At 44.4% G+C, this 115,343-nt stretch carries 98 protein-coding genes, 5 tRNA genes, 1 riboswitch and 1 other annotated feature (2 of these 105 only partly in view); of the genes, 41 read left to right on the top strand and 62 right to left on the bottom strand.

Annotated features, from left to right (window positions below; translation table 11 throughout):
- The 8 genes from AACU28_RS14560 to uvrY all read right to left on the bottom strand — a co-directional run.
- Positions 1-1,009, bottom strand: the start of a protein-coding gene (locus AACU28_RS14560) for a pyridoxal phosphate-dependent class III aminotransferase (protein WP_183091194.1). Its footprint begins 1,943 nt before the window's first position; only the first 1,009 of its 2,952 coding nucleotides appear in the window; it begins with the start codon at positions 1,007-1,009; the stop codon falls past the left edge of the window.
- 983 nt (positions 1,010-1,992) lie between these two features.
- Positions 1,993-2,068, bottom strand: a tRNA-Gly gene (locus AACU28_RS14555).
- A gap of 36 nt (positions 2,069-2,104) precedes the next feature.
- Positions 2,105-2,191 (bottom strand) — tRNA-Leu (locus AACU28_RS14550).
- Between the two features lie 80 nt (positions 2,192-2,271).
- Positions 2,272-2,347, bottom strand: a tRNA-Gly gene (locus tag AACU28_RS14545).
- 47 nt (positions 2,348-2,394) lie between these two features.
- Positions 2,395-2,468 (bottom strand) — tRNA-Cys (locus AACU28_RS14540).
- Positions 2,469-2,734: 266 nt separating this feature from the next.
- On the bottom strand, positions 2,735-3,292 hold the full coding sequence (gene pgsA, locus AACU28_RS14535) for a CDP-diacylglycerol--glycerol-3-phosphate 3-phosphatidyltransferase (RefSeq protein ID WP_017078221.1): 558 nt from the start codon (positions 3,290-3,292) through the stop codon (positions 2,735-2,737).
- A 46-nt stretch (positions 3,293-3,338) separates the two neighbouring features.
- Positions 3,339-5,171 carry an excinuclease ABC subunit UvrC gene (gene uvrC, locus AACU28_RS14530; protein WP_121603113.1) on the bottom strand — a complete coding sequence of 611 codons (1,833 nt, stop codon included), beginning with the start codon at positions 5,169-5,171 and terminating at the stop codon, positions 3,339-3,341.
- A 15-nt stretch (positions 5,172-5,186) separates the two neighbouring features.
- Complete coding sequence (gene uvrY, locus AACU28_RS14525) at positions 5,187-5,831, bottom strand: UvrY/SirA/GacA family response regulator transcription factor (protein WP_017078219.1); 645 nt, start codon at positions 5,829-5,831, stop codon at positions 5,187-5,189.
- Positions 5,832-6,257: 426 nt separating this feature from the next.
- Between uvrY and AACU28_RS14520 the strand changes: the two genes are divergently transcribed.
- Complete coding sequence (locus AACU28_RS14520; RefSeq protein ID WP_121603112.1) at positions 6,258-8,621, top strand: DNA polymerase II; 2,364 nt, start codon at positions 6,258-6,260, stop codon at positions 8,619-8,621.
- A gap of 133 nt (positions 8,622-8,754) precedes the next feature.
- Here AACU28_RS14520 and AACU28_RS14515 read toward each other — a convergent pair whose 3' ends face one another.
- On the bottom strand, positions 8,755-9,522 hold the full coding sequence (locus tag AACU28_RS14515) for a nucleotidyltransferase domain-containing protein (RefSeq protein WP_121603111.1): 768 nt from the start codon (positions 9,520-9,522) through the stop codon (positions 8,755-8,757).
- A 137-nt stretch (positions 9,523-9,659) separates the two neighbouring features.
- Here AACU28_RS14515 and efpL point away from each other — a divergent pair, with 137 nt between their 5' ends.
- The 3 genes from efpL to AACU28_RS14500 all read left to right on the top strand — a co-directional run bounded on the left by efpL (position 9,660) and on the right by AACU28_RS14500 (position 11,150).
- Entirely contained in the window at positions 9,660-10,229 is a 570-nt protein-coding gene (gene efpL / locus AACU28_RS14510) for an elongation factor P-like protein EfpL (RefSeq protein ID WP_004729781.1), read from the top strand.
- A gap of 10 nt (positions 10,230-10,239) precedes the next feature.
- Positions 10,240-10,569: an HI1450 family dsDNA-mimic protein gene (locus AACU28_RS14505; RefSeq protein WP_004729782.1), complete on the top strand. Its 330-nt coding sequence runs from the start codon at positions 10,240-10,242 to the stop codon at positions 10,567-10,569.
- An 89-nt stretch (positions 10,570-10,658) separates the two neighbouring features.
- The gene (locus AACU28_RS14500) at positions 10,659-11,150 is read left to right on the top strand and encodes an RNA methyltransferase (RefSeq protein ID WP_004729783.1); all 492 of its coding nucleotides are present in this window, start codon (positions 10,659-10,661) and stop codon (positions 11,148-11,150) included.
- A gap of 204 nt (positions 11,151-11,354) precedes the next feature.
- On the opposite strand, the gene rluB is transcribed toward AACU28_RS14500, so the two are convergent.
- The 3 genes from rluB to rnm all read right to left on the bottom strand — a co-directional run bounded on the left by rluB (position 11,355) and on the right by rnm (position 14,088).
- Entirely contained in the window at positions 11,355-12,383 is a 1,029-nt protein-coding gene (rluB, locus tag AACU28_RS14495; protein WP_004729784.1) for a 23S rRNA pseudouridine(2605) synthase RluB, read from the bottom strand.
- Positions 12,384-12,542: 159 nt separating this feature from the next.
- A complete protein-coding gene (locus AACU28_RS14490) occupies positions 12,543-13,163 on the bottom strand; it encodes an L-threonylcarbamoyladenylate synthase (RefSeq protein ID WP_009848751.1) in 621 nt (206 codons plus the stop codon).
- A gap of 55 nt (positions 13,164-13,218) precedes the next feature.
- Positions 13,219-14,088 carry an RNase RNM gene (gene rnm, locus AACU28_RS14485; protein WP_004729788.1) on the bottom strand — a complete coding sequence of 290 codons (870 nt, stop codon included), beginning with the start codon at positions 14,086-14,088 and terminating at the stop codon, positions 13,219-13,221.
- 120 nt (positions 14,089-14,208) lie between these two features.
- Between rnm and AACU28_RS14480 the strand changes: the two genes are divergently transcribed.
- The 7 genes from AACU28_RS14480 to trpA all read left to right on the top strand — a co-directional run bounded on the left by AACU28_RS14480 (position 14,209) and on the right by trpA (position 21,380).
- Complete coding sequence (locus tag AACU28_RS14480) at positions 14,209-14,334, top strand: trp operon leader peptide (protein WP_009848753.1); 126 nt, start codon at positions 14,209-14,211, stop codon at positions 14,332-14,334.
- Positions 14,281-14,395 (top strand) — a sequence feature (Trp leader region). (Overlaps the previous gene by 54 nt.)
- Positions 14,396-14,520: 125 nt before the next feature.
- Positions 14,521-16,128: an anthranilate synthase component 1 gene (locus tag AACU28_RS14475; protein ID WP_102447675.1), complete on the top strand. Its 1,608-nt coding sequence runs from the start codon at positions 14,521-14,523 to the stop codon at positions 16,126-16,128.
- Between the two features lie 2 nt (positions 16,129-16,130).
- Positions 16,131-16,757 carry an aminodeoxychorismate/anthranilate synthase component II gene (locus tag AACU28_RS14470; protein WP_004729794.1) on the top strand — a complete coding sequence of 209 codons (627 nt, stop codon included), beginning with the start codon at positions 16,131-16,133 and terminating at the stop codon, positions 16,755-16,757.
- A gap of 9 nt (positions 16,758-16,766) precedes the next feature.
- Entirely contained in the window at positions 16,767-17,762 is a 996-nt protein-coding gene (gene trpD, locus AACU28_RS14465) for an anthranilate phosphoribosyltransferase (RefSeq protein ID WP_017080967.1), read from the top strand.
- 26 nt (positions 17,763-17,788) lie between these two features.
- Complete coding sequence (trpCF, locus tag AACU28_RS14460) at positions 17,789-19,252, top strand: bifunctional indole-3-glycerol-phosphate synthase TrpC/phosphoribosylanthranilate isomerase TrpF (protein WP_121603110.1); 1,464 nt, start codon at positions 17,789-17,791, stop codon at positions 19,250-19,252.
- Positions 19,253-19,383: 131 nt separating this feature from the next.
- Positions 19,384-20,574: a tryptophan synthase subunit beta gene (trpB, locus tag AACU28_RS14455; protein ID WP_004729801.1), complete on the top strand. Its 1,191-nt coding sequence runs from the start codon at positions 19,384-19,386 to the stop codon at positions 20,572-20,574.
- Positions 20,574-21,380: a tryptophan synthase subunit alpha gene (gene trpA / locus AACU28_RS14450; protein ID WP_004729802.1), complete on the top strand. Its 807-nt coding sequence runs from the start codon at positions 20,574-20,576 to the stop codon at positions 21,378-21,380. Before trpB ends, trpA begins: the two co-directional genes overlap by 1 nt.
- A gap of 101 nt (positions 21,381-21,481) precedes the next feature.
- Here the strand turns inward: trpA and AACU28_RS14445 are convergent, their stop codons facing one another.
- Together AACU28_RS14445 and AACU28_RS14440 are read right to left on the bottom strand one after the other, a co-directional pair.
- Positions 21,482-22,279 (bottom strand): slipin family protein, encoded by a 798-nt coding sequence (locus AACU28_RS14445; RefSeq protein WP_004729804.1) that lies wholly within the window; start codon positions 22,277-22,279, stop codon positions 21,482-21,484.
- Between the two features lie 69 nt (positions 22,280-22,348).
- The gene (locus tag AACU28_RS14440; protein WP_121603109.1) at positions 22,349-23,755 is read right to left on the bottom strand and encodes an NfeD family protein; all 1,407 of its coding nucleotides are present in this window, start codon (positions 23,753-23,755) and stop codon (positions 22,349-22,351) included.
- Between the two features lie 410 nt (positions 23,756-24,165).
- Here AACU28_RS14440 and AACU28_RS14435 point away from each other — a divergent pair, with 410 nt between their 5' ends.
- A complete protein-coding gene (locus tag AACU28_RS14435; protein ID WP_017078211.1) occupies positions 24,166-25,485 on the top strand; it encodes a dicarboxylate/amino acid:cation symporter in 1,320 nt (439 codons plus the stop codon).
- 102 nt (positions 25,486-25,587) lie between these two features.
- Here the strand turns inward: AACU28_RS14435 and AACU28_RS14430 are convergent, their stop codons facing one another.
- The 5 genes from AACU28_RS14430 to hisC form a co-directional block, all read right to left on the bottom strand.
- Positions 25,588-26,895 carry a TRAP transporter large permease gene (locus AACU28_RS14430; protein WP_017078210.1) on the bottom strand — a complete coding sequence of 436 codons (1,308 nt, stop codon included), beginning with the start codon at positions 26,893-26,895 and terminating at the stop codon, positions 25,588-25,590.
- A gap of 21 nt (positions 26,896-26,916) precedes the next feature.
- Complete coding sequence (locus tag AACU28_RS14425; protein WP_102502908.1) at positions 26,917-27,396, bottom strand: TRAP transporter small permease; 480 nt, start codon at positions 27,394-27,396, stop codon at positions 26,917-26,919.
- A 67-nt stretch (positions 27,397-27,463) separates the two neighbouring features.
- Positions 27,464-28,423, bottom strand: a complete 960-nt coding sequence (locus tag AACU28_RS14420; RefSeq protein WP_017063537.1) for a TRAP transporter substrate-binding protein — start codon at positions 28,421-28,423, stop codon at positions 27,464-27,466.
- A 588-nt stretch (positions 28,424-29,011) separates the two neighbouring features.
- Entirely contained in the window at positions 29,012-29,785 is a 774-nt protein-coding gene (locus AACU28_RS14415; protein ID WP_121603681.1) for an ABC transporter substrate-binding protein, read from the bottom strand.
- Between the two features lie 10 nt (positions 29,786-29,795).
- The gene (hisC, locus tag AACU28_RS14410) at positions 29,796-30,938 is read right to left on the bottom strand and encodes a histidinol-phosphate transaminase (RefSeq protein ID WP_121603108.1); all 1,143 of its coding nucleotides are present in this window, start codon (positions 30,936-30,938) and stop codon (positions 29,796-29,798) included.
- 181 nt (positions 30,939-31,119) lie between these two features.
- Between hisC and AACU28_RS14405 the strand changes: the two genes are divergently transcribed.
- The 6 genes from AACU28_RS14405 (at position 31,120) to AACU28_RS14380 (ending at position 34,776) form a co-directional block, all read left to right on the top strand.
- Positions 31,120-32,007 carry a LysR substrate-binding domain-containing protein gene (locus tag AACU28_RS14405; RefSeq protein WP_121603107.1) on the top strand — a complete coding sequence of 296 codons (888 nt, stop codon included), beginning with the start codon at positions 31,120-31,122 and terminating at the stop codon, positions 32,005-32,007.
- Between the two features lie 285 nt (positions 32,008-32,292).
- Entirely contained in the window at positions 32,293-32,541 is a 249-nt protein-coding gene (locus AACU28_RS14400; protein ID WP_121603106.1) for a hypothetical protein, read from the top strand.
- Positions 32,542-32,687: 146 nt separating this feature from the next.
- The gene (locus tag AACU28_RS14395; protein WP_121603105.1) at positions 32,688-33,290 is read left to right on the top strand and encodes a septation protein A; all 603 of its coding nucleotides are present in this window, start codon (positions 32,688-32,690) and stop codon (positions 33,288-33,290) included.
- A gap of 195 nt (positions 33,291-33,485) precedes the next feature.
- The gene (gene yciA / locus AACU28_RS14390) at positions 33,486-33,884 is read left to right on the top strand and encodes an acyl-CoA thioester hydrolase YciA (protein ID WP_004736513.1); all 399 of its coding nucleotides are present in this window, start codon (positions 33,486-33,488) and stop codon (positions 33,882-33,884) included.
- A 195-nt stretch (positions 33,885-34,079) separates the two neighbouring features.
- Complete coding sequence (locus AACU28_RS14385) at positions 34,080-34,376, top strand: YciI family protein (RefSeq protein WP_004736512.1); 297 nt, start codon at positions 34,080-34,082, stop codon at positions 34,374-34,376.
- Between the two features lies 1 nt (position 34,377).
- Entirely contained in the window at positions 34,378-34,776 is a 399-nt protein-coding gene (locus AACU28_RS14380; RefSeq protein ID WP_004736511.1) for a GspS/AspS pilotin family protein, read from the top strand.
- A gap of 108 nt (positions 34,777-34,884) precedes the next feature.
- Here the strand turns inward: AACU28_RS14380 and metE are convergent, their stop codons facing one another.
- Positions 34,885-37,233 (bottom strand): 5-methyltetrahydropteroyltriglutamate--homocysteine S-methyltransferase, encoded by a 2,349-nt coding sequence (metE, locus tag AACU28_RS14375; RefSeq protein ID WP_121603104.1) that lies wholly within the window; start codon positions 37,231-37,233, stop codon positions 34,885-34,887.
- Positions 37,234-37,512: 279 nt separating this feature from the next.
- On the opposite strand from metE, the gene AACU28_RS14370 reads away from it, so the two are divergent.
- Positions 37,513-38,424: a LysR substrate-binding domain-containing protein gene (locus AACU28_RS14370; protein WP_004736509.1), complete on the top strand. Its 912-nt coding sequence runs from the start codon at positions 37,513-37,515 to the stop codon at positions 38,422-38,424.
- A gap of 229 nt (positions 38,425-38,653) precedes the next feature.
- Here the strand turns inward: AACU28_RS14370 and AACU28_RS14365 are convergent, their stop codons facing one another.
- Together AACU28_RS14365 and AACU28_RS14360 are read right to left on the bottom strand one after the other, a co-directional pair.
- Positions 38,654-38,854: a DUF4250 domain-containing protein gene (locus AACU28_RS14365; protein ID WP_004736508.1), complete on the bottom strand. Its 201-nt coding sequence runs from the start codon at positions 38,852-38,854 to the stop codon at positions 38,654-38,656.
- 133 nt (positions 38,855-38,987) lie between these two features.
- Positions 38,988-39,668 carry a hypothetical protein gene (locus AACU28_RS14360; protein WP_017089423.1) on the bottom strand — a complete coding sequence of 227 codons (681 nt, stop codon included), beginning with the start codon at positions 39,666-39,668 and terminating at the stop codon, positions 38,988-38,990.
- 330 nt (positions 39,669-39,998) lie between these two features.
- On the opposite strand from AACU28_RS14360, the gene AACU28_RS14355 reads away from it, so the two are divergent.
- Positions 39,999-42,311, top strand: a complete 2,313-nt coding sequence (locus AACU28_RS14355) for a YgiQ family radical SAM protein (protein WP_241905758.1) — start codon at positions 39,999-40,001, stop codon at positions 42,309-42,311.
- A 112-nt stretch (positions 42,312-42,423) separates the two neighbouring features.
- Here AACU28_RS14355 and AACU28_RS14350 read toward each other — a convergent pair whose 3' ends face one another.
- Genes AACU28_RS14350 through AACU28_RS14340 form a run of 3 tightly spaced genes read right to left on the bottom strand, consistent with a single transcriptional unit; the run spans position 42,424 to position 45,378 of the window.
- Positions 42,424-42,888: a GtrA family protein gene (locus AACU28_RS14350; protein ID WP_017093111.1), complete on the bottom strand. Its 465-nt coding sequence runs from the start codon at positions 42,886-42,888 to the stop codon at positions 42,424-42,426.
- Positions 42,875-44,362: an ArnT family glycosyltransferase gene (locus AACU28_RS14345; RefSeq protein WP_102483294.1), complete on the bottom strand. Its 1,488-nt coding sequence runs from the start codon at positions 44,360-44,362 to the stop codon at positions 42,875-42,877. The genes AACU28_RS14350 and AACU28_RS14345 overlap by 14 nt, the downstream gene beginning before the upstream one ends.
- Entirely contained in the window at positions 44,359-45,378 is a 1,020-nt protein-coding gene (locus tag AACU28_RS14340; protein ID WP_004736502.1) for a glycosyltransferase family 2 protein, read from the bottom strand. Before AACU28_RS14340 ends, AACU28_RS14345 begins: the two co-directional genes overlap by 4 nt.
- A gap of 125 nt (positions 45,379-45,503) precedes the next feature.
- Between AACU28_RS14340 and AACU28_RS14335 the strand changes: the two genes are divergently transcribed.
- The 4 genes from AACU28_RS14335 (at position 45,504) to AACU28_RS14320 (ending at position 49,521) form a co-directional block, all read left to right on the top strand.
- Positions 45,504-46,181, top strand: a complete 678-nt coding sequence (locus AACU28_RS14335) for a response regulator transcription factor (RefSeq protein WP_004736501.1) — start codon at positions 45,504-45,506, stop codon at positions 46,179-46,181.
- Positions 46,178-47,476 carry a sensor histidine kinase gene (locus AACU28_RS14330; RefSeq protein ID WP_121603103.1) on the top strand — a complete coding sequence of 433 codons (1,299 nt, stop codon included), beginning with the start codon at positions 46,178-46,180 and terminating at the stop codon, positions 47,474-47,476. Before AACU28_RS14335 ends, AACU28_RS14330 begins: the two co-directional genes overlap by 4 nt.
- Before the next feature lie 161 nt (positions 47,477-47,637).
- Positions 47,638-48,567, top strand: coding sequence for a 1-aminocyclopropane-1-carboxylate deaminase/D-cysteine desulfhydrase (locus AACU28_RS14325; protein ID WP_121603102.1), 930 nt, complete (start codon positions 47,638-47,640; stop codon positions 48,565-48,567).
- Positions 48,568-48,783: 216 nt separating this feature from the next.
- Positions 48,784-49,521, top strand: coding sequence for a dienelactone hydrolase family protein (locus AACU28_RS14320; protein WP_121603101.1), 738 nt, complete (start codon positions 48,784-48,786; stop codon positions 49,519-49,521).
- An 80-nt stretch (positions 49,522-49,601) separates the two neighbouring features.
- Here AACU28_RS14320 and AACU28_RS14315 read toward each other — a convergent pair whose 3' ends face one another.
- The 6 genes from AACU28_RS14315 to AACU28_RS14290 form a co-directional block, all read right to left on the bottom strand.
- A complete protein-coding gene (locus AACU28_RS14315; protein WP_017089429.1) occupies positions 49,602-50,855 on the bottom strand; it encodes a D-amino acid dehydrogenase in 1,254 nt (417 codons plus the stop codon).
- Between the two features lie 226 nt (positions 50,856-51,081).
- Positions 51,082-52,008, bottom strand: a complete 927-nt coding sequence (locus tag AACU28_RS14310; protein ID WP_121603100.1) for a LysR family transcriptional regulator — start codon at positions 52,006-52,008, stop codon at positions 51,082-51,084.
- Positions 52,009-52,261: 253 nt separating this feature from the next.
- Positions 52,262-53,476, bottom strand: a complete 1,215-nt coding sequence (gene gltS / locus AACU28_RS14305; protein WP_017083923.1) for a sodium/glutamate symporter — start codon at positions 53,474-53,476, stop codon at positions 52,262-52,264.
- 254 nt (positions 53,477-53,730) lie between these two features.
- Positions 53,731-53,821, bottom strand: a tRNA-Ser gene (locus AACU28_RS14300).
- A gap of 180 nt (positions 53,822-54,001) precedes the next feature.
- The gene (locus tag AACU28_RS14295) at positions 54,002-54,451 is read right to left on the bottom strand and encodes an L-alanine exporter AlaE (protein ID WP_004736492.1); all 450 of its coding nucleotides are present in this window, start codon (positions 54,449-54,451) and stop codon (positions 54,002-54,004) included.
- Positions 54,452-54,699: 248 nt separating this feature from the next.
- Positions 54,700-57,186, bottom strand: a complete 2,487-nt coding sequence (locus AACU28_RS14290) for an ATP-binding protein (protein WP_445329571.1) — start codon at positions 57,184-57,186, stop codon at positions 54,700-54,702.
- A gap of 138 nt (positions 57,187-57,324) precedes the next feature.
- On the opposite strand from AACU28_RS14290, the gene AACU28_RS14285 reads away from it, so the two are divergent.
- On the top strand, positions 57,325-57,894 hold the full coding sequence (locus tag AACU28_RS14285) for a UPF0149 family protein (protein WP_017083925.1): 570 nt from the start codon (positions 57,325-57,327) through the stop codon (positions 57,892-57,894).
- Positions 57,895-57,970: 76 nt separating this feature from the next.
- Here AACU28_RS14285 and AACU28_RS14280 read toward each other — a convergent pair whose 3' ends face one another.
- The 18 genes from AACU28_RS14280 to aspS all read right to left on the bottom strand — a co-directional run bounded on the left by AACU28_RS14280 (position 57,971) and on the right by aspS (position 75,798).
- On the bottom strand, positions 57,971-59,002 hold the full coding sequence (locus tag AACU28_RS14280) for a potassium channel protein (RefSeq protein WP_102548634.1): 1,032 nt from the start codon (positions 59,000-59,002) through the stop codon (positions 57,971-57,973).
- A gap of 173 nt (positions 59,003-59,175) precedes the next feature.
- Positions 59,176-60,237 (bottom strand): quinolinate synthase NadA, encoded by a 1,062-nt coding sequence (gene nadA, locus AACU28_RS14275; protein WP_004736488.1) that lies wholly within the window; start codon positions 60,235-60,237, stop codon positions 59,176-59,178.
- Between the two features lie 210 nt (positions 60,238-60,447).
- Positions 60,448-61,236 (bottom strand): tol-pal system protein YbgF, encoded by a 789-nt coding sequence (gene ybgF, locus AACU28_RS14270; protein WP_121603098.1) that lies wholly within the window; start codon positions 61,234-61,236, stop codon positions 60,448-60,450.
- 33 nt (positions 61,237-61,269) lie between these two features.
- The gene (gene pal / locus AACU28_RS14265; protein WP_004736484.1) at positions 61,270-61,812 is read right to left on the bottom strand and encodes a peptidoglycan-associated lipoprotein Pal; all 543 of its coding nucleotides are present in this window, start codon (positions 61,810-61,812) and stop codon (positions 61,270-61,272) included.
- 111 nt (positions 61,813-61,923) lie between these two features.
- Positions 61,924-63,276: a Tol-Pal system beta propeller repeat protein TolB gene (gene tolB / locus AACU28_RS14260; RefSeq protein WP_017083928.1), complete on the bottom strand. Its 1,353-nt coding sequence runs from the start codon at positions 63,274-63,276 to the stop codon at positions 61,924-61,926.
- A gap of 12 nt (positions 63,277-63,288) precedes the next feature.
- Entirely contained in the window at positions 63,289-64,356 is a 1,068-nt protein-coding gene (gene tolA / locus AACU28_RS14255; RefSeq protein WP_017089570.1) for a cell envelope integrity protein TolA, read from the bottom strand.
- 13 nt (positions 64,357-64,369) lie between these two features.
- Positions 64,370-64,813: a protein TolR gene (tolR, locus tag AACU28_RS14250; protein WP_121603097.1), complete on the bottom strand. Its 444-nt coding sequence runs from the start codon at positions 64,811-64,813 to the stop codon at positions 64,370-64,372.
- 3 nt (positions 64,814-64,816) lie between these two features.
- Positions 64,817-65,500 (bottom strand): protein TolQ, encoded by a 684-nt coding sequence (gene tolQ / locus AACU28_RS14245; RefSeq protein WP_017111033.1) that lies wholly within the window; start codon positions 65,498-65,500, stop codon positions 64,817-64,819.
- Entirely contained in the window at positions 65,490-65,927 is a 438-nt protein-coding gene (gene ybgC / locus AACU28_RS14240) for a tol-pal system-associated acyl-CoA thioesterase (protein WP_017105747.1), read from the bottom strand. Before ybgC ends, tolQ begins: the two co-directional genes overlap by 11 nt.
- Before the next feature lie 173 nt (positions 65,928-66,100).
- On the bottom strand, positions 66,101-66,403 hold the full coding sequence (gene ybgE / locus AACU28_RS14235) for a cyd operon protein YbgE (protein ID WP_017111034.1): 303 nt from the start codon (positions 66,401-66,403) through the stop codon (positions 66,101-66,103).
- Positions 66,396-66,503: a cytochrome bd-I oxidase subunit CydX gene (cydX, locus tag AACU28_RS14230; RefSeq protein WP_000270284.1), complete on the bottom strand. Its 108-nt coding sequence runs from the start codon at positions 66,501-66,503 to the stop codon at positions 66,396-66,398. The genes ybgE and cydX overlap by 8 nt, the downstream gene beginning before the upstream one ends.
- 31 nt (positions 66,504-66,534) lie before the next feature.
- On the bottom strand, positions 66,535-67,671 hold the full coding sequence (gene cydB / locus AACU28_RS14225; RefSeq protein ID WP_017111035.1) for a cytochrome d ubiquinol oxidase subunit II: 1,137 nt from the start codon (positions 67,669-67,671) through the stop codon (positions 66,535-66,537).
- Between the two features lie 13 nt (positions 67,672-67,684).
- Positions 67,685-69,271 carry a cytochrome ubiquinol oxidase subunit I gene (gene cydA, locus AACU28_RS14220; RefSeq protein WP_029223557.1) on the bottom strand — a complete coding sequence of 529 codons (1,587 nt, stop codon included), beginning with the start codon at positions 69,269-69,271 and terminating at the stop codon, positions 67,685-67,687.
- A gap of 552 nt (positions 69,272-69,823) precedes the next feature.
- Complete coding sequence (gene ruvB, locus AACU28_RS14215; protein ID WP_017105751.1) at positions 69,824-70,840, bottom strand: Holliday junction branch migration DNA helicase RuvB; 1,017 nt, start codon at positions 70,838-70,840, stop codon at positions 69,824-69,826.
- Positions 70,841-70,913: 73 nt separating this feature from the next.
- Positions 70,914-71,525: a Holliday junction branch migration protein RuvA gene (gene ruvA, locus AACU28_RS14210; protein WP_017111036.1), complete on the bottom strand. Its 612-nt coding sequence runs from the start codon at positions 71,523-71,525 to the stop codon at positions 70,914-70,916.
- A 92-nt stretch (positions 71,526-71,617) separates the two neighbouring features.
- Entirely contained in the window at positions 71,618-73,078 is a 1,461-nt protein-coding gene (locus AACU28_RS14205) for a methyl-accepting chemotaxis protein (protein ID WP_017111037.1), read from the bottom strand.
- Between the two features lie 213 nt (positions 73,079-73,291).
- Positions 73,292-73,813 carry a crossover junction endodeoxyribonuclease RuvC gene (gene ruvC / locus AACU28_RS14200; protein ID WP_004736470.1) on the bottom strand — a complete coding sequence of 174 codons (522 nt, stop codon included), beginning with the start codon at positions 73,811-73,813 and terminating at the stop codon, positions 73,292-73,294.
- Positions 73,814-74,025: 212 nt separating this feature from the next.
- Positions 74,026-75,798 (bottom strand): aspartate--tRNA ligase, encoded by a 1,773-nt coding sequence (gene aspS, locus AACU28_RS14195; protein WP_121603096.1) that lies wholly within the window; start codon positions 75,796-75,798, stop codon positions 74,026-74,028.
- 580 nt (positions 75,799-76,378) lie between these two features.
- Between aspS and AACU28_RS14190 the strand changes: the two genes are divergently transcribed.
- The 6 genes from AACU28_RS14190 (at position 76,379) to AACU28_RS14165 (ending at position 82,821) form a co-directional block, all read left to right on the top strand.
- The gene (locus AACU28_RS14190) at positions 76,379-77,284 is read left to right on the top strand and encodes a DUF72 domain-containing protein (RefSeq protein ID WP_121603095.1); all 906 of its coding nucleotides are present in this window, start codon (positions 76,379-76,381) and stop codon (positions 77,282-77,284) included.
- A 139-nt stretch (positions 77,285-77,423) separates the two neighbouring features.
- On the top strand, positions 77,424-78,152 hold the full coding sequence (cmoA, locus tag AACU28_RS14185; RefSeq protein ID WP_121603094.1) for a carboxy-S-adenosyl-L-methionine synthase CmoA: 729 nt from the start codon (positions 77,424-77,426) through the stop codon (positions 78,150-78,152).
- A gap of 182 nt (positions 78,153-78,334) precedes the next feature.
- Positions 78,335-79,306, top strand: a complete 972-nt coding sequence (cmoB, locus tag AACU28_RS14180) for a tRNA 5-methoxyuridine(34)/uridine 5-oxyacetic acid(34) synthase CmoB (RefSeq protein ID WP_017083934.1) — start codon at positions 78,335-78,337, stop codon at positions 79,304-79,306.
- A 267-nt stretch (positions 79,307-79,573) separates the two neighbouring features.
- Positions 79,574-80,314: an ATP-dependent zinc protease family protein gene (locus AACU28_RS14175; protein ID WP_004736465.1), complete on the top strand. Its 741-nt coding sequence runs from the start codon at positions 79,574-79,576 to the stop codon at positions 80,312-80,314.
- A 17-nt stretch (positions 80,315-80,331) separates the two neighbouring features.
- Positions 80,332-81,837, top strand: a complete 1,506-nt coding sequence (locus tag AACU28_RS14170) for an inactive transglutaminase family protein (RefSeq protein WP_004736464.1) — start codon at positions 80,332-80,334, stop codon at positions 81,835-81,837.
- A gap of 3 nt (positions 81,838-81,840) precedes the next feature.
- Positions 81,841-82,821, top strand: coding sequence for an alpha-L-glutamate ligase-like protein (locus AACU28_RS14165; RefSeq protein WP_004736463.1), 981 nt, complete (start codon positions 81,841-81,843; stop codon positions 82,819-82,821).
- Between the two features lie 111 nt (positions 82,822-82,932).
- On the opposite strand, the gene fdhF is transcribed toward AACU28_RS14165, so the two are convergent.
- The 5 genes from fdhF to cmoM form a co-directional block, all read right to left on the bottom strand.
- Entirely contained in the window at positions 82,933-87,162 is a 4,230-nt protein-coding gene (fdhF, locus tag AACU28_RS14160; RefSeq protein ID WP_121603093.1) for a formate dehydrogenase subunit alpha, read from the bottom strand.
- Between the two features lie 367 nt (positions 87,163-87,529).
- Entirely contained in the window at positions 87,530-91,990 is a 4,461-nt protein-coding gene (gene mukB / locus AACU28_RS14155; protein WP_121603092.1) for a chromosome partition protein MukB, read from the bottom strand.
- Positions 91,987-92,793 carry a chromosome partition protein MukE gene (gene mukE, locus AACU28_RS14150; RefSeq protein ID WP_121603091.1) on the bottom strand — a complete coding sequence of 269 codons (807 nt, stop codon included), beginning with the start codon at positions 92,791-92,793 and terminating at the stop codon, positions 91,987-91,989. Before mukE ends, mukB begins: the two co-directional genes overlap by 4 nt.
- Complete coding sequence (gene mukF, locus AACU28_RS14145) at positions 92,774-94,111, bottom strand: chromosome partition protein MukF (RefSeq protein ID WP_017055049.1); 1,338 nt, start codon at positions 94,109-94,111, stop codon at positions 92,774-92,776. Before mukF ends, mukE begins: the two co-directional genes overlap by 20 nt.
- A gap of 125 nt (positions 94,112-94,236) precedes the next feature.
- A complete protein-coding gene (gene cmoM / locus AACU28_RS14140) occupies positions 94,237-95,022 on the bottom strand; it encodes a tRNA uridine 5-oxyacetic acid(34) methyltransferase CmoM (RefSeq protein ID WP_065676977.1) in 786 nt (261 codons plus the stop codon).
- A gap of 115 nt (positions 95,023-95,137) precedes the next feature.
- On the opposite strand from cmoM, the gene elyC reads away from it, so the two are divergent.
- On the top strand, positions 95,138-95,992 hold the full coding sequence (gene elyC, locus AACU28_RS14135) for an envelope biogenesis factor ElyC (RefSeq protein WP_121603090.1): 855 nt from the start codon (positions 95,138-95,140) through the stop codon (positions 95,990-95,992).
- Positions 95,993-96,200: 208 nt separating this feature from the next.
- Here the strand turns inward: elyC and torR are convergent, their stop codons facing one another.
- On the bottom strand, positions 96,201-96,914 hold the full coding sequence (gene torR, locus AACU28_RS14130) for a two-component system response regulator TorR (RefSeq protein ID WP_004736453.1): 714 nt from the start codon (positions 96,912-96,914) through the stop codon (positions 96,201-96,203).
- Between the two features lie 285 nt (positions 96,915-97,199).
- On the opposite strand from torR, the gene torD reads away from it, so the two are divergent.
- The 5 genes from torD to AACU28_RS14105 all read left to right on the top strand — a co-directional run bounded on the left by torD (position 97,200) and on the right by AACU28_RS14105 (position 101,345).
- A complete protein-coding gene (gene torD / locus AACU28_RS14125) occupies positions 97,200-97,847 on the top strand; it encodes a molecular chaperone TorD (protein WP_004736450.1) in 648 nt (215 codons plus the stop codon).
- A 316-nt stretch (positions 97,848-98,163) separates the two neighbouring features.
- The gene (gene purR / locus AACU28_RS14120) at positions 98,164-99,168 is read left to right on the top strand and encodes an HTH-type transcriptional repressor PurR (protein WP_017078168.1); all 1,005 of its coding nucleotides are present in this window, start codon (positions 98,164-98,166) and stop codon (positions 99,166-99,168) included.
- 170 nt (positions 99,169-99,338) lie between these two features.
- Positions 99,339-99,424: riboswitch (cyclic di-GMP riboswitch) on the top strand.
- 127 nt (positions 99,425-99,551) lie between these two features.
- A complete protein-coding gene (locus tag AACU28_RS14115; RefSeq protein ID WP_004736448.1) occupies positions 99,552-100,142 on the top strand; it encodes a TfoX/Sxy family DNA transformation protein in 591 nt (196 codons plus the stop codon).
- A 134-nt stretch (positions 100,143-100,276) separates the two neighbouring features.
- Positions 100,277-100,957: a TVP38/TMEM64 family protein gene (locus AACU28_RS14110; protein WP_004736447.1), complete on the top strand. Its 681-nt coding sequence runs from the start codon at positions 100,277-100,279 to the stop codon at positions 100,955-100,957.
- Between the two features lie 70 nt (positions 100,958-101,027).
- Complete coding sequence (locus tag AACU28_RS14105; RefSeq protein WP_017078165.1) at positions 101,028-101,345, top strand: putative signal transducing protein; 318 nt, start codon at positions 101,028-101,030, stop codon at positions 101,343-101,345.
- Between the two features lie 139 nt (positions 101,346-101,484).
- Here AACU28_RS14105 and AACU28_RS14100 read toward each other — a convergent pair whose 3' ends face one another.
- The 4 genes from AACU28_RS14100 to topA form a co-directional block, all read right to left on the bottom strand.
- Positions 101,485-102,282, bottom strand: a complete 798-nt coding sequence (locus AACU28_RS14100) for an alpha/beta fold hydrolase (RefSeq protein ID WP_004736445.1) — start codon at positions 102,280-102,282, stop codon at positions 101,485-101,487.
- 285 nt (positions 102,283-102,567) lie between these two features.
- Positions 102,568-104,022 (bottom strand): glycogen synthase GlgA, encoded by a 1,455-nt coding sequence (gene glgA, locus AACU28_RS14095; protein WP_121603089.1) that lies wholly within the window; start codon positions 104,020-104,022, stop codon positions 102,568-102,570.
- Positions 104,012-105,241 carry a glucose-1-phosphate adenylyltransferase gene (gene glgC, locus AACU28_RS14090; protein ID WP_076648142.1) on the bottom strand — a complete coding sequence of 410 codons (1,230 nt, stop codon included), beginning with the start codon at positions 105,239-105,241 and terminating at the stop codon, positions 104,012-104,014. The genes glgA and glgC overlap by 11 nt, the downstream gene beginning before the upstream one ends.
- 523 nt (positions 105,242-105,764) lie before the next feature.
- A complete protein-coding gene (gene topA, locus AACU28_RS14085; RefSeq protein ID WP_017095683.1) occupies positions 105,765-108,395 on the bottom strand; it encodes a type I DNA topoisomerase in 2,631 nt (876 codons plus the stop codon).
- A gap of 439 nt (positions 108,396-108,834) precedes the next feature.
- Between topA and AACU28_RS14080 the strand changes: the two genes are divergently transcribed.
- Positions 108,835-109,080 carry a YciN family protein gene (locus AACU28_RS14080; protein ID WP_004736440.1) on the top strand — a complete coding sequence of 82 codons (246 nt, stop codon included), beginning with the start codon at positions 108,835-108,837 and terminating at the stop codon, positions 109,078-109,080.
- Positions 109,081-109,142: 62 nt separating this feature from the next.
- Here AACU28_RS14080 and aroA read toward each other — a convergent pair whose 3' ends face one another.
- Together aroA and AACU28_RS14070 are read right to left on the bottom strand one after the other, a co-directional pair.
- Entirely contained in the window at positions 109,143-110,423 is a 1,281-nt protein-coding gene (gene aroA / locus AACU28_RS14075; RefSeq protein WP_017078162.1) for a 3-phosphoshikimate 1-carboxyvinyltransferase, read from the bottom strand.
- A gap of 162 nt (positions 110,424-110,585) precedes the next feature.
- Positions 110,586-111,041 carry an outer membrane lipoprotein gene (locus AACU28_RS14070; RefSeq protein ID WP_004736438.1) on the bottom strand — a complete coding sequence of 152 codons (456 nt, stop codon included), beginning with the start codon at positions 111,039-111,041 and terminating at the stop codon, positions 110,586-110,588.
- A 53-nt stretch (positions 111,042-111,094) separates the two neighbouring features.
- Between AACU28_RS14070 and aat the strand changes: the two genes are divergently transcribed.
- The 3 genes from aat to infA all read left to right on the top strand — a co-directional run bounded on the left by aat (position 111,095) and on the right by infA (position 112,803).
- The gene (aat, locus tag AACU28_RS14065) at positions 111,095-111,808 is read left to right on the top strand and encodes a leucyl/phenylalanyl-tRNA--protein transferase (protein WP_121603088.1); all 714 of its coding nucleotides are present in this window, start codon (positions 111,095-111,097) and stop codon (positions 111,806-111,808) included.
- Positions 111,805-112,503 carry an arginyltransferase gene (locus AACU28_RS14060; RefSeq protein ID WP_121603087.1) on the top strand — a complete coding sequence of 233 codons (699 nt, stop codon included), beginning with the start codon at positions 111,805-111,807 and terminating at the stop codon, positions 112,501-112,503. Before aat ends, AACU28_RS14060 begins: the two co-directional genes overlap by 4 nt.
- An 81-nt stretch (positions 112,504-112,584) precedes the next feature.
- Entirely contained in the window at positions 112,585-112,803 is a 219-nt protein-coding gene (gene infA, locus AACU28_RS14055; protein WP_001040192.1) for a translation initiation factor IF-1, read from the top strand.
- Between the two features lie 387 nt (positions 112,804-113,190).
- Here infA and clpA read toward each other — a convergent pair whose 3' ends face one another.
- Positions 113,191-115,343, bottom strand: partial view of an ATP-dependent Clp protease ATP-binding subunit ClpA gene (gene clpA, locus AACU28_RS14050; protein ID WP_004736550.1) — the 3' portion only. 121 nt of this gene lie beyond the right edge of the window; the window shows 2,153 of its 2,274 coding nt (coding positions 122-2,274); the start codon falls outside the window, past its right edge; the stop codon is at positions 113,191-113,193.

Raw genomic sequence — 115,343 nt, 5'->3', positions numbered from 1 at the left:
CTTTCCAAGTATCGATGCTCTTATCGAATACAAGCAGCGACATAGGCAGTCCGCCACCAATCGCTTTAGACAAGCACAAGATATCAGGGTTAACGCCTGATTCTTCAAACGCAAATCGATGACCCGTTTTACCCACACCACACTGAATTTCATCAAAGATCAGTAGGATGCCATGCTCATCACAGATGCGACGTAGGCCTTGTAGCCAAGATGCCGGAGCTGGAATCACGCCGCCCTCACCTTGTACAGGCTCAACGATCATTGCAGCCGGTTTCATGATGCCAGATTCGTCGTCATTCAACATACGTTCGATGTAACGAATACTCGCGTTGGCACCTGCTTCACCACCAATGCCAAACGGGCAGCGAAGGTTGTATGGGAAAGGCATGAAATGTACGTCAGACATCAAGCCGCTACGACGCTCTTTAGTGCCAAGGTTACCCATCATGCCCATGGTGCCGTTCGTCATGCCATGGTAAGCACCACGGAAAGCAAACATGGTGTTACGACCTGTTGTTTGCTTGGCTAGCTTGATCGCGGCTTCCACAGCATCAGCGCCAGACGGGCCACAGAATTGAAGAACCGAGTTCGTTGAAAAGTCTTGAGGGAGAAAAGCTTTAACTCGCTTGATAAACGTCTCTTTTGCTTGAGTCGTAATATCAAGAGTCTGGTATGGCAAACCTGAATCGAGTTGGTCTTTAAGTGCTTGGTTGATTTCAGGGTGGTTGTAACCCAAAGAAAGTGTACCGGCACCGGCTAAGCAATCGAGAAAGAGTTGGCCACGTGTATCTTCAACTAAAACACCACATGCTCTTTTAATAGCAATCGGTAGGCGTCTTGGGTATGAACGAACATCCGATTCATGCTGCTCTTGCTCGAGCAAAATAGCGTCGGGTGTTAGGTCGTAAGTTCCCTCTACGATAGGAACCATAGTTGAAAATGAATTTGCGATAGTATTAATATCGACTTCAAAGGCGGTAGTCATAAAAGTCCCCTTGAATGTGTTCATACTCACCTCCATCAGACGCAATTGCACACCGTCTCTCTATTGATTTAGAGAGAACTCATAGTGAAACACGCGTATTGTCTAGAAATGAGATATAGCTGTACGCTCGCATAAGTCAAATGACGAATACGAAATTAGGCCGTCTTAGGACAGCAAAAATTAGTTAGCGTGAGCTCAAGGTTCAGTAATGCTACTGTTTTGAAGAATTGGACATTTGTGCAGTATCGGACAGCTATGAAGAACTGACCCTTTTGGAAATGCAGAGCTGATTAGCAATGTTGTTATTAGTGTGTTCAATGTTGGGTTTCCCATTAGCATGGCGAATTGCGCCATAAGTATCCCGTCTATCAGCTAAAGGATTAGCCGATACCTACCCTACGTAATGTCCCAATCAGCAAGAATGGTCACTACGCGTATCCCCCAGAAGCAATCACGGCTCTTTTTGAGCATCGCCATTCCGAGATTGCGCGGGAAAGTAACATAAAGTGAAATGAACGATCAATAGTTTTCAATAATAGCTTAGTAAATAGCAGCCGTGATTCAAAAATTGCCGAAAATATCGTCAACTTATTTTTTAGGTAAGGAGATCCTCGGTTCATTCGTTCCTCATGCCCGAGGATGACGACGTGGGTATACGGGCGGTGTTAGTGATGGCTTTGAGACCATAGCATCCTTTCATCACTCCCTAGTACGAAGAGCGAGTTCATAGGGAGTCTCGCAGTTAACGAGCCTTAAAAGCTAACAAAGTAATAAGATGAGTCAAGCCTCAGAGGTCATTTGAGTACAAACGTCATTCCCTAGCACGAGGAACGAGTTCATAGGGAATCTCGCTTTTAAAAGCTAAGTAATATAAACGAAATTGATAGCGACATTTTTAGATAGAAAAGAAGTTTGAGTGTGTGTTCAAACAGAAAGAGGAATAACGCATAAAAATCAGAACGGCAGAAACCAAAAAGCCCGAACATTTCTGTTCGGGCTTTTTAATTTGGAGCGATACATCGGGTTCGAACCGATGACCTCAACCTTGGCAAGGTTGCGCTCTACCAACTGAGCTAGTATCGCATTTGCTACATCCGTTAAGACGTAGACTTTAATAGATGGTGCCCCGGGCCGGACTTGAACCGGCACAGCGCGAACGCCGAGGGATTTTAAATCCCTTGTGTCTACCAATTCCACCACCAGGGCACGCAATTCTTTATTGCGATGCCGATTACTGAAAAGTAAAACACCATCTTAATGCTGACGCCAATCAACATTACAAATTTTGGAGCGATACATCGGGTTCGAACCGATGACCTCAACCTTGGCAAGGTTGCGCTCTACCAACTGAGCTAGTATCGCATTTTCATTACTCTTACCTCTTCTCATTAACTAAGAAAAAGAGATAATGGAGGCGCCTCCCGGAGTCGAACCGAGGTCCACGGATTTGCAATCCGCTGCATAGCCACTCTGCCAAGGCGCCTTAGTAGCTCCAATCGAATCGCTTATTGCCATCCTCTTGGGTACGGGATGCATTCTACGGATTCAGAGGATTGAGTCAATATTATTTTTGTATTTTTAATTCGTTTGAATAGATTTCATACGAAACAGGCTAAATAGCTGACTTTGTGTGCAAAGGACTTTGTGGACAGGCCATTCAAAGGCGATCTATATCACATTAGATATCCACTATTGATAACTTAACCTTAGGTTAAAGATCAAAAAAGCGAGCCTCAGCTCGCTTCTTCATCAATGATGTTTTTCGTCTAACAAATCGTCTTTGGCAGCCATCAAGTATTGCGCCATTGACCAGTATGTAAGAACGGTTGCAACATAGAGCGCAATGTAACCTACCCACACCATCCAGTCGTCGTATCGCCAGATCAGTACCCAAAGAGCGAACATCTGAGAAACGGTTTTGACTTTACCAACCCAAGATACCGCAACGCTTGCACGTTTACCGATTTCAGCCATCCATTCACGAAGCGCCGAAATAATAATTTCACGAGCGATCATGGTAACCGCTGGAATCGTTATCCAAATCGAATGGTAATGCTCAGTCATCAAGATAAGAGCCGTAGCAACCAGCACTTTATCCGCCACAGGGTCAATAAAGGCACCGAAGCGAGACGTTTGCCCGAGTTTACGAGCCAGCATGCCATCTAGCCAGTCAGTAAAACCCGCTACCCAAAACACCATTGCAGCAGCAAAAGGAGCCCATTGGTAAGGTAGGTAAAAAACAACAACGAATACTGGGATCAAAAATAGTCTCAGTAAGGACAAAATGTTAGGTATATTCAAACGCATATTATTGGGCTCTTATTAATTGCGCTTTAATGGTGCGGGATTTTTACTATTGTTTCAATGCTTGATAAATGTTTTCTGCCAAAGAATGACTAATGCCCGGTACTTTGGCTATTTCTTCGACAGTTGCACGCTTAAGTTCTTGTAAGCCACCCATATATTTCAGCAAAGATTGACGGCGCTTAGGCCCTACCCCTTCAATTCCTTCAAGCGCACTGGTTCTACGCGTTTTACCACGTTTTGCTCTATGCCCTGCAATCGCATGATTATGGCTTTCATCACGAATATGTTGGATAAGGTGCAGTGCTGGCGCATCACTTGGTAAATTAAACTCTTCACCTTCAAGGGTCACCAAGGTTTCCAAACCGGGTTTACGTGTTACCCCTTTCGCAATACCCATCATTCTTGGTCGAAACGGCCAATCACCCCAATATTTGGAAATGATCTCATGGGCACGATTCAACTGACCTTTACCGCCATCGATAAAAATGATGTCTGGGATCTTGTCGACATCGAGTTGTTTTGAATAGCGTCTCTCAAGCGCCTGAGCCATTGCAGCGTAGTCATCACCACCGGTAATACCTGTGATGTTGTAACGACGGTATTCCGGTTTAACTGGCCCTTCTTGATTGAAGACCACGCAAGATGCAATCGTACTTTCACCCATGGTGTGACTGATATCGAAACATTCCATGCGTTTGATAACGTCCATCGACAGCACTTCTTGAAGCTCCTTAAAGCGCTGATTGATCGTCATCTTGTGATTAATCTTGGTGGTAATGGCTGTTAATGCATTGGTGTTAGACAGTTTAAGGTAGCGACCACGAGTGCCAGAAGGATTGGTATTGAAGTGGATCTTACGACCCGCAACTTCACACAAGGCTTCTTGAATCGGTGTGACATCTTCCATCAAATCAGCATTAAGGATGAGACGAGTTGGGATGGTTCTCGCTTCATTATGTGCAAGATAGTATTGGCTTAAAAAGCTCGAAAAGACTTCCTCTCGCACCGTATTGTTTGGAATTTTCGGGAAATGGCTTCTACTGCCTAAAACCTTTCCTTGGCGAATCATCAAGATGTGAATACAAGCCACGCCATTTTCTTGAGCAAAACCTAACACGTCCATATCTTCCATTGAGTCGTCAGATACGTACTGTTGCTCTTGCACGCGTCGAATCGCTTGGATCTGGTCACGGAAAGCAGCAGCTTGCTCAAAGCGAAGCTCTTGGCTTGCCTTGTCCATTTTATCGATGAGTGTCTCAAGAACTAGCTTGTCTTTCCCCTGCAGGAACAAACGAACGTAGTCGATAAGCTCGCTGTACTCTTCATCAGAGATAATTGAGCTAACACAAGGCGCAGCACAACGACCAATCTGATACATCAAACACGGGCGCGTTCTGTTGGCATAAACCGTATCTTCACACTGACGAGCAGGAAAGATTTTCTGTATTAGGTGCAACGTCTCACGCACAGCGCCGGAATCAGGATAAGGACCAAAGTACTCTCCCTTTTTCTTCTTAGCACCACGATGCATCGACAAACGAGGATGTTTGTGACCGCTAATAAAAATATAGGGATACGACTTATCATCACGCAGAAGTACGTTGTATTTCGGTAGGTACTGCTTGATGTAGTTGTGCTCAAGGATAAGAGCTTCTGTTTCTGTATGCGTTACAGTGACATCGATTTTGTCGATATTGCTAACTAAAGCGCGCGTTTTTTCACTGTCGACTTTTTTACGGAAATAACTGGAAAGGCGTTTTTTGAGGTTCTTAGCTTTACCGACGTAAATAACAACAGCCTCGGCGTTATACATACGATAAACGCCGGGCTGTTCTGTTACTGTCTTGAGAAATGACACTGAGTCAAACAAGTTGGTCACTATACGATCTCAGTGTTAAAGGGTCTCAGTGTCTAACATTCCATGTCTAATCGCTAAATGCGTCAGCTCTACATCGCCACTGATATCCAATTTGCTGAACAAACGGTAGCGGTAACTGTTGACTGTTTTAGGACTTAGATTGAGTTGTTCTGAAATATCCGTCACTTTCTGACCTTTGGTAATCATCATCATGATTTGAAGTTCACGCTCAGATAAGTCTGCGAATGGATTTTCAGACGCAGGCGAGAATTGGCTCAAAGCCATCTGCTGCGCAATTTCTGGTGAAATGTATCGTTGGCCACTATTAACCACTCGAATTGCATTTACCATTTCATCCGGACCTGCCCCTTTAGTAAGGTAACCAGCAGCTCCAGCTTGCATCACTTTAGTTGGAAACGGATTTTCCGTATGAACAGTTAAAACGATGATTTTAACATCAGGGTTGAAACGCAAGATTTTCTTGGTTGCTTCTAAGCCACCAATACCAGGCATATTCATATCCATCAAAATAACGTCAGTATTATTACTACGACACCATTTTGCAGCATCTTCACCGCTTTCAGCTTCCCCTGCTACGTTCATTCCACGGACGTCTTCAATAATACGTCGTATCCCTGTGCGAACCAGCTCGTGATCATCTACAAGGAAAACATTTATCAAACTTGTATCTCCACACTATTAATTGGCTCTGCAACCACTGTGTCATTTCATCTGTTTGAAACAATTGAACAAAGGAACAGTGGATCGCAGCATTGAGTACATCTTAACTTAATTACTAAAAAAAAGCTCTGTTGAATATGTGCTGAAACACGAACTTTAGCAAGTACTTATTAACAAATAAGCTAACTAAAACAACAAGCTTTTTCTAAAAATCAACCAGTTAAAACAACACCCAATAAAATTACACAAGATAAAGATATTTTCAATACCATTGAATAGCCATTCGCGACAATTTCACTTATTTGCTTATGGAGTCCCGTTATTTGCCTCTGTTAACTAGAATTTAGTTAGTATTTTGGTTGCCTGTTGTGCGCAGAGAGCCGCTAGATGGTAGTATTCGATTCCCCATTTCAATAGGTTACTACATTGGATATTCAGCAAGGCTTTGTACTCACAAGACAAGCGAGAGACTTTTCAGGGCGTACCCAAATTGACTTGTGGTTAAGCTCCCCTCAAGGCCCAACTCTGCTGACGATTCAAAATGAAAAACCTGTATTTTTCGTCGCTCAATCTGATGTTGAAGAATGTCAGGCAATCGCAGCGAAAGAGTCGATTGATTGCCAATTCAAGTCCCTAGAACTCGCCACATTCGATCAAACCCCTCTCGCCGCATGTTATACATCACTAGCGAGAAGTAGCTTTGGTTTAGCACAAGCCTTTCACAGCGAAGAAATTCAGACCTTTGAAAGCGATATTCGACTCGCCGATCGATATCTGATGGAACGCTTTATCAAGGGCAGCATTGAGTTCACTGGGACTGCCGTGAAAAAAAGTCAGCATCTTAGAGTTTCCAATGCAAAATGCAGAGCGGGCGATTACTTACCCAGTTTATCTGTGGTTTCGCTTGATATTGAATGCTCGGAAAAAGGCGTACTTTATTCCATTGGCTTAGACAGCCCGATGGACAGCCGAGTCATCATGGTCGGCGAACCACAAGAGGCTGACACAAACGTCCAATGGGTTCCTAATGAAAAAGCTCTAATCGAGGCGATGATTAGATGGTTTTCTGAATTTGATCCCGACATCATCATCGGTTGGAATGTCATTGATTTCGACTTTAGGCTACTGCACAAACGTTCAGAATGGAACGAAGTGAAGCTCAGCATCGGTAGAGACAATCAACCAAGCTTTTTCCGTAGTTCTGCACAAAACCAGCAAGGCTTTATCACGATTCCAGGCCGCGTTGTGTTGGATGGCATCGACATGCTCAAGACAGCGACCTACCACTTCCGCTCTTGGTCTCTTGAATCTGTATCTCAAGAGCTACTCGGCGAAGGCAAAGACATCCATAACGTTCACGACCGCATGGATGAGATAAACCGGATGTTTAAGTTCGATAAGCCTTCGCTCGCCAAGTACAACCTTCAAGACTGCGTGCTAGTAAATCGCATCTTCGAACACACTCACCTACTCGACTTCGCGATTGAGCGCTCTCGATTAACCGGTGTCGAGCTGGATCGTGTTGGTGGCTCTGTCGCTGCTTTTACGAACTTATACATGCCTCAGATACACCGAGCGGGTTACGTCGCGCCTAATTTAGAGCCCGAGAACTGGATCGCTAGCCCCGGTGGCTATGTGATGGATTCGATTCCCAACCTTTATGACTCGGTGTTGGTACTCGACTTTAAAAGCCTGTATCCATCGATCATTCGATCTTTCTTGATTGATCCGATGGGGCTGATAGAAGGACTAAAGTTAGAGTTAGGCTCTGAAGAAGACCAAGCGGTGGCTGGGTTTCGTGGTGGTCAGTTCCACCGCTCTAAGCATTTTCTACCAGAGATGATCGAAAACCTGTGGGCAGCACGTGACGTTGCAAAGAAGAACAACGAAAAAGCGTTCTCTCAAGCGATTAAGATCATCATGAACTCCTTCTATGGTGTGCTTGGCTCTTCTGGCTGCCGCTTCTTCGATACCCGTTTGGCCTCGTCGATCACTATGCGTGGGCACGAGATCATGAAGCAAACCAAGGTTCTAATCGAGGATAAAGGTTATCAAGTAATTTACGGAGATACCGATTCAACCTTCGTATCGCTAAACGGCAGTTACGATCAACAAAAAGCAGACGAGATCGGGAACGCACTGGCCGCTTACATCAACGATTGGTGGACGAATCACTTAAAAGAAACCTACAACCTAACCTCAATACTCGAACTGGAATACGAAACTCACTATCGCAAGTTTCTAATGCCAACCATTAGAGGTTCAGAAACCGGCTCGAAGAAACGCTATGCAGGCTTGATCAATCAAGGCGACCAAGAGAAGATCATCTTTAAAGGGCTTGAAAGTGCGCGAACCGACTGGACACCTCTCGCTCAGCAATTCCAACAAACCCTGTATGAGATGGTGTTTCACGACCAAGATCCAACTGACTATGTCAGACAGTTTGTCGATGAAACCGCTGCTGGTAAACACGATGATTTACTGGTGTACCAAAAGCGTTTGCGCCGCAAACTACACGAGTATCAAAAAAACATTCCGCCACAGGTTCGCGCAGCTCGTCTGGCCGATGAGATAAATGCCAAGCTAGGTCGCCCGCTGCAATACCAAAACAAAGGGCGTATTGAATATTTGATTACTCTGAGTGGCCCTGAGCCAAAGGAGTACTTGAAGAATGGTATCGATTATCAGCATTACATCGACAAGCAGATTAAACCGGTCGCAGAGGCTATCTTACCCTTCATCGGTTTAGATTTTGAACGAGTCAGCGGACAACAGTTAGGTCTGTTCTAGATTGAATCCTCTTTTCGAGGCGACATTAGACTCGAGATATCTATTAATACTCGAGCCAGACATAAAAACGAAAAAAGCAGAGGAGTGCTTAACTCGCTCTGCTTTTTCATATCAACGGTTAGCTTACGAAGCCCTATCCGATTCGAAACTCAGTTTTCTGATACTGCTTAACCAGCCACTCGCCAAAGCCATCAAGAATCCCTATCACCGAACGTTTAGGAATCGGTCTACCAGAAAGTAAAATACCTAACCTTTGGATTTCGACGTCTTTCTCTGGGTGATACTTCAAGAACTGTTGACCACACTCTATTGGGTCATCGAGCCAATATTTGTCACGATACATCACCAAAGAATAACTCGCTCGCAGTAGCTTTTTAGCAATGATCACCTGTGCTGCAACTTGTTGTTCTGGCGTTGTTGCTCGGGCGATCTTATTGCGATACACCGCTAACCAGTTTTCCGCATCCATATTCCAGTGCTTAGCGATTTCCCAACTTGTTTCAAAATCACCATAACAATCCGATAAGTCTTCACCATGCACGCACACTGCTAAATGCTTGAGCATAAAGCCCCACGTGAATATGTTGTCGAAATCGACTATTTCACTCACTAAGGTGGTTTTTATCGCCACTTGTGTGACCTGTGGGAAGCTCTTTTGAAAACGCCATTTGATAGTATTCAGCAACGTGGTTCGTTGATCTGGGAAAGGACGATGGGTAACCACAACCACATCTAGATTCGAGCGACCGACGACGGCTTGTTTGCGTGCCACACTGCCATAAACATAGACACTGTGTAGATTGGATCCTAACCCGCCTTTTAAAAAGGTAATCAGATCGTTAACCACAGGTTGGAATTCAGGTTGAAATGGCTGTGTTGGGTCAATAACAGGTAGCTGCATAGGTCGTTTCGGTAAATAAAATAATGATTTAACTGTCTCTCTATGATCGCTTAGGTGACTTTATGATTCAAGCTATTCCTATTTATAGCGTCTACGAGATATAATCACCGGATAGACCCAATAAGGACAAACACAAAATGCCTAGAGCAAGTGAGATTAAAAAAGGTTTTGCGATCAACGTTGATGGCAAAACAGTACTAGTAAAAGATATCGAAGTGACAACACCAGGTGGCCGTGGCGGTCAAAAGATTTACCGCTTCCGTGGTCACGATGTAGCAACTGGCGTTAAAACAGAAGTTCGCCACAAGGCTGACGAAATCGTTGAAACTATCGACGTAACTAAGCGTGCAGTGATGTTCTCTTACGTTGACGGCAACGAGTACATTTTCATGGATAACGAAGATTACTCACAGTTCATCTTCAACGGTGAAATGATCGAAGACGAACTACTGTTCATCAACGAAGAAACTCAAGGCATGTACGCGATTCTTATCGACGGTACTGCAGCAACGCTTGAACTACCAACTTCAGTTGAGCTAGTGATCGAAGAAACAGACCCTTCAATCAAAGGTGCATCTGCTTCAGCTCGTACTAAGCCAGCTCGTCTGTCTACTGGCCTTACTGTTCAAGTTCCTGAGTACATTGCAACTGGCGACAAAGTTGTTGTGAACACAGCTGAACGTAAATACATGAACCGCGCAAGCTAAGATATTTATTATGACCGAAGCTAACGACCTAATGTCTTACGACGACGCAATTGACACTGCATACGACATCTTTCTAGAGATGGCTCCTGATAACCTTGAACCAGCAGACGTGATCCTATTCACGGCTCAGTTTGAAGATCGTGGCGCTGCAGAGCTCGTTGAAACTGGTGACGATTGGGTTGAACATGTTGGCTTTGAAGTCGACAAAGAGATCTACGCTGAAGTACGCATTGGTCTTGTAAATGAAGCTGATGATGTCTTAGATGACGTATTCGCTCGTCTGCTGATCAGCCGTGACCCTGAACACAAGTTCTGTCACATCTTGTGGAAACGCGACTAGGCTCTTCTTAAATCAGCTCAGAGTACTGAGCTGATTTTCTTACGACTTCATAGCCTCATCACTTTACCAAACTGTAACTCTACAAAATTATGACCAAAGCAAAGACAGATACACTATCCAAAGGCTATGCCTGTGTTGGATTAGTAAACCCCAAAACACCCGAAAATGTTGGCTCAGTAATGCGAGCGGCTGGTTGCTACGGAGCAAACTCTGTATTTTATACTGGCACCCGTTATGACCACGCTCGACAGTTTCATACCGACACCAAAGAAAAGCACCTTGAGCTACCATTAATTGGTGTTGAAGACCTGAAAGACATTATTCCAGTTGGCTGCGTACCAATCGCGGTTGATTTGATAGAAGGCGCTAAGCCTCTGCCTGATTATAAGCACCCACCTCGTGCTTTTTATATCTTCGGCCCTGAAGATGGGACTTTAAAAAAAGAGATCACGGACTTCTGTCGTGAAACTATCTATGTTCCGACTAATGGCTGCATGAACCTTGCTGCCGCGGTCAATGTTATTTTGTATGACCGCATGGCGAAGGGTGACAACTTCTCGAATCATTTGAAAGTGACCTAATACCAATCGTAGTCCATAGCTAGTCACCCTAGCTAGTGAAGCACTTCTACCTGGTTAATCGTTTCTACTTGGTAAGCACTTCCACATGATTTGAACTGCGCCATATTCAAGACGAAAAAAAACCTGCTAAGTTAGCAGGTTTTTTAGTATTCGAAACGTTGGATTAAGCTTTAAGCTTAAGAACTGTAGCAACTACTGGTGTAATTACTTACGTGATCTTGGCTTAGCCGGTTTAGCCGGGCGTCCGTTGTTCAGTTTAGGCTTTTTGGTAGCCTGAGGCTTGCCATTGGTCGCTGGAGCACTACGACCTGAATCAGGTGTTGTAGTTCCGCGAGTAGCAGGCTTCTTACGCTTAGTCTGGTTGCTACGGCCTTTAGGAGCATTTGCACGCTCTTCGTGACGCTTAACAGCACGACGAATTTTTTGACTACGAGAACGCTCACGCTTACGAGAAGTGTTTGCAGGATCAAGATCCAACAGTGTCTCTTTTTCTGGCTGAAGTTCAACAAGCTCACGCAAGTAGTTTACTTCTTGAAGATCTAGCTCTTTCCAACCGCCACGAGGCAGTTTCTTATCAAGGTAGATATCACCGTAACGTACACGTTTCAGACGGCTTACTGTTGTTTCTTGTGATTCCCAAAGACGACGAACCTCACGGTTACGACCTTCGTTAATCGCTACGTAGAAAGTATGGTTCATACCTTCACCGCCAGCGTAAACCACGTCTTCGAAACGAGCCATACCATCTTCAAGTTGAACGCCACGAGTCACGTTTTTAACTTTTTGCTCAGTCACTTCACCAAACACACGTACTAGGTACTCACGCTCAACCTGACGGCTTGGGTGCATTAGGCGGTTTGCAAGTTCACCATCAGTAGTGAAAAGCAAAAGACCCGATGTGTTTGCATCAAGACGGCCAACTGAAATCCAACGAGAACCACGGATCTTAGGTAGACGATCGAAAACAGTGCGGCGGCCTTCAGGATCATGACGAGTACAAAGCTCACCTTCAGGTTTGTAGTAAGCAAGTACACGACAAACCACTTCTTCAGAGGCTTTGCCTGTAATAGTGTGGCCATCGATACGGATCACTGAGTTCTCGTCTTCAAGACGCTCACCCAATTTCGCAACTTGACCGTTAACACTTACACGACCAGATTTAATTAAACCTTCTAGTTCACGACGAGAACCGTGACCAGCTCGCGCTAAAACCTTCTGTAATTTTTCGCTCATTTACTCTTTTCTACCTAATTGTCGTCTTCACAGACGTCGAATGAATTTTTCGCGACCAAATCGCGGTCGCGTATTATCGCAAATAACCTGCCAAAAAGCACTTGTTATTTACTCTGGCAGGTTTGCTGTTTCGTTACAGACTGTTAATCAGTAACGCTATTATTCAAACGGCGCTGGATCGCCGGCACCACGACGTAAAACAACGGCGTCATCGTCACTGAAGTCAATAACCGTAGTCGGTTGCTCACCTAAGTAGCCGCCATTCAAAATGACATCAACCGCATGCTCTAGGCTGTCGCGAATTTCTTCTGGATCCGATTCAGTTGTCTCGTTACCCGGAAGAATCAGAGACGTCGACATCAATGGCTCGCCCATTGCTTCCAACAGGTCTAGGGCAATCTTGTTGTCTGGTACACGAATACCAATCGTTTTACGCTTAGCGTTCATCAAACGCTTTGGCACTTCTTTGGTTGCTTTGAAGATAAACGTGTAAGCACCGGGCGTGTGCGCCTTAAGTAAACGGAAAGCAACGTTATCAACTCGTGCATACAGTGACAATTCAGAAAGATCACGGCATAACAACGTGAAATTGTGCTTATCATCGATTCGACGAATTTTACAGATGCGTTCAAGTGCTTGTTTGTTTTCAAGCTGACAGCCCAGCGCATAACCGGAATCTGTTGGATAAACCACAACGCCGCCATTGCGAATAATCGCAACCGCTTGAGTAATTAAGCGCGCTTGTGGGTTATCTGGGTGTACATAAAAAAACTGGCTCATTGTTGATCCTCGTTATCGAATCTCTCGACTCTATCATCAGAAGGAGCTGGTTCACCTAAATACTGTCATCGGTATCAGTTGGTGAAACCGTTTGAAACTCCCAATCTTTCCATACTTCTTCGACCCCAGAAGGTAGCCAGAGATTACGTCCAAGTTCCATCCACGGAGATGGATAATGGAAGTCACTGCCTTGGGAGGCTAATAGTTTGTATTGTATAGCATAATCCGCAAGTGTGCGTCTTTCTTGTTGCGCTTGCTGAGGCTGAGCGACTTCCATGGCGTCACCTTTTGCTTCAACAAATGCAGCTAACAGACGCTTAACCCACTTCGCTGTTAAGCCATATCGCCCGGGGTGAGCTAATACGGCTTGACCACCAGCAGCATGAATAGCCGTTACAGCATCACTCATTGAACACCACGTTGGCGGCACATAACCTGGGTTATTGCGAGTCAGAAACTTTTTAAACACCTGCTGCATGGTTTTTGCGTAGCCGTTATCGACTAACCACTTAGCAAAGTGAGCACGAGTGATAGGCGCGTCACCAGCTATCAACTTAACTTCTTCTAGCAACCCTTCACGAGTCGCTTTCTCAAGACGTTGAGCAATCATCTCTGCACGCCCGACACGGTGTTGCTTCTGTTGTTCAATTAACGCTTTTAGCTCTGGTGACTCCGGATCAACATTTAACCCAACAATATGGATATCTTTGTTTTGCCAAACAGTCGAAATCTCAATGCCGTTGATCAACTGGATAGGAAGGTTGTTATCAGCAATATAGCTGCGCGCTTCAGCAAGCCCATCAGTCGTATCATGATCTGTAATCGCTAACGCTTCGATATTAAAGCCTAGCGCTCGGTCAATCAGTTCAGGTGGAGTAAGTCGGCCATCTGAGGCTGTTGTATGACTATGTAGATCAATTCTCATATATTCTTTTTCATTGTTTTCAATTTTTATCGTTATATTTGTGTCAACGCACTTGACCTGCAATCGCAAAACTAGTTAACTAGTACACAAATACGAAGTATCACATTTGATAGGTTCACCATGTTACAAGAATTTAACCAAAACCATAAAGATAAAGTTTTAGAACTTTCTTCAGTAGAAGCAAGTTCGGAGCTTAATTGGTGGCGCACTTGGACAAGTTCTTGGTGGGCTAACGTGTACTTCTAGTTAAACAGTTTGTTTATAAAAAAGTTATCACTAAGCCCGCTTTAATAGCGGGCTTTTTAATTTGTCGAACATCTCACATTCAACTGACTAACAAATCATCGAATTGACCATATTCTAGATTGGGTGAAAGGTATCTTTATGCGACTATGTACGGCAGGAAATTTAAAGAATCATAAAGGAGGTCTTGTGAACAAGGCCATTGAAATCAAAAAGCTGGGAACCATTGAGGTCATCAATTCTTCAGTTCCTTACTCGCAAGATCCAACCAGCGTTTTTCATACTTTGTGTGAAAACAAAACAGACAGCCTGTTGTTGGAATCTGCTGAGATTGAATCTAAACAGAACCTGACAAGCCTACTCCTTATCGACTCTGCTGTTCGCATCGTATGTCGCGGACATGAAGTAACCTTCCAAGCATTGACTGAAAATGGTCAAGCGCTTATCGAACATCTAACTCAAAACGTTAAAGCAGAAATTGAATCTGACCTTACCAATAACGTTTTGACGCTGACTTTTGTCGAGCCAAGCAACGAATTAGATGAAGACTCACGTTTAAGAGAAGCTTCTTCATTCGATGCACTGCGTTTGGTTCAACACAGCTTTGAGCAAGACGCGGATAACAAGCACGCGTTATTCATGGCGGGCCTATTCGCTTACGACATCGTGGCGAACTTTGAACCGCTAGGTGATGCTGAAGCGACTAACAACTGCCCTGACTTTGTTTTCTACGTTGCGGAAACACTATTGCGTTTCGATCACCAAGAGAACGAAGGTCTGCTTCACGCCAGCTTGTTCACTCAAGATGAAAACATCAGAACACAATTAACTGAGCGTCTAGCTGACATTCAGACACAATGTCAGTCATTGAAAGCCATCACAGAAGTGACGCCGCTCGACAACGTTGAAGCTGTACCAAGTGTTTCAGATGAAGACTTCTGCCAAACGGTTCGTGACTTAAAAGAGTACGTAGTTAAAGGCGATGTATTCCAAGTTGTACCTTCACGCCGCTTCACGCTGCCTTGCCCTGCTCCACTTGCGGCTTATAAAGAGCTCAAGCAAAGTAATCCAAGCCCTTACATGTTCTATATGCAAGACGAGCTGTTTACTCTGTTTGGTGCTTCTCCAGAAAGTGCTCTGAAATACGAAACCGAAACCAACCAAATCGAGATTTACCCAATTGCTGGTACTCGCCGTCGTGGTAAGCGCCCAAATGGCCAAATCGATTTCGACCTAGACAGCCGTATTGAGCTTGAACTGCGTACCGACAAGAAAGAAAACGCTGAGCACATGATGCTTGTTGACCTAGCACGTAACGATGTGGCTCGTATTGCGGAAGCCGGCACTCGCCACGTAGCAGACTTGCTGAAAGTGGATCGCTACAGTCATGTAATGCACTTGGTTTCTCGTGTTGTTGGTCAGCTACGTGAAGACTTAGATGCTCTGCACGCTTACCAAGCTTGTATGAACATGGGCACGCTAACGGGCGCACCAAAAATCCGCGCAATGCAGCTTATTCGTGACGTAGAAAAAACGCGTCGTGGTAGCTACGGTGGTGCAGTCGGTTATCTAACCGGTGAAGGCACTTTAGATACTTGTATCGTAATTCGCTCTGCTTACGTTGAAGATGGCGTGGCACAAGTACAAGCAGGTGCTGGTGTGGTATTCGATTCAGACCCACAAGCAGAAGCCGATGAAACTCGCGGCAAAGCTCAAGCGGTCATCTCTGCGATTCAAGCTGCTCATACTAAAAATACGGCACCAAGCCAAAGCACACCAAATAAGAAGGAGTCGTAATCATGGCTGATATTGTATTCATCGATAACTTCGACTCGTTCACTTACAACCTTGTAGACCAATTTCGTTCATTAGGTCACAGCGTAAAAATTTACCGTAACAACATTCCTGCAAAAGTAGTTGAAGCGGCGATCAACGAACTAGACAACCCTGTTGCACTGCTTTCACCAGGCCCTGGCGCTCCAGCGGATGCGGGCTGCATGCCTGAGCTAATTCAGCTGCTAAAAGGCAAGGTGCCAATGATTGGTATTTGCTTAGGCCACCAAGCTATTGTTGAGGCCTACGGCGGCACCGTTGCAGGCGCTGGCGAAATCATTCATGGTAAGGTGTCGATGATGGAACACCAAAACCATGCGACTTACCAAGGCTTACCTTCGCCGCTGGCTATCGCTCGCTACCACTCTTTGGTTGCAACGCATGTATCCGATAGCTTAACGGTGACCGCTGAAGTCGATGATTTGGTGATGTCTGTAGTTCAAGAACAAGACAAGGTTTGTGGATTCCAATTCCACCCTGAATCGATTATGACGACCTACGGTGCAACGCTTCTAGCGAACGCTATCGAATGGGCTCTTGAGAAACCTCTTCATCTAGAGAAAAGCTCTACTCTTGATAAAAAGACTAACTAGGAAACGATCATGGAACAGATTAATAAACTTTACGAACAACAGTCTCTTACTCAAGAAGAAAGCCAACAACTGTTTGATGTGATCATCAAGGGCGAACTAGACCCAATCTTGATGGCTTCTGCGCTTACTGCACTGAAAATCAAAGGCGAAACGCCGGATGAAATCGCTGGCGCAGCGAAAGCACTGCTTGCCAATGCAAACCCGTTCCCACGTCCTGATTACGATTTTGCAGACATCGTAGGTACAGGTGGCGACGGTCATGACACCATCAACATTTCTACAACTTCTGCATTTGTAGCAGCAGCGTGTGGTTTAAAAATAGCTAAGCACGGCAACCGCAGCGTATCGAGCAAATCAGGCTCTTCTGACCTACTGGATTCGTTCGGTATTAACCTAGCGATGACAGCAGAAGACACTCGTACTGCAGTCGACGAACTTGGCGTAGCATTCCTATTTGCTCCGCAATATCACGTCGGTGTACGTCACGCGATGCCGGTTCGTCAGACGATGAAAACGCGCACTATCTTCAACATCCTTGGTCCACTGATTAACCCTGCTCGCCCTAATATCGAGTTAATGGGTGTTTACAGCAAAGAGCTCGTCCGCCCTATCGCGGAAACCATGCTGCAAATGGGTATGAAGCGTGCTGCAGTTGTGCATGGTAGTGGCCTTGATGAAGTGGCTATTCATGGCGAGACAATCGTTGCTGAAATTAAAGATGGCAAAATTCACGAGTACACAGTGACACCGGCAGACTTTGGCCTGAACACTCACCCTCTTGAAGCAATCAAGGGCGGCGAGCCAGAAGAGAACAAAGCCATCACAACCGATATCCTGACGGGTAAAGGCACAGATGCTCAAGTTGGCGCTGTGGCAGTCAACGTTGCTCTGCTAATGCGTCTATTTGGTCACGAAGATCTAAAAGCCAACACACAGCAAGCGATTGACGCGATGAACTCTGGCAAAGCATACGAGCTTGTACAAAAGCTTGCTGCACACGCCTAACGAACGACGGAGTTGAGACAAAGAATATGACACAGACTACCGATAAACTGTCGACCCACGTTTCAGTCAAAGACGCTGAAATGGCGGAAGTATTAGCAAAAATCGTTCGTGACAAATACCAATGGGTTGAAGCGCGTAAGCAAACTCAACCATTGGACGAGTTTAAAGCAGCGTTAACCGCAACAGACCGCAGCTTTTATGATGCATTGAGCGGCGAACAAACGGTTTTCATCACTGAATGTAAGAAGGCATCTCCGTCAAAAGGTTTAATCCGTGACGAGTTTGATTTGGACTACATTGCATCGGTGTACAACAACCACGCCAACGCAATTTCAGTACTGACAGACGAGAAATACTTTCAAGGTGACTTTGAGTTTTTACCAAAGGTTCGCAGCATTGCTAAGCAGCCTATTCTTTGTAAAGACTTCATGGTTGATACCTACCAAGTTTACCTAGCTCGTCACTACTCAGCTGATGCTATCTTGTTGATGCTATCGGTATTGAATGACGAAGAGTACCAAGCGCTTGCTGAAGTCGCTCACTCGCTAAACATGGGTGTACTTACCGAAGTCAGCAACGAAGAAGAGCTTCATCGCGCTGTCGCTTTAAAAGCAAAAGTGATCGGTATTAATAACCGTAACCTACGTGACCTTTCGACGGATTTGAACCGTACTAAAGAGTTGGCTCCGCTGATTCGCGAACTGGCTCCAAACGCAGTCGTGATTTCAGAGTCTGGCATCTACAATCATCAGCAAGTACGTGACCTTTCAACATTTGCAGACGGCTTCCTAATCGGTAGCTCTCTGATGGCTGAAAAGAACCTAGAGCTTGCGGTGCGTAAAGTGACACTCGGTGAAAACAAGGTGTGTGGTTTAACTCACTCTGACGATGCCGCGAAAGCGTATCAAGCAGGTGCAGTATTCGGTGGTTTGATTTTCGTTGAAGCGTCTAAGCGTCATGTGGATATCGAGGCAGCTCGTTTAACCATGAGCGGCGCACCTTTGAACTACGTGGGTGTGTTCCAAAATCATAGTGTTGCTGACGTTGCTAACACAGTTTCTGAACTCGGTCTGTTTGCGGTGCAACTACACGGTGATGAGTCTCAAGCATTTGTCGATGAACTAAAACAATCTCTACCTGAACACGTTGAGATTTGGAAAGCTTACGGTGTTGCTTGCAGTGCTGAAAACGGCGCTGAAAACGGTGCTAAAAGCGCGCTACCAGAATTACTGAAAAGCAACGTGACTCGTCACCTGCTAGATACTAAAGTGGGTTCTCAAACGGGTGGTACAGGTCAAGCATTTGATTGGAGCCTAATCAACAACCAAAGCGCAATCATGTTGGCGGGTGGCCTAAACCCAGACAATGCTAACCAAGCAGCGAAACTAGGCTGCTTAGGGCTAGACCTAAACTCAGGCGTTGAATCCGCTCCAGGTAAAAAAGACGCAGACAAACTGCAACGCGCTTTTGCAGCGATTCGTAATTACTAGTCCAAGCTCGGCTCTAGGAATTAGAAAGCAGAAACTAAAAACATATTTGTGGGCTTTGCCTTTTGCGAAGCTCAAGCAAGATTAAATGACTTGGTGTGAAGACACTCCAATAGAATTGAAGGAATAACACAATGGCTAAACTCGATGCCTACTTCGGTGAATACGGTGGTCAATACGTACCGCAGATCCTAGTGCCAGCACTAGACCAACTAGAACAAGCATTTATTGATGCACAAGCCGATCCTGAGTTCCGCAGTGAATTCATGACGCTTCTGCAAGAGTACGCAGGTCGCCCAACTGCACTAACGCTAACGCGTAACCTGACTAAAGGTACAAAAACCAAACTGTACCTAAAGCGTGAAGATCTACTTCACGGCGGCGCTCACAAGACAAACCAAGTTCTTGGCCAAGCATTGCTAGCAAAACGTATGGGTAAGCAAGAAATCATCGCTGAAACAGGCGCAGGTCAACACGGTGTTGCGACGGCGTTAGCGTGTGCTCTACTAGGCCTTAAGTGTCGCGTTTACATGGGTGCAAAAGACGTTGAGCGTCAAAGCCCGAACGTATTCCGCATGAAGCTAATGGGCGCAGAGGTTATTCCTGTTCATTCTGGCTCTTCAACGCTAAAAGACGCATGTAACGAAGCACTACGTGACTGGTCTGCAACTTATGAAGACGCGCACTACCTATTGGGTACTGCAGCGGGTCCTCACCCATTCCCAACGATTGTTCGTGATTTCCAACGCATGATTGGTGAAGAAACGAAGCACCAAATCTTAGCTCGTGAAGGTCGCCTTCCAGATGCCGTTATCGCTTGTGTCGGCGGTGGTTCAAACGCTATCGGTATGTTCGCTGACTTCATTGAAGAAGAGTCTGTTCGCCTGATCGGTGTAGAGCCTGCTGGTAAAGGTATTGATACCGACCAACACGGCGCGCCACTTAAGCACGGTAAAACCGGTATCTTCTTCGGTATGAAAGCACCACTGATGCAAGATGAGAACGGCCAAGTAGAAGAGTCTTACTCTGTTTCTGCGGGTCTAGATTTCCCATCAGTTGGTCCTCAACACGCGCACCTAAATGCTATTGGCCGTGCTGAATACGACAACGTAACCGACGATGAAGCGCTAGAAGCGTTCCAATTGATTGCACGCAAAGAAGGTATTATCGCAGCACTAGAGTCATCTCATGCTGTGGCTCACGCTGTCAAAATGGCTCACGACGACCCAGAGAAAGAACAGCTATTAGTGGTTAACTTATCTGGTCGTGGTGACAAAGACATTTTCTCCGTACACGACATTCTTAAAGAGAAAGGAGCATTATAATGGATCGCTATCAATCACTCTTCACTCGCTTAGCTGAAAAGAATCAGGGCGCATTCGTACCATTCGTAACGGTTGGCGATCCTAACCCTGAGCAATCACTTAAGATCATGGAAACGCTAGTTGAAGCGGGTGCTGATGCTCTTGAGCTTGGTATTCCATTCTCAGATCCGCTTGCAGATGGCCCGACAATCCAAGGCGCAAACATTCGCGCGTTAGATTCAAAAGTAACGCCAGATGTGTGCTTCGATCTTATCGGTCAAATTCGAGCTAAATACCCAGAGCTGCCAATCGGCCTACTGATGTACGCAAACCTGGTTTACGCACGTGGTATAGAAAATTTTTACGAACGCTGCGCAAAAGCAGGTATCGATTCAGTATTGATTGCTGATGTACCTACCAATGAAAGCGGTGAATTTGTTGCTGCAGCTGAAAAGTTTGGCGTTCACCCAATCTTTATTGCTCCACCAACAGCAAGCGATGAAACGCTTCAATCAGTATCTGAGCTAGGTGGCGGCTACACTTACCTACTTTCTCGCTCAGGAGTAACGGGCGCAGAAACAAAAGCAAACATGCCAGTAACGGCACTGCTTGATCGCTTGAACAAGTTCGATGCGCCACCAGCACTGCTTGGTTTCGGTATCTCGGCTCCTGAACAAGTGAAAGAAGCGATTGTAGCTGGCGCTGCAGGTGCTATCTCAGGCTCAGCCGTAGTTAAAATCATTGAAAACAACGTTGAACAACCAGAAGCAATGCTTAAAGCCCTTGCGGAGTTTGTTACGCCAATGAAAGCGGCTACGCAGAAATAATCGACGCTCGTAATCAATGGTCATTAAATAGAACCAGCGATTCAAATACTAAAAGGCTCCACAGTTGTGGAGCCTTTTTTATTGCTCTTCATTTGAGCCAATCACTCATCGGCTTTCATCGCTTTCTTGATTGCAGCCTCATTGAGTGTCGCTTTGATTGGGTCGGTTATCTTCTCGACCAGATCGATGGGCATTGGGAATATGATTGTGGAAGTTCGCTCATTCGCTACTTCTGTTAGTGTTTGCATGTAACGCAGCTGAATCGCATTTGGCGCTTGATTAAGAACCTCTGCAGCCTCTTTCAGCTTGGTTGATGCTTCTAGTTCCCCTGTTGCATGGATCACCTTAGCTCGACGTGAACGTTCCGCCTCGGCTTGCTTAGCTAGAGCTCGCACCATACTGTCATCCAGATCAACATGCTTGATCTCGACATTGGCAATCTTGATCCCCCAGTTATCCGTGTGTTGATCCAGTATCGCTTGCAAGTCTCTATTGAGCTCTTCTCGCTCAGACAGCAATTCATCCAACTCATGCTGTCCTAATACTGAACGTAACGTTGTTTGTGACAGTTGGCTTGTCGCTTCGAGGTAGTTCTCTACGTTGTTGATCGCCATCTTCGGATCCAGCACTCGAAAATAGACCACGGCATTCACCTTCACTGACACGTTATCGCGTGTGATCAAATCTTGCGTCGGCACGTCCAACACGATAGTTCGTAGATCCACTCGCACAATTTGTTGGATGAAAGGAATGATGATAATCAAGCCCGGTCCTTTAACGCCATAAAAGCGTCCAAGGAAGAACACCACTGCACGTTCATATTCGCGCAGCACTCTGAACATGCTGGCTATCAACAAGATAACGAGCACAATGACAATACCTATAGTGTGTATAAACATAACCGCCCCCTAATGGTAACGATGGCTAAGCAATTAATAATTCAATAACGTTTGTTCTAGCATGCCGCGCTAGCTAGATTTCGATGATGTATCATCGGGCAGCGCCTCAACATCCAAAGATAGCCCCGTCAGCTTGGTCACTCTGATGATCTGCCCCACTTGCAATTCACTCGCACATTTGGCTTGCCAGATCTCACCTTCGACTAGCACACGCCCCGCACCGGGGAAGCCGCTTACCACTTTGCCCGTGTCACCGACTACCGCTTCCATCCCCGTAGTCACTGGTTTGTTTCTCACTCGGACTAGCATTGATATTGTTACGACGATAAAGGCAACAGAGAACAAACTGATCCCGATAATTAGCGGCAATGCGATTTGATAACCCGGCACTTCGGTATCCATCAGCATGATCGAGCCCAATGTGAATGCGGCGACGCCACCCAAACCGAAGATGCCAAAACTGGGGCTAAAGGCCTCTGCGACCATTAAGGCAATTCCCAATAGGATTAAAGCAAGGCCCGCGTAACTCACCGGCAGCATTTGTAAGGAGTACATCGCTAATAACAGACAGATCCCCCCCAAAACACCCGGTAGCCCGACGCCGGGGTTATAGAATTCGAGTAACAAACCGTAGATACCAATCAGCATCAAAATATATGCAACGTTCGGGTTCGTGATCACTGACAGCAAACTAAAGCGCCAGTCTTGTTCTCGCTCGACAAAAGCAACATCACTAAGTTGGACTTCCTGACTGACACCGTTGATGGTTACGGTGCGCCCGTTACTCAGTTCAACCAATTGCTGAAGGTCGCTGGCAATAAAATCAATCACGTTAAGAGCCAGTGCATTCTCAGAATCCAAACTTGCTGCCTCTCGCACCGCTTTTTCTGCCCATTCTTCATTACGGTTGTGTAACTTAGCCAAACTGACAATGTAAGCCGCAGCATCATTGATGACTTTCTTTTCCATCGCAGTGGTGGCTTTTACTTGGTCTGAGTTCTCTTGTTTGGTTTCGTCTTGGTCACTCGCCGAAGTGTTATCATCTTTATTAGCATCGTCTTGAGGAGATAACGGATTAGCAGGCGCTTTGCCCCCACCGAGCGACACAGGGGTTGCTGCACCTAGATTAGTTCCGGGCGCCATGGAAGCAACGTGGCTGGCAAGTAAAATATAGGTTCCGGCACTCGCTGCTCGTGAACCCGCAGGCCCAACCCAAGTTGCTATCGGAATCGGTGACGTGGTGATGGATCGAATAATGTCACGCATCGACGAATCTAACCCGCCAGGCGTGTTCATTTTCAAAATGATGAGCTTTGCTTGCTCATCGTGAGCTTGTTCTATTTCTCTAGTGAGGTAATCACTGGTCGCCGGACCTATCCCTCCGTTCACCTCAATCACCCAGACATCATCGGCCTGAGCGAACACAGAGCTGAACAACAGAAGAAACGCAAACAAGTACTTTAATATAAAAGTCATAGCCCCCCTCCTTACAACTGAGATGCTAGATAGACGTTTTATTTAAAGCGCAGAGGTAACATCTTGGTAATAAATAGATACCTTAAGCATAGTTCAGGCTAAATTTCACACAACACGTAACTGTGGATTCACCCCAACATAGGCGTTCAAAAAACACTCGCAAATGAAATCAAAATGTTAACAAGACGTTTTCAATACCAGCGCTTGCAAATCATTCACAAAATCTCCAGCGAAAAGTCTTTTATAAATTCAACAAATAACATCGCAATAAAAAACCAAAGCAAACGATTGCATTATTGTGCAAAATCAACAAATGACATTAGACCACCTGTTTTTCAGAGACTTTCACCTCTGCTCATATTGATAAATGTAAAGGATACGTGTAAAACTCGTCGCGAAATATTAATCCAATGGTACATCGTACATTGGTGAGTAGTTCTGGGATTTTTATATTTAGTAGCACAGAGGTTATGGAAGTGTTAAAAGAAAAGAGTTTACTAAGCAACATCGGCGTTCAAGTCGTTATTGCAATGATCATCGGTACCGCTGTCGGTGCAATGATGGGTGACAGCGCAACAATGTTCGCTCCACTGGGCGCAATCTTCATCAATTTAATCAAGATGCTGGTTATTCCTCTAGTCGCAGTCGCCCTAATTTCAGGTGCTGCAGGTCTAGGTAATAGCTCATCAGCAGGTAAAGTTGGTGTGGTTACACTGGGTTACTTTGCACTAACGTCTGCACTTGCTGTAGCACTAGCGCTTGTAATGGGTGAAGTATTCGAACCGGGTCGTGGTATCGATGTTTCTGGCGTTGAAGGTATGTTCTCTTCTGAATACGCTGCGAAAGGCGAACTTCCAACGTTCTGGGCAACCATCACGGGCATGATCCCTACCAACGTTTTCCAATCACTGAACGAAGCTAACATTCTGCAAATTCTCGTTTTCTGCTTATTCTTCGGTATTGCGATTTCTAAACAAGCGAAAGAAAAACGCGACCCAATCATCAATGGCGTAAACGCGATTGTTGACGCTATGGTTTGGATGATCAACAAGGTTATGATCATTGCACCACTTGGCGTATTTGGCCTAATGGCAGAAGCAGTCGGTACATTCGGTTTTGGCGCACTTATGGTCGTGTTCAAGCTGTTCATTGTCTACATTGCTGCGATTCTTATCTTCGGCTTTGTGGCTTACCCACTGATGATTCAAATCTTCACTAAGACTTCTGCGAAGAAGTTCCTAGTGGCAATGAAGAAGCCTCAAGCGGTTGCACTATCAACAGCCTCTTCAATGGCAACACTGCCAGTAACAATGGAAACGGTAGAGAAAGAACTTGGTGTTCGTAACTCTACGGCTTCATTCGTTCTGCCACTTGGTGCGACGATCAACATGTCTGGTAACGCAATTTACTACGGCCTAGTTGCTATCTTCTTCGCACAGCTGTTCAACATCGACCTGTCTATGGGCGCTTACATTGCTATCATCGTAACGTCGACTCTAGGCGCAGTTGGTCAAGCAGGTGTTCCAGGTCCTTCTTTCCTGGTGGTTGCGGTTCTTCTAGCAGCTGGTATCCCTATTGAAGGTCTACCTCTGTTGTTCGCCCTAGACCGTATCTTCGATATGATCCGTACTGCTCTGAACATCACTGGTGATGCAGCATGTGCAGTTATCGTTGATTCTCTAATCGAAGACGAAGCGAAAGAAGCTGAGCTACAAAAACAGCAAGCGTAATATTAAGCTTCAGTTTTGATTGATAAAAAAACCGCCTTCATACAGGCGGTTTTTTATTAGGTGATGATCAATATTGAGTCGGTAAATCTTACCCTTGTAATGCTAATTGATTAATCCAAACGCACGAGGCAGAGCCAAACTAATTTCAGGAATAAAAGTAATGGCCAACAGTGTGACGATCAATACGGCACAAAACGGCATGATACTTCTTATAACATTCTCAATCTTGGAGCCACTGACACTACAACCCACAAATAGCGCCGTACCAACGGGTGGCGTTGCAATACCAATACATAAGTTGAAGATAATCATCATCGCAAAGTGAATTGGATGCATGCCTAAATGCTCAGCAATCGGCATAAAGATAGGGGTAAAGATCAATACGGCTGGCGTAAGGTCCATAAACATACCCACAATCAGTAGAATCAGGTTCATCAGAATAAAGATGATAATTGGATTGTCTGAAATAGAGAGCATCCAATCACTGATCATGGTTGGTAGACCGGTAAACGCCATTGCCCATGACATAATGGTAGAAGCACCAATCAAGAACAGCATAATGCCAGTGACCTGAACGGTTTCTCTACAAATTATCGGGAAGTGTGCCCATTTAAGAGTTCGGTAACAGAGTGACAGTATAAAAGAGTATAGAACCGCTATACATGCCCCTTCTGTTGCAGTGAAAATCCCACCAATAATACCGCCAATAACAACAACAATAAGCCCTAAGCTTGGTGTTGCTTGCCAAACAATATTCAGCACATCTTTTGCTGTGAAGCCGTCATTCGCACTTGTTTTGTAACCTTTCTTTTTAGCGATGAAATAGGCGACGACCATACAACTTAAGCCCATTAAAATACCTGGGACATAACCTGCGATAAACAGCGCCGCAACGGATGTTCCACCCGATACCACTGAAAATACGATCAATGAATTACTCGGCGGTATTAGTAAGCCTGCCGGGCAAGATGCAACGTTTACTGCTGTTGCTAAGTTTTTATCATAGCCATCTTTTTCTAATTCAGGGCCTAAGGTTTTACCAACCGCAGCTGCAGCTGCAACGGCTGATCCTGAAACGGCGCCAAACATCATATTGGCGAAGATGTTCACGTGAAAAAGTGAGCCCGGAATCCAACCAACCAAGAGCTTTGCAAGGTTGATAAGTCGACTCGCGATGCCACCCACATTCATTATATTCCCAGCGAGGATAAAGAAAGGGATGGCTAATAAACTGAAACTATCGATACCGGTAATGATTTTTTGACCCGCAGTAATACTGGCGACTTCAAACGGTAAGATGAAATACATGATCGTTAAAGATGACATGGCAATTGCAATCGCAATCGGCATGCTAATCGCGATCATGAATAAGAATAGGCCTAGCAGCCAAACACCAATGGACAAATCCATAATATAGAGTCCTTTTAAAACTTACTTTTTGTTGGGTTCACAAAAAAGATCAAACGTATTCATGACCAAATAGATGAGGATAATAACGGCTGAAATCGGCAATATTGAATAAACCGTCGACATCGGTAATTGCAGTGCTGGAGAGAGTTGTTGTGTGGTTCTTCCCATTAGGGCGGTGCCACCTTGAAGCATTGCTAGAAATACAAATGCGCCAGAAATGATATTGATGAGTACATGTAATGCGATATGTGCTTTACCCTTAAGATAACCATCCAATAACGTTATTGCTAAGTGTCCTTTGATACCGAATAAGTAGCTTGCCCCTAATAAGCCAAGCCATACCATCGCATAACGGGCAAGTTCATCAGTCCAGTTACTTGGATCATTCAAAACATAACGACTAAAGACCTGCCAAGTGACAGTAACGACAAGTAACATGAGTGCAAAAGAAGAGACAAAAAGAATCAGCCTATCAAGTAGGTTTCTGAAAGTTGCTAACATGGTGTGATACCTCAAAAAATTTTGCCTTAGCAAAGCCAAGGCAAAATTATATTTTCACTAAGACTGATTAAAGAGCTTCAATTTTTTCAATGAATGGAGCTAGTTTTGGATCTTTTTTCGCCTCATCAATCATAGGTTTAACAGCTGCACGGAAAGGGGCTTTATCAACTTCAACAAACGTTACGCCTTCTTTCATTCCTTTCTCTTTGTTCATGTCATCTGTTGCGTCCCAGATTTTGATCTGCTCCTCAAGAGACTCAGCAGCAGCTTCTTTTAAGATTTTTTGCTCTTCTGCCGTTAATGAACCCCATTTGTATTCTGAAATGATGATCACGTCAGGTGTCATCATGTGCTGGTCCATAGAGTAAAATTTGGCAACTTCGCTGTGTTTCATTTCAACTAAGCTAGAAATATTATTTTCAGCACCGTCAATTACGCCTTGTTGCAGCGCCGTGTATACCTCATTGAAAGGTACAGGCGTTGCTTTACCACCTAATAGGTTAACCATTTCCATCATGGTTGGAGAACCCGGAACTCGAACTTTCATACCAGCTAGATCAGCCGGTGAGTTAATGGCTTTTTTAGCGTAGAAGCTACGTGTGCCTGAGTCATAGAATGTAAGACCGATGAAGCCTTTACCTTCACTTGAAAGCAACATCTCTTGTGCAGCTTCACTTCGCATGAACGTTCTCATATGTGGAACGTCACGGAATAAGAAAGGCAGTGCATTAACCTTAAACGTTGGTTCAAAAGATTCGGCTAACCCACCATTGATTTTGGCCATATCAATCGCGCCAGTAACAACTTGCTCCGCTTGGTCACGTTCAGAGCCTAATTGACCGTTTGGAAAGATCTTAATCGTAAGTTCACCATTCGATTTTTCTTTAACTTTATCAGCCATGATCACCATGCCTTGGTGAGCTGCGCTTTCTAATGACATTGCATGCCCTAAGGTCAAAGTTTTTGCTTGAGCGCCAAATGCCATCAGAATTGATGCCGCTGCAATCGTCAGTAGGTGTTTTTTCATGTTCTTCTCCAGAATCCATTTTGTAAGAGGTGCAGTTTTTATATGACACGTTCTAGCTGAGCTTGAAATCTAACGTTCTATTGCATACTGCTCATGACCGTAACGTTTCATTACAATATTCTTACCTTCATATATTTTGTATTACAATACTATGTGTATATTTTGTGAGCTAAGGTTCATCTATTTGCCAGAGAGCTGAATTGATTGTGATACCAATCATATTTGGCACCAATTAGACCATTAAGCAGTCTAACTTCGGATTTTTGGGGAATTTCGATCGCTTTCAACTGCTTTTAGAACAGTCTATTAGCAATAAATTACGCGCAAATTTGTGTTATTTTAAGATCTTAAAATCAGTAATTAAGCACGGACAAAGAAGGTCTCATCGATTGAAAAAGCGAGTCGTGAACTGCGATTTCTGAGGTGGTCGAGGTAAGGTTTTAGGCTGAGCGTATGGAACAAGAGTGGATAAGCAGGGATAAAGACAACGGTGGGAATCTTACTAGGACGAATTGTTTGTAACAAAAATCCGAGAGCCTCACAGCCCTCGGATTTTTTTGATGATCTAGTTTTTAGGCGTTAGACGAATTACAAATCAGCACCATAAATATCAAACGTGAAGTACTTAGCGGCGATCTTGTCGTAAGTACCGTTCGCTCTGATCTCTTCAATCGCGGCATTGAATTGTTTCGCCAATTTTGAATCCTGCTTTCTTAACGCTAGTGCCGTGCCTTCGCCAATGTAGGCTTTGTCGGTCACTGCTTTGCCTTTGAATTCAAAGTCCTCTCCTTCTTTCTTATCTAAGAAAGCGAGTGATAGTTGGTCGGAGTTACCAAACGTTAGATCTAAACGACCATTCTGCAGATCCAGATAAACTTCATCTTGGCCGGTATAGCGTTTAATGTTTGCCACATCACCAAACTTGTCTGTTACGTAGCGATCGTGAATCGTACCTTGCTGAACACCGATGGTTTTACCTGCTAAGCCTGCCTCATCGACGCTGAATTCCGCGCTTTTAGCAGCAACAAACACGGCTGGTGTTTGGTAGTACTTATCGGTGAACAAAACCTTACGCTTACGCTCTTCGGTAATACGCATTGAAGCCATGATCACATCTGACTTTCTTGCCAACAAACTTGGAATTAACGAGTCCCAACTTTGTGAAACCCAAGTACAATCGAGTTTGGCTTGCTCACACAAGGCATCAGCTATCTCAATATCAAACCCGACAGGCACACCGTCACTGTTTTTATAGTTGAATGGCGGATACGTAAAGTCCGACGCCAAACGGATTTCTTTCGCCTGTACCGTTGTACCAAGTAAAGCGGCCGCACAAGCGAGTCCTAGTATTATCTTTTTCATCATTGCCATCCTAGATATGATCTTTATCGAGTTGAGATTGAGTTTCTTTATGTTGAGATTGTTGAATTTGTTTGCCTTGTTGATTCTTTTCTAATTCGGTTTGGTAACGTGTTAGTGACGTTATCACTTCTAACATGCTCTCTTGGCTACCAATACTGATTCGAACACAGTTACGCAAAGCAGGTTCGTGGTTTTGATTCCTTGTCACAATGCCATCCTTCGCCAATACACTGAACACTTGATGCCCAGGTTTTTGACGCAGCAAAATAAAGTTCGTCGATGAAGGGTAAACAGACTCGATGAAATCAAACTGCGTTAACTCACAAGCAAACCAGTTACGTAGTTCGACCAGCTTTTGTGTGGCGTCTTCCATCACTGAAACTCTGTCATCAGACAATGCGTCTAACACGATTTGCGATGAGCAATCTGGCATTGGATACGGTGGAATTAATTTAGCGACATACTGCATCACATTTTGACTCGCTAAGATAAAGCCACATCGGACCGCAGCCAATCCAAACGCCTTAGACAAGGTGCGAATCACTACCAAATGCGGATAACGCTCAATAAGGCTCACCGCTGACGTTTGTGGTTCAAATTCGATATACGCTTCATCGACTACCACTAGAGATTTTCCAATCGTGCCTTCCAGTACCTGAATCAAATCCGATTTGGGAATCACATTGCCCGTTGGGTTATTTGGTGAGCAAAGAAACACGATATTAGCCAACTTCGCTTTGTTCACAATATCAGTGACGTTAAGGCTGAAGTCTTCCTGCAATGGAGAATCCAAGGTATTAATCGCCAATGCATCGGCGCAAAACTCATACATTGCATACGTTGGTGAACAAATAAGTATATTGTCACTCGCTGGCTTACAGAATGTTCTGATCAGTAAATCTATCGCTTCATCGGCGCCACGAACGGCAACCGTTGCAACATCAGTTCCGCAATACGCTTGATAAGCTTTGGCAATATCTTGCGGTAAAAAATCTGGGTATCTATTGTGGCTTGCTTCTCCTGGAAACAACGAGCTTTCCAATTCATTGGCGTTTAGCCAGACTCGTCCATCACCACCAATTCTTCTTGCCGATTGGTAAGGTATTAATTTTTTTACAGCCTGAGGTACTAAACTATCGATAAAAGATGTCAAGAAGCTATCCCTTTCACAAAATCAAAATGTCTTCACCACTGCCTTCATATTCAAAAAATGTGACTTATACACATATTGAATCACAAATGATGATTAAGTATTTACATTCAAACAGAACACTATTGATAAATGAATCGAAATAATCACATAATAGCCATGATAAAAAGTCATAGGTAAAGATATGAATCGCACACTTCCTTCAACTAAAACCTTGCTCGCGTTCTTGTCGACGGCAAGGCATCTCAACTTTACGCGAGCGGCACATGAGCTCAATGTTACGCAAGGTGCAGTAAGTCGTCAGGTATTGTCGTTTGAAGAAAGCCTTGGCTGTGATCTCTTCTATCGCCATGCTCGAGGATTGTCTTTAACGCCGAAAGGAGAAGAACTGGTTCCCCTGATACAAGGAACGATTCATCAGCTGCAATCGGCTCTCAATCAAGTGGCTAGCTCTCCCTCCAAGATCAAACTCAACGCACCAAGCTGTATTACCTCTTGGCTGCTACCCAAGTTGATGTCTTTTCAGCAAGCCTACCCTGAAATTGATGTCGAGCTCACGTCGACCATCAAGCACGTTTTTGAACCAAGCTTTGACCCGTTTGACGCCGTAATCACCTATGGTAAGAAACCAAACCAACAATCGATTGTGAGCCAGTTATTGTTCAACGAGCAGCTGGCTCCGGTCTGCCAGGCGCAAAGCATTATTCAGGGCCATCTTGTAAGCAGCGCTTCTACTTTCATCAAGCCACACAAGCTTGCTCAATACACTTGGTTGCACGCTAACAATGAGCAAAGTGACTGGCGACTTTGGTTAGAGCACATAGGAAGTCATGACCTTTCAAGTAAGAACAACCAACAATTCGCGACACTTGATCAAGCGATGAATGCAGCCATTCAAGGGTTTGGCATTGCCATAGGCGATATCACGCTGGCTAAGCAAGATATTGATTTGGGCAGGTTGGTGAAAGTGAGTGAAGGCAGTGTCTTTTCTGGAAATGGTTACTTCTTGCTGCAGCCTAAGAATCGACAAAATACATCCTTATCTACGCTGGTTGATTGGCTCGTCGATTAGCGGCAATCATCGTTGGTAGGCTCCACTATAATCGGCAGTAGTACGTCATAATGAGAAATTCATCGTTCTCAAAATGAAACTATTTTATGTCTGTTACGTATTGGTTGTCAGAGAATAGAACGTACCTTGCTTTAACTATTTGAAAAGAAGTTCAATTCTATTTGGTAGGGAAAATGTTCCGTTCAATTAGAGAAAATGGCATTCGAATTGCTTTGTCATAGATAACCCAACCAATATACAGCAGGTTGCAACATTTTCACTGCAGCTTGTCACGGAGGATAGGCTATGACCTTACAAAGACATACGTATTACGGCTTGATTCACCATGGAATTAAAACCTTATTAATGGACAGAATTGGCCACTTCACAGAGCGTGAATATCACGAGTATCTCGACCTAACGACAGGCAAATCGACATGTTTTGCCATGAGTGAGCAAGAGCTCGAAAACACCTTAGACAGCTTAAAGAGCGAAGGTTACCTTGAAGATATCAAGAAGCTAATACCTCGCTACCAAACCACATCATTGCGATAACGTTATCCAACTCGATGATGAAAAGATCCGACTAGATAAAGCATTTACATGGAATTAATTAGCACCCAATTGTCTCGGGCTATTTAGCATCGAGACAGTTTTCGTTAGACTGTCTGCAACTCAACTAACTGGACAGTCAGTGCCACATGAAGCAAATCCTTGATTTCATTCCTCTCATTATTTTCTTTGCGCTGTATAAGATGTATGACATCTACACGGCTACAGGTGCATTGATTGTTGCTTCCGCAGTACAAATCGTTTTGACATACGTCATCTACAAGAAAGTAGAGAAAATGCAGATCATCACCTTTCTGATGGTTGCCGTATTTGGTGGCATGACCATTTTCTTGCACGATGACAACTTCATTAAATGGAAAGTAACCATCGTTTATGCATTGTTCGCTATCGGCCTGACCGTCAGTCACATCATGGACAAGTCAGCGATTAAAGGCATGCTGGGTAAAGAGATCACACTTCCTGAAGCGGTATGGAGCAAGATCAACTGGGCTTGGACTTTGTTCTTTACTCTATGTGCCATTCTCAACGTTTACGTTGCTTTCAGCCTACCCTTGGATGTTTGGGTAAACTTCAAAGTGTTTGGCTTACTGATCGCTACTTTTGCATTTACCTTGCTAACGGGTGTCTATATTTATAAGCATTTGCCAAAAGACCAGCATCTACAAAAAGATCAGCATCTACAAAAAGACCAGCAGAAAGAGTTAACGGATAAAAATACCGACGAGAAGTAACCCTAAGGGATGAGTCCTCATCCCCTTTTTGATACAATTATTATCAATATGCTATTTAACAGTGGCCAATGATACTCGTGATCATTGGCCACTGATTGTTTGTGTTCGGTGAATACGTTAAAAATACGACCACCGCGAGTCCCGCAAACACATCTATTTAAATTTAAAACAATCAATACCATTAAGAGTACAACAATGACTATTCAATCAACTTTGAACCCGATTGGTTCTTTACTTCTTCGCACTTTGGCGATGCCTTCTGATACCAATGCAGCAGGCCAGATTTTCGGTGGTTGGATAATGTCTCAGCTCGACCTTGCTGGCGGGATACTGGCGAAAGAGATCTCTAACGGCAAGATAGTCACGGTTTCAGTATCAGGTATCGAGTTCAAACAACCAGTTTCAGTGGGTGATGTGGTATGTGTTTATGGTGACTGCACCAAGATTGGTCGCAGCTCGATGAATATCGACCTAGAAGTATGGGTTAAGCCGGTACTTGATCACGGCATCGGTGACCGCTACAAGGTGTGTGGCGCGACATTCAACTACGTTGCTGTAGACGAAAGCGGTAAACCCCGCCCAATTAATAAATAGTACTTTCGACAGCCCTATCGCACTTTAAGGTCTTTAGTCGTTTCGATTAAAAATGCTAAAGACCTTCTCACTCTCCCGCACCATTTCACAATTTCTTATCATTAGCTCTTCCAATACCCATTAGTTCGCGTAAATTAGCAAGATAGCGAATTTAAACGCCCTCAATTTAGTGAAGTAAAATAAGGATATCTCAATATGTGGTACGTGATTTTTTCTCAAGACGTCGAAAATTCATTAGAAAAACGCCTAAGTGTTCGCCCACAACATCTAGAACGCCTACAAACACTTCACGATGAAGGCCGCCTTTTGACAGCAGGTCCAATGCCAGCGATTGATTCAGATAACCCTGGTGAAGCGGGCTTCACAGGTTCTACTGTGATTGCTGAGTTTAATTCTTTAGACGATGCACAGGCATGGGCAGACGCAGACCCGTACATTGCTGCAGGTGTCTACCAAAATGTGATTGTTAAACCATTCAAGAAAGTATTTTAACGTGAAAAAATGGATTATCGGTTCACTGGCCGCTGTTCTGCTTGCAGGCTGCAGCTCATCAAGTGAACAAGACAAACAAAGACAGCTAGAAATGATGGCGCAGCATCGCGCTGGCGTTTTATCCGCAGGCTTGCCGATTGAGTATGGTCCGCTATCGGTCATGCGCGTGCTAGCAAAAAACACGGTTATCGAAATCATGATGATCTACAACCAAGATGCAAAAGGTGCTAAACCTTTAAACCAAGTTGTAGACATGAGTGTGAATAGCTACTGCACCAACTCTGAAGTAAGAGCAAACCTCGACATGGGCTTGGCTTACAACATCAAGATTCGCAACACTCGCGGACAACTGATCGTTGAGAAGCTGATCAGTAAAGATACGTGTCAAAGTAGCAGCTAGTTTCTAGCTCGAGATTCGAACAAGTATAAAACCAGAAGGCCTCGCAAATGCGAGGCCTTTGTTGTGGCTCATCGTGGGTTAACGGATCAATCAAAATCTTAGACTGAATTATACCTCAGCTGATTCCCACTCTTTACGCAGTGTCTTAGTCGCCGAAACTAAGTTAGTTAGTGCGGCTTCTGTCTCTGCCCAGTTACGCGTCTTCAATCCACAATCTGGGTTCGCCCACAAACGTTCTGCTGGGATTTTTTCTGCCGCTTTCTTAAGTAAATCCACAATCCACTCCTCTGAAGGAATGTTTGGCGAGTGAATGTCATAAACACCCGGTCCAATCGCATTCGGGTAGTTAAACTCTTCAAACGCTTTCAGTAGCTCCATGTTCGAGCGAGAAGTCTCAATGGTAATCACATCGGCATCTAGCGCGGCTACTGAATCAATGATCTCGTTGAACTCGCTGTAACACATATGGGTATGAATCTGAGTTTCTGGTTTAGCACTCGCCGCTGAAATCTTAAAGGCATCGACCGCCCATTCTAGGTATTCTGCGTGGTCCCGCTTTTTCAGTGGTAAACCTTCACGAATAGCAGGCTCATCAATTTGAATGATGTTAATGCCTGCGTCTTGTAAATCAGACACTTCATCTCGCAGAGCAAACGCCAGTTGATTGGTGATCTCTTTGCGTGAGATGTCTTCACGTGGGAATGTCCAACATAGAATAGTGACTGGTCCTGTCAGCATGCCTTTCATCTGCTTCGAAGTCAGAGATTGTGCATAGGTCGACCATTCTACCGTCATTGGTTTTTCACGCTCGATATCCGCGACCACAATCGCGGGCTTCACGCAGCGAGAGCCATAGCTTTGTACCCAACCAAACTTGGTGGTTTGAAAGCCTGCTAGATTTTCCGCAAAGTACTCCACCATATCATTACGTTCCGCTTCACCATGAACCAACACATCCAAATCCAGAGCTTCTTGACGTTTAACCGCATCCGCGATGTGACCTTTCAGTGCAGAGTTATATTCCGCTTCACTCAGTTTGCCGGTGCGATAGGCACTGCGTTGAACACGGATTTCTCCGGTTTGTGGGAACGAACCAATGGTTGTAGTTGGTAATAACGGTAAGCCGAGAACTTCAGACTGATGTGCCGCACGTTCTGCATAAGGCGCACTTCGATCTGCTAGTGCTTTCGTGATGGTATTAAGGCGCTCTCGTACCTGAGGCTTGTTCACATGAGTCGCGCTCTTGCGTGCAACAATAGGTTGGCTGTAAGTCTCACACGCCAAAATGGCATTTTGTTCGCCGTCTAACGCCGCACCCAATAAGCTCACCTCGGTCACTTTCTGTTTTGCAAAGGCAAACCAACTCTTCACTTCTTCGCTAAGCGTCTCTTCTAACTCAAGGTCAACCGGGCTATGCAGCAGTGAACATGAACTTGCGACCCATAGTTTATCGCCTAGCTTTTCTTTCACAGGTTGCAGTAACTCAAGCTGAGAAGCTAAGTCTGCTCGCCAAACATTGCGTCCATTGATTGCACCCGCAGAAAGTACCCAATCTTCCGGTAACTTATTCACCACTTCATCGAGTTGCTGCGGTGCGGCAGCCAAATCGATGTGTAAGCCGTTGACGGGCAGTTCCACGATCTTATCTAACGTGTCAGTCACCGAATCAAAGTACGTAGTGAGCAGTAGCTTTACGTCGCCTTGAATCACTTGATAAGCCAGTTTGAATGAATCAGCCCACTGCTTTTCAAGTTCCAGAGAAAGGATAGGTTCATCGATTTGAACCCACTCAACACCCAGCTTGGCAAGTTTAGCCAAAATCGCTTGATAGGCAGTAAGAAGGCGAGGCAATAAAGTTAAGCGATCAAAGCCCTCTTCCACTTCTTTGCCTAAGTACAGATATGACAGTGGGCCGAGAAGTACAGGCTTAACTTTGTGTCCTGCTTTTATCGCTTCGTTCACTTCGTCAAACAGCTGCGGCCAGCTCACTTCAAAGGTGTCGTCTTTACTGAACTCAGGAACAATGTAGTGGTAATTGGTATTGAACCACTTAGTCATGTCGGAAGCAGCCGAACTGTCTTTAGTGCCATCATTAGACGTATGCGTACCACCGCAGCAAGTAGACTGAACTTGAGACTGACCGCGACCTACACGGAACAAGGTATCCAGATCTGGGAAGGCTTTTTCATCTTCTGCTCCACCAGCATGACGTTTTGGCACATGACCTAGAAGTAGAGTCGTTGTTAGAACATGGTCGTACCATGCGAAGTCACCCGCAGTTGCAAAGCTTAGATTCGCGTCAGCTTGTACATTCCAGTTACGATTTCTTAATTCGCTGCCGAGTTGCTTGAGCTCAGATTGATCGATTTCACCGCGCCAGTATTTCTCGAGCGTGAATTTAAGTTCTCTTTTTTCGCCGATACGTGGGTAGCCAAGAATATGCGTTGTTGTCGTCATGAGTCTGTTCCTTATTCGATAATTTTAATTTCCGGTCAGGCTGCCTTTGATGATTTCACTTTCCCACAAAGGCGTCTGGATGGCTAAACTATCGCCTTAATCCGATCTATGGACAACGTCCAAATATTCATCTTGTTTATTAATAATATTCATCTTGAATCATCCAAAGATGAACAATTTAAATCCATCTGGACATCTAGACGTTTACAAAAGATCAAAAACACCGTAGGGTGATTATTAAGAAATATTGAATTGGCTTAGGGAATATGAGGAATACTCATGATAGAGCTTAAACACCTTCGAACATTGACCACCTTGAGAGACAGCGGATCGTTAACAGCCACTGCGACCTCTCTTCACCTGACTCAGTCGGCGCTTTCTCATCAATTAAAAGACCTTGAAGCGCGTATTGGCGGTCAGCTTTTCCTACGAAAAACTAGGCCAGTGAAATTTACCTCTGAGGGTGAGATCTTGCTTAAGCTCGCGGATGAGATACAGCCAAAGATTGCTAAAGCAGAGAATGAGTTGGCGAGTCTAAAAGAGGATGTGAATGGCCGATTGCACATGGCGATCGAGTGTCACTCATGCTTCCAATGGCTAATGCCCGCTTTGAAAGAATACCAAGTTGCTTGGCCAAGCGTGACGCTAGATTTCTCGTCAGGGTTTGGATTCGAGCCTCTACCGGCATTGATGGCAGGTGAGTTAGATTTGGTGATCACCTCGGATATACAACCGCGTTCTGAAGTTCACTACGAACCGCTTTTCGATTTTGAGATGCGTCTTATCACCGCGATCAACTCTCCTTTAGCCGAAAAGCCGAGTATTGAACCGCAAGATCTTAGTGATATTACGATGCTCTCTTATCCGGTTCAAAAGCAGCGTCTCGACGTAGTAAAACACTTTTTGCAACCCGCAGGCGTTGAACCAAAGAAATGGAAACAGGCAGACAACACATTAATGTTGGTGCAAATGGTATCGGCGGGTTTAGGTGTGGCGGCATTGCCAAACTGGGCGATCAGTGAGTTCTCAAGACAAGGTTTGATAGCCAGCAAGCCGTTAGGTAAAGGGCTTTCAAGAAGACTGTTTGCCGCAGTAAGAAACTCAGAAAAAGACAAACGTTACCTACAGGCTTTCTTTAGCACAGCAAGACAGCAGAGTAAGAGTCACTTAGATGGTATCGAGGTCGTTTAAGAGACGCGTTGTTGGGTTAGTTTATGCCTGCGTTGAACCTGATAGGCATGCGCCAGAAACAAAAAAGTCACAGATTATCTGTGACTTTTTCTTTTAGCTTTAGTACCGACGATGGCGGTACTTGTTCATTCACGATACTGGCTCACTCTCGATAACTAGTTCATTCTCGATAACTGGCTCACAATCGATAGCTGGCTCACTATCAATAGAACATGCGCCAGTTTGTTGCTTATCTTGGATAAGACTTAAACTGGTTAGTTAATGGATCGTATTGATAGCCAAGCATATCAAGCTTACCTACAACACTTTCTATATCCATTTCATACATACTGATCAGCTCTTCAAAGCTATCGCATTCTAAGCGAAGTTTTTCATTCACGATTCCCAGCAAAATAATGCTATCGAAACCTTTGACGTTGCTTAAATCCATCCCGTACTCCTAACGAACACACCGACTAGATTTAAGTTTAGAACGCTTACCAGTCGCATGCTTAAAAACAGATCACACTTCTTTCGCTACAACGGATTTTATCAACTAAAAGTTTCGAGAGTTCGACAACCTCTTACAACGCCCAAACAGGTGTTAAGCCAATCACTGATGCTAATAACATCAGCAATGCTATCGTTAATTGCAGCTTCTCAGGTGTTTTGACAAACAGCAAATGCCAACACCAAACCACGATAGAAGAGATAAGCAAAGCAAAGCTAAACAACAAGGTTGAAATAACAGGTTCGAGTTGCGCTTCAGAAAATGAATAAACGTTTATCACGGTCGCCAACACCACCAGCATGCCACTCAATACGCCCACAACAGGCAGAACGCGGTGAAATGCTTGTAAGCGCGTTCTTGCGATAGTCAGCAGTAAATGTCCGAAAGAAGCACCCAGTAAAGCCACCAGCAACACAGTCGCAATAATACCGACTGGATTTACCTGTTCGCTTGCTTGGATAGCGACGTATGACAGCGCCAAACCACACGCAAGATACATCACCCAGATAGGGCCTGAATCACGTGTCTTCTTAGTTTGAACTTGAGAATAGAAATAGAAGATAGCGAATACGATCAGAAACGCTTCAATTCTTAATGAAGCAACAGCAAGCCAAAGCACGCCAATCGCAGGTAACATCTTGTGAATACGGCCACGTTGGCCAGGGCAAATATCACCCTTCACTAAGATTAAAGTTAAGATCAGTTGGGCTCCTAATAGCATGGGAGCAAATTGTACTAATAATGATTCGACCATTGTGGATCTACTTCTTCAGACTTATTTTCGCGAATAATATCAAAAACTGCTGCGAACACTAATCAAAATCACAAATTAGCGACGTTATTCAAGGCTTCAACTATGCTGTTGTATGGTTCTTTTGCCAGCATTATCTACAAAATGGCAAAAGACATCAGAACTAACAGGGGCATGTTCTACTGGCTAGTCTAGGCTCATGCCGCTATAATTCCCGCCTCAAAAATCAGAGGTTGAAATATGTACAGCGATATCACTCCTATTCACGAACACAAAAAATACTGGGCCGAGTGCTACGGAACAGCACCCTTTTTGCCTACCAGTAGAAAGGAGATGGATGCTCTTGGATGGGATAGCTGTGACATTATTATTGTAACTGGTGACGCCTATGTCGATCACCCGAGCTTTGGTATGGCTATCATTGGCCGTTTGCTTGAAGCTCAAGGCTTCCGCGTGGGCATCATTGCCCAACCAAAGTGGGACAGTAAAGATGCCTTCATGGAACTGGGTCGACCTAACCTATTCTTCGGCATCACGGCGGGTAACATGGACTCCATGATCAACCGCTACACCTCTGATCGCAAACTTCGTCACGACGATGCCTACACACCAAACAATGAAGGTGGTAAGCGTCCTGACCGTGCAACTCTGATTTATTCTCAACGTTGTCGTGAAGCCTACAAAGGCACGCCAATCGTTCTTGGTGGTATTGAAGCGAGCTTACGTCGCGTTGCACACTACGACTACTGGTCTGATAAAGTTCGTCGCTCTGTATTGTTTGATGCAAAAGCAGACATCCTTCTTTTCGGTAACGCCGAGCGTGCACTGGTTGAAGTGGCACATCGCATTGCTGACGGCGAAGACATGTCAACGCTGACAAACATTCGTGGTACAGCAATCAACCTGCCTGCAGCGCCTGAAGGTTACAAAATTATCGACTCTTCTCGTATCGAAAAACCGAACAAAGCCTATGTTCCGGTTAACCCATACGAAGTAGAAACGCAGTGTGATACCAAGAAAGACGAAAAAGAAGAAGTAAAGGCGCAGCCCATTACTATTCGCCCTTCTCGTCACGATGCAAAAACAACTGCGGTTCGTATCCCTGGTTTCGAAAAGCTCAATAACGACCGTATTCTTTACGCTCATGCTAGCCGTATTCTGCACCTAGAGACTAACCCTTATTCAGGTCGTGCTCTTATTCAACGTCACGGTGACCGCGAACTATGGGTAAACCAAGCGCCAATTCCTCTTGCTACTGAAGAGATGGATTACGTGTTTGGCCTTGCGTACAAGCGTGTTCCTCACCCTATGTATGGCAAAGCAAAGATTCCTGCATACGACATGATCAAAACTTCGGTTAACATCATGCGTGGTTGTTTTGGTGGTTGTTCTTTCTGTTCAATCACAGAGCACGAAGGTCGTATCATTCAGAACCGTTCGAAAGAATCGATCTTGGATGAAATCGAAGACATTAAAGATAAAGTACCTGGCTTTACCGGTACAATTTCTGACTTGGGTGGCCCAACTGCGAACATGTATCGCCTAGGTTGTTCTGATCCTAAAGCTGAAATTAACTGTCGTCGCCCATCATGTGTGTTCCCTAAAATCTGTGAAAAACTGAATACAGACCACCAACACACTATTGACCTTTACCGCTCTGCGAGAAAGGTTCCGGGCATCAAGAAAGTAATGATCGCATCAGGCGTTCGTTATGACCTTGCGATTGAGTCTCCAGAATACGTACGTGAGCTTGTGACTCACCACGTTGGTGGTTACTTGAAGATTGCTCCAGAGCATACTGAAAAAGGCCCTCTGGATCTGATGATGAAACCGGGCATGGGCACTTACGATCGTTTCAAAGAGATGTTCGAGAAGTACAGCGCTGAAGCGGGTAAGAAACAGTATCTAATTCCTTACTTCATCTCTGCTCACCCGGGCACGGAAGATGAAGACATGCTTAACCTTGCGTTGTGGCTGAAAAAGCACAACTACGAGTGTGACCAAGTACAGAACTTCTACCCATCGCCAATGTGTAATGCGACGTCGATGTACTACTCAGAGACTAACCCTCTGAAGCGCGTGAAATACAAAAAACGTGAAGATGTTCCAGTGCCTAAAGGCGATCGTCAACGTCGTCTGCATAAAGCATTGCTTCGTTATCACGATCCAGAAAACTGGAAGATCATCCGTGAAGCACTGATCAGCATGGGCAAAAAGCACCTAATTGGTGACAAAGCGAATTGCTTGGTGCCAGAAGAAGATTTTGAGGCTCAGACACCGGCACAGCGTCGTAAGTCTGGTCGTCATGGTTCACAACGTTTTGCAACTAAGCACAGTAAAGCTCAACCGGGTCTTGGCGGCGAAAGCCCACGTAACCATTCTAAACCAGGTGGCAATAAGCCTAAACCGGGTGGTAAGAAGCCAACAGGTAGCCAAGGTAACGGCAATCAGGGCAACGGAAAGCAGAACGGTAATGGTAACGCGAATAAACCAGCGACTGGCTTCATCAAAAAAGCCCCTGCTAGTCAGCAATCTCAAGGCAATGGCGGCGGGAATGGCAAGCCAAACCGCAGCAAAGCGGGTAATGGTCAAGGTGGTAAACCTGCAAGTAACGGAAAGAATCGCCAGCGCGCAACACAGCGTTAATATAGCGAACCGATACAATTCACGATAATAAAACACAAAGCGCAGCTATTTAGCTGCGCTTTTTTGTGTCTGTTACCAATATTTTTACTTGGCTAATTGATTACAAGGGAGCTTAACGGGTGAAGACCCAATACTGACTAAACAAATAGTTAGTGACCATACCCACCAAGATACCAACGGCCATTGCGATAAATACAGCCCCAGTAAATGCAGGAAGCAATTCCGTCATCAGCTTAAAGCACAGCAAATTAGGTATCGCCGATATCGATGCGGAAAACATGAACTTTTGCCACTGAATCAACTTCTCAGACCAACTACCCTGCCCTTTGAAGTCAAAAGTTAGCACTCGATTACCAAACCACGTTGTCGTGGCGGCTGCAATGAAAGATCCTATCCGTGCACTCATCAAAGGCAGCCCAACGGCATAATGCAATAACGCAAAAACTAAGCAATCAACAACAAACCCACCAACCCCAACCACAGCAAATCGAACCACCTTGTGGTGGGACTGTAACCTCTGACTGTGCGTTTGAAGCTTGTTGTTGAACATTCGTAACCCCGAGTTAACGCTGAACATCGCTGCCACTTTGAATATGACTCAACGATAGATTTGGCTTGATGCTTGAGCTATGACAGCTGAATAAAGCACGCTTTATTTTCACCGTTGGCTCTAGAATACACGTTAATGCGTTCTCTTTAATCTTGGTTTCCACTTCAGATCTTTTACCAATCAGATAGAACTTATCAATGCCATCTATCTGCTCGATATCGAGAAGTCTTTTCGCTTGACCATGACTGTAAAATTGCCCAGAGAATGGTCGTTTACCCACGTAAAAGCTTGGCGCAGAATCCGTAATCTGTTCGAAGATAATACGGTCACTTTTCTCGTTCGCCTTGCCGAGATTCAGGTAGACCATCGCAATCATTAGCAACACAGGTAGAACCAAAGCCACGCTCGAGAACCACTTCTTATCTTTTTCCACTACGAGTATAGCAATCAACAAGCCAAGGGCCGGAATACCTGGCAGGACGTAAGCTGGGAGAATATTGCCCGCCATAGTGAAAAGAATCAGAGGTGAAATCAACCAACAGACAAGAAATGAAAACAAGCCTCGATTTTCAGTATTAATTTCTGCAATTTTCTTACGTCGAGCAAATGCCAATATAGGTAATACAATCGACCACGGCGCAGCCGCTTGAAGCCAAAACAGCCAGATCATGCCTCTTGCTTGGTCATGGGCAGAACCGTATAAATCTCCCTCCCAGCCACTCACAACAAAGCGCTTAAAGTGCTCGCCAACAATAAAGTAATCAATAAAGCCCGGTGTTGCCATTTCAGCCATGATGTACCAAGGCAAAGCAATCGCTAGCATCACACCCAAGCCAGACAACAATGGAAAGCGTTGCCACAACACTTTGAAAGCACCAAAGAAGCCGTGTTGTAAGACTAACCAAGGGAACACGGCGATGCCCATAATGACAATCGCTACTGGCCCTTTTGCAAGCAAGCCTAGTGCTAAACCAATGAAACCAACATAACCCCAAGATCGATTAGTCTTCGCACTGCCTTCACCTTTCCAACCCTCTCCTCCTAGCCAGCACAAGTAGAAGCCTAACATGGCAATGGTCATCGCTAAGGTTAACGCGATATCTGTCATCACAGCGCCCGCGGCAATAGAGAAAATACCGCATGTCGCCAACACTACCGCGGCAACCAACGCACTTTGCCCAGTTCGCTTCGCCATGTAAGCGGTTAACAAAATTGTCGCTACTCCCGCTAACCAGTGAGGTGCACGAACAGCAAACTCACTCAAACCAAACAGCTCAATCCCCGCAGCACTCATCCATGTGAACAACGGTGGCTTGCCCCAAAAAGGAATGCCGTAATCAAACTGAGGTGTTAACCAATTGCCGGTTTCCACCATCAAGCGAGCCATTTCTCCGTAGCGCGCCTCCGTAGTATCCATTAACGGATAAGTCGCCAAAGATAGGAGTCTTAGAACCAGTGCAAAAGCCAACAAATACCATAGGTGCGTTCTGTTCAGGCTCATGCTGACTCCTCTAATTTGAAATGTGTTTTTAATGCAGGTGTATCGACCACCGATTGGATCAGATACAAAGGACGATTCTTGGTTTCAATGAAAATACGACCTATGTACTCACCCATTAAACCAATACTCAGGAGTTGAATACCGCCAAGGGCAAGTTGCACGACCATCATTGACGGGTAACCCGTGATAGGCTCACCAAACATAATGGTTTTGAATACGATGAAGACGCCATACACAAAAGCAGTAAGCGCCACTAAACCACCAACGGCCGTCGCAATACGCAGAGGTCGGATAGAAAACGAGGTAATCCCATCCATCGCCAAACCGATTAACTTAAGGTAGTTCCACTTGGTCTCACCACAGAAGCGAGCATCACGCTTAAATTGGAGCGTCGCTTGTCGGAAACCCGGCCATGAAAAAATGCCTTTCATGTAGCGGTTACGTTCTGGAAGCTGATTGATATGGTCGACAACTTCTCGGCTTAACAGTCGAAAATCACCCACATTCTCAGGAACATCAATCTTCGCAGCCACGTTCATTACTTTGTAAAAGCTCGCTGCTGAAAACTTCTTGAACCATGTTTCACCGTCGCGCTGGCTACGCTGCATATTGACGACGTCATAACCTTCGCGCCACTTGGCAATCATTTGCGGAATCAGCTCAGGTGGATCTTGTAAGTCAGCGTCTAGCAAAATCACCGCTTGTCCACGACAGTGCTCAAGGCCTGCGCTCATCGCTGATTCTTTGCCAAAATTACGGCTTAAACCGATAACAGAAATTGAGCTATTGATTGAAGTGAATGAACTCACCAACTCCAAGCTGCTGTCTTTGCTGCCGTCATCGACATAAACGATTTCACTCTTGATGGGCAAGCTATCAAGCACCTTGGTAAGGCGAGAGTGGAACTCTTCCAATACCTCTTGTTCATCGTAAAAAGGCACAATGATAGACAGAGAAACCGCAGGGTTGATCTGCGATGTAGATATCTTAGGGCGGCTTATATGAAGTTCAGACATAATACGTTCTTCTATTTTTTAATCTGAATCCAATCTACCCTCCCATAAGTGAAAGTTATGTTATTGACATATTTTTCACGCTCACTCAGGATAATGTTACCGTCTATTTCTGTATGAGAATCAAAATGAAACGAGTTCTATTAGTCGAAGATAACCGTGAAATCGCAGGTGTCTTGTTTGATTATTTTGAGTGTATTGGTATGGAACTCGATTATGCGGACAACGGCGAACTCGGCCTGCAACTCGCGTTGGAAAACTCATTTGATATCATCATATTGGATCTGATGTTGCCAAGAATGGACGGCCTCACGGTTTGTAATAAACTGCGAGACCAAGGCAACGCAACGCCTATTCTAATGCTGACCGCGTTAGATAGCCGAGATGATATGTTGAAAGGGTTTGAGCATGGTGCCGATGACTATCTAACCAAACCTTTTGATTTGGATATTTTGGAAGCCAGAATGAACGCGCTTGTTCGTCGTTATCGAGGAAAAGTGGCTTCTTCTAAGCTTCAGTTTGATGAACTCACTATTGATCAAAAAACCCGTAAAGCTTACCGTAAAGACAAACTGCTCGCGCTTAACCCAACCACTTACACCATCCTTGAGATGCTGTGCCAAAAAGCACCTGAAGTAGTGACTCGTGAAGATATTTCCTACAAGCTATGGCAAGAAGACGAACCCAACAACGATGTGTTACGTAGCCATATCTATCAACTGCGTAATCAACTCGACAAGCCTTTTGACACCCCAATGTTGATTACCGTTCCTAAAGTTGGATTCCGTCTGGAGCCATCGAATTGATTTCAAATGTTCTGACAAGCACCAAAACCCTCACAGGCCGCCTAGCAGTTTTCTTTGGGTTGATGGCCGTGATTGTGTCTGCATTCGTCTATGTCGTTTTTGTTGCCGGGTTGTATATGTCAGAAGACCGGGTTGGCGAAAGACGCATCCTGATTGACCGAAACTATGCTGTCGAACTCTTTCAAGCTGGCGAGAGCGGCGCAATACGTATTGACGGTCTCACCATGGCGTACAATGACCTCTCATTTGTACCAAAAGAGTACACACCCTATATAGAAGGCAAGGATAACTTCCTTGGTGAAGTCGGCGACGAGCCGGAATCACGAATGATCTATGTAGGAGAATACTCTCATGAGGGTAAAACTTACCCGATCATCCTTATGTCTGAGATAGATCGCGTCGAATTTGATACCTATGAATTGGTATACGCCATCTCGTTCGTGTTGGTGCTGCTATCCATTTTGATATTTAGCTTTGGTACCTTACTCTCTCGCCTTTCCAAACGACTAATTGAGCCTTTCAATTCCCTATCTGAACAACTCAACTCGAACAAACTCGACCTAGGGGAAGAGTTTGATGTCAGTGACGGTGCAGCTGTTGAGTTTCGTCAGTTAACAGACCAACTCAATCAATACCGTAGAGAAATCAATTCCTTGATCAAACGTGAACAGGCGTTTGCTCGTTATTCAAGTCATGAATTAAGAACCCCACTAACGGTCGCTCGTGGTGCGAATAAATTGCTATTAAGAAGCGAAACAACGGAATTTCAATCTCGTCAGGTTGAGCGCATCGATGAAGCCATTATCCAGATGTCAGAAATGGTCGATGCCCTGCTCGGTTTAGTTCGTTATGAAAGAAACAGTGACGATGCACCGCTGCGCTTGTTTAGTCAGCAAGAGTTAGAAGCTATCGTTTCCAAGAATTCATTACAGGCGGATGAAAAGCTAGTCGAGATATCCCTACACATTCAATCAGAGCCGACCATTCAAGCCACCAGCGCGATCATGAATATGTTGGTCGGCAACTTATTGAGGAATTCCATTGCAGCGACCAATAGTGGCACTGTCACGGTTACCCTGTCTGAACAGAGTATTGTGATTGAAGACCAAGGTGAAGGCCTTCAGGAACAATACAATCCGAATGGTCATGGATTAGGTTTATTGATTGTCGACGACTTGTGCCAACGCTTCCATTGGGGCTTTGAGTTGGTCAATCGCAACTCTGGAGGGTGCACTGCCAGAATCGCCTTTCAGACAGATTCAACCTCATCTAAACAAACATCGACAAAAACATAAACATCAACTAGATCAGCACCAAATAAACTCTTAGAGCTGTACTCAATATCCGACGAAAACTTGATTTAGTTGGTTTACAGCACTTGCAGGCTACTAGATACTTGTTAGTCCTATTTGAACTAAAAATGCTGGCTTCTTAGTCAGCATTTTGTCTAAGTGCGATGAAACTAAATAATAGCCCTGTAACTCAACATCAATACAACGACCGCACCTTTTTCTTGAAGCGTGACGATCAACTCCACTCTCACTTTTGCGGCAATAAAGCGCGAAAGTTCATGAAGCTACTCGAAGACGATCACCCAAAGATCACCACTCTAATAAGCTACGGTTCCGCTCAGGCTAACTCATTGTTCTCGCTAGCCGCACTTACAAAAATTAAAGGCTGGACGCTTGAGTTTTACGTTGACCACCTTCCTCAATGGTTACAAGAACGTCCAATCGGCAATTACCGTGGCGCTGTAGACTTGGGCGCTAAGGTTATTTCAGTCAAAGAGACGGGCTCTGAGCTTCATCCGCAGGAGTATATTGAGCAAATAAGACAGCCAGATTCTCAGTGCATTGTATTGCCTGAAGGTGGACGCTCTCAGCTTTCTGAATACGGCGTGAAGCAACTGGCAATGGAAATACTCAGCTGGACGCGTTTCGAGAACAAACACGATTTCGTGGTGGCACTACCAGCAGGCACCGGCAGTACAGCTCTATATCTACATAAGCATTTAAAAATGCACAACATCCCGGTGTTAACCTGTGCGTGTGTTGGCGGTAATGACTATTTAACGCAGCAATTCAATGAACTTGGCGAAACCGATCACCCGCAGATCTTACCGCTCAAAACCAAGCACCACTTTGGCAAGTTGTATCAGCAGGATTATCAAACCTGGTTGGATCTACAAGAGCAAACCGACATTGAATTTGACCTGCTCTATGACCCTTTGATGTGGCAATGCTTGGAACAATGGCAACAAGACAACCCAACCAAAACCGTCATCTATATCCATCAAGGCGGCATCTTAGGCAATGAATCGATGTTGCCACGCTATCAGCGTAAGTATCCAGAGATGAGCATTAGCAAAACCAACGCATCTTGGTAGTTGTTTTCCTTTATTCCCCAGTTTAGCTATTCAAGTTTTGGTAAGCTGAAAACATCACAAAACAGCCATCGCACTCCCTCTCGATGGCTATTCATCAGCAATAGCCACCGGCTATCCCTGCCATACATTTCAAGTTAGAGACAGAAATATGGCGAGAATCATCGCGTTATCTATACTTTCGATTGGAACGTCAATTGTCATCGAAAGGAATAACGCATGCGAACACTCACCACGCTAGGCTTGTTTTCAGTTTTACTGCCCTTCTCTGCGATTTCAGGAGAAAACATCACTTACCAAGTCGATGGTATGGATTACGAAGGTTATTGGAGTGAGGCCAGTGACCAAGCGCCTTTGGTGCTGCTAATTCACGATTGGGATGGCTTAACTGATTACGAAAAGAAACGTTCTGAGATGCTCAACGAACTCGGTTACAACGTGTTCGCCATCGACCTATTTGGTAAAGGCATTCGCCCGACCGAAGTGAAAGACAAAAAACAACACACAGGCGAGTTGTATAAAGACAGAGAAAAAATGCGTGCACTACTTAATGCGGGAGCGGTGGAAGCGAAAAGGCTTGGTGGTAACTTAGATAACAACGTGATGATGGGTTACTGTTTTGGTGGCGCTGCCGTTTTAGAAGCCGCTCGTGCGGGTATCCCATCAAAAGCTTATGTGACCTTCCATGGCGGTTTATCGACACCAAAAGGACAAGACTACTCTGAGACAAAAGCTCCGGTTGTCGTGTTCCATGGCACAGCAGATTCGATGATTACAATGGAAGATTTTGGCAGCCTTGCCGCTCAACTTGAAACAACCAAGGTTCCGCATGAAATGATCACCTACAGTGGTGCGCCACATGCCTTTACCGTATTCGGCTCAAACAACTATCAACAAGAAGCTGACCAAAAATCGTGGGATAGATTTACCCATGTGCTAGAAACCACCACCAGATAACCTTCGACATCCACCCAGAAAAAACAACCCCATTCTAAAACTTAGAATGGGGTTACTTTCACCATCATTACATCATGTTGTTACAAATAACGATGAATACTCAAGTCATCTGTTTTGATATCACTTGAAGAACCACTGACTATGCCTGCCAAGATCTTCCCTGAACCACACGCCATCGTCCAACCTAATGTTCCATGGCCCGTATTGGTAAATAAGTTCTTAATCGGAGTCTTGCCGATAATAGGAGTGCCATCTGGCGTCATTGGTCTTAGCCCAGTCCAGTATTCAGCCTTAGAAAAGTCACCCGCTTGTGGAAAGAGATCTTTGACCACCATATCAATCGTGGCTTTACGTTTTTCAGGAATAAGATAATCAAAACCAGCAAGCTCTGCCGTTCCTGCAATACGAATCCGGTCATCAAAACGCGTCATCGCTACTTTGTAGGTTTCATCCATTACAGTAGAGGTTGGTGACTTATCTGCATTCACGATCGGTAGTGTTAGCGAATACCCTTTCACTGGATAGACAGGAATAGACAGGTCAACTTGCTTCAACAAGTCTCGAGAATAACTGCCTGAAGCGACCACGTAAGCGTCCGCTTTGAATTCACCTTGAGTCGTGGTAATACTCTCAATGGTTTGATTCTGATGATTGAGCTTGACCACTTCAGTATCAAACACGAACCTAACACCGAGTTGCTTGGCTTTCTCAGTCAAGGTTAAACAGAACTGATGGCAATCACCGGTTTCATCATGTGGTAAATACAGGCCACCCACCAGCTTATCTTTCACGTCTGATAAACCTGGTTCAATGGATAGGCATTGCTCAACATCAAACAACGAGTGCTCTATCCCGCTCTCTTGTAGCAACTTCATATCTTGCTGAATGAAATCCAATTGCTTTTCGCTTCGAAACACTTGTAGCGTCCCTTTCTGCCTACCTTCATAAGCCAATTGCTCACTGGTTCTTAGCTCAGTCAGACAATCTCGGCTGTAGTTTGCGACTCTCAGCATCCGCGATTTGTTCCGTGCATATTTAGCTTCGTTGCAGTTGGCGAGCATCTTCGTCGCCCAAGAAACCAACTCAGGAGAAAGCGAAGGCTTTACTTTGAGAGGGGCATGTTCTTGGGTTAACCATTTCATCGCTTTCAAAGGGATACCAGGCGCCGCCCATGGTGAAGAATAGCCATAAGAAATTTGCCCTGCATTCGCAAAGCTGGTTTCTTTGCCACTGCTATCTTGACGATCAATAACCGTGACCGAGTGACCTTCTTTCGCTAGGTACCAAGCACTGGTCAATCCAATAACACCACTGCCAATTACAATAACTTCCATTCTCTTCCCCTAACGCCCGACAAAGCCAAAACCAGTCGAACGCAGTTGTCAGTCTAAAACTCGTTTCGTTAATGCTTTGTAACTTATTCCGCACATGTTGACTTAACAATAGAGAGCGCGTTGACAAAAACTCAATTCGACTTAAAAACGAATTCGGCAGTTTGGAACTGTGATATTGGCGGTATTTGAAAGCTTAGGTAGGAGTCGCTAAGTAAATCGATTTAGCCTAGATATTGTAAGCGTCATGACTCAAGAAAGTGGCGTTTTCCAGTAAGAAATCTAACAAGGTTTCGGCCTGTAACGTAAGTGCGCGACCTTTCAAAGATTGAACCTTAACCGTCGCCTTCGATAGCATCTCCAACTCGGTCGCAACCACTTCGATCTGCCCTGACTTGATCTCATCGATCACGGTGAGTTTGGGCATAAAGGTGACGCCCAACCCTGCTGAAACAAAGTTAGTCAGTGCAGTCACCGAGTTAGTTTGAAGCTTTGGCTGCAAGGTAAGATGGGAAATTTGTTCGGCCTGCTTTACCAGTCTCCCCATGCCTGTCGAGTTATCAATCAAGGCGAGAGAAGCATCTTTAATATCTCGCAGTGTCACAGGTGCACTTTTCATCGTCAGGGAGTGTCCTTTCGGAGCAATCAATTCCAGCGGATGACTGCGTTCAACGTGGGAGTGCAGTTTAGGGTGCGGTGCAGAAGCATAAGTAATCGCGAAATCGATCTGTTGATCTTCCAACATCTTGACAGCGTCCAATGCACCCGCAATCTCAATAGAAAGATTGATATCAGGATAACGAGTCATGAAGGTTTGCATCGGCTTTGACACCAAGTTGGTAATAAATCCTTCACCGATGGCAATGCTGACATTGCCTCCTTTGAGGTTTTTAAGCTTGGTTAGTCGAGCAAGCACTGCAGCCTCTCCACGAACAATGGAACGGTAGTAATTCAGCAGTTCATTACCCGCTTCAGTTAACAGTGATTGGCTGTTGTTGCGCTCCCATACTTTCATTTCCGCTTGCGCTTCTAACTGTGTCAGCATTCTACTCATCGCGGCAGGGTCAACGTTCATCATCTTAGATGCTTTACGTAACGACCCATATTTTGATAACGCGTTTAAGTACTCGAGAGCACGGATATTAAAGTGGTGCATTCAACTTCCTTGTGATTCAACTGACACTGATTCAAGCGTCTCACAAATTTACTGCGAACATGTATCCCAATTTATCAAGATCGTGTTTGCACTTACTAACTTGTGCACCGAGTCACTTCAAGTGCATTACATCAAAGGCTGATATACGTATTTTTAACTTGCTGTAGATAAAACAAAGGCGACAACTTTCGTTATCGCCTTTGTGGTCATTATCCTGATGTAAACATCGAGCAGTTAATAACCGGTCACTTCACTACATCCCAACAAAAAAGCTAATCACCAACGCATTAATCAAATCAACAAAGAATCCACACACTAATGGCACCACAATGAATGCTTGTGGGCTTGCGCCATAGCGGTGAGTTACCGCGGTCATGTTAACAATTGCAGTTGCTGTCGAGCCAAGAGTGATACCACCGAAGCCTGAACATATCACCACAGAGTCATAGTTTCGTCCCATTAGGTAATAAACGACGAATATCGTAAACAGCAGTGAAAGCAGGATCTGGATACTCATGACAACAGAGATATAGCCAAACAGTCCATCGAGATCCCAGATACGCAGCCCCATCAAGGCCATGGTCAAGAACATACCTAAGCAGATATCAGAGATCATCGCTAAGCCTTTACGGCCTTGAGCAATTTTCTCTTGTGTACGACGCTTCTTGAACAATGCTCGACCAATGTTTCCTATGAGGATACCGGCAATTAAGCAGCTTACGAATAACGGCAGTTTTAGGCCCATCGAATCGATAACTTCGCTCAGGCTGTAACCGAGCATCAGTGTTAAGTTGAGAATCAACCACGCCCATAAGACACCGTAATGGCTCAATTCAGTGCGAGTTTCACTTTCTTGGTATGCACCAACTGTCACTTCTTCTTCATTGGATGGGCTCACTTTGTGCTTGTTTAGTAGGTAGTTGGCAATTGGACCACCAATCACACACGCAGCAATTAAACCAACCGTATTTGACGCCACACCTAGCTCTAGCGCGTTAGCGATACCAAACTCTTCCACAAACATTGGTGCCCACGCTAACGTTGTACCTACGCCACCGATTAAGCTAACAGAGCCCGATAACAAACCAGCTTTAGGATCCATTCCAAAGCCAGAAGCTACAGCCATCCCTACCACGTTTTGCAGAACGATAAAGACGGCAGCAAGAAACAATAGAATGAACAACGGTCGCCCACCCTTAATCAGTGTCTTAATATCCGCTTGGAGTCCGATACCAGCAAAAAAGTAGAGAAGTAAAAAGTCTCTGACATCTAGGCTAAAGGTGATTTGGATTTCAAAAATATAGTAAAGCGCCGCTACGGTTGCAGCACAAACAAAGCCACCAATCACAGGCTCTGGTAGTGAATACTTTCTTAATACTTCAGATCGTTCAATCAAACCTTTACCGATAAACAGTAACGAAATCGCGATAGTAAAAGAGAGCATTGGAGAAACTAGGGTTTCTGTCATGGGGTAATGAATTCCTAATAGTTAGATTATTAATAATATTTCGTACTATTAATAATCTAGATTCATACCAAAAGATCAAGCGTTTATCGATGATAAAAACACCAAATATGGTTCATTCTGCGACGCCATTAATAGAGGAAATAACTGTAAAGAAATGATTAAAGGAATTGATACTAGGAATGGATGTAGATGACGTGAAATATAGGGGCTCTAAAACGAGAAAACCCCAGCATTTCTGCTAGGGTTTTGAATAGTGGTGGAAGGATGGGGATTTGAACCCCAGATACGCTATAAACGTATACTCGCTTTCCAGGCGAGCGCCTTAAGCCACTCAGCCATCCTTCCACAAATTGTGTGTTGAGCTTGTCACTCAACGAGGCGCTACTTTATTGATTCTGCTTGCTTTGGTCAAGGGGCTTTGTCAAAAAAAGTGCCTTTTTCAGTTTGTTCGATTACAAATTAACTCATTAGATCAAAAACAAACCAAATTTCATTCTTTCGCTGCACTTACGCTTGTTGCTTTTCTTAAGCTTGTTGATAGTAGCCCGGAACTCGAAACCATTTACGGCACATATCTAGGAAGTAGCCATAAAGTACGCCCATACCACACGAGATAACCGCATTACTGGTGACAGCCGTAACGATCTGGTCGCTTGAAGCACCCACCGCCAATAAAATACCGGCATACACAGGCGACTGGAACAACACGTAAGCTAAAAGGTCAGAAATATTCTTCATCAACGAACTTTGTGAAAGCTTTGCACCATTACGTAAAAACCAATCACGAAAAAGACCATAAGGCCAAGCAATAGCAATGTTCACTGGGATAGATAACGTTCGAGAAGCGAGAGACTGCTCAAATGTCATACCAGAAATAAACACTTCTACGATCATGCCTGAAATAAAACAGAAAACGACCATAGCAAATGTATCCGCAGCTGCGTTTCGAATACAAAATGGACCACGAGACTTCATCGACGCCAAACCTAAAATATATCACTGCCTATTGAGTGAATTAGTAACATATAAACAAGGTGTATTTACACCTTACCAGATAATGTCGCTATTAAATCATAAGATTAGCAGTCATACATTCCAAATTAAAAATCAAGTTGTAAATTAACAACTAAAAACCTCTTCAAAAGCAGTAGCTTCCACCAAAAAATCAAACCAAGGTCAAATATTAGACAATTCGTCATTTACTTACCGTAATTAAACAACATTTAAGCCATCGGTAGATTTACGGTAATGATATTAATGACATCTTGTGTAGGTGGTGCTCCTAAAGAAACCTGCTCTAGCGCTTTATCGACTTGTTCAGTAAGTTCAGCGTTGTTCATAGGTTCAACGTGGGCACGTAGACTCTCTAGTGCAAATTGAATCAGTTCTAGGTTGTTGTCTTCTAGCGCCACATACAGCGTCACCAATAGCTCTTCGGTGTTATCTTTATTTCGCAGATCAGGTTTAGGCAGTGACTCGCTTTTACTTTTCGAGTCGTGTTTTTTTACATCTTGGCTTTCGAGAGCATCCGCTTTTGCTTCATGGTATTGGTAAAGCTTATTTGAATAGCGGAACAAGGCATCATCCAGTTCACGCTCATCAATCGGCTTAGCGATAATGTAGTCCACACCCGCCCCCAGCATACGTTCGCGAGTCTCTTTAAAGACATCAGCCGTACAACCAAATACCAGTACCGATGACACATCACCTATCAAAGCACGAATCGCAGTGGTTGATTCAACGCCATCCATCACAGGCATATGATTATCCATGAGTACCAAATCAAAGGGCTCAGCAACCACGGCTTGTATTGCAAGTTCACCATTTTCGACGCTCTTACAAGTGAAACCTTTGCTGCTCATGAAGGTTTCAATGATCACCGTATTCGTTCGGTTATCCTCGACAATCAATACTTTTAAGCCTGAGTAGTCCAACTTCTTATGTGGCAAGCTCTCTATCTCGCCAGGCTGGCATGGCTGAATCTTCAAGCGAACATCAAAACTCGTGCCTATCCCTTCTTCACTGGTGACGGTAATACTGCCATCCATGAGTTGGGCAATTTTCTTCACTATCGCTAAGCCAAGGCCTGTGCCGCCAAAACGCCTTGTTGTGGAAGACTCCGCTTGTTCGAAAGGTTTGAAAATACGCTTTTGAGCTTCCTTAGAAATACCAATTCCGGTGTCGCGAACTCGAATACTAAGATAGGTGTCACTCCCCTCTATGACTTCTTTCAAGTACACCTCGACAAAGCCTCTGGAAGTAAACTTCACCGCGTTGTTCAAAAGATTAAACAAGATTTGTCGTAGACGTGCTTTATCTGAGAAGTACCAACGACCAGAAGGCACCTCAGAATACACTTTGAATTGCAGCCCTTTCTCTGAAGAGAGTGTGTAGTAGACACTGTTGATACTGCCGATGATCGAATCGAGTGGGAAGCGAGTCTCATCAAGATCCAACCTTCCCTGCTCGATCTTCGAAAAGTCTAAGATCTCGTTAAGTAAGGTCATCATGTGATCACCTGACTCATACAAACTCTTAAGATGCTTCTCTTGTTCAGAATTTAGAGGCGTTTTTAATAGGATCTGAGCAGTACCCAATACCCCATTCATAGGGGTACGAATTTCATGTGACAGGGTCGCAAGGAAAGCGGTTTTTGCATTGGTGGATGCCTGAGCTTTAACCTTTTCCGCTTCAAGATAAATGGTCTTTTCGTTGAACGTTTTAATCAAGTGACCAATTTCGTCTTCACTTGAGTAGTCAACATCTATGATTTCGCCTGCTTTCGAGCTATCTAGCTGTGCGGCAATCGTTGTAATTGGACTAATCAAATAACGGTTCAATAAGTAATAGCCCGCCATCACACAAAGTAGCAATAGCGGAACAATACCGCCCTCAATACTCATCACCTGACGAAATACTTCGTCTGCTACACGTGACTTAGAATTAACTACATCCACTTGCCAACCGAAATCACCAAATTGATTGCTACTGATGTAGATCCCTTCAACGAGATTGAAGTTATGCGAAACTAACACTTGATTGAGTTTATCTCTGAGCATAATGCCAAGATTGTATTCTTCGGCGTGGTTCTTAATAAAGCCAAGCAGCTCTTCGAGCGAGAGATCCACCGTGGCAACACCTGCAAAAATGCCGTCGTAATAATAAGGGGAAGACGCCGTAATCATTCGAACGTGTGTGTATGGGTCGATATAGACATCGCTCCAAGAGATCGTTCCTTGTTCTTTGTTGACTACAGAGGTGTACCAATACTCTTCTTGATAAGGGGTATTTTTAGGATTGTTATAAGAAAACAGCTGATCAATTTTTCCATCGTCGGCTTTATTGAAAAAGTGGCTGTTAAGAAGCTTTTTAGGGTCAAGCGCATAAGGTTCAGGCCAAATTCCAGCACTGACGATCGTATCGTCGCTCGCCGCCAACATGAATTTAAAGAGCGGAATAACATCATCACCGTTACGATGCGCTTGAGCAAAGCCAACTAGACTATCAACAAAGCCTTGAGAGCTGCTGAGCGGCTCTGTAATCAATGCGGATAAAAGTTGCGTACGCAAGTCGAGGTTTTGTTGTAATTTGGCGCGCACAGGGGATTCTACGACGTAATACGTCACACTACCGACAATGGCAATAAACATCGCAAGGTATAACCCAAGCGCTACCATACTTTTTTTCTTTAAAGACGACCGTATCTGCATAATTCTTTTATTGTTTTCTTTTCTGTTAAACCTAGAGTTTATCATCCATGACATCAAGCCTTTTTAGATTGAAGCTTGATTGGCACAAGTTCATTGGTACTATAAGCGCAAATATGTTCCCTTTTACGGTACCTCACTTTGACTTTACAAGATATTCTTGCGCTTCCAGAGTTGGAAGGAAAGCTAATCACAGAACACAAAACAATGGGATTTGTCACTGCAATGGCTGCGGCACCTAATGTGTTAACCCCTCATGAGTGGCTACCGTTCTTATGGGGTGGCGAAGAAGTCGCGCCTTTTACGGATGGTGAGCAGCTAGAGAGCTACATTGAAGTTATCATCACGCTTTGGAATAAAACACGTCCTGAACTAATTGAAGGAACGTGGGTTTGGCCTGAAGCTTGCCAATTGGATGATGCAGAAGTGGTGAATACCGCTGCTCGCGATTTCTGTGAAGGCTTACTTCAAGGCTGGCAGATCGCCCGTGATGACTGGGAAACATTGATGCCTGAAGAGAGCGAAGACAACGCACTCGTGGGCGGTGTGTTGCTTTCACTGAGCATGCTTTACGACCCAGAAACGTCAATTGCGACACTTGCAGAGCAAGGCATCGAAGGCCTAGAGCAATTTGAAGAGATCTTTAACGCTGTTCCTGTAATGCTTTGCGGATTAACGCAGCGTGGTATTGCACTGGCTGAAGCTCAATAAAGTTAGCTGTATACATACCCAAAAGGCCTCACAATGAGGCCTTTTTTCGTTGTTGGACGAGATTAAAATAGTAGCTCTAGAAGCCTTTCCAATCGAAGTCATCAATTCGCTCGTCGGCGATATAAAATAGTTTAGTACCGCTGCTGACCACTTGATCGAGTTCTGGGTTAAGTTCAATACCACTACCCGTATCAATCGCGATCAACGTTGCTTGATACTTCTCTTTGAATACAGAGAAAATAGGCGCAACGGTGACAGACTCAGCATTTTCAGGGAAGTACGTTGAATACTGTGTCATGCCTCTTGTGGAACTTAATAGCTCTTGGTGAAGCGCACTAGAACCAGGGTCGACAGCAGCTTTGGCCAGCATTTCCGCACCCACAGCAGGAATACACTCTGAGTTAGGGCAATGTTTATGTAGCAGGTCGCTCAGCGCTTCATCTTTAAAATAAACCAGTAAGTGAGCTTTCGGGTTTCGGTTAGCACAGTAAAGTGCTGCAGACAGGGTGATGTCGTCTTCTGGGTTATCAATCAGGATGCAACTCGCAGACTCAATACCCGTTTTCTCCATCTCTTTTCCATCGGTGTAGCTGTTTACTTTGACGAAATTGATTTCACCGGGTAACGGGTTTTCGATATCTGAACGAGTACATAATACGATTGGTCGCTTACCCGTTTCTTCGTGTTGCAGCATGCGGATGAGGTGAATAGTTCTTTGTTCATTCCATCCCAACATCAAAATGTGGTTGTCCACTCTAACTCTCCTTTTCCCTAACAAGCCCGCTCGCCAATATTCAACACCTTCTGTTGCCACTTTACCGAGTAATGCGGCAAAAAGGCTGAGTCCACCCGGAATCACAAATAGAATGACTATCCACTGCCCCGCAGCCGTGGTCGGTGACAAATCACCATAACCAACTGTAGAAGCCGTCACCACCAAGTAGTAAGCAAATACGGTAACCGAACTGGTTAAATCTGTTTCACCCGCCAAATAAAGCATCGACCACGATAGAACTATGTAGCCAAGAAAAGTGAACAGTAAGTTTTTGCCATTCAAAACAAAGATGTTTGCTTTGATCCAGCGTTTGAGTTGTAACCAGATTATCATTCGAGCCTCAATCCATTTCTCTTAGTTACATGCTAGAAAAAATACGCGATATCAACAAGATGTATCATCAGAAAAAGATACATGACCACAAGATTGATATGGTCGCCCTATACTCAGGTACAAAAAAACCAGCACTATTGGCTGGTTTTTCACACGTTAGATAAAAGAACGGCTTACGCGTTACCTTTTACCTGCACATTTAACTGCTCTGCAAAATCTAGCATACGGTTCAATGGAATAAGAGACTTAACGCGTAATTCGTCAGAAACGAAGATTTCGTGTTGCTCACCACCATGCTCAAGTGCATTTTCAATCGCTTCAAGGCCATTCATAGCCATCCAAGGACAGTGTGCGCAGCTGCGACAAGTTGCACCAGCACCCGCAGTCGGCGCCTCAATCAGCTCTTTTTCAGGAACCAATTGCTGCATCTTGAAGAAAATACCTTTGTCAGTCGCGACAATCATCTGTGGATGAGGCAGCTCTTTCGCTTTCTTGATCAGTTGGCTTGTTGAACCCACAGCATCAGCCAGTTCAACAACACTTGCTGGTGATTCTGGGTGAACCAAAATAGCGGCTTCTGGGTAGACCGATTTCATTTTCTTCAGAGCATCAGCTGAGAACTCATCATGAACGATACACTCACCTTGCCAAAGCAACATGTCAGCGCCAGTTTGATTTGCAATGTAAGAACCTAGGTGGCGGTCTGGCCCCCAAATAATGGGTTTGCCTTCAGCATCTAAGCTTTCAACAATTTCTAAAGCGATGCTCGACGTAACGACCCAATCTGCACGTGCTTTAACAGCCGCAGAGGTGTTCGCGTATACAACCACTGTGTGATCGGGGTGAGCATCACAAAATTCTGTAAACTTATCCGCAGGACAGCCAAGATCAAGTGAACATTCAGCTTCAAGCGTTGGCATTAAAATGCGTTTTTCAGGGGTAAGGATCTTTGCAGACTCACCCATAAAACGAACACCAGCGATGATCAAAGTGCTTGCTGAATGACGGTTACCAAACTTAGCCATTTCTAATGAATCGCCAACGAAACCACCAGTTTCTTCTGCCAGAGCCTGAATTTCAGGATCGGTGTAGTAGTGTGCAATTAGAACTGCATCTTTTTCTTGAAGTAGTTTTTTGATGTTTGCGATGTGGGCCTGTTTCTGAGCGTCGCTCAATGGAACTGGCTTAGGCGGAAACGGGTAAACTGTATCGATTTTATCTAGTATATGACTCATTGCTCTTGCTCTACGCAACTTCTTCCGAGGATTAGAGTATTCTACACAGGACAGCGATGAGGATCAAAAAGGATTGGTTGCAAGTAGTGACTAGCTAATGCTTAAAACGCATAAACAAGGCGATGTGTTGGCATCATAAAGAAGATAAGTAGACACCAAACGGGAGTGATCAGGTATAAAAAAGAGGTACCTGAGCACCCCTATTTTGTTTTACAAGTGGGTTTTAGCCACTTTAGCCGAAGCACTGTTTGGGTACTCGGTAACGACTTGTTGGTAATATTTCTTAGCTTGCGCCGCATTGTTGTTGCGTGCAGCTATGTCACCAAGCTTAACCAGTGCATCTGCTCGCTTATTTGAGTCTTTGTATGACACAACAGCGGCAAAGCTCTTCACGGCTTCTTTATCTTGCTTCTTAGCAAAATAAAGCTGACCTAACCAGTAGTGTGAGTTAGGTGTGAAGGTTGAATCTGGGAAGTCTTTTTGAAACTTTTGAAATGCTGCGATAGCACCCGTGTAGTCTCGTTGCTTTAGAATCATATCTACAGCATTTTGATAAGCGGTTTGCTCATCCACATCAGTACTGAACGTACCAGAAGCGTCTTTAGAGCCTTCGCTCGCCGCTACTGCTACTGTTGCTGTTCCTGCTGCTTTCACCTCGCCTCTCACACGATCCAGTTCAATGAACAGTTCGCGTTGGCGCTCTAGCATTTGCTTCATATCGTAGCTGTTTCGTTCCAGCTCACCACGAAGTTCACTGATCTCCAGTGCCATGTCGTCGATTTGCTGTTGCATTTGAAGCTGAACGAGATTGCGATTTTGAAGCAGGCGCTCTAAACGCTCAATATCTGATTCGTTAGATGCAGATACTGCTCGAGAGGAAGATGATGAATTGGTTGCGGTGCTATTGAGATCGGATACTGGAGCTGGTGCAGCGAACGTAGTGTTCGCTGCACTTGCCAGTAACGAAAGCAAAATGACTCGCTTTGTGTTACTGAACATGAGGCAATTCCTCAATTATATAGTCTACTAAAATTAGTAAACTAGTACTGCGCGACGGTTTTTAGCGTACACATCTTCAGATTGACCTAGAAGAAGTGGCTTCTCTTCACCGTAGCTTACGATAGAGATTTGGTCTGCTTGAACACCTAGAGCTTGTAGGTATTTCGCTACAGCTTGTGCACGACGCTCGCCAAGTGCGATGTTGTACTCAGGAGTACCGCGTTCGTCAGCGTGACCTTCGATAGTAACGTTCATGTCAACGTTGTTGCTTAGGTAAGCTGCGTGAGCTGCTAGAATTTCTTCGTAGTCGCCAGCGATAGTAGAGTTATCGAATGCAAAGTAGATTGTTTGAGTTTCGCGTAGCGCTTGCTCTTTAAGCTCTTGCTCAGACAGTTGAGCGTTAGCATCAATTGGCGTTACAACAGTTGTGTCTACGTTGCCTTCTGAACCTGAAGTTGTTTGGTTGCTTTCAGTACCTGAAGTTGCAGATGTTGCTTCATCAGTTGAGCTACATGCCGTTACTGCCATCACTGGTAGTGCAATCATCAAGCCTTTAAGAACTTTGTTAAGTTGCATCTTTTTTTCCTTACGTTATCAAACTTAGTTTCTACAGCGACTAAGTGCTATAGATAGTTAATTGCCACAATAGTTAACACTATCAATAGCTAAAAGAATATATCACTTTAACTAGAGGAACGGTGACCATGCAGGCGCTCTTACACGTCCGTTGGTTGCCGGTAATCTAGCTTTGAAACGGCCATCGATAGAAACCATCGATAATACGTTTGTTTTGTTGTAAATAGAGCTATAGATAACCATACCTCCATTTGGCGCAATACTTGGAGATTCATCTAACAATGTCTTTGTTAGCACCTGAACCGCACCGGTTTCCAAATCTTGCTTAGCCAAGTTGAAGCCTGAATTACTGCGATTGACCATGATTAGGAATCGACCATCAGGGGTGATCTGGCCACCTAAGTTTTGGCTACCTTGCCAAGTAATACGAGAAGTCGAATTATTGGACAAATTTACATTATAAATCTGTGGTTTACCACCACGATCCGATGTGAAAATAAGAGACTTGCCATCTGGGTGCCAGAATGGTTCAGTGTTATTAGAACGGCCACGAGTAATTTGAGTCAGCTTACGGCTAGCAAGGTCAAGTGTGTACACCTGAAGGCTGCCTGTTTTAGACAATACCAATGCCAATGTTTTACCATCTGGCGAGAATCTTGGCGCACCATTATGACGAGGGTATGACGTTACTTTCTCACGCTCTCCCGTGTAAATATTCATGATGAATATTTCAGCTTGGCCATTTTGGAAACTCACATAAGCAAGCTTTTTGCCATCTGGTGACCATGCCGGTGACATTAGAGGTTGCTTAGAACGAAGTACCAAGCGCTCGTTAAAACCATCGTAGTCAGCAACACGAAGTTGGTATGGGTATTTATCTTTGTCGTTCACTACCACATAAGAGATACGTGTTAAGAACGCACCTTTCTCGCCAGTCAGTTCTTCATAAACTAAATCAGAAATACGGTGTGCGTACTCTCTCAAGCGTTTACCAGGAACTGTCGCTTTCTTATTGAACAACACGTGGTCTTTAGAAAGTACCAGTTGGCCCTCATCACTTAACGCACGGCTTTGTCCTTTGGTCAGTTGACCACGAACGATGTCGATCAGTTGATAGTTGACTACATATTGGCCTTCAGCATTTTTAGTAATGCTGCCAGTAAGCAATGAATCAACGCCTAAGTTAGTCCAAGCATCAAAATCCACCTCACTTTCGCTGTAAGGCGTCTGGGGCATTTTGCTTGTTGCTACTGGGCTGAATTTACCACTGCGTTGTAAGTCAGAAGCAATAACCGCTGATACATCGTGTGGCAATGGCTCTGCACCTTCCCAACGGAAAGGGACAATAGCGATAGGTCTTGCGGAGTTAATACCGTCTGTAATAACCAGCTCCAGTGCCGCGTGTGCAAACTGGCTGCTTGTAGCTATTAAGAAAACAAAACTCAGTAATAGTTTCTTTAACACAAGTTCGTCCTTTTACTCTGGTGATACAGTTAAGTTAATGTCTTTCAGTGATTTCACAATGTCTGGGTCTTTCGGCAACGGGTAAGATTGCACTTGTGCCACTGCACGCTTGGTTGCTGCACATAAACGGCTATCGCCATCTAAGATACTTAAGCTACCCAATATCGCGTTAGAGCCCGTTGGAATCAGCTTAAGGTTCACTCGACATGAGCGCCCTCTATAGCTGTCTTCTAACAACAGGTTCTGCTGAATCAGCTGGGTATAAATAGCGCCGTAACGCTGTGCTTCATCACTAATAAACTGTTGTCTTGCTGAAGAGTTTTGAGTCGATTCAGTCTCCAGTCCAGCAAAGATGTCGTTCAATGCTGCTTCTTGCTGTTTACGCTCTTTTTCAGCTTTTGCTGCAGCTTCTTTTGCTTTGCGCGCTTTCTCCGCTGCGGCTGCCGCTTCTTTCTCTTTCGCTATACGTTGCTTTTCAGCACGTTCAGCGGCTTCTTTTTCTTTACGAGCTTTATCTGCAGCTTCTTTCGCGGCCTTTTCTTTTGCCACGCGTTCTTGTTCAGCTTTAGCTATCGCCACTTCTTTGGCTTTTCGCTCTTTTTCCGCTTTCACAACCGCTGCTTCTTTCAATTTACGATCAGCTTCTGCTTTAGCGGCTTTCTTTTGTTCTTGCTTTAAACGAGCCTCTTCAACTTTACGTTGTTTTTCATTCTCAACTCGACGCTTTTCAGCTTCGCGAGCGGCTTTCGCTTCTTTGGCTTGCTTTTCTTTCAGCTTTCGAATGTTCTCTTCTTCAGCTTTACGATTTTTTTCAAGTCGTTCGCTTTCACGTCTTAGTTTATCTAGACGCTCTTGCTCTTTCTTACTCGCCGCTTCTCTTTGTTGACGAATCTGTTGAGCTTGTTGGCGAACCAACTGAGGATCAATCACCACGGCTTGAACCATCTGCCCAGTAGGCTTCGGTTCCGACATCGTGAAATCCGCCCCCCAAATAAGCGCAACGAATAAGATGACGTGCAGCCCAAGAGAGATAAGAAGCGGTGATCTAAAATTATTGGATTTCTTATTATTCGCTTTCATGAATGCTACGGAGCTATTCCCTTATATCCGTTAATAGGCCAACCTTTGGCACACCTGCACGGCTTAATTCATCAAGTAATAAAACCACTTCAGCGTAAGGCGTTGCGGCATCACCACCAACCGCCACTGGAGAGTTTGGCTTAAGAGACAATTCCGCTTTAACCCGAACAATAATGTCTTCAATTGACAGGCCTCGTTGAACCTCTTCATCATTAACGCTCAAGCCAAGCTCACCGTCTTTGTTCACTTCAACGACAATGAAGCTCGCGTTCTCGTCACCCAGCAAATCTTGAGCTGACTTAGCCGTTGAAGCCTTTGGCAATTCAACATCCACACCTTGTGTGACGAATGGTGAGGTCACCATAAAAATAATCAGCAAAACCAGCATAACGTCGATGTAAGGTACAACGTTAATCTCTGCCGTCATTTTGCGTTTTTTAGGTTGGTATCCAGCCATCTATTATTCCCTGCCAGCCATCGCTTGACGGTGAAGAATGCTGTGGAACTCTTCAGAGAAAGTCGCGTAGTTATGTTCGAGTTTACCTACTCGGCTACTGAAGCGGTTGTAAGCCATAACAGCAGGAATAGCAGCAAATAGACCCATTGCTGTTGCAATCAGAGCTTCTGCAATACCAGGTGCAACCATAGCGAGTGTCGCCTGCTTCACTTCGCCTAGTGCGATGAATGAGTGCATGATGCCCCAGACCGTACCAAAAAGGCCGATATAAGGACTGATAGAACCGACGGTCGCTAGGAAAGGTAAATTGGTTTCTAGCTCATCCACTTCACGGGCAACCGCAACGCGCATTGCACGACCAGTGCCTTCCATAATGAAATCAGGAGAAGTGGCATTAGATTTACGAAGGCGAGCAAATTCGGTGAAGCCTGCGTAGAAGATTTCTTCAGTACCAGAAAGCTCGTCTTTGCGTTTATTGCTCTCTTGGTACAATTTAGCAAGATCAACGCCAGACCAAAATTTGTCTTCAAAGACTTCTGTTTGTTTAGAAGCTTGAGATAATACTTTACTTCTTTTTATGATCATTGCCCAAGAAACAACAGACATGCCCATAAGAATCAGCATGACCATCTTAACTAGTAAGCTAGCTTCTAATATTAGGCCTAAGATTGAGATTTCAGCAGTCACTATTCGTTAGCTCCGTGAGAATAAATGTTGGCATTGCTTTGGGTTTCATTTTTTGATTATCGATACATGCTACCTTAACCATTGCTTTACACAATGCCTTGCCATCAGGATTTACGATCTCTTGACAGAAGACCAAGGTAGCTCGCTTCAACTCGTAAATATTTGTAATGACTTGTAAAGAATCATCAAGTCGCGCACCTTGAATAAAATCAATGTCCATATGTCGGACTACGAAACCGATATTTTGTTCTAACAGGACTTGCTGAGAGACGCCAATTGAGCGCAACATCTCAGTTCGAGCGCGCTCAAAGAACTTAAGATAGTTGGCATGATATACCACCCCACCAGCATCGGTGTCTTCGTAATACACTGTCACAGGCCAAGTAAATGGCTTAGATAATCCCTGCAATTTGCTACCACAACCCAAAACGATAAAGATCTCACTATAACCTAACTCTTTATCATTAAAAGTATATGGCAGTGATTTATTTGATTTGAAAGACGAAAAAAAAGGCCATCTGTATAAGATGACCTCTTTTTGGCTAAAAACCCAACAACTACCTAGGTTTACTTTGTTATAAACCTAGTCCACAACCCCATTTAGATAAGGCGCAGCACGGTTAGATAGAGCAAAATCGTGAGTGAAACGTAAGGGCTGAATAATAACTGCCACATCCAAGCTCTTGGCTTAAAACCGATACCATAAACCATGCTCGAGCATACAGCCCAGATGAACATAGGCCCAATGATAGCGTTAAAGCCACCGATGCTTGCCGCATACGTTTCAGGATCCCACATTACTAAACCAACATGCATGAAACCCAATATTAGGGATAAAGCTCTTAACAGAGTCTTATCCATTGGTTGATGCAATTTAGCAACTTGCTCTGCGAGATTACTCACTGTCTTTATCCATCATTTCTGAATGCTCAAGCCAAAGAGCATTGATGATGCCGAATGCACATGCTAGAAGTACACCCAAAATCCATGCGAAATACCACATAAAATTTCTCCTAAGTTATTTAACTTCTAGCTTAGTAAGCTGAAACGTCATTATCTTCGATGTGTTTCTTATCTAGACGACCAAACATTTTGTAGTATGTCCAAGTCGTGTAGCCCAGAATCACAGGAACCATTACCGCCGCAACTCCAGTCATAAGACCAAGCGTTAGCTCACTTGCTGTTGAATCCCACATAGTCAAACTATGGCTAGGGTTCAGGCTAGATGGCATTACGAATGGGAACATTGCAAAACCAGCCGTTAAAATAACACCAGCGTTAGATAGGCTTGAGAACAAGAATGCGAAACCACCACGCTCAAAGCGAGATGCAATCACAGCAAGCAGTGGCATTGCTACACCAAGAATCGGTGCAGCCCACATTGCTGGATACGTTTCGAAGTTTGTCATCCAAGCACCAACTTGAAGTGATACTTCTTTGTTTAGTGGGTTTGAATCAGCAAACGTATCGATAGTGCTTGTAATTACATAGCCTTCGATTGATTGAACCCAGAAGCCGCCAATAACGAATAGAGCTATAGCAATTAGGCCAGTGATCTGAGCAACGTTACGAGCGCGACTGTGCAGCTCTTCTGTTGTCTTCATTTGAAGCCATGTTGCACCTTGCATCACGAACAACATCAGAGCCAACACACCACAAAGCAATGCAAACGGGTTTAGCAGAGCGAAGAACGTACCATGGTACTTAGACATCATGAATTCGTTCAGTTCGAATGGAACACCTTGTAATAGGTTACCAAATGCCACACCGAAAATGATTGGTGGAACTGTGCCACTAAAGCAAAGTGCGTAGTCCCAAGTCTTACGCCATTTTGGATCTTCAATCTTAGAACGGTAATCAAGAGCAAGTGGTCGTAACCAAAGCGCTGCTAACGTCGCATACATTGCGAAGTAGAAACCAGAGAAAGATGTCGCGTAAACCAGTGGCCATGCAGCAAACAATGCACCACCCGCAGTGATAAGCCAAACTTGGTTACCATCCCAGTGAGGGGCAATCGTGTTTAGCATAATACGACGTTCAGTGTCGCTCTTACCGATAACAGGTGAAAGGGCTGCAACACCCATATCGAAGCCATCAGTTACGGCGAAACCAACCAGTAGAACACCGATCAATACCCACCAAATAAGTCGTAAGCTTTCGTAATCAAACATAATATTCCCTCACTTATACTTCGACTGAACGGCTAACTTTGTCTTCAACAGAGTTATCGTTTTGTTCGAAGTGGTAACGGCCTGTCTTTAAGCTACTTGGACCTTTACGTGCGAATTTCAGCATTAGGTAAACTTCAGCAATCAAGAACACTGTGTACAGTGCCAGAATAGCGAATAGTGAAGTCCAAAGCTGTTCAATAGTTAGTGCTGATGCAGCCACGTTAACCGGTAGGATTTCACCAACCGCCCATGGTTGACGACCAAATTCAGCAACGAACCAACCCGCTTCGATCGCAATCCAAGGTAGTGGGATTGAGAATAGCGCCGCTTTAAGTATCCATGGTTTCTGTTCGATCTTCTGACGACACGTTTGAACAAACGCCGCACCGAATACAAACAACATGATGAAGCCACAAGCAACCATCAGACGGAATGACCAGAATAAAGGCCAAACTGTTGGGATAGAATCATCCGCAGCCATTTGGATTTGATCTTCTGTTGCGTCAACAACGTCGTCTGTGTAGCGCTTAAGAAGCAGACCGTAACCTAGGTCACCTTTCACTTCGTCGAACGCTGCAATGTTTTCTTCAGACTTGTCACCTGAACGTAGCTTTTCAAGCAGCTCGTATGCGTACATACCAGTGCGGATACGATCAACGTGATCATCACGTAAGTCACGCAGGCCCGTTACTTCAGTATCAAGCGAACGCGTTGCGATGATACCCATTACGTAAGGGATTTTAATTGCGTAGTCAGTATTCATTGTTTCTTGGTTTGGAATACCAAAAACAGTAAATGCTGCTGGAGCTTCTTCAGTGTGCCACTCTGCTTCTACCGCAGCGAGCTTCACTTTTTGAACTTCACCAAGCTCGTAACCAGATTCATCACCTAGCACGATTACTGACAGGATCGCCGCCATACCGAAAGATGCTGCAATCGCAAAAGAGCGACGAGCAAAGGCAAGGTCACGACCTTTAAGAATGTAGTATGAGCTGATACCAAGGATGAACATAGCACCCGTTGTGTAACCAGACGCCACTGTGTGTACGAATTTAACTTGCGCTACTGGGTTTAGTACAACTTCAGCGAAGCTCACCATTTCCATACGCATGGTTTCAAAGTTAAATTCCGCACCCACTGGGTTTTGCATCCAGCCGTTCGCTACCAAGATCCAAAGCGCTGAGAAGTTAGAGCCAAGTGCTACTAACCACGTTACCGCTAAGTGCTGACGCTTTGACAATCTGTCCCAACCGAAGAAGAAAAGACCAACAAAAGTAGACTCTAGGAAGAATGCAACAAGCGCTTCAATAGCTAGCGGAGCACCGAAGATGTCTCCAACGTAGTGAGAATAGTAAGACCAGTTCGTACCAAACTGAAACTCCATGGTTAAGCCTGTCGCTACACCAAGAGCAAAGTTAATACCAAACAATTTACCCCAGAACTTGGTCATGTCCTTGTAAATTTGTTTGCCAGTCATTACATATACTGACTCCATAATGGCAAGAAGAAATGCCATACCTAAGGTCAGTGGAACAAATAAGAAGTGATACATCGCTGTAAATGCAAACTGCAATCGCGACAGATCAACAACATCAATCATGGTAACTCCTTTGTGTCGGCTGAATGACACTTGTGTGATTATTCACCGCAAATATCCATGTTAAAACAATTTATATAATTGTTATTACAAATTGAAATTTGTAGCAAAAACGTACCGTTATAGTTAGATTATTGTTAAGCATGAGCTAATATAGCTGGCGCTAATATTACTGGTAAAATCAGTATGTTTCAAAAGGTTTATAGGAGAAGTCTGCGTTGATTTGTATCAATTTTATTCAAGCAAATTAGAGTTATTTTTAAACAATCATGATTAAAATCACACCAATTTTAGCGTTGTTAATAACCGCGCATGATATCTGTGACAAAAGCTCAGCACCACTTCAACATCCAAATTACAACTACCTATAAAGTATTAACAAAAGATATGACAGTTTATTTCATTTTTTGTTAGCTAAATCAAACTTGAAATCAAAGTTTCCATTTTTGAATTTCTCTATTTAGCCTTTTTATCGATTTGCTCAAAGAGTTGTTATTCAATAAAAACCAAAAAATCCCAGCGCTTATGCAACTGGGATCTTTAGAAATGAATAAGTTAACGATTTGAGGGCTTGTCTATTCCGAAGTGTAAATACGCTCTGTCGGTAGCAATTCGACCTCTTGGTGTTCTTTGCAGATAACCCTGCTGAATCAAATACGGTTCCAATACATCTTCAATCGTATCTTTTTCTTCACCAATCGCAGCTGCCATGTTGTCGATACCGACCGGACCACCACCAAACTTCTCCATAATCGCAAGTAGAAGCTTTCTGTCCATGTAGTCAAAGCCTTTGGCATCAACGTCCAACATATTGAGTGCCTTATCCGCTACGTCTGGGCAAATATGTCCGTCGGCTTTCACTTCCGCGTAATCTCGTACACGGCGTAATAAACGGTTCGCGATACGCGGTGTACCACGAGCACGACGAGCAATTTCTAATGCCCCATCCGACTCCAATGAAAGTCCAAGGCAATCTGCACTGCGCTGAACGATATTTTGAAGGTCTTCAACCTTGTAGTACTCAAGACGCTGAGTAATACCAAAACGGTCACGTAATGGCGATGTCAGTGAGCCAGCACGAGTGGTTGCACCAATCAAAGTAAATGGAGGAAGGTCAATCTTGATAGAGCGAGCCGCAGGGCCTTCACCAATCATGATATCCAGTTGGTAATCTTCCATTGCTGGATACAGAACCTCTTCAACCACAGGGCTTAAGCGGTGGATCTCATCAATGAAAAGCACATCGTTTTCTTCGAGGTTAGTTAATAGCGCGGCTAAATCGCCCGCTTTTTCTAAAACTGGACCTGAAGTCGTGCGGATGCTCACATCCATTTCATTGGCAACAATGTTCGCCAACGTGGTTTTACCTAAACCGGGAGGGCCAAAAATCAACAGATGATCCAGAGCTTCATTTCGCATTTGGGCTGCTTGAATGAAAATCTCCATCTGGTTACGAACGTGGTCCTGACCTTGATAGTCGGCTAGCGCCTTTGGACGTATTGCACGGTCGATAACATCTTCATCTTTAAAGACCGGATTATCCGGTGCAATCAGGCGATCGGCTTCAATCATAAATTCTGTTATTCCTAACTCTGCGTACAGGCAAAGTGAATGAGTCTATTTTATAGAACAAGTATATGAGGTATTAAACCATCGACTTCAGTGCTTCGCGAATCAATTGTTCGCTGGTCATGCCATCTTTAGCCACTTGAGCAACAACTTTAGAGGCTTGCGTCGGTTTATAACCCAACGCAAGTAATGCGCTTACGGCTTCTTCTTCAGCATCGTGAACCGCTGGCATCGAGTCCATTGGCGCAGCATCCGTTGCAGGCGTAAACAGATCACCTGCTCCCCACCCTTTCAAGCGGTCTTTCATTTCAACAACAAGACGTTCTGCCGTTTTCTTACCAACACCCGGCAGTTTAACCAGCGTAGAGATATCTTCACGTTCAACGCTCTGAACGAATTGGCTAGCAGTCATGCCTGAAAGAATCCCAAGACCAAGTTTAGGACCGACACCATTCGCTTTAATCACTTCACGGAACAAGGCACGCTCTTTAACGGTGTTAAAACCATAAAGTAGCTGAGCATCTTCACGTACCACAAAATGAGTGTAGATAATTGCTTCTTCGCCTACGTTTGGTAACTCATAAAAACAGCTCATTGGCATTTGAACTTCATAACCAACACCACTGACTTCAATCAATAATTCTGGTGGCTGTTTTTCTATTAATGTACCGCGGAGACGTCCGATCACAATTCACTCTCTTGATGGAATTTAATTTGAAGGACAGAATATAAAAGAACTGGATACTTATCCAGTTCTTTGTGTTTTTTGAAGTGAATTATTTAGGCTTGTTTGGCTTGCGAGACCACGCTGTTCAAGCTCGCGACCAATTCTTTAACCGAAGTCACATGACCCGTTAGCTCAGAACCATAATTCGCGACTAAGCCTGACACCGATTTAGTTTCCGCCACACTTTGGGCGACTTCTGAACTGGCGAGATCGAGCTCTTTTAGCGAATTCATCTGCATTGCCATAATATTGGTGAGCTGATTAACATCTGTTGATATGGTTTGCACCTCAGAGATAATACCGTTCATCTCGCTCGCCGTGGTTTCGATGATTGCTCTGCCGTGTTCAACTTCTTCTTTACTGCGATCTAACAAAGTTCGAATCTCTATCGCCGAATGACTGCTTTTCGCCGATAGCTCTCTTACCTGATCAGCTACCACAGCAAAGCCTCTTCCTTGCTCACCTGCTCGAGCCGCTTCGATTGCCGCGTTAAGTGCTAACAGATTGGTTTGCTCAGCAACCGAAGTGATCAAATCAGCGACCTTCATGATTTCTTGATTACTTTGAATGATTTGACTGATCGCATCGGTTGAAGCTTCTAGTGACTCTGAGCTCTTTTGCGCTTTGGTTCCCACCGCTTCGCTGCGTTCTTTCAGTTCACCTACGAATGAATTGGATTCTTCAATGCCTTGAGTCATTTGATGGAGTTGTTGACTCATCTCTTCTGCAGCGCTCGCTTGAGATTCACAATTGACATTCAACACTTCGACTTGAGCATGCAAGTCTTGTGACTGCTGATCTAAATGAACCGAAACACCTTGTAGACTCTCTGAATTCGAATTAGCTTGGTCGAGCACGATAGACAACCGACCTTCACTTTGCGTCGCTTGATTGGCAACATGTTGGCTTTCTGAAATCGCATCCTCTGCCATTTCGATGGCCACCTCTTTTTGCTTAGCTGTAAAGGCTTGAGCAATACAGATCACCACCAGCGGCATAATCACACCGGACCAAGTTTCTACCACTAACGCATCAGGGGTTAGCTCAAGCTGGGGAAATGCAAATCCATTGAGATGTGCTGAGGTCATCACTAATGAAACACCGATAACCAGTCCACTCCATACCAAAGCCACAATTCGTGTTCCTGATAAGAAAAAAGCGACCACTAACAAAGGCACCCAATAAGCTTGAGTGGAAGCCACAACCCCACCGCTTTGATAAATGATGTTCAACGCGTGGACAGCCATGCCGACAAAACCAAAGTTAAGTGCAAGGCTCGGCTTACTCGTCACACGAAGTAGCAGTGCAGAGATCAGTTCGAATACGATAAGAAATACAGATGTGGCGATCAGAAGTTGCTCTTCGTGCTTAGTCCACTTGATTAAGCTATAGACACCCACGAAGAATGCGATAAAAGTGAAGAGTAATAAGATATCGGCTTGTCTGACTTCGTTGTTACTCCACCCATTGTTTTTAGGTAGAAACAGCGCGCGCCACAGCTTGATTGGGTTCATCAGTGATCATCCTTGATTAACTTGTAAGACCTCCGACCAATGTTAATAACATGTTAAATGATACGCAATGTTATTATCTGGGTTATGTTCGAAAGATCTCATTTCATCAAGGATTTAGAGGTGTATTGTTTTGATATGAGCCAAACAGGGCGTGAGGCTCATCAATAGAATAAGTTTAAAAGGCAGAATTAGGAACTAACAATAGAATTAGATTTAACGGTAACGCCCTTTTCTTGCTCCTGTTGCTTTGCCTGCAAGTGCGACCAAGGTTTTATTGGTGTTAGCGTGAGTGATCGCTACGCCTAGAGCATCGGCTGCATCGGCTTGTGGCTTAGCGGGTAGTTTGAGCATGCTCATCACCATATTCTGAACCATAGACTTATCAGCGCCACCATTACCAGTCACCGCTTGTTTGATCAAACGAGCCGCATATTCATGTACAGGTAAATCTGCATTCACCGCTGCTACAATCGCACTGCCACGAGCTTGACCAAGTTTAAGTGCTGAATCGGCATTCTTCGCCATGAACACTTGTTCGATCGCGAATACGTCAGGCTGAAACTGAGTGATGATTTCGCTCACGCCGGCGTAGATTTGTTTGAGTCGGCCTGGCAGTTCTTTTTCAGAGGTGCGAATACAACCGCTACCTAAGTAATATAGATGGCGACCATTTTGACGAATCACGCCATAGCCGGTAATACGAGAACCAGGGTCAATCCCTAAGATAATAGACATAACTTCAAATACTGATTATTTATACATGCTTTATGAGCTTAGTATATCGAACGCAAAAAAAAATGCCCGTCAAATTAACGGGCATTTCGTTGTTCTGCGAAAGAAAAAATTCTATCAAAAACTAAGTTTTGTTGAAAGCTTAAGTGCTATCTAAGACTTAAGCTCTATCGAAAACTCACTGCTTGATTAGAAAGTCGAGCTTAATCGTTTGATTAGTCTTCTTTCTTCGCTAAGTTAACAGCGATTGCTAGCTCTTCCAGTGATGCTGGGTTTGCTAGGCTCGGCGCGTCTGTTAATAGACATGCTGCAGCTGTTGTTTTCGGGAATGCGATAACGTCACGGATGTTCTCTGTACCACAAAGAAGCATTGCTAAACGGTCAAGACCGAATGCTAGACCTGCGTGTGGTGGCGTACCGTACTTAAGTGCTTCAAGTAGGAAACCGAATTTCTCTTGTTGCTCTTTAGCTTCGATACCTAAGATACCGAATACAGCCGTTTGCATTTCTGCGCTGTGAATACGTACAGAACCGCCACCTACTTCGTAGCCGTTGATTACCATGTCGTATGCATCAGAGTTAGCTGCAGCTGGATTTGCTTTTAGCTCTTCCGCGCTCACGCCAAGTGGTGATGTGAATGGGTGGTGCATTGCGTGAAGGTTGCCTTCACCATCTTCTTCGAACATTGGGAAATCAATAACCCAAAGAGGAGCCCACGCTTTCTTGTCTGTTAGCTCTAAGTCATCACCTAGCTTGATACGAAGTGCGCCCATTGCTTCAGCAACGATGTTCGCTTTATCTGCACCAAATAGGATGATATCGCCAGATTCAGCTTGAGTGCGCTCAAGAAGACCGTTGATTACGTCTTCGTTTAGGAACTTAGCAACTGGAGATTGGATTCCTTCCATGCCAGCAGCACGGTCGTTAACCTTCATCCAAGCTAGACCTTTCGCGCCGTAGATACCTACGTGCTCTGCGTAACCGTCGATTTGCTTACGAGTCAGCTTAGCGCCACCCGGTACACGGATTACTGCTACGCGACCTTTTTCATCGTTCGCAGGGCCAGAGAATACTTTGAACTCTACATCTTTCAGTAAGTCAGCAACGTCTACTAGTTCTAGTGGGTTACGTAGATCTGGCTTATCAGAACCGAAACGACGAATCGCTTCAGAGAAAGGCATAACTGGGAATTGGCCCAGTTCAACATCTAGAAGCTCTTTCCACATATCGTGAACTAGCTTCTCAGTGATGTTACGCACTTCTTGAGAAGACATGAACGATGTTTCGATATCGATTTGAGTAAATTCAGGCTGACGGTCAGCACGTAAATCTTCATCACGGAAACATTTAACTATTTGATAGTAACGGTCAAAACCAGACATCATCAGCAATTGCTTGAACAGCTGAGGAGATTGAGGAAGTGCGTAGAAGCTACCTTTGTGAACACGGCTTGGTACTAGGTAATCACGAGCGCCTTCAGGTGTCGCTTTCGTTAGTACTGGTGTTTCGATGTCTAGGAATAGGTTCTCGTCTAGGAAACGACGAACGAAGCTAGAAGCACGTGCACGAAGCTTAATACGATCGCTCATTTCTGGACGACGAAGATCGATATAACGGTACTTTAGGCGCTGTTCTTCAGAGTTCGTTTGATTGAAATCTAGTGGAAGCGCTTCTGAACGGTTGATGATCTCAAGGCCAGTTGCGTAAAGCTCAACTTCACCCGTCGCCATATCTTTATTTACTTGGCTGTCAGGACGAACACGTACTTCACCAGTAAATTTGATACAGAATTCATTACGCAGTTGGTTAGCGATCGGGAAGATATCTTTCATATCTGGATCGACAACAACCTGAACGACGCCTTCACGATCTCGCATATCGATAAAGATAAGACCGCCTAAATCACGGCGACGGTTTACCCAGCCGCACAATTCTACAGTTTGTCCCGCCAGGGACTTGTTCAGGTTACCACAGTAATGGGTACGCATAATGAATTTCCCAATCTCTTAATTATTTACTAGTTTCCAAGCTGTCAGTGGTCATTCCACACAACAGAGCAAAGGAACATTTATACGCGGAAACTCGTTTAAAATCGACCTTCCACATTCGAATTTATTGTGTTTTATCTGGCTTTGCTGCTTTTTAGCCCATCAAGTGCGCAAAGATTCATCAAAACCGAAAAAATTGCGCTAATTATATCTCGAAAGTACCTTAATCAGCAAAAGTCTCGTAAAGTAGATTTTAGGGCGCGTTGACCTTTCGTGGTTAAATTTTGTTCGAGATAAAAGCGTTTTAATCGCGGCGAGGGAGAAGTAGCCTAGTCATTCTAAGCAAATCTCCCTCAACAAAGAGTAAAACGCTTTTAGCCGAACCCTTCGGGCAGCGTTTGCTGGTCATTTCTACTACGTTATCGGCTTCTCATGTAGGCTAGCTACACATCAAAGCCTCTGCCTTGTATAAATACCCAGCAACTCGCTGCAAAAACCAGCTCGAAAGATCAACACGCCCTAACTTCAAACCAAAAACTTTTTGTAATGACTGATCGCGTGATGAATAACGGTGTAATAGATGGATGATCGTGTAATAACAACAGAAACTTTACCTTTAAGACTTGGGTTAACCATGTGGTCTCATTCTGAGTGGCAAAGTCAGTTCTATGGCAAGGGAACCAAGCCAGCCGAACGCCTAGAAAAGTACACGCAAGTTTTTCATACCGTTGAGGGCAACACCACCTTTTACGCTACACCGAGTATGTCGACCGTTCATAACTGGAAAGCCGCTAGTCACGGTGATTTTAGGTTCACCTTCAAGCTGCCAAAGTTCATCACCCACCAGCAACAACTTAGGCACTGCCAAGCCGAGCTCAAGGATTTTTTAATGACCATGTCGCCACTGCACGATCGTATTGGCCAATGGACGATTCAGCTACCACACAGTTTTGAACCTAGTATGCTCCCTGCCCTGCAAAAGTTTTGTACCTTGTTCCCCAAAAATATGCAGCTCGGCGTAGAGGTTCGTCACCTTGGTTTTTTTGATAAGGGCGATGCGGAAAAGCGCTTCAATCATTGGTTAATAGAAGAAGGGATCAATCGCATTATTATGGATAGCCGCCCCGTTTTCTCCGCACCACCAACCACAGAAGCGGTGATCGATGCTCATCAGAAAAAGCCGCGCGTTCCCGTGCATGCGATTGCGACCGCCAATAATCCTATGATTCGATTTATTGGTCACCCAGACCAAGAACCTAATATTGAGTTTTTTAAACCTTGGTTTGCCAAAATTCCAAGCTGGCTTAATGAAAGCAAACAACCCTATTTAATGATCCACACCCCAGACAATAATCACGCACCTGAACTGGCGATAGCTATTTATAAGCAGCTACAAAAGCAAGTGTCTGAAAATACGTCACTTATCTTGCCAGATCTCGCTCAATTTCCAGCACAGAAAGGCAATCACCAAATCTCGATGTTTTAACCCCTCACCTATAAGTAACTTCGAACCTTGAGCTAAATCTCAGTTTTCGTGACAGCCGCGCTTTTTTTACGTAAAATACGTCCCCTTTTATTTGGTATGAATTTTGTGCCAATTACGCTGACTGTCGAGAGAAAATGCCATGAGCAACACAGACAATATCTTTTCCGCTCCTATTGATAAAATTGGTGATTTCACCTTTGATGCAAGGGTTGCTGAAGTATTTCCGGATATGATCCAACGCTCGGTGCCTGGCTATAGCAACATTATCTCCGCAATTGGCATGCTGGCTGAGCGCTTTGTAAAACCACATTCAAATATTTACGACCTAGGCTGCTCTCTTGGCGCGGCGACACTTTCAATGCGTCGCCATATTCAGCAAGAAGGCTGCACCATTTTCGCTGTTGATAATTCACAAGCGATGGTTGAACGCTGCAAGTTGCACGTTAATGCTTACCGCAGTGACACGCCAGTTGAAGTCATTGAAGCCGACATCCGTGAAATCGAGATTAAAGACGCCTCTGTTGTGGTTCTTAACTTTACGCTGCAATTTCTGTCTCCCGACGACCGATACGCTCTGCTTGAGAGAATTTATGCAGGCTTGCGCCCTGGCGGGATCTTAATTCTGTCAGAAAAATACGTATTCGAAGATGAAAGTTCAAATGAACTGCTTATCGACCTGCACCATGATTTCAAACGTGCCAATGGATACAGCGAGCTTGAAGTAAGCCAAAAACGCAGTGCAATTGAAAACGTGATGCGTCCAGACTCGATCCCTATCCACAAGGAACGCTTTGATAAGATTGGCTTCTCAAGCAGCGAAGTGTGGTTCCAATGCTTCAACTTTGGTTCAATGTTCGCGATTAAATAGCGTACATACCCAGTCAGCTCGTACTAAAACGTCATCCTCAAGAGCGAGGAACGAGCGAGTTGGGGATATCTATCAAGTTCGATAAACCGAGATTCCCTATCATGTTCGTCCCTCACTACAGGGAATGACAAATTTAATTTTTATTTTGGGGTTTATTGACCCTATTAACTCAGTGAAAAACTATGTTTAATTTTGCCAATTTTTATCAACTCATTGCCCAAGACACTCGCCTACAGCCGTGGCTCAATGTTCTTCCTCAACAGCTGACGGATTGGCAAAATGCAGAGCACGGTGACTTCGACCGTTGGTTACGTGCACTGAATAAAATCCCTCAAGGCGTGCCTGACCAAGTTGATCTGAAAAACTCAGTAACCATTGGTAGCTCGACACCATTTCACACAGGTGAACTTAAGAAGTTAGAAAGCTTACTAAAGACCTTCCATCCGTGGAGGAAGGGTCCTTACACCGTTCACGATATTCATATCGATACGGAGTGGCGCAGTGACTGGAAATGGGACCGTGTCCTTCCTCATATTTCTCCATTGAAAAACCGCTCTGTGCTTGATGTAGGTTGTGGCAATGGTTACCACATGTGGCGCATGCTAGGTGAAGGCGCACGTCTAACGGTGGGTATCGACCCTTCTCACCTATTCTTGGTTCAGTTTGAAGCGATTCGTAAGTTAATGGGCGATGACCAACGTGCTCACCTATTACCTTTAGGTATTGAGCAACTGCCAAAACTAGAAGCCTACGACACTGTATTTAGCATGGGTGTTCTGTATCACCGTCGTTCACCTCTGGATCACTTGATTCAGCTAAAAGACCAATTGGCATCTGGCGGTGAGCTGGTTCTTGAGACCTTGGTGATTGAAGGTGACGAGAATGCGGTATTGGTCCCTGTTGACCGTTACGCGCAAATGAGAAATGTGTACTTCTTCCCTTCTGCTCTCGCACTGAAACGCTGGCTAGAACAGGTTGGGTTTGAAGACGTGCGTATCGTTGACGAAAATGTCACGACGATTGGCGAACAACGCACAACAGAATGGATGACACACAACTCTCTTCCAGATTACCTCGATCCGAACGATCCAAGTAAAACGGTTGAGGGTCACCCTGCACCAAGACGTGCCGTTCTTGTCGCGACGAAACCGTAATTTCTATAGGACCAAAGCCATGAACTCTGTGGTCACTAAGTCTTAGTTATTTATATGTGTAAGTTTTGAATAGCATGAGCATGAATTATATAAAATTCGCGCTCATGCTTAACAAATGAACGAACTCAGATCACAATAATTTTCGTAGCGCTCACATAGCGATTCAATATGACCAGACTCTTACAATAGGATGCTTCACGCGTCCTTTTTTGTGGGATAAACTACTAAATAGTCTGAACTATTCTCTAATTCTCAAAGGTTTTTTATATGTTTAAGCGATTATCGCCTATCGTGGCGGTTGGTTTGCTCTCTGGTTGTACCCTCACGAACGGTGCTACCTACCACCAAGAAACTCTCGACGCTATTGCCCGCTCAGAGACAAACATCGCAAATAAGGTTCAAAATCTTGAACTGCAACTAAGTAATCAAAGTGATTATATTGAAAGCTTAGAAGACGAAATCACCACTCTTTCTAGTCAATTAGATGTTCACCTGACAAGTATGGAACACAAGGTAATTGAAGAACTAGAGCAAGAAGAACCCGTCGTCGTTGCCGCTACTCCTGTCACTACTACGTTACAACCGACCATCCTTGGCGGAATCGAAAAAGTGTCTATCGACTCGATCAAACAGAGCTTTGATGCGCGTGTTGATACTGGCGCAACCACCTCTTCTTTAAATGCTGTCGACATCAAAGAATTCGAACGTAACGGTAAAGACTGGGTGAGATTCCATTTGGCCGATAAAGCACAAGCTGTAGAAGACCAAAAATGGATTGAAGCGCCCGTTGTGCGGTATGTAAAAATCCGTCAGTCAACCAATGACCAGACAGAACGTCGAGCTGTGATCGAATTATGGGTAAAAGTTGGAAATATCCATGAAAAAGCGCAATTTACATTGGCGGATCGCTCTCAAATGAGTCACCCTGTATTACTAGGGCGCGAATTTATCAAAGACATAGCGCTAGTAGATGTAAGTAAAAAGTACGTACAAACGGAAGTTAAATAACAATAGTAGGGTAAGCTATGACGTCAAGAATTCCATTTTATATCTCTATTTTCCTGCTCATCGTGGCAGGTATAACACTGAGTATGTTCAGACATACGACCTACGGTGTACCTTGGACTCCAGGGGAAACCAGGCAGGTTTGGGACGTTGAAGCTCGTATCGAGTTCAATGCGGTTGGTAAAGAAGCAAAAGTTTCATTAGCTGCTCCTCACACTCAATCTAATTACACACTTATTGGTGAGTCAGCTTCATCTCCAGGTTACGGCATCTCTTACTTGAACACCGAGTCAGGTCGTCGTGCAGAATGGTCTATTCGCCACGCTGATGGCCCGCAAACTATCTACTACAAGACTCAATTCCTAGTTGATAACCAAGCAAAAATTGATGCGATACCACCAGAAGGTGAAATTACGCAACCAAGCTTTGATGGTCCAGAAGAAGCGGCAGCGTTGGCACTGATTGACCGAGCAACCAAGCGCTCAGCAGACAACATCACCTTCACTCGTGAACTTATCAAAACGCTTAATGATCCAGACAGCCAAAACTCTGCACTGATTCTGAATAACATGAGCAAAGTTGAAGCAACACACAAGCTACTTTCAGCAGCCAATATCCACAATAAAGTGGTTGGTGTTATCGAGCTAGAAGATGGCCGTCGTCGTCAATCTATTCAGCAAATGAACCAGATCTGGGATAACGACCAATGGGTTTTATTCTCTCCTGAATCAAGCGAACAGCAAGTTCAGCCAAACCTGCTAATTTGGGATGAATCAAATGTATCTCTATTAGACGTGGTTGGCGGTCAGAACAGTAAAGTTCACTTCTCGATGATTGCTCAGGAGGTGACTCCCACTGAAGCAACCAACAGTAAAGTCTCTGCGGATCAACTGTTAAACCTTTCCATTCATAGTCTGCCGCTAGAAGAGCAAGCGATGTTTAAAACCATCATGCTGATTCCTATCGGTGCTCTGATTGTTGTGTTCCTACGTGTCATCATCGGTCTGAAAACGTCTGGTACGTTCATGCCTGTACTGATTGCGGTAGCCTTTGTACAAACACAATTGGTAACGGGTATTGTCGGCTTCCTACTTATCGTAGGTACAGGTCTTATTATTCGAAGTTACTTATCCAAGCTCAACTTGCTACTGGTCGCCAGGATATCCGCCGTAATCATTACGGTAATCATGATTATCTCTGTGTTTACTGTAGTGGCGTTTAAAGTCGGTCTGACTGAAGGTCTATCGATTACGTTCTTCCCAATGATTATCCTATCTTGGACTATCGAACGTATGTCTATCCTTTGGGAAGAAGAAGGGGCGAAAGAGGTAGTGCTACAAGGTGGTGGTTCTCTATTTACCGCTGTTCTTGTTTACTTAGGCATGACTAACCCGTTCATCCAGCATTTAACGTTTAACTTTATTGGTTTACAGCTTGTTATTCTAGCGACCATCTTGCTACTAGGTAACTACACAGGCTACCGTCTAACCGAGCTTCGTCGCTTTAAACCGCTAGCGGAGGACTAAGTTATGTTTGATCAATTTACTTCACCGTTTAAGTTGAAAGACAAAGGCATAATGGGAATGAACAAGCGTAACCATAGCTATATTGGTCGCTACAATGATCGTTCCAAGTATCCACTCGTTGATGACAAGCTTAAGACTAAGATTATTGCTGAACAAGCTGGTGCAACCGTACCAACACTGATTGGCGTTATTGGTCACCAAGCTGAAGTAAAAACAATCCACAAGATGGTTAAAGAGTGGCCGGGGTTTGTAATCAAGCCCGCTCAAGGTAGTGGTGGTAAAGGTATCCTTGTTGTTATTTCTCACAAGGATGGTGTTTATACCAAGCCATCGGGTTCGACTATCAATGAAGAAGACGTAGAGCGTCACATCAGTAACGCTCTCGCGGGTCTTTTCTCACTGGGTGGTAAGAACGACGTAGCCGTGGTTGAAAACCTCATCAAGTTTGACGAGTGTTTTGATGGCTTCAGTTATGAAGGTGTGCCAGATGTACGAATTATCGTATTCAAAGGCTACCCTGTGATGGCGATGATGCGTCTTTCTACTTCAGCTTCTGACGGCAAGGCAAACTTGCACCAAGGCGCTGTGGGTGTGGGTATCTGTATCGCTACGGGTAAAGCCGTTCGGGCGGTTCAATTTGACCACCCTGTGACTCACCACCCGGACACGGACAAAGAGTTGGCACAACTTCAAGTACCGCATTGGGAAAAACTGCTTACGCTAGCATCAAGCGCGTGGGAAATGACAGGCCTTGGTTACATGGGCACTGACATGGTTTTAGACCAAGAAGAAGGCCCAATGGTACTAGAGCTAAACGCTCGTCCAGGATTAGCAATACAGATTGCAAACGGCGCGGGTTTATTGCCTCGCTTGCATCATATTGAAAACCTAGGCACGCCAGCTGAATATCCAAAACCTGCCGAGCGCGTTGCATACGCCGCAAAACAATTTGGTGTTCACGGTAACGAACTCGCTTCAAACTAAATGATTAACTTGGTCATTTGACACCGAGTCTAGCTCAATAAATAAAGCCGCATAACTCTGAGAGTTACGCGGCTTTTTAATGCCTATCGTTAATTAGCTTAACGCTCGGAACTAAGCTTCTGTTGTTTCTGATTCAGACTCACGAATTGGGTCAATGCGGACTGCCGCCACCTTAAACTCTGGGATCTTAGCGTGCGGATCGGTTGCAGTCGTAGTTAAGCGGTTAACTGGAGATTCGACAAAATGGAATGGAATAAATACCACACCCTTTTGCATTCGCTTAGTGACAAATGCCGCGATTTCAATTTCTCCACGACGGGTTGATACTTTGAGCATCTGGCCATTCGAGATCCCTAACGCTTCGGCATCATGAACACTCACCATCGCACGTGGTCCTGCCAAGTTATCAAGCCCTTTGGTTTTACGTGTCATGGTTCCTGTGTGGAACTGTTCTAGGATGCGACCTGTCGTTAATACTAGCGGGTATTCCGCATCAGGAAGTTCTGCTGCGTATCTAAAAGGAATCGCTTCCATTTGACCACGCCCGCGAGTGAATTGAGTCTGGTGCATGATGCGTGTACCGTCAGGATTATTCTTATTAGTTGGCCATTGGACGCCGTTCACCGTAATATTCTCCCAACGTAAACCACCATACTGCGGCGTTACACGTGCTATCTCATTGGTGATATCAGCAACGGTTTTGTAGTCCCAACCGCCGCCCATTGCATTGGCTAGCATTTGAATAATCACCCAATCTTCTTTCGCGTCACCGGGCGGATTAACAGCAGGATTAATACGTTGGACTCGGCGCTCTGTATTGGTGAAGTGGCCAGACTTTTCAGCAAACGAACAAGACGGCAGAACCACATCGGCATACTGAGCGGTTTCGGTTAAGAAAATATCTTGAACCACTAGGAAATCCAACGCTTCAAGACCTTCAATCACATGCGCTTGATTCGGGTCACTCAACACTGGGTTCTCACCCATGACATACAGACCACGAACATCTCGATGGCACGCTCCATCAATAATTTCGGTGAGCGTTAACCCCGCTTCCGCTGGTAAGTCAGAAACACCCCACTCCATCGCGAATTTTTGACGAACTATCGGATTATACACTTTCTGATAACCTGGAAGGTTGTTCGGCAATGCCCCCATATCACACGCGCCCTGAACATTGGATTGGCCACGTAATGGGTTTATACCACCGCCTTCAATACCAATGTTGCCACACAATAGTTGTAGATTAGCGATTGAACGTACGTTGTCGTGACCAGTGGTGTGTTGCGTAATACCCATCGAATAATACACTGCGGTGCGTTCTGCAGTACCAATCAAGCGAGCCATCGCGAAGATATCTTCCGCTTTCACGCCAGTCACCAATTCGACTTTATCAAGTGAGTAGCTTGGTGACATGACTTCTTGCAATAAGGTATCAAAGCCGTCGACACGATCATCAATATAATCTTGATCGTACCAACCGTGTTTGATGATCTGCTGCATCACACCATTAATCAGCATCACATCGGTGCCCGGTCGGTGCGCTAAGTAAAGCTCAGCGTGGTCAGCAATATCGATTCGTTTTGGATCAGCAACGATCAATCGTGCTCCACCATGCCTCACCGCTTGCTTGATGTGCGAGCCAATAATTGGGTGTGCTGAAGTCGTGTCTGAACCGATAATAAAGATCACATCTGAGTGCTTGATACTTGGAATATCATTGGTCATCGCCCCGCTACCCAGCGAAGCCTCTAAACCGGTAACAGTAGAAGCATGACAAAGACGTGCACAGTGATCGACGTTATTAGTGCCTAATTCACGGCGTATGAATTTTTGGAAGGCATAGTTGTCTTCATTGGTGGTTTTCGCCGACGAGAAGCCCGCCAAAGCATTGCTACCAAAGCCCTGTTTAATCGCGGTAAATTTATCAGCAATGAGTTTAATCGCTTCTTCCCAACTTGCAGGTTGCAACCAGCCATCTTTACGAATTAATGGTGTGGTTAAACGCGCATCACTGCCCACAAAATCGAAGCCGAATCGCCCCTTAACACACAACATGCCTTCATTGACCGGAGAGTCACCGCCTTCGATATAACGGATTTTGTTTTTCTGCTCATCAATATGCATGGTTAGCTTACAGCCCACACCACAATAGGTGCAGATGGTATCCACTTTCTTGAGTAGGTCAGTGTCTCCCTGCTTTCTATCACGAGCATCCACCATTGCACCGGTTGGACACGCCTGAATACAAGATCCACATTGAACGCAGTTTGAGTCACCCATTAAGGTCTTGTCTGCCCCAAAATTAGGACGACATTCAGGTCTTGATGCAGGCTTGCCATCAGATTGATTCATGAAGCTTAAAACACCATGTACATTCTGTTCACGACACGCTTGGATACACTGCCCGCAACTGATACAGCGGTTGGCATCAAAGATAATAAATTCTGAACTGTCATCAACTGCAAATTTTTGTCTTGTTAAACCGACCTTCGCTTCTTCTGCACGAATCGCCTGCCAACTATCATTCGAAGCCACATCGATTTTGTACTCTGGATGTGTTTGCGTTGCCTTGTATTCAGTCGAGTAGTCTCGTAGGTCGCAATCGGTATTGGCTTGGCAGCCACATTCTAGGCATCTTGCTGCTTCCGCAATTGCATCAGCATTATCAAATCCTGTTTCTACTTCGTCGAAGCTTTGTTCACGCTGCTCGGGTGTTAGCTCTGGCATGATCTTACGCGCCATACGCTGTATGGATTTGTATTGCTCAGGATCCACCGCTTTGAGCTGCTTGTGCTTTCTTGAATTAAACGGTTTAACCGGAATGTTATCCATATCGCCATGAAAGAACCGATCAATCGCCTGTGCAGCAATGCGCCCATCCCCCACCGCTTCCACTGCGGTTGCAGGGCCGCGTCGGAAATCACCAATACTAAAGATATTGCCAGTACCTGTATGCATGGTTTGCGGATCGGCATCAGCGGTATTCCAACGAGTAAGAGGAATATCAATCGCTTCATTGTCCATAAAGCTCAGATCCGGCTTTTGCGACACGGCAGCAATAACCGTATCAAACGCTTCAACAAAGAATTCGCCTGTTGGTTTAGGGCTGCGACGACCTGAAGCATCAGCCGGACCCAAAGCCATACGCTCTAATCGTATTTCTGATACATGACCATTTTCATCGGCTATGTTTTCTGCCGGGTTGGTTAAGAAATGGAACTTCACACCTTCATGCTCAGCTTCTTCGATTTCGTAATCTTCTGCCGGCATCTCATCTCGAGTACGACGATAAATCAGCGTGGTATCCGCACCATCACGCACCGCTGTTCGAGCGCAGTCAATCGCGGTATTACCGCCACCAATTACTGCGACCTTTTTACCAGTGACATACTGCTGATCGGTCACGTAATCTTTCAAGTAATCGACGCCTAGATAACAACCGCCAAGCTCGCTGCCCGGATAATTCATTTCAACCGCTTGCGACGCGCCAACCGCTAAACAAACCGCATCAAAATCGTTACTTAAATCAGACAGTGTAAAATCAACACCGAGTTTTTTATCACACTCTACCGACATCCCGTTACGACACATCAGTTCGATTTCTTTATCTAGAATCGACTTAGGTAAGCGATATTCAGGGATACCGTAACGCAACCAACCTCCCGCTTTGGGCATCGACTCATAAACACTGACATCGTAGCCTTCGTTAGATAGGTAATAACCTGCCGTAAGCCCACCGGGGCCACTACCAACAATCGCAATACTCTTGCCTTTGATTGGTTTCTTAGTTGGCATGTAGCTCTCTTGAGCGGCTAAATCTGCGTCGGCAGCGTGTCGTTTGAGTTGACGAATCGCGATGGATTCATCGACCAAGTTGCGACGACATTCAGTTTCACAGAAAGCAGGACATACTCGACCAATCGACAGGGGCATTGGTAGTGTCTTTTTGATGACCTCTATCGCTTTTATGTGATCATTTTGAGCAATATGATGCAGGTAAGATTGGATATCGACCCCAGCAGGACACGCTGTTTGGCATGGCGCTTCACAATCGGCGTAATGATCGGTCATGATGCGGTTCAACGCGTCTTGCCGATGAATCGTTAACTGTTTTGACTGGGTGGTAATATTCAGCCCATTAGACACTTCAAGCTCACAAGAACGAGTGACACCAACGCCATCAACTTCAACAACACACAAGTCACACGGTACTTTATCCGCTGTTTTGTTCAAACCACATAAAGATGGGATCTCTAAACCACATGTTTTTGCCGCCTCAAGAACGGTTTGTCCTTGCTCGACAATTCGATATTTCCCATCAATAACGATTTGAATCATACCTAAGTCCTACCTTTACCTTTCGCACACGCGAGTTATCAATAATTAAAATTTAAGTAATACAATATTATTAATATTATTAAATCTATGTCATTACCATACATTATTTGTGGTTTTGTGCGTGTGACCTCAAACAAGTTCCATTGATAATAACCATAAGGTATGAGTGGTCTTATCAGTATCGACGAGAGGACTAGGCGGAAGGTGTTCTACTGTAGAAGTAAGGAATAAGAAATTAGATTCAAGGTACAAAAAAGCCCCTAATCATTAGGGGCTTTGAACAAATATCATTGAGTCGCTTTCGAGCTTATAGCTAAGCTATCAAGGTTATAACACAGCTATCAAGGTTATTGCTCGGCTATCAAAGTTATTGCTCAGTTTCTTCGATAAGCTCTTGCACCGGAGATGCTGGTTTGTTTTGAGCAAAACCGCGCAGGCCAACAACGTGTACGTGTTCGTGGTCTTTGAAGACCTTACGAACCAGTTTGTAGGTTGTACCTTTCTCTGGGCTAATGTTTTCAGGTGCTGCAATCAGAAGTTGCATACCCAAACGGTCACACAGTTCAAACAGCGTAGAGATCGATTTAGAATCCAGACGTGCTGCTTCATCAAGGAACAACAAACGACATGGAACGATGTCTTTACTACGAAGTCGACGAGATTCCTCTTCCCAGCTCTGAATAACCATCAATAGGATTGACTGACCCGTACCGATCGCCTCACCCGTAGACAGTGCGCCCGATTCAGCTTGTAACCAACCATCTGAACCACGGTTAACTTCAACACTCAGCTCTAGGTAGTTACGGTAATCCAGTAGCTCTTCACCAAGAACTTGCGGAGAACGTTGACCCATATCGATATGCGGGTTCACTCGTTGGAACAACTTCGCCATCGCTTCTGAGAAGGTAAAGCGCGTTGATTCAAACAAGTCTTTGTGTTGCTCTTGCTGAGTCGCTAGCCCTGATAGCAAGATCTCGTGGCTTTCACGGATCTTAACGTTCAGACGTACGCCTTTAACCTGACCAAAGTAAATGTTAGACAAACCTTGGTTCAGCATTCGAATACGGTTCTGCTCGCGCTGAATCGTTTTCTTGATGATGCTTGCTACAGACTCAGAGCTGATTGCTAGGCGATTTTCACGCTGCGTCAGTTCTTCTGTTAGTCGAGCTAGCTCAACTTCCATCTCTTCGATTGCTTCAACCGGATCATCCGTGTGAATAATGTCTTGGCGAATACGCTCACGAAGGTGTTGGTAAACCGCAATGTAGAACAGTACTTTACGCTCTGGATGCGCGTTGTCTTCAGATAAACGCAGCGAATCACGCAGGTCGTCATTGTCGGCTACCGCCAGACGTAGCGCACCCAGTGATTTATCCGACATAGAGCGAAGCTCGCCCGCCGTTAGATAAGCCAGTTCACGTTTATGCAGACGACGTTCAACGTCATTCTCACGAGCTAAGCGAAGTACTGAACACCAGCCTGCTTTTGCTGCAACAACGAAGGTACGAAGCTCTGTGTACTCTTTTTGAACTTTCTTAAGACGCTTAGCCAATGCTTTCATCTCAAGTTCAGTTGATGTAATGGTACGCTCGTATTCGCTCTTACGGCTGCGAGATGTGTGCAAACGCTCTTGAAGCTCGTCACGACGACGTACAGCACGCTCTTCAGCGCCTTCATCAGCATTGACACCAAACTCTTGCAGCTCTTGTTTGAACTCTTGAACCGTTTCTTGCTTCGCTTGATGTGAGCTCTTCAGTGCTGCCAATACTTGGTTGTATTGGTTCATCTGTTCGCGAGCTTGCTTGAAGCCATCACGGCCTTTGGTTCTTGCTTGTTCTGCTTGCACCAACTTCGCTTTCAATTGCTCGCTCAGTTCGCTGCTCTTGTTTAGAAGATCAACAGAATCCGCATAGGCAAAGTAGTGACGACGTTCAATCAAGTCAGACAGAGCAAACACTTTACCTTTCAGGCTTTGTAGAGCTTGGTCAGCTTGTTGGTATTGTGCTTCTAGTGTCTCGAACTGTTCAGGGTCTGCGTCTAGTGCAGAAACAATCTGCTCTAACGAAGCAAGTGCTTTGCCATGGTTGTTCAAGTACGACTTAGCTTCGCTCAAGCGCTCTAGTTGCGCTTCTAATTCAGCTAGGCGTTCAGCCAATGTTTCGTCTTCTAAAATACGAACCATTGGTGCTAATTTGTCTAGCGCACCCAACGCTTGTTTACTCTGTTGTAGCTGACTACGTTGCTGTTGCTCTTTAGAATTTAATTCAGCCAAAGAACGTACAATCTGGTTACGCTTGTCACGAATAGACACTAGTGCCTGTTCAGGGTCAGCGTTAAACGCAACGTGTAGGTGCTTAGCAACAAAGCTATTGAAAGCTTGGTATAGGCGATTCAGCTTTTGTGCATCAAACGCCGCTTTCGCGTGATTTTCCACAACAACATCACGCTCTTCACGCAATTTCTCTAATCGTTGTTCACGAGCCGCACGGCCAAACAGAGGGATCTCAGGGAAACGAGAATAACGCATTTGGCGATCGTTCAGCTGAACACACACCGCGCCCTCTAACTCATCAGCATTGAATGAGCTGTCATCAAATGCATCGACATCGCCTTCAAGGATGTAAAGGTCATCTGGACAATCATCAAGATCCACCAGCTTCTCTTTAATACCATCAAGATCAGAGACCACAATCGCATGACGAGCAGGACCGTACATCGCACTGAAATATGGCGCATCACCAATGGTAATGTCATCGTAAATCTCAGAAAGCAGAACCCCACCAAGCGTATCCGCTAAACCTTTCAAACGAGGATCGTTAGAACCACCCGGAGAAGCTAAGCGTTCAATCTCTTGCTCAAGTTGCGCACGACGAGTCGCTAATTGATCTTTCGCGACCGCTTGAGATTTTTCGTCTTCAAGCACTTGCTGCATTTGAGTCATTACTGCTTGGCTATCTTCTAGCTCAGCGTCTGTTTGATCTCTTAGTGCTTCAAGTGCATCGTTCGCCGTGATCCACGCTGGAGCAATAGACTCAAGTTTTTGAATCTCTTGGTCGTGGTTTTGTTGCACACGACGTTGCTCACTCTTCGCTTCACGCAGCTCTTCTTGAGCGTACTCAAGAGACTCGATCTGCATTGCATGGCGTTCACGTTCTTCATCGAAAACCGCTTCGTCAGTCAGTGAGATGTTGTGTTGCTTTTGGTATTCAGTCGCAAGCTCTTTTGCTTGACGCTGCTGCGCCACATCACGAGCCATGTCGCGGTGCTGAGCACGCCATTGTTGTTCGTTTTCAACAACGTGTTTTGCGTTACGGCCTTTTTCTAAAGCTTGCTTAGCACTGTTAGATGCTTCTTTACGCTCAACGTCACCAACGATGCTTTTAACAAGAGCGAGCGCTTTGTCGAACTGCGCAGACGCAGCAGAAGACATGTCTAGTTTATGCTTAGTCGACAGTAACGTTTGAGTGCTTGATTCTTCTTGTGCTTTTAGCTCAGAAACCAGAGTTAATGCGCTTTCTGCAGTAATAGACTCATCACCAAGTAGCTGCTTAGTTTTCTCTAATGCTTGAACCGCTTGTTGGTATTGAAGCGCACGAGTCTGCTGAACATCCAACGCTTGTTGGTAGTCAGCAAGCTGAGTTTTCAGGCTATCCACTTCTTCTTCAGTAATGGTTGCCTGCTCTTCAGCAAGAAGTACTCGCTCTTGAGCTTCTTCAACTACCATCATCTGTTCTTCTAGACGCTCATTAAGCTCTTCTAGATCTTCACTGTAGCGAGCAATTTTATCTTGCTGACGAAGTGCAGTTTGAACCAATTGAAGATGATCCGAAGCCGCTTGATAATCTTGCTCTAGTGCCGATTCTTGATCGACCAACAGCTCAAGCTCTTCTTGAACGCGGTTCAACAAGTTGTTTTGATCAAGCAAGGTTTCGCGAGAACCAAACAGTTCACCACGGAATTTCATAGTTTGATCAAGCTTGTTGCGACGATCATTGGCATGGCGCATGTAATCTGCTGCCACGTAGTTCGTAGATTCAGTGATCAAGTGCTTGAACAAGTCACGATCCGACTGAGTCGTTTTGATCGCTTCTAGCGTCATGCGGTTTTCACGCAGTGCTGATTCCATGTCTTGGAATGCTTTCTTCACGCCACCATTTTGCGGTAGAAGGTAATCACGCAGAGAACGCGTAATCGCACTAGAAATACCACCGTAAAGTGATGCTTCAATTAAGCGGTAGAACTTAGAACGGTCGCTGCTGTTACGCAATTTCTTCGGTACTACACCGTATTCAAACATCTGCGAGTGGTAATCAACAATCGAAGAGAAGGCTTTGAAATGTGCGCCTTCGTATTGCGCTACCGCCGCTTTCACGTCATTCAACTGACATACACGTGCGTGGCTGTCTGAAACATTCTGAATCAATACATCCGTTGGTTTCACATGGCTTGGAAGGCCTTGGATAACGAACGGTTTGATGTCGACTTTCTTATCACGACCCGCGACTTGCTGCAGTTTTACTGCAAACAATAGGCGTTGGTTACGAGAGTTCACAACATCTAGCGCGGCATAACATGCGCCTGGCTGAAGCTTACCGTAAAGGCCTTTATCACGAGATGACTGCGAGCTACCCGCTTCCGTTGTGTTACGGAAATGCAGAAGGCTTTGGTCAGGGATCAGTGCTGTGATGAATGCCGCCATTGTGGTCGACTTACCTGCACCGTTACCGCCAGAAAGCGTTGTAACCAATCCATCAATATCAAAAGTACGCGCAAAGAAGCCGTTCCAGTTGACCATGGTTAATGATTGATACTTACCTCTTTCAATCATGCTTCACCTTCTACTTTTGTTTGTTCGCCATCGTTTGACTCAAGGTCAAAGTCAGCTTGATCGTTAAAAATGTCTTGTTGACCGTTTTCGTCTACGTCTGAAACGACTTCTGATACAGCTTCCGCTTGTTCTTCATTCAACAAGCTACCTTGGTTAGGCTCTTGGGTATGAACCACAGCTTCACCATCACGGATAAGACGTAATTGCGCTTCTTTCATATCGTCGCCAACACGAACGTCGGCGCCAAAACGGAATACCGCTTCGCTGATACGGAACTTGCCAGTTTCACCAATCGCAATCAACATGCCGATACGGCGTAAACGACGTAAAGAAGTGCGTACTTTTTCGAAGAGCTTTTCTTTATCTAAATCAGAACCAGACGCACGGTTGGTTGCTAGCTTCATGAGTTTTTTCTCATCCGCTAACGACATCAATTCATCAAACAGTTCTTGATTGGTGAAGATACCTTCATGAGCCAGACGTTCTGGGCTTAGGTATAAGAAACACAACACTTTGCCAACCAACATGTCGAGCTCAGACAACACACTACGACCAATCAGAGACGTAGAACGCGGACGCAAGTAAAAGAAACCTTCCGGCGCTTTTACCAGTTCCGTATTGTAGCGTTGATAGAAATGCTGAAGCTCAACTTCAAAATCAGACAGCAACGCGTGGTTATCTAAATCTTCTGTTGAAACATGCTTACCTGAACGCAGCATGCTATCTAGCGCAGGGAACAGTGGGTTCGCTATCGCTTTTACCAGTTTCTCTGGCATGTAATCATCAGTACTTGTTAATGACATTTGCTTGTACCTTTGCACCGAAATCGTTGATTGCCTGCCAATCTGGCTGAATAGCCTGATAGTCAGACTCTGAGTAACCTAAGCGTACGGCTTGGTCGACAACAATTCTGGCTAAATCAAAATGGTGTGTGCGAGGGTGTGCAGCGAGGTAATCGCGTAACACAAGGCCAAGATCAATTGGCGCGCCTTGCTGTTTGTGAGCTTTTAACATCTCTGCAATTCGATCTGAAAGCAGGTCATTCACTTGCTCAAATTCTTCGTACTCTACGTCGATTGGTGCTTGTCCCATCACTTCGTCATCACGAAGCACGAGCGCTTCATCACGAAGATCCGTCAGCTTCTCAGCATCGGCGTAGGTCAAAAGCCAAGGCGCATCAAAGTAGTCGGTAACCGACTGACGCAAGCGTTGGCTAAAGGCACGGTTTTTATCCATATCAATCGCGGTACGGATAAACTTGTGAACGTGGCGGTCGTAACCGATCCACAAATCGATCGCTTGCTGACCCCAACTAGTGATTCGGTCAAGCTTCATCTGCAAGCCGAATAGGGTTTCGCCAACGAACTCGAGTTCATCGTCACCGTAAACAATTTCTTGAATATCGAGGATCTGTGTTTGCAGTTCATCACCCGCCGCTTGCAAGGTGTCTTGCAATTCTTTCAGCGTGGAAGAGGTTTCTGAAAGCAAGGTTTCACAGTTGTTAATCGCCTCTCGCCAATCCTTGTTTAAAAGGTCGGCAATTTGCTGTTTAACGGTTTGCTGCTGCTCATCCATAACACGTTGGTTAAGATCAATCTGATCGAAAATTTCACCAACAGAATACTTGAGCACGCCGTAAACATTCTTTCTCCAATGCCCTGGAGTTCCGCCTTTTTGTGCAGCTTCAATGGCTTTTGCCATCTCGTCCGCAACCATAGAAAGCTGGATAGACAGTTTCAACTTAGAGAACTGACGGTGGCGTAAATAATAATCTGAAATACCAATCGCCAATGGTGATAAGCGATAAATACTCGCACCATCGGTGATTTCGCTGGTAAAGCGGCTAATCAACTTCTGTTTAACTAACTCGTTGATGGCATTGTTGGCACGAAACGCAGACGCTTCGCCAGTATCTTCAAACAGTCGAGTGACGATGGTAAATGCATCGTGCAGTTCACCCTCGCCCAACTCTTCATCGAACCTTTCATTGCTTAGTACTGCGATAGCAATCAAAAATGCTAAGCGCTCTGGTGGCAAGTTTAATGAAAAATCATGCTGCTTGACCCAGCCCACCAACTCATCAATTGGCTGCTCTTCGGCAGTTTGAGTCATTTCACTCATTGTGGTTCCTGTTACTGTTCTTCGTCATATCGAATGTAATAGATATGACGCCTATTTCTTTATGACGCGGGCTTGTTACGATTGCATAGCGCATGTTGTGGCTTCTTTTACCACATTCACCGCTGTTATTGCGCAGGTTTTTGAGCCCAAACGTGAATATAACGGCCTAGTGACAGATATGGCTCTTGGCGACATAGCTGTTTTTCCAGTTCCAATACATCTTCAAATTGGTAATCGCCCATGTACTCCATATTACCTATGTAGTCACTGAAAGAGCGAATGCCTGATTTACCACAGATTTCTAGACCAGCGTCTTCTATCCATTGATAAACCTCTTCCGGCTTCAAGCCTTTTTGTGGTTGCAGCTTAAACCGTTTTCGATGTGGCATCCCATTCAATACATGAGGAATGTTGCCACAAATCACATTTTTCAGGACTAATCCGTGGTGGTTGTAAAACATTATCGAGGCAACGCCACCCGGTTTAACTTGTTCAAGCAATAAATCAAGTGCCTCTTTAGGGTCGGCTAACCATTCCATTACGGCATGAAACATCACAAAATCGACTTTTTCATCGAGATGTTCTGCGACTTTTTGTACTGGTGAATGAATAAATCGATATTGCTCTAGCAAACCCGCTCCGCTGATACTTTCTTCTGCGAGCTTCAACATTTCAGAAGAGAGGTCACAAAGAAAAACGTTATGCCCAAGCGCGGCAATTTTTTGCGACATCTGCGCAAGTCCGCCTCCAGCATCAAGCACATGCAGCGGCGAAGCTGATTGCTCAAATTTGCTCAAAGCTTGTTCTAAATCTTCCCATACGATGATCTGACGGATCTCTCCTTTGTCAGAGCCGTAAATATTTTTTGCAAATTTGTGGGCAATATCGTCGAAATTACGGTCTTCAGTCACGGCTACTTGAGTTATTATGTCCTATCGTGCCTGCTATTCTGTCACAGGAATTTCAGGAATAAAGAGGCGATGTCTCTTTTTACTACTAAGTGATGTTTTTTCGGACTATTCGGATATGTTTGAGCTGAAAAAAGTAGTGTCTTCGCTATTGATGCCACTGCCAGCAATGTTAATTCTCGCTTTTCTGGGTTTAGCCCTAGTGATGTTTACTACCAAAAGGAAGACTGGTTGCCTAATCACCCTTTCAGCCCTATGTGGTATTTTCCTAATCGCTTTCCAACCAGTTTCTAGTCAACTTTTAATGCCAATGGAAAGGCAACACGCCGCATTTTTACCTGTCGATGAAACCGTCGATTACGTGATGGTTCTCGGAAGTGGTCACGTCGTAGACGACCAAATCCCACCGACATCAGAACTTAGCCGCACCGGCCTGATGCGTTTAAGTGAAGGGATTCGTATTCTACGTCTTTACCCTGGTGCAAAACTCATTTTGTCTGGCTATGGCGCAGGCACTGAAGTAAGTAACGCAAGAATGATGGCCAAAGTTGCGTTGGCTCTAGGTGTCGCAAAGCCCGATATCATTCTGCTTGAAACAGCGAAAGACACATGGGAAGAAGCCCGACAAGCCGCTGCATTCGTTAAAAATAAAAGAATGGTACTGGTAACTTCCGCTAGCCATATGACTCGCGCATTGAATGAATTCCATGCAGCTGGCATGAAGCCATTACCAGCCCCAACCAATTACCTTGCACAAGAAGGGATTGTTGAACCTTGGAATAAGTACATGCCTAAAGCTCTTTACCTTGAGCAAACTGAGCGTTACTGGCACGAAACAATGGGGTTGATGTGGCAAAGCCTGCGTGATTGGCTTGATACAAGCAATGACACCGTTGAAGAACCCATTGTTGTTCCTGAAACATCTCGCTTAGTTGAAGATGACGGTGGTATTTCTGCGGCGCAGCCTCAATAAAATCAACCGAATCAGTGAACTGAATTTTATCAGTAGACATAGTCTTATCTGTAGACTCGGCCAGATAGGCAAAACTGATTAACCAAGTAATTTGCAGGTTTCCAGTTCGTAAACAGTAAAAGCTAAGCAATAAAAAAGCCGAGACATCAATGATGTCTCGGCTTTTTACGTTTAAATATCGTTGTTGATTAGTCACTCCCGAAGGAAATCAATCACCAGCGAACATGTAACCTTCACCGTGAACCGTTACAAAAATTTGTGGATTCTTAGGGTCAAACTCCATCTTCGCACGCATACGACGGATTAACACATCGATAGTTCGATCGTTTGGAGCATCCACTCGGTGACTGATCATATTCAGAATGCGTTCACGACTTAATACCTGGTTAGGATAAGAAGATAGCGCAACCAACAGTTCATATTCAGCTTTAGTCAGTTTTACTGGTTCGCCGTTTTTGCTTAGCGCACGACGAGGGATATCAAACGTCCACTCACCAAAACGAACCACAGATTCGTCTTCAGTCTCTTCAACCTTACCTGCTGCTGTTTTACGAGCGGCAGAAATGCGCCAAAGTAGGTTTTTAACTCGAACCAATAACTCGCGAAGTTCGAAGGGTTTAGTAACGTAATCGTCAGCGCCCATTTCAAGGCCAACGATTTTGTCGATGCTATCCGTGCGTCCAGTAACTAAAATAATTCCAATGTCTGATTGACTGCGTAATTCGCGAGTTAGCATCAATCCATCTTCGCCTGGTAAGTTGATGTCCAGCATAATGAGGTCAACGTTGTTTTCTTCTAACACGTTTCTCATTTGAGCGCCGCTTTCTGCTTCGCTTACTGTGTAACCTTCGTTCTGGAAGTATCCAACCAGTTTACTGCGGGTTACCACATCATCTTCTACGACTAATACGTGATAGCTCATCTACACCACTTTTCTTATTTAATAGTTTCAGTGACTATTCTATTCATAACTCGTAACAATTCTAGTGGTACACAAGATAAAAGCCAGAAACATGGATCTTTTTTGATACAAGACAATCTTAAACCTTGCTATTTATCGTCCATCGCAATTCAATATAGGCATTACTACTAACGAGTAACTTTGCGTTTCGCAAATAACCTTGTTATTCAGCCTTGGTGTGCTTATGCACTAGTGACTTCAAGATGTATATAAGTAACACCACAAGACTAAATCAGGATCTAAGAAATGAAAGATACGAAAGCGTTCAACGAGCAAAGAGCAGAAATATACTGGTGGCTATCAAGCTTATTCGCTAAAGAGATCACTCAAGAAGAACTCGATCACTACCACTCTGTTGAAATTCGTTCTTTCCTAACTGGTTTAGGCGAAAATGAAACACTAAAGCCAGCGATCGATAGCCTAGTGGATGCGCTAAACCGCCTACAAACGCGTGAAGATGCTCAACTAGAATTGTCTGCAGACTTCTGTGACTTATTCTTAAAAACAGATAAGCATGGCGCACTTCCTTACGCTTCTATGTATATCGGTGAGACTGGCCTTTTGAATGATAAGCCAGCAAAAGATATGGAAGAGATCATGGCTAAGCACAACTTAGTGGTGAACCAAGACCTAAAAGAACCCGCTGACCATATCGCTATCGAACTCGACTTCCTTGGCAATTTGATCATCCGTTCTAATGAAACGGAACTTGAAGAAGAGCTAGAAAAATCGTTCATTGTTCAACAGCAATTTATCGAGCAACAACTTCTTACTTGGGTACCAAAGTTCAACGTTAAATGTCATGACGTTGACGAATTCGGTTTCTACGCATCAGTCTCATCTCTGCTACTTGCATTCTGCAAATTGGACACCCAATACCTCGCTGGTGAATAAGCTTATTGGATGACTCGTTAAATAAATTCAGAAGAATGTGACAATTCACCCGGAAATCCGGGTGAATTTTATTGCGAGTAATTTCTAGTCAGTCTAAAATTGTGACCGCAAACGATAAAATATGAAACATTCACGAAATGCTATGCTTATTATAGTTTTGAGCATTTCGGTGTTAAGACAAGCCGCTCAATAGCGGTTTTTTGTTTTTTAGCACTTTAGTACCCAAAGAGCCCTACAAAATTAAGCTCTTAGTTAGGTAGCTTAACGGCTACTTTATTCCGTACTTTGGGAAAGTAGCTTCTAATAGGATAAAACCATGGCCACTATAAAAGATGTCGCTCGCTTAGCAGGCGTATCAACAACAACCGTTTCTCACGTAATCAACAAAACTCGCTTTGTTGCAGAAGCGACGCAAGAAAAAGTAAATAAAGCCGTAGACGAACTGAACTATGCACCAAGTGCCGTTGCTCGTAGTTTGAAGTGCAATACAACCCGCACTATCGGCATGCTAGTTACTCAATCAACTAACCTATTCTTCTCTGAAGTTATCGATGGTGTTGAAAGCTACTGCTACCGTCAAGGCTACACTTTGATCCTGTGTAATACGGGCGGTATCTATGAGAAGCAACGTGACTACATTCGAATGCTTGCAGAGAAACGTGTAGATGGCATCTTAGTTATGTGTTCTGACCTAACTGAAGAACTGAGAGGCATGTTAGACCGTCACGCTGACATCCCTAAAGTGATTATGGATTGGGGCCCTGAGAGTTCTCAAGCAGATAAGATCATCGACAACTCTGAGGAAGGTGGTTACCTAGCGACCAAATACCTCATTGATCACGGTCACTCCAAGATTGCTTGTTTAAGTGGCCACTTAGACAAAGCGGCATGTGTTGAACGCATCGCGGGTTACAAACGCGCACTCAACGAAGCTAAGATTGCTGCCGATGATAACATGATCATTGAAGGTAACTTCGAGTGTGATACTGCGGTTCTTGCTGCAGAGAAAATCATTAAGATGGTAGATCGCCCAACGGCAGTATTCTGTTTTAACGACACGATGGCACTCGGCCTAATGAGCAGACTGCAAGAGAAAGGAATTCGTATCCCTGAAGATATTTCAGTGATCGGCTATGACAACATCGAGCTGGCTGAATACTTCTCTCCGCCGTTAACAACGGTTCACCAACCCAAACGTCGTGTTGGTAAGAACGCTTTCGAAATTTTGTTAGAACGCATTAAAGATAAAGACCATGAAAAGCGTGTGTTCGAAATGCATCCTGAAATTGTTGAGCGAAGCACAGTTAAAACGTTAAATTAATTGATAAATTCAGTTTAATATAATTAAGCGCACCTTTAGGTGCGCTTTTTTTATCAACAACATAAATGAACCTGGTATCATACTGGAAAGATCATTAATTGAAGCAATATCACATTTTGAAATAACAAGTGTGAGCCTCATTCAACAAAAACTTTATTCTATTCAATCAGTCACGCACAGGGCAAATCACTTGAAAGAGTGAGACGCAAAGCTTCCGGCCTAAACCACTCGTTGGTATGGTAGCGGGGTTACCGATGGCAAAATGCAGTAACTACTAATAATTTAGTAATTTACGGCTAATTGACAATTTAATTGCAACATTTTGCTAATCTCTCGGACCTGCTTATTTGGTGGCGTAGTTCAAATACACCGAGATAAATAACATGGATAAACCGATACTAAAGGATTCAATGAAATTATTTGAATCCCTAGGAAAAATAAAATCACGCTCGATGTTTGGTGGCTTCGGTCTTTTTGCTGATGACACTATGTTTGCTCTGGTTGTAAATGACCAGTTGCACATACGAGCAGACAAATGCACAACAAAACAGTTCGAACAACAAGGGTTTCAACCGTACGTCTACAAAAAACGTGGTTTCCCTGTCGTTACTAAATATTTCGCTTTACCCGAAGGCCTGTGGCAAGACCAAGAGAAAATCTTGCAGCTTGCAACGACGTCTCTGGGCTTTGCTAAAGAAGAAAAAGCTGAGCAATCTTCAGCTAAGCCTACTCGACTCAAAGATCTGCCCAACCTTCGACTCGCCACTGAGCGTATGTTGAAAAAAGCAGGGATCGATTCCGTAGAACGTTTATATGAATCTGGCTCTGTAAACGCATTTAACGCCATCAAAGAATCACATGCGTCTTCTGTCAGTATTGAACTACTTTGGGCGTTAGAAGGCGCGATCAATGGCACACATTGGTCTGTTATACCGCAGCAGCGTCGTGAAGAGCTTATCAATCGCGTCAATTAACATTGTCAGTGCAATCTATATACATAACTAAGCCGCATTTACTGCGGCTTTTTTTATATCTGCTGAAAGTTAATCTATGCTTTGCCTGTCTATCTATACTAATGGTATACATTGAAAATTTAGAGGAAGTATCAATGAGTAAGAAAATGATATTGGGTATTGTGTTGGTCGTAACCATCGTCTTGTTAGGCGTCAATTTCGGCCAATACCTAACGCTTGAAAATGCCAAGGCCCAACAAGCCGTTTTAAATGACTACATTGATAGCAACTTCATTGCTGCCGCTGCTATCTATTTTGTCGCGTATGTAATGATTACTGCTTTCTCCATTCCTGGTGCCGCTGTTGTGACCCTATTAGGGGCCGCGCTATTTGGCTTCTGGAACAGCTTGCTGCTGGTATCTTTCGCGAGTGCGATCGGTGCGACCTTAGCCTTCTTAAGTAGCCGTTATCTTTTACGTGACTGGATCCAAACCAAATTTGGTGACAAATTAGCAACGATTAACAAGGGCGTTGAAAAAGACGGAGCATTTTACTTGTTTTCTCTGCGTCTGATTCCTGTATTCCCATTTTTCCTTATCAATCTGTTGATGGGTCTAACACCGATGTCCGTGAGTCGTTACTACATTACGAGTCAAATAGGGATGTTACCGGGTACCGCTGTTTTCTTGAATGCTGGTACTCAACTCGCGGAAATTGATTCACTTTCGGGTATCGTGTCCCCTTCAGTACTATTGTCATTTGCCTTACTGGGTGTATTCCCAATCATTGCTAAATGGTTGATGAATAAATTTCGCTCAGCACCTGTGGCTGAATAACGTCTATAACTGAATAACGTATACTTATAATAGCTAAATAATGCATATAGCCAGATAAGGTTCTATCTCAATGAAAATCTTCAGTGCATCGAATCCGACAGAAGCCCACATCATCTGTGGATTGCTAGAAAGTGTGAATATTGCGTGTGAAGTTCGTGGTGAAGGGTTATTCGGTTTGAAAGGGGAAATCCCATTTACCGAAGAAACTGACCCTTACGTATGGTTATATGAGCCAGAATTGGCGAGCAAAGCCCGGGCAGTTGTTAATGACTACCAGAAACAGCAAGATTCGATCATTTATGAAGAGTGGCGTTGCGGAGAATGCCATGAAGTCAACGAAGCACAATTCGGTTCTTGTTGGCAGTGCGGTGCTGCTTCACCTGAATAGCAGGTTTTGAAAGGTGAAGTGGCTCCAACGGCCTTATATAACAACTCGGTCAGATACCTCCTCCAAATAAAAACGGGAAGCTAAAATTAGCTTCCCGTTTTTATTTCAATTCTATTCGAGCATCTGTTCTGCTAAAGAATCACTGAATCTGCTTTTGAATAAAAGCGATAGATCGTTGATTGAATTCTTCAGGGTTTTCTACGTTGCACACATGCCCACAGTTGGCAATTTCTACCAACTCACTCGACTTATGCGCTTCTACCATTTCTTTTACTGGCTTGATGAACATGTAGTCGCGCTCGCCCATCAAATACAAAGTTGGAATCGGCAATTCTCGGTCTTTGAAGTACTTCATCAATGGGTTCACATCAGCCGTAAGGATAAACCAGCGTTTAAACTCTTTTTGGCACAGCTTTTTGGCTTCGCGTATAAACAGGTGACGTGATTCTTTTTGGCTTTTTTGTGGCATCACAACGTAAGCAAAAAGGCTGTATAACCACATATAAGGAATGATGTGCTTACTCAAGTTACCCAACTTGATTAAGACTTGAGAGCGAGTGTTGAGTTTGGTCACGGCACCACCTAGCACCATTGAACGTACTCGGCCAGCCGCTAGCTCTGCGACATTACGGACAATAATCGTGCCCAAAGACATGCCTACAAAGTGTGCAGAACGGATTTTCAGATGGTCTAACACCTTAAGAATATCGAGCGTTACCGCTTTGAACGTATAACGATTCGAAATCAGCTCTTTGAGGATGTTGTCTGATTTACCATGCCCTCTCAAATCAATGAGAAGCAAGTTGAAGTGCTGTTTATACGCTTTGATCTGCTTAAACCAAATGGAGGAACTGCCTCCTGCGCCATGCACAAATACAACCCACTCATCGCTCGTAGGGTGAGTAAATGTTTTATGAAATAGTAAACTCTCAGACATACCTATCGCTTTAATTATTGGAATGGAGCTCTGCCTCATCACAAGGCGATGGCTAAGGATATCACGCAATCAAGAAATTTAAGTGATAATAGTGTCAAACCTAACATTAGTCATGTGAATACCTACCCCACCTTTTCTACCTGACTAAAATGAGTTTGCAAGTTTTCTCTTCCTAAACGTGATGTGATCTGACCAGAAAACAAAAAGGCACTCTACTATCAGAGCGCCTTCTACTATTAAGTTCAGTTGTTATACATCAGATTATTTTACAGCTAATTCAGCACGTTAAAATGCAGAATGGTACATCGTAAGATATTCCTTTGCCGCATCTTCCCAACTAAAATCTTGTTGCATCGCGTAAAGTTGAACACGTTTAATTTCAGCGGGATTTTGTGCATAAAGTAGTAATGAACGATGCAATACTGCCAGTAACGCTTGCGGTGTTGGCTCTTCAAAAGCAAAGCCGGTCGCTATCTCGGGATCCTGATCGTAATTATTCACACTGTCTTTTAAACCGCCCACAGAGCGAACAATCGGTAACGTACCGTAAGCCATGCTGTAGATTTGGTTTAAGCCACAAGGTTCGAACTCCGAAGGCATCAAGAAGAAATCAGAACCCGCTTCAACTAAGTGCGCAAGCTCATTATTATACGCTTCTACAAACGAGAACTTATCTGAGTGAAGTGCCGACAGCTCTTTCAGCTGGCTCGCTAAAACTGGATCACCAGTACCGACAATCACGATCTGAAGATCGTTTTTCAAAAACTGTTCGATGATAGGCAGTAAGTAATGAACACCTTTCTGATTAGTCAAACGACAAACCATGCCATAAACCGCACACTCGGTGACGGGGAGGCCAACATCTTGCTGCAGTTTTTGCTTACAAGCTGACTTCCCACGAACCATGCTGTGCTTTGTCGCTTTGAATTTACGAGGGAGGAAAGCGTCCGTTTCCGGGTTCCAAGCTCCGTAATCACAACCATTCAAAATACCAAAAAGATCCGCGGATCTGTACTGGAATTCTGCTGCCATACCATGACTGCCTAATTCCGTTTTCAACTCCTCGGCATACGTTGGACTGACTGCGTTCACCTTATCAGCACACATCACGCCGGCTCTCAGCATTGTGACATGCGTGTCACTCACTGAAGCTTCAGGCACATTGTAGCTATGCATTTCTGGTAGAAATTGCAGTTCATCGTATGCGAACACACCTTTGAAAACTGCGTTATGAATTGAGATAACACTGCGCGTATTTTCAAAGAAATCATGTTGTTGATAACGTGATTTAAGCAAAAAAGGAACAAAGCCTGTATGCCAGTCATTTACATGAATGATATCAGGTTGGAAGCCAAGCTTAGGAAGCATATCAAGGCAGGCTGCACTGAAGAACGAGAAACGCTCTCCGTTATCTGCGTAAGCTTGATTATTTTCTGCGTACATTTCTGGACGGTCGAAATATTTGGCACATTCGATACCAAAAACTTGAACACCTTCTACACTCAGTTTTTTGACTTGGTAAGCGGTATGAGGCCAATGATCGAGCTCGGTCGATAAAATGACTTCGGCTGCATCAATGTTTGGAATGTTTCTATACGCGGGGATAGTCACTCGAACGTCCTGTTCGAGTGTTTGTAACGCTTTCGGCAGTGCCTTGGCTACATCAGCCAAGCCACCACTTTTAATCAAGCCTTCAACTTCAGACGCTACAAAAAGTACCGAGAGAGTTTTAGTAACCAACTCGTGCTCCTTTAGAAATAACAACTACACCATCGTCAGATACGTGGTAATGCTTTTTGTCTTCTGTCAGGTTTACACCAATTTGAGTGCCTGGTGCGATGTCTGCATCTTTATCAATGATAACGCGACGAAGTATACAACCCTCGCCCACCTTCACATCACCTAATAAAATACTCTCACTAATATCACACGCTGATGCGATATTGCTGCGGAAGCCTAATACACTCTTTTCAATACGCGAACCACGTACGTAACTACCGCTACACACAAGGCTATCAATGATCTGAATTCGACCATTAGCCGAGTCAGTAAATGTAGCTGGTGGTAGTGGCGGATAGTAAGTGTGTAGAGGCCATTTACGGTTGTATAGCGAGAATGGTGCATCTTTCTTAAGAAGGTCCATATGTGCTTGCCAGTACGCATCAATCGTACCTACATCGCGCCAGTAAACTTCTTCTTTCTCACCAGTAATACGGTTGGTGCTGAAATCATAAACAAACACATCACCACGTGGGAACATGTTTGGAATAATGTCTTTCCCGAAGTCATGTGAAGATTCAGGTTTATCTGCATCTTCCGTGAGTTCAGCAAAAAGTTCTTTCGCTTCAAACACGTAGTTGCCCATTGAAACGAGCGCTGACTCTGGGTCTCCCGGAATCGACTTAGGATTTGCAGGCTTCTCTTCAAAGCCAATCATGCGGCCTTCAGCATCAACCTCGATAACACCGAATTCTGATGCTTCAGCAAGCGGCATACGCAGTGCAGAGACGGTTAATGCTGCTTTCTTTTCTTTATGGAAATCAAGCATTTGTTTGATGTCCATTTTATAGATATGGTCAGAACCAAAAATACAGACTTGATCAGGTTCTTCCAGCTCCATAAAACCCATATTTTGGTAGATAGCATCTGCTGTGCCTTCATACCAACGCTTTCCTTTACGCATTTGCGCAGGAATTGGGTCGATAAAACGATCTGTGATGCCACTGATATTCCAACCTTTTTTCATGTGGTGGAACAGAGATTGTGACTTAAATTGTGTTAATACGTAGATCTTCATAAGATCAGCATTAACGAAGTTGTTCAAAGCGAAATCAATTAAGCGGTAACTACCACCGAAAGGAACCGAGGGTTTGCTGCGAGATTCAGTCAAAGGTCTTAAGCGAGAGCCTTCACCACCAGCAAGAATCATTCCCAATACACCAGCCATTTTATTCTCCATATATCTATAGCTTGTCGATGTCAGTACTCGTAGAGGTGTCTTCCTCTGGGGGATGAGCACTAACACTTATTTCGGTACTTAACGAATATTCATTCACATACAGTGACAATATCCTAAGCCAAACGTTGTTATGCGTGCACTATTCTTTGCACTTGGTTTTATATACGTTATCGACTTTTCGGTCGATTTCAATTTTTAATACGCCATTCTGTGCTATGTAAGCTGATTGCTTTCCTAAGACTTAAAGCAGCTCACACTACACCGTGCGGGCGAAACATTACATTAACACCCGTCACACATCAGGTATACAACTAAACACTGATCTTTGAGTTACAATATTTGAATTAAGTTACATTCTCGTTAAAGTTGCATAAGAAGATATAATTAATCACCTCCATTTATTTTACCCTGTGAATTTAATAAATTCTCGCAATCAATACACAAAATCAACCAGTTGCATAATTAGTCGTATTTTGGTCAAAAAAAAACAGCCTAATGGCTGTTTTTTTCAAATAACGTTCAGTTACTTCTCTTTAGGCTTTTTACGTTTATCCGTAATTTCCCACTTACCATCGATGTACAACGCAGTCCAACCAGATGGTTTACCATCCGCTTCAGTACGAACGTAGTTCTCTTTGGTCTTACGACTAAAACGAACGACTGTCGGCTTGCCATCAGGATCAGCAACTGGTGCTGATGTCAGGTATTGGAATTTAGGTGAAATACGGTCTTTAAAACGTACCAGCTCTTCCACTAATGGCGCACGTGTTTCACGTGATTTAGGAAAGTTGCTCGCTGCCATAAATAGACCAGAAGCACCGTCACGAAGTACGAAGTACGCATCTGAGTTTTCACATGGAAGTTCAGGAAAATGCACTGGGTCTTCTTTAGGTGGCGCTACTTCGCCATTTCTCAGAATCTTACGAGTGTTCTTACAATCTTCACTCGTACAGTCCATGTATTTACCGAAACGACCGTTCTTCAGAACCATGTCAGAACCACATTTGTCACACTCAACAAGTGGACCATCGTAGCCTTTGACTTTGAATTCGCCGTGTTCAACCACATAACCTTCACAGTTAGGGTTGTTACCACACACGTGCATCTTACGCTTATCATCAATCAGATAAGCATCCATTGCCGTTTCACAAATAGGACAACGCTTTTTCGCTCGAAGTGCTGCTGTTTCAACGTCTTCTTCAAGAACGTTAATAATACCTTCTTCATCACCAAGGTTGATTGTTGTCTTACAACGCTCTTTTGGTGGAAGTGCATAACCAGAACAACCTAGGAATACGCCTGTCGAAGCTGTACGAATACCCATTTTACGGCTACAAGTTGGACATTCAATATCGGTTTCTACGATATGATTTGGCTTCATGCCACCAGCGTCTTCGTCTAAATCCGCTTTTTCCAAATCGCCAGTAAAGTCTTCGAAGAAGTTATCTAGCACGCCTTTCCAGCTTGCTTCGCCTTCTGCAATTTGGTCTAACTTCTGCTCCATACGAGCAGTAAAGTCATAGTTCATTAGATCATTGAAACTGCCATCTAGGCGGTCAGTAACAATTTCACCCATCTTCTCAGCATAGAAACGGCGCTGTTCAACTTTTACATAACCGCGATCTTGAATCGTCGAGATGATTGATGCGTAAGTTGAAGGACGACCAATACCGCGCTTCTCAAGCTCTTTAACTAGCGCAGCTTCAGTGAAACGTGCTGGTGGCTTAGTGAAGTGCTGTTTAGGGTCGAGTGCGATTAAGTCTAGCTTTTCACCAACCTGTACAGCAGGAAGAATAGTATCTTCATTTTTGCCCATTGGACGTTGAACGCGAGTCCAACCGTCAAACTTAAGAATACGGCCTTTCGCTTTTAACGTGTACTCATCCGCTTTAACGCTTACTGTCGTTGAATCGTATTGCGCAGGTGTCATTTGACAAGCAACGAATTGATTCCAAATCAGTGAATATAGCTTGTGTGCGTCTGCGTCTACGCCGTTTAGGTCTTCCGACTTAACATCTACACTTGAAGGACGAATCGCTTCGTGGGCCTCTTGAGCGCCCTCTTTGCTGCCGTATACAAGTGCTTTAGGTGGGAGATATTGCTCGCCGTACTCAGAACCAATGTATTCACGAGCGGCTTCAACAGCTTCTGAACTCAAGTTGGTTGAGTCAGTACGCATATAAGTGATGTAACCCGCTTCATACAAACGTTGAGCCAACATCATGGTTTTCTTCACGCCGTAACCAAGACGCGTACTCGCCGCTTGTTGCAGCGTAGACGTGATGTAAGGGGCAGACGGCTTACTCTTAGTTGGGCGGTCTTCACGTTTACATACTTCGTATTGAGCTTTTTCTAAAACGCTAACTGCAGCTTGTGTTTGCGCTTCATTATCAGGTTTAAACGCAACGCCGTCTTTCTGAGCGACTTGCAGTCTGAAATCTGTTTTCTCTGCTGTTTTGGTATCAGCATGCACATCCCAGAACTCTTCGGGGATAAAAGCGTTGATCTCGCGCTCACGCTCAACCAGTAATTTTACAGCGACTGATTGAACACGGCCAGCGGACAGGCCTCGTGCTACTTTCTTCCAAAGCAGTGGTGACACCATAAAGCCAACAACACGGTCCATAAAACGTCGTGCTTGTTGTGCGTTTACGCCATCAATGTTTAGCTCACCTGGAGTTTCAAAAGCTTGTTGAATAGCATTTTTAGTGATTTCGTTAAACACCACTCGCTTGTATCGCGTTTCATCACCACCGATGATCTCACGAAGGTGCCATGCGATAGCTTCTCCTTCGCGGTCCAAATCGGTTGCGAGATAAACATGGTCTGCGTTCTCAGCCAGTTTTTGCAATTCAGCAACGACTTTTTCTTTACCAGGTAAAATTTGGTAGTTCGCTTCCCACTCTTGATATGGGTTGATACCCATCTTTTTAATGAGAGCTTTGCGATCTTTTTCTTTCTTGATACGAGCTTTATCTTCTGGGCTCATACCCTTGGTTGAAACTGCAGCAGCCTTTTGACCAGTACTTTGACCCGCCGTTGGTAAATCACGTACGTGACCTACACTCGACTTAACGACAAAGTCTTTGCCAAGATATTTATTGATAGTTTTAGCCTTGGCTGGCGACTCCACTATAACGAGCGATTTACCCATATTGACTCTAACGTCCTTAATCACGATGCTTCAGCACCAACAATTTAGCTTGTGGGCTTTTACGCATGATATTCTAAATTCATTGCTTCTTTTTTTACTATTGTGCGAGATTACTAGAAGATCAACCGCTTTTTTCAAAATTGGATCTGATCGCTCGACAATTCGACGACTCATAGAGAAAAGGGGCACAATATAAAGAAGCTATAAAGTACTCACTAAGAATACTTGCAAGAGCCTATTCATCAGGCATTACGTCTAAACGGGCTCATACTAAGCTTGTCCGCGAATCTAACGCGAGCCCCATTCAATTATTTTTGCCGTAAATCACAAAATAAATTGTGGATGTTTGAAAAGACTCTCTTAATCGGTTGTGAAATCATTGAATTTCTAGTTCGACACCATAAACTCAACGTTATATTCAGTTATCAGAGATAAACTCATGACAAAGAAAGTAATAGCAGAATTTGATTTACTGCTTATCGCAAACCAAATTATCCAATCACATGATGACTACATTGAAGGCATGCGCGCAAACAGCGTAGTAGAAAAAGACGATGTCCTCATCTTCAAAGGTGAATACTTCTTAGACAGCAATGGAATGCCGACAGAGAATACAACCGCAGTATTTAACATGTTTAAATACTTAGCGCACCATCTTTCAAAAGAATTTACGCTTCAGCAATAACGAAAAAGCTTGCCATTTAGGCAAGCTTTTTTACTTCCTGGACCGTTATATGCTTAGCATTTTTATTGACTCAGCATTTTCAGCTTGTCGAAGTAGTCAGGGAAAGTCTTTGAAGTACAACCTGGATCATTAATTGTCACAGGTGTATCACTCAACGCCACCAGCGAGAAACACATCGCCATACGGTGGTCATCATAGGTATCGATCGCCGCATGTGTCAGTTGAGCAACAGGATTAACGATGATGTAATCTTCACCCTCTTCGACCTCTGCGCCAACTTTACGAAGCTCTGTCGCCATCGCTGCTAAGCGGTCGGTCTCTTTCACACGCCAGTTGTAAACATTACGGATTGCCGTTGTACCTTTAGCAAACAAAGCTGTCGTTGCGATAGTCATCGCTGCATCTGGGATATGGTTATAGTCCATATCAATGCCTTTCAGCTCACCACAACGAGAGATAACGTAGTCGTCACCCCATTCAATTTCAGCACCCATTTTTTCAAGCGCATCAGCGAATTGGATATCACCTTGGATACTGTTTTTACCAATACCCGTTACTTTAATCTCACCGCCTTTAATCGCTGCGGCTGCAAGGAAGTATGACGCAGATGATGCATCACCCTCAACCAAGAAATCACCCGGTGCTGAGTAAGATTGCCCAGTCGGAATTACGAACTCTTGGTAATCGTTGTTGATCACATCCACACCAAATTGTTTCATAATGTGTAGCGTGATATCGATGTAAGGTTTAGAGACCAATTCACCCTCAATTTTGATTGTTACCTCACCTTCAGCTAAAGGCGCAGCCATCAAAAATGCCGTCAAGAATTGGCTAGAGATAGAACCATCGATTGAAACCGTACCGCTTTTAAGGCCAGTACCCGTGATCTTCAATGGTGGGTAATTTTCGTTTTCTAGGTATTCAACGTCGGCGCCGGCTTCTTGCAGTGCAGTCACTAAGTGACCGATTGGTCGCTCTTTCATGCGAGGCTCGCCAGTCAGAACATATTCACCACGCCCCAAACAAAGTGCAGCAGCCAGCGGGCGCATCGCCGTACCCGCATTGCCTAAGAAAAGCTCTAGGGCTTTGTCACTTGAGAATGCACCACCCACACCCGTCACTTCACAGACGGTTTTATCTGCAGACAGCTGATAATCAACACCTAATTGCGTCAAAGCATTCAGCATATGGCGAATATCATCACTGTCTAGTAAGTTTGTTAGGCGCGTGGTTCCCGTTGAAAGTGCTGCCAAAAGAAGCGCACGGTTGGAAACACTTTTTGAGCCAGGTAAGTTAACTTCCCCGCTCACTTTTTGAATTGGTTGTAACGTAAGGCTTTCCATTAAATCTTATAGTCCTTGTACCACCCGAAGTCACTGGCGCGTATTTATTTTCGGGTGATGAATAATTCTTCGTACTTGCAGACTAACGAACTTTTCCAATGAACTCCAGAGCTAATCCCCTCGATAAAGGCGATTAATTAGCCAACCAAACACATTTTCATACTAGTACACGAGATCAACTCGAACGCCATCTGAAAAATAGAGAATTCGCACATCATCACCTCGGTTAAACAACATCGAGTTATCGACGTCTTGAATGATGTTAACCAACTTGTCATCTTTAGTTTTGACCAATAACTCGACGAGCTTATATTCCACTTTGTATTGTGTGTTACCTCGATTTCGAGCAATCCCGGCGCCCGCCACAGCACCGACGGCCGTTGCGACTTCTTTGCCGGTACCGCCACCAAATTGATTACCTATCAAGCCACCAATAGCCGCACCTAACAAGGTTTCCCAACCATTCGCTTTCGACTCTACGATCTCTTGTTGGGTAATGTATCTGACTGTGTCAATTTCACCATAAACGACCTCATTGACTGGTCGAGCTTGGTTTCTGTTGTAAGCTGCATTTGCCAACATGGGCAAAACAAGTAAAATCCAAAGCAACTTTTTCATGGTAAAACTCCTAAAGACCTCTTGGTCAGTGATTAATCTGTAACGCGGTACTTATGACTATATACCTAACCGAACTTGATACTACTAGTATAGAGTTTCCTTCGCCTTTCGACGCGCTTGATGAACCTAACGGTCTGCTCGCCTTCGGTGGTGATTTGTCACCCATGCGAATTTTAAACGCTTATAGCCAAGGTATATTTCCATGGTACGGCCCAGGGGAGCCTATACTTTGGTGGAGCCCAGCACCACGAGCGGTATTTAATCCTAAGACATTCGAACCGTCAAAAAGTCTTAAAAAGTTTCAAAGAAAGCATAATTACCGTGTCAGCATCAACCAAGCGACAGACAAAGTGATTGGCTACTGCTCCTCGCTAAGACCCGAAGAAGAAACTTGGCTAAACGGTGACATGCAGTCAGCGTACCGCAAACTTTCTTCATTAGGCTTCTGCCACTCCGTTGAGGTTTGGCAAGGAGACGAGCTTATCGGCGGACTTTACGGTTTACAAAGAGGCCAAGTCTTTTGTGGTGAATCGATGTTTAGTCTGAAGACCAATGCCTCTAAAATTGCACTGTGGTACTTTTGTGAACACTTTACACGATTCGGAGGAAGGCTCATCGATTGCCAAGTCATGAACCCTCATTTGGAATCCTTGGGCGCTATCGAAGTAGAAAGAGATGAGTTCCTTAGTGCTTTGAAAATACTTAAAGAAAACCAACTTAGCGATGGATGTTTTAAATCACAATGGCTAGAGGGAACGCCTTCATGAGTTCAGATTTACAACAAATCAGAATTGGATTGACAGATAACCATGCTTGCAGCTACCTGCCACATCTTCAAGAAAGAGTGGCGGTCACGCTTGATGAACACATGCATACTTCAGATAATTATGAAGTTCTGCTCGCCAACGGATTTCGCCGCAGTGGAGCGACCATTTATAAGCCACATTGCGATAATTGCTCTGCGTGCCAAGCTATTCGCCTCTCGATTCCCGAAGTCAAGTTTTCCAAAAGCCAACGACGAATCCTCAACAAAGCCAAATCACTACGTTGGGAATTGAAAGACGAGATGGATGACAACTGGTTTGACTTATATAGTCGCTATATAACCGCTCGTCACCGTTCCGGAACCATGTATCCCCCAAAAAAAGAAGAGTTTCTACAATTCTCTAAAAATGAATGGCTTGCCACAAAGTTCATGCACATCTATGATGATAACCAGTTAGTCGGCATCGCCGTCACTGATGTGATGTCTCACTGCACAAGCGCATTTTATACCTTCTTCGATCCTGATATCGACATCTCTATGGGAACACTAGGTGTTCTGTTTCAAATCCAGCACGCCCAGAAAGAACAGAAACAGTGGTTATATTTGGGTTATCAAATCGATGAATGTCCTGCGATGAACTATAAAGTACGATTTCAACGTCATCAAAGGCTAGTAAATCAGCGGTGGCAAGGGTAGAATACGCGACAACTTTACATATTTTGATTTTAACGGCACAATCAAGCCGTTGAAAACCGCCAAATTTCGAAAGAGGATTAGATGGCTAAAGAAGACGTAATCGAGATGCAAGGCACGGTCCTTGATACTCTACCAAACACGATGTTCCGTGTTGAGCTTGAAAACGGTCACGTAGTGACAGCACACATCTCTGGTAAAATGCGTAAAAACTACATCCGTATTCTTACTGGTGATAAAGTAACTGTTGAGATGACTCCATACGACCTTTCTAAAGGCCGCATCGTCTTCCGTGCTCGTTAATTTTTAATTACCGAATACGATAAGAAGCGGAGCTTGATGCTCCGTTTTTTATCGACCAAACAAATACTAAAGAAACACCTGGTTAGCTCTCCAAGAGCCCCAACAACACCTTCAGTCTCTCGTAACATTCCCCTGCAATACACTTCCTAATAACAGTATCACCAATAACAGTATCACCAATCGCTGTTTGTATATGCGTAGGTTAGCCAGCATAAACGGTTTATGGTCAAACAGTGCCACAACCCCAATCCACAGCTTTCTCTTTGTTTCAGCTACTCTATAACTAAAAAAAAACGCACAACCGAAGTCATGCGTTTATTATCATGATTAGCTGTACCGCGCTCTCAATAAGCAGTCAGCAACAGCTTAAGCTATTAAGAAATAGGCTTAATGCATAACCTCTTCTTTAGCACCAACATAGATGAAATCTAGATCGTCTTTAATCAGGGATACTTTAACCGTACCGCCGTCAACCAAACTACCAAACAGCAATTCATTAGCAAGAGGCTTTTTAAGCTTCTCTTGAATCACTCGTCCCATAGGACGCGCACCCATAGTCTTGTCATAACCTCTTTCAGCTAACCAATGACGAGCATCCTCAGAAACTTCTAAAGACACGCCTCGAGCGTCCAGTTGAACCTGAAGCTCAACAATGAACTTGTCGACAACTTGGTTAATCACACTTGGATCAAGGCTGTTGAACCAAATGACATTATCAAGACGGTTACGGAACTCAGGAGTAAATACCTTCTTGATTTCGCCCATCGCATCTGGCGCATGATCTTGTTGGATCAGGCCGATCGATTTTTTCTCGGTTTCAGCCACACCTGCGTTGGTCGTCATCACTAGAATCACGTTGCGGAAGTCCGCTTTGCGACCATTGTTGTCAGTTAGCGTGCCGTTATCCATCACCTGCAGTAGCAAGTTAAAGATATCTGGGTGAGCTTTCTCGATTTCATCCAGTAACACAACAGAGTGCGGGTTCTTGATTACGGCATCAGTTAGTAAGCCACCTTGATCGTAACCAACATAACCAGGAGGAGCACCGATCAAACGGCTCACAGAGTGACGCTCACCGTACTCAGACATGTCAAAGCGCAACAGTTCAATACCCATCAACTTAGACAGCTGTACAGTCACCTCTGTTTTACCTACACCAGTAGGACCAGCGAATAGGAATGAACCAACAGGTTTATTGTCTGCACCCAATCCTGCACGAGTCAGCTTAATCGCTTCGCTCAATACATCGATCGCTGGGTCTTGTCCGAATACCAACATTTTCATGCGGTCATCCAGTTTCTGTAACGTATCTTTGTCTGAAGATGATACTGACTTCTCAGGAATACGAGCCATTTTCGCAACCATTGACTCAATATCAGCCACGCTTACCGTTTTCTTACGACGGCTTGCTGGTGCCAAACGACTACGAGCGCCGGCTTCATCAATCACGTCAATTGCCTTATCTGGAAGGTGACGTTCATTAATGTATTTAGCTGACAGCTCCACAGCGGCACGCAACGCTTTGTTGGTGTAACGCACTTCGTGGTGAGCTTCGTATTTTGGCTTCAAACCGATCAGAATCTTGGTTGTGTCATCTAACGATGGTTCAATAATATCAATTTTCTGGAAGCGACGAGCTAAAGCACGCTCCTTCTCAAAAATGCTGCTGTACTCTTGGTATGTCGTTGAGCCGATGCAACGTAATTTACCGCTGCTTAGTAATGGCTTAATTAAGTTTGCCGCATCAACCTGACCACCCGATGCTGCACCTGCACCAATAATGGTGTGGATCTCATCAATGAATAGGATTGCGTCTTCTTCTTTCTCTAGTTGCTTAAGAATCGCTTTAAAACGTTTCTCAAAGTCACCACGATATTTAGTCCCAGCTAGAAGTGAACCAATATCTAAAGAATAAATCACACTACTCTGAATGATTTCAGGCACTTGACCTTCAACAATACGCCAAGCAAGACCTTCAGCGATTGCGGTCTTACCCACACCCGCTTCACCCACTAACAAAGGGTTGTTTTTACGACGACGACATAGAACTTGAACCGTACGCTCGAGCTCTTTATCACGCCCGATAAGCGGGTCAATATTACCTTGTTTCGCTACTTCGTTAAGGTTAGTTGCAAAATTTTCTAGACGATCTTCAGAGTTAGCTTCTTCTGCATTCTCTGCACCACCAAATGAATCAGACGGTGATGAACTATCACCTTCGTTACTGGCTTTGGTAATGCCATGAGAAATAAAGTTAACGATATCTAAGCGGCTAATGTCGTTTTTCTTGAGTAAATATGCCGCATGAGATTCTTGCTCACTGAAAATAGCCACAAGTACATTTGCACCTGTAACTTCGCTACGACCTGAAGACTGAACATGAAAAACAGCACGTTGAAGTACTCGTTGGAAGCTCAACGTAGGCTGAGTCTCACGAGTCTCGTCACTTTCTGGGATAAGTGGGGTTGTTTGATCGATAAAAATATCGAGCTCATTGCGAAGAGCATCGAGATCAGCCTGACAAGCTTGGAGCGCTTCCT

Origin of the sequence: Vibrio sp. SBT000027 (assembly GCF_963894355.1) — a bacterium.
In the GTDB taxonomy this organism is placed as follows: domain Bacteria; phylum Pseudomonadota; class Gammaproteobacteria; order Enterobacterales; family Vibrionaceae; genus Vibrio; species Vibrio splendidus.
The sequence above is the reverse complement of the archived record's forward strand: the minus strand, read 5'-3'. Positions and strand labels throughout refer to the sequence as shown.

What these genes read in the sequence shown, in the direction of transcription:
- AACU28_RS14420 (WP_017063537.1), bottom strand. Translation starts at nt 28,423, where the DNA reads ATGAAAAAACACCTACTGACGATTGCAGCGGCATCAATTCTGATGGCA.
- AACU28_RS14500 (WP_004729783.1), top strand. Translation starts at nt 10,659, where the DNA reads ATGACCAAAGCAAAGACAGATACACTATCCAAAGGCTATGCCTGTGTT.
- AACU28_RS14490 (WP_009848751.1), bottom strand. Translation starts at nt 13,163, where the DNA reads ATGAGCCAGTTTTTTTATGTACACCCAGATAACCCACAAGCGCGCTTA.
- tolA (WP_017089570.1), bottom strand. Translation starts at nt 64,356, where the DNA reads ATGAAAGCGAATAATAAGAAATCCAATAATTTTAGATCACCGCTTCTT.
- AACU28_RS14110 (WP_004736447.1), top strand. Translation starts at nt 100,277, where the DNA reads ATGAGTAAGAAAATGATATTGGGTATTGTGTTGGTCGTAACCATCGTC.
- metE (WP_121603104.1), bottom strand. Translation starts at nt 37,233, where the DNA reads ATGACGACAACAACGCATATTCTTGGCTACCCACGTATCGGCGAAAAA.
- AACU28_RS14190 (WP_121603095.1), top strand. Translation starts at nt 76,379, where the DNA reads ATGGATGATCGTGTAATAACAACAGAAACTTTACCTTTAAGACTTGGG.
- nadA (WP_004736488.1), bottom strand. Translation starts at nt 60,237, where the DNA reads ATGAGTCATATACTAGATAAAATCGATACAGTTTACCCGTTTCCGCCT.
- AACU28_RS14440 (WP_121603109.1), bottom strand. Translation starts at nt 23,755, where the DNA reads ATGACTTTTATATTAAAGTACTTGTTTGCGTTTCTTCTGTTGTTCAGC.
- ybgF (WP_121603098.1), bottom strand. Translation starts at nt 61,236, where the DNA reads ATGTTCAGTAACACAAAGCGAGTCATTTTGCTTTCGTTACTGGCAAGT.
- mukE (WP_121603091.1), bottom strand. Translation starts at nt 92,793, where the DNA reads ATGTCATTAACAAGTACTGATGATTACATGCCAGAGAAACTGGTAAAA.
- AACU28_RS14175 (WP_004736465.1), top strand. Translation starts at nt 79,574, where the DNA reads ATGTTTAAGCGATTATCGCCTATCGTGGCGGTTGGTTTGCTCTCTGGT.
- AACU28_RS14435 (WP_017078211.1), top strand. Translation starts at nt 24,166, where the DNA reads ATGGTACATCGTACATTGGTGAGTAGTTCTGGGATTTTTATATTTAGT.
- AACU28_RS14290 (WP_445329571.1), bottom strand. Translation starts at nt 57,186, where the DNA reads ATGCAGATACGGTCGTCTTTAAAGAAAAAAAGTATGGTAGCGCTTGGG.
- cydB (WP_017111035.1), bottom strand. Translation starts at nt 67,671, where the DNA reads ATGTTTGATTACGAAAGCTTACGACTTATTTGGTGGGTATTGATCGGT.
- AACU28_RS14325 (WP_121603102.1), top strand. Translation starts at nt 47,638, where the DNA reads ATGAAACTAAATAATAGCCCTGTAACTCAACATCAATACAACGACCGC.
- fdhF (WP_121603093.1), bottom strand. Translation starts at nt 87,162, where the DNA reads ATGATTCAAATCGTTATTGATGGGAAATATCGAATTGTCGAGCAAGGA.
- AACU28_RS14425 (WP_102502908.1), bottom strand. Translation starts at nt 27,396, where the DNA reads ATGTTAGCAACTTTCAGAAACCTACTTGATAGGCTGATTCTTTTTGTC.
- torR (WP_004736453.1), bottom strand. Translation starts at nt 96,914, where the DNA reads ATGAGCTATCACGTATTAGTCGTAGAAGATGATGTGGTAACCCGCAGT.
- trpB (WP_004729801.1), top strand. Translation starts at nt 19,384, where the DNA reads ATGGCTAAACTCGATGCCTACTTCGGTGAATACGGTGGTCAATACGTA.
- cmoA (WP_121603094.1), top strand. Translation starts at nt 77,424, where the DNA reads ATGAGCAACACAGACAATATCTTTTCCGCTCCTATTGATAAAATTGGT.
- pal (WP_004736484.1), bottom strand. Translation starts at nt 61,812, where the DNA reads ATGCAACTTAACAAAGTTCTTAAAGGCTTGATGATTGCACTACCAGTG.
- pgsA (WP_017078221.1), bottom strand. Translation starts at nt 3,292, where the DNA reads ATGCGTTTGAATATACCTAACATTTTGTCCTTACTGAGACTATTTTTG.
- AACU28_RS14105 (WP_017078165.1), top strand. Translation starts at nt 101,028, where the DNA reads ATGAAAATCTTCAGTGCATCGAATCCGACAGAAGCCCACATCATCTGT.
- AACU28_RS14415 (WP_121603681.1), bottom strand. Translation starts at nt 29,785, where the DNA reads ATGAAAAAGATAATACTAGGACTCGCTTGTGCGGCCGCTTTACTTGGT.
- AACU28_RS14385 (WP_004736512.1), top strand. Translation starts at nt 34,080, where the DNA reads ATGTGGTACGTGATTTTTTCTCAAGACGTCGAAAATTCATTAGAAAAA.
- mukB (WP_121603092.1), bottom strand. Translation starts at nt 91,990, where the DNA reads ATGATTGAAAGAGGTAAGTATCAATCATTAACCATGGTCAACTGGAAC.
- gltS (WP_017083923.1), bottom strand. Translation starts at nt 53,476, where the DNA reads ATGACAGAAACCCTAGTTTCTCCAATGCTCTCTTTTACTATCGCGATT.
- mukF (WP_017055049.1), bottom strand. Translation starts at nt 94,111, where the DNA reads ATGAGTGAAATGACTCAAACTGCCGAAGAGCAGCCAATTGATGAGTTG.
- AACU28_RS14310 (WP_121603100.1), bottom strand. Translation starts at nt 52,008, where the DNA reads ATGCACCACTTTAATATCCGTGCTCTCGAGTACTTAAACGCGTTATCA.
- elyC (WP_121603090.1), top strand. Translation starts at nt 95,138, where the DNA reads ATGTTTGAGCTGAAAAAAGTAGTGTCTTCGCTATTGATGCCACTGCCA.
- AACU28_RS14345 (WP_102483294.1), bottom strand. Translation starts at nt 44,362, where the DNA reads ATGAGCCTGAACAGAACGCACCTATGGTATTTGTTGGCTTTTGCACTG.
- topA (WP_017095683.1), bottom strand. Translation starts at nt 108,395, where the DNA reads ATGGGTAAATCGCTCGTTATAGTGGAGTCGCCAGCCAAGGCTAAAACT.
- AACU28_RS14445 (WP_004729804.1), bottom strand. Translation starts at nt 22,279, where the DNA reads ATGTTTATACACACTATAGGTATTGTCATTGTGCTCGTTATCTTGTTG.
- aspS (WP_121603096.1), bottom strand. Translation starts at nt 75,798, where the DNA reads ATGCGTACCCATTACTGTGGTAACCTGAACAAGTCCCTGGCGGGACAA.
- AACU28_RS14395 (WP_121603105.1), top strand. Translation starts at nt 32,688, where the DNA reads ATGAAGCAAATCCTTGATTTCATTCCTCTCATTATTTTCTTTGCGCTG.
- AACU28_RS14115 (WP_004736448.1), top strand. Translation starts at nt 99,552, where the DNA reads ATGGATAAACCGATACTAAAGGATTCAATGAAATTATTTGAATCCCTA.
- AACU28_RS14080 (WP_004736440.1), top strand. Translation starts at nt 108,835, where the DNA reads ATGACAAAGAAAGTAATAGCAGAATTTGATTTACTGCTTATCGCAAAC.
- AACU28_RS14335 (WP_004736501.1), top strand. Translation starts at nt 45,504, where the DNA reads ATGAAACGAGTTCTATTAGTCGAAGATAACCGTGAAATCGCAGGTGTC.
- AACU28_RS14070 (WP_004736438.1), bottom strand. Translation starts at nt 111,041, where the DNA reads ATGAAAAAGTTGCTTTGGATTTTACTTGTTTTGCCCATGTTGGCAAAT.
- AACU28_RS14430 (WP_017078210.1), bottom strand. Translation starts at nt 26,895, where the DNA reads ATGGATTTGTCCATTGGTGTTTGGCTGCTAGGCCTATTCTTATTCATG.
- AACU28_RS14315 (WP_017089429.1), bottom strand. Translation starts at nt 50,855, where the DNA reads ATGGAAGTTATTGTAATTGGCAGTGGTGTTATTGGATTGACCAGTGCT.
- AACU28_RS14505 (WP_004729782.1), top strand. Translation starts at nt 10,240, where the DNA reads ATGACCGAAGCTAACGACCTAATGTCTTACGACGACGCAATTGACACT.
- AACU28_RS14100 (WP_004736445.1), bottom strand. Translation starts at nt 102,282, where the DNA reads ATGTCTGAGAGTTTACTATTTCATAAAACATTTACTCACCCTACGAGC.
- AACU28_RS14480 (WP_009848753.1), top strand. Translation starts at nt 14,209, where the DNA reads ATGTTACAAGAATTTAACCAAAACCATAAAGATAAAGTTTTAGAACTT.
- AACU28_RS14165 (WP_004736463.1), top strand. Translation starts at nt 81,841, where the DNA reads ATGTTTGATCAATTTACTTCACCGTTTAAGTTGAAAGACAAAGGCATA.
- trpD (WP_017080967.1), top strand. Translation starts at nt 16,767, where the DNA reads ATGGAACAGATTAATAAACTTTACGAACAACAGTCTCTTACTCAAGAA.
- ruvC (WP_004736470.1), bottom strand. Translation starts at nt 73,813, where the DNA reads ATGTCTATTATCTTAGGGATTGACCCTGGTTCTCGTATTACCGGCTAT.
- efpL (WP_004729781.1), top strand. Translation starts at nt 9,660, where the DNA reads ATGCCTAGAGCAAGTGAGATTAAAAAAGGTTTTGCGATCAACGTTGAT.
- trpA (WP_004729802.1), top strand. Translation starts at nt 20,574, where the DNA reads ATGGATCGCTATCAATCACTCTTCACTCGCTTAGCTGAAAAGAATCAG.
- AACU28_RS14515 (WP_121603111.1), bottom strand. Translation starts at nt 9,522, where the DNA reads ATGCAGCTACCTGTTATTGACCCAACACAGCCATTTCAACCTGAATTC.
- AACU28_RS14060 (WP_121603087.1), top strand. Translation starts at nt 111,805, where the DNA reads ATGAGTTCAGATTTACAACAAATCAGAATTGGATTGACAGATAACCAT.
- rnm (WP_004729788.1), bottom strand. Translation starts at nt 14,088, where the DNA reads ATGAGAATTGATCTACATAGTCATACAACAGCCTCAGATGGCCGACTT.
- ruvB (WP_017105751.1), bottom strand. Translation starts at nt 70,840, where the DNA reads ATGATTGAAGCCGATCGCCTGATTGCACCGGATAATCCGGTCTTTAAA.
- aat (WP_121603088.1), top strand. Translation starts at nt 111,095, where the DNA reads ATGACTATATACCTAACCGAACTTGATACTACTAGTATAGAGTTTCCT.
- AACU28_RS14365 (WP_004736508.1), bottom strand. Translation starts at nt 38,854, where the DNA reads ATGGATTTAAGCAACGTCAAAGGTTTCGATAGCATTATTTTGCTGGGA.
- trpCF (WP_121603110.1), top strand. Translation starts at nt 17,789, where the DNA reads ATGACACAGACTACCGATAAACTGTCGACCCACGTTTCAGTCAAAGAC.
- purR (WP_017078168.1), top strand. Translation starts at nt 98,164, where the DNA reads ATGGCCACTATAAAAGATGTCGCTCGCTTAGCAGGCGTATCAACAACA.
- AACU28_RS14295 (WP_004736492.1), bottom strand. Translation starts at nt 54,451, where the DNA reads ATGAAGTCTCGTGGTCCATTTTGTATTCGAAACGCAGCTGCGGATACA.
- AACU28_RS14170 (WP_004736464.1), top strand. Translation starts at nt 80,332, where the DNA reads ATGACGTCAAGAATTCCATTTTATATCTCTATTTTCCTGCTCATCGTG.
- AACU28_RS14320 (WP_121603101.1), top strand. Translation starts at nt 48,784, where the DNA reads ATGCGAACACTCACCACGCTAGGCTTGTTTTCAGTTTTACTGCCCTTC.
- cydX (WP_000270284.1), bottom strand. Translation starts at nt 66,503, where the DNA reads ATGTGGTATTTCGCATGGATTTTGGGTGTACTTCTAGCATGTGCATTC.
- AACU28_RS14470 (WP_004729794.1), top strand. Translation starts at nt 16,131, where the DNA reads ATGGCTGATATTGTATTCATCGATAACTTCGACTCGTTCACTTACAAC.
- AACU28_RS14280 (WP_102548634.1), bottom strand. Translation starts at nt 59,002, where the DNA reads ATGATAATCTGGTTACAACTCAAACGCTGGATCAAAGCAAACATCTTT.
- glgC (WP_076648142.1), bottom strand. Translation starts at nt 105,241, where the DNA reads ATGGAGAATAAAATGGCTGGTGTATTGGGAATGATTCTTGCTGGTGGT.
- AACU28_RS14205 (WP_017111037.1), bottom strand. Translation starts at nt 73,078, where the DNA reads ATGAACCCAATCAAGCTGTGGCGCGCGCTGTTTCTACCTAAAAACAAT.
- infA (WP_001040192.1), top strand. Translation starts at nt 112,585, where the DNA reads ATGGCTAAAGAAGACGTAATCGAGATGCAAGGCACGGTCCTTGATACT.
- cmoB (WP_017083934.1), top strand. Translation starts at nt 78,335, where the DNA reads ATGTTTAATTTTGCCAATTTTTATCAACTCATTGCCCAAGACACTCGC.
- AACU28_RS14360 (WP_017089423.1), bottom strand. Translation starts at nt 39,668, where the DNA reads ATGGTCGAATCATTATTAGTACAATTTGCTCCCATGCTATTAGGAGCC.
- cydA (WP_029223557.1), bottom strand. Translation starts at nt 69,271, where the DNA reads ATGATTGATGTTGTTGATCTGTCGCGATTGCAGTTTGCATTTACAGCG.
- aroA (WP_017078162.1), bottom strand. Translation starts at nt 110,423, where the DNA reads ATGGAAAGCCTTACGTTACAACCAATTCAAAAAGTGAGCGGGGAAGTT.
- AACU28_RS14405 (WP_121603107.1), top strand. Translation starts at nt 31,120, where the DNA reads ATGAATCGCACACTTCCTTCAACTAAAACCTTGCTCGCGTTCTTGTCG.
- AACU28_RS14355 (WP_241905758.1), top strand. Translation starts at nt 39,999, where the DNA reads ATGGATGCTCTTGGATGGGATAGCTGTGACATTATTATTGTAACTGGT.
- yciA (WP_004736513.1), top strand. Translation starts at nt 33,486, where the DNA reads ATGACTATTCAATCAACTTTGAACCCGATTGGTTCTTTACTTCTTCGC.
- rluB (WP_004729784.1), bottom strand. Translation starts at nt 12,383, where the DNA reads ATGAGCGAAAAATTACAGAAGGTTTTAGCGCGAGCTGGTCACGGTTCT.
- AACU28_RS14350 (WP_017093111.1), bottom strand. Translation starts at nt 42,888, where the DNA reads ATGTTCAGCGTTAACTCGGGGTTACGAATGTTCAACAACAAGCTTCAA.
- AACU28_RS14370 (WP_004736509.1), top strand. Translation starts at nt 37,513, where the DNA reads ATGATAGAGCTTAAACACCTTCGAACATTGACCACCTTGAGAGACAGC.
- torD (WP_004736450.1), top strand. Translation starts at nt 97,200, where the DNA reads ATGAAAGATACGAAAGCGTTCAACGAGCAAAGAGCAGAAATATACTGG.
- AACU28_RS14340 (WP_004736502.1), bottom strand. Translation starts at nt 45,378, where the DNA reads ATGTCTGAACTTCATATAAGCCGCCCTAAGATATCTACATCGCAGATC.
- tolR (WP_121603097.1), bottom strand. Translation starts at nt 64,813, where the DNA reads ATGGCTGGATACCAACCTAAAAAACGCAAAATGACGGCAGAGATTAAC.
- AACU28_RS14400 (WP_121603106.1), top strand. Translation starts at nt 32,293, where the DNA reads ATGACCTTACAAAGACATACGTATTACGGCTTGATTCACCATGGAATT.